The organism is Photobacterium sp. Ph5 (assembly GCF_022129445.1).
Taxonomy (GTDB): domain Bacteria; phylum Pseudomonadota; class Gammaproteobacteria; order Enterobacterales; family Vibrionaceae; genus Photobacterium.
Window position 1 is genome coordinate 46,814 of record NZ_JADQAQ010000006.1, and the last position, 96,870, is coordinate 143,683.

General features: G+C 40.7%; 82 protein-coding genes and 1 pseudogene. 47 read left to right on the forward strand and 36 right to left on the reverse strand.

What is annotated here, in order from left to right; all coding sequences use genetic code 11:
* A partial coding sequence (locus I3259_RS03870; RefSeq protein WP_238028416.1) for a permease occupies positions 1-947 on the forward strand: 947 nt, incomplete at its 5' end.
* A 102-nt stretch (positions 948-1,049) separates the two neighbouring features.
* Here the strand turns inward: I3259_RS03870 and rdgC are convergent.
* The 5 genes from rdgC to I3259_RS20275 form a co-directional block, all read right to left on the reverse strand.
* Entirely contained in the window at positions 1,050-1,961 is a 912-nt protein-coding gene (rdgC, locus tag I3259_RS03875; RefSeq protein ID WP_238028485.1) for a recombination-associated protein RdgC, read from the reverse strand.
* A gap of 157 nt (positions 1,962-2,118) precedes the next feature.
* The gene (locus I3259_RS03880; RefSeq protein WP_238028417.1) at positions 2,119-3,345 is read right to left on the reverse strand and encodes an NAD(P)/FAD-dependent oxidoreductase; all 1,227 of its coding nucleotides are present in this window, start codon (positions 3,343-3,345) and stop codon (positions 2,119-2,121) included.
* A 308-nt stretch (positions 3,346-3,653) separates the two neighbouring features.
* Positions 3,654-4,046, reverse strand: a complete 393-nt coding sequence (locus I3259_RS03885) for a hypothetical protein (protein WP_238028418.1) — start codon at positions 4,044-4,046, stop codon at positions 3,654-3,656.
* Positions 4,047-4,216: 170 nt separating this feature from the next.
* Positions 4,217-4,459, reverse strand: a complete 243-nt coding sequence (locus I3259_RS03890) for a hypothetical protein (protein ID WP_238028419.1) — start codon at positions 4,457-4,459, stop codon at positions 4,217-4,219.
* Positions 4,460-5,208: 749 nt separating this feature from the next.
* Positions 5,209-5,913: a CatB-related O-acetyltransferase gene (locus tag I3259_RS20275; protein ID WP_275949775.1), complete on the reverse strand. Its 705-nt coding sequence runs from the start codon at positions 5,911-5,913 to the stop codon at positions 5,209-5,211.
* A 243-nt stretch (positions 5,914-6,156) separates the two neighbouring features.
* On the opposite strand from I3259_RS20275, the gene I3259_RS03900 reads away from it, so the two are divergent.
* The 5 genes from I3259_RS03900 to I3259_RS03920 all read left to right on the forward strand — a co-directional run bounded on the left by I3259_RS03900 (position 6,157) and on the right by I3259_RS03920 (position 14,594).
* Complete coding sequence (locus tag I3259_RS03900; protein ID WP_238028420.1) at positions 6,157-7,389, forward strand: exonuclease SbcCD subunit D C-terminal domain-containing protein; 1,233 nt, start codon at positions 6,157-6,159, stop codon at positions 7,387-7,389.
* 14 nt (positions 7,390-7,403) lie between these two features.
* Positions 7,404-11,201 (forward strand): AAA family ATPase, encoded by a 3,798-nt coding sequence (locus I3259_RS03905; RefSeq protein ID WP_238028421.1) that lies wholly within the window; start codon positions 7,404-7,406, stop codon positions 11,199-11,201.
* Positions 11,202-11,388: 187 nt separating this feature from the next.
* On the forward strand, positions 11,389-12,078 hold the full coding sequence (gene phoB, locus I3259_RS03910) for a phosphate regulon transcriptional regulator PhoB (RefSeq protein WP_005369349.1): 690 nt from the start codon (positions 11,389-11,391) through the stop codon (positions 12,076-12,078).
* A gap of 159 nt (positions 12,079-12,237) precedes the next feature.
* Complete coding sequence (gene phoR / locus I3259_RS03915; RefSeq protein ID WP_238028422.1) at positions 12,238-13,575, forward strand: phosphate regulon sensor histidine kinase PhoR; 1,338 nt, start codon at positions 12,238-12,240, stop codon at positions 13,573-13,575.
* Between the two features lie 17 nt (positions 13,576-13,592).
* Positions 13,593-14,594, forward strand: a complete 1,002-nt coding sequence (locus tag I3259_RS03920) for a phosphate ABC transporter substrate-binding protein PstS family protein (protein WP_238028423.1) — start codon at positions 13,593-13,595, stop codon at positions 14,592-14,594.
* Between the two features lie 93 nt (positions 14,595-14,687).
* Here I3259_RS03920 and ppx read toward each other — a convergent pair whose 3' ends face one another.
* From ppx to I3259_RS03935, 3 genes are all read right to left on the reverse strand, one after another.
* On the reverse strand, positions 14,688-16,208 hold the full coding sequence (gene ppx, locus I3259_RS03925) for an exopolyphosphatase (RefSeq protein ID WP_238028424.1): 1,521 nt from the start codon (positions 16,206-16,208) through the stop codon (positions 14,688-14,690).
* Positions 16,195-18,297 (reverse strand): polyphosphate kinase 1, encoded by a 2,103-nt coding sequence (ppk1, locus tag I3259_RS03930; protein WP_238028425.1) that lies wholly within the window; start codon positions 18,295-18,297, stop codon positions 16,195-16,197. The genes ppx and ppk1 overlap by 14 nt, the downstream gene beginning before the upstream one ends.
* 121 nt (positions 18,298-18,418) lie before the next feature.
* Positions 18,419-18,919 (reverse strand): ACT domain-containing protein, encoded by a 501-nt coding sequence (locus I3259_RS03935; RefSeq protein ID WP_238028426.1) that lies wholly within the window; start codon positions 18,917-18,919, stop codon positions 18,419-18,421.
* 285 nt (positions 18,920-19,204) lie between these two features.
* Between I3259_RS03935 and I3259_RS03940 the strand changes: the two genes are divergently transcribed.
* Genes I3259_RS03940 through phoU form a run of 4 tightly spaced genes read left to right on the forward strand, consistent with a single transcriptional unit; the run spans position 19,205 to position 24,674 of the window.
* Positions 19,205-21,436: an ABC transporter permease subunit gene (locus I3259_RS03940; protein ID WP_238028427.1), complete on the forward strand. Its 2,232-nt coding sequence runs from the start codon at positions 19,205-19,207 to the stop codon at positions 21,434-21,436.
* Positions 21,437-21,451: 15 nt separating this feature from the next.
* On the forward strand, positions 21,452-23,089 hold the full coding sequence (gene pstA, locus I3259_RS03945; protein WP_238028428.1) for a phosphate ABC transporter permease PstA: 1,638 nt from the start codon (positions 21,452-21,454) through the stop codon (positions 23,087-23,089).
* Positions 23,090-23,135: 46 nt separating this feature from the next.
* Positions 23,136-23,954, forward strand: a complete 819-nt coding sequence (gene pstB / locus I3259_RS03950) for a phosphate ABC transporter ATP-binding protein PstB (protein WP_238028429.1) — start codon at positions 23,136-23,138, stop codon at positions 23,952-23,954.
* Between the two features lie 12 nt (positions 23,955-23,966).
* Entirely contained in the window at positions 23,967-24,674 is a 708-nt protein-coding gene (phoU, locus tag I3259_RS03955; RefSeq protein WP_238028430.1) for a phosphate signaling complex protein PhoU, read from the forward strand.
* A 92-nt stretch (positions 24,675-24,766) separates the two neighbouring features.
* Here the strand turns inward: phoU and I3259_RS03960 are convergent, their stop codons facing one another.
* A complete protein-coding gene (locus I3259_RS03960; protein WP_238028431.1) occupies positions 24,767-25,507 on the reverse strand; it encodes a copper homeostasis protein CutC in 741 nt (246 codons plus the stop codon).
* A gap of 219 nt (positions 25,508-25,726) precedes the next feature.
* Positions 25,727-26,338, reverse strand: a complete 612-nt coding sequence (locus tag I3259_RS03965; RefSeq protein WP_005369328.1) for a peroxiredoxin C — start codon at positions 26,336-26,338, stop codon at positions 25,727-25,729.
* Between the two features lie 131 nt (positions 26,339-26,469).
* Between I3259_RS03965 and I3259_RS03970 the strand changes: the two genes are divergently transcribed.
* The 3 genes from I3259_RS03970 to aceA all read left to right on the forward strand — a co-directional run bounded on the left by I3259_RS03970 (position 26,470) and on the right by aceA (position 31,110).
* Positions 26,470-27,366, forward strand: a complete 897-nt coding sequence (locus tag I3259_RS03970) for a hydrogen peroxide-inducible genes activator (protein ID WP_238028432.1) — start codon at positions 26,470-26,472, stop codon at positions 27,364-27,366.
* A 689-nt stretch (positions 27,367-28,055) separates the two neighbouring features.
* Entirely contained in the window at positions 28,056-29,669 is a 1,614-nt protein-coding gene (aceB, locus tag I3259_RS03975; RefSeq protein WP_238028433.1) for a malate synthase A, read from the forward strand.
* Between the two features lie 133 nt (positions 29,670-29,802).
* Positions 29,803-31,110 carry an isocitrate lyase gene (aceA, locus tag I3259_RS03980; RefSeq protein WP_238028434.1) on the forward strand — a complete coding sequence of 436 codons (1,308 nt, stop codon included), beginning with the start codon at positions 29,803-29,805 and terminating at the stop codon, positions 31,108-31,110.
* A 147-nt stretch (positions 31,111-31,257) separates the two neighbouring features.
* Here aceA and I3259_RS03985 read toward each other — a convergent pair whose 3' ends face one another.
* Positions 31,258-31,725 carry a CBS domain-containing protein gene (locus I3259_RS03985; protein WP_238028435.1) on the reverse strand — a complete coding sequence of 156 codons (468 nt, stop codon included), beginning with the start codon at positions 31,723-31,725 and terminating at the stop codon, positions 31,258-31,260.
* Positions 31,726-31,995: 270 nt separating this feature from the next.
* On the opposite strand from I3259_RS03985, the gene queA reads away from it, so the two are divergent.
* The 5 genes from queA (at position 31,996) to secF (ending at position 37,678) form a co-directional block, all read left to right on the forward strand.
* A complete protein-coding gene (queA, locus tag I3259_RS03990) occupies positions 31,996-33,048 on the forward strand; it encodes a tRNA preQ1(34) S-adenosylmethionine ribosyltransferase-isomerase QueA (protein WP_238028436.1) in 1,053 nt (350 codons plus the stop codon).
* A 303-nt stretch (positions 33,049-33,351) separates the two neighbouring features.
* The gene (tgt, locus tag I3259_RS03995) at positions 33,352-34,479 is read left to right on the forward strand and encodes a tRNA guanosine(34) transglycosylase Tgt (protein ID WP_005369317.1); all 1,128 of its coding nucleotides are present in this window, start codon (positions 33,352-33,354) and stop codon (positions 34,477-34,479) included.
* A 16-nt stretch (positions 34,480-34,495) separates the two neighbouring features.
* Positions 34,496-34,831, forward strand: a complete 336-nt coding sequence (yajC, locus tag I3259_RS04000; RefSeq protein ID WP_238028437.1) for a preprotein translocase subunit YajC — start codon at positions 34,496-34,498, stop codon at positions 34,829-34,831.
* 33 nt (positions 34,832-34,864) lie between these two features.
* A complete protein-coding gene (secD, locus tag I3259_RS04005; protein WP_238028438.1) occupies positions 34,865-36,718 on the forward strand; it encodes a protein translocase subunit SecD in 1,854 nt (617 codons plus the stop codon).
* A 12-nt stretch (positions 36,719-36,730) separates the two neighbouring features.
* Positions 36,731-37,678: a protein translocase subunit SecF gene (secF, locus tag I3259_RS04010; RefSeq protein WP_238028439.1), complete on the forward strand. Its 948-nt coding sequence runs from the start codon at positions 36,731-36,733 to the stop codon at positions 37,676-37,678.
* Positions 37,679-37,728: 50 nt separating this feature from the next.
* On the opposite strand, the gene I3259_RS04015 is transcribed toward secF, so the two are convergent.
* The gene (locus I3259_RS04015; RefSeq protein ID WP_346015685.1) at positions 37,729-38,400 is read right to left on the reverse strand and encodes a DUF535 family protein; all 672 of its coding nucleotides are present in this window, start codon (positions 38,398-38,400) and stop codon (positions 37,729-37,731) included.
* Positions 38,401-38,791: 391 nt separating this feature from the next.
* Entirely contained in the window at positions 38,792-39,592 is an 801-nt protein-coding gene (gene suhB, locus I3259_RS04020; RefSeq protein WP_238028440.1) for an inositol-1-monophosphatase, read from the reverse strand.
* Positions 39,593-39,877: 285 nt separating this feature from the next.
* Between suhB and trmJ the strand changes: the two genes are divergently transcribed.
* The 20 genes from trmJ (at position 39,878) to der (ending at position 58,925) form a co-directional block, all read left to right on the forward strand.
* Entirely contained in the window at positions 39,878-40,618 is a 741-nt protein-coding gene (gene trmJ / locus I3259_RS04025) for a tRNA (cytosine(32)/uridine(32)-2'-O)-methyltransferase TrmJ (RefSeq protein ID WP_238028441.1), read from the forward strand.
* A gap of 110 nt (positions 40,619-40,728) precedes the next feature.
* Positions 40,729-41,244 (forward strand): Fe-S cluster assembly transcriptional regulator IscR, encoded by a 516-nt coding sequence (gene iscR, locus I3259_RS04030; protein ID WP_107206458.1) that lies wholly within the window; start codon positions 40,729-40,731, stop codon positions 41,242-41,244.
* Positions 41,245-41,275: 31 nt separating this feature from the next.
* Positions 41,276-42,490, forward strand: a complete 1,215-nt coding sequence (locus I3259_RS04035; protein ID WP_238028442.1) for an IscS subfamily cysteine desulfurase — start codon at positions 41,276-41,278, stop codon at positions 42,488-42,490.
* Between the two features lie 33 nt (positions 42,491-42,523).
* Entirely contained in the window at positions 42,524-42,910 is a 387-nt protein-coding gene (gene iscU / locus I3259_RS04040) for a Fe-S cluster assembly scaffold IscU (protein WP_006646316.1), read from the forward strand.
* An 18-nt stretch (positions 42,911-42,928) separates the two neighbouring features.
* Entirely contained in the window at positions 42,929-43,252 is a 324-nt protein-coding gene (gene iscA, locus I3259_RS04045; RefSeq protein WP_005369297.1) for an iron-sulfur cluster assembly protein IscA, read from the forward strand.
* Between the two features lie 86 nt (positions 43,253-43,338).
* Positions 43,339-43,854: a co-chaperone HscB gene (gene hscB, locus I3259_RS04050; protein ID WP_238028443.1), complete on the forward strand. Its 516-nt coding sequence runs from the start codon at positions 43,339-43,341 to the stop codon at positions 43,852-43,854.
* Positions 43,855-43,887: 33 nt separating this feature from the next.
* Positions 43,888-45,741, forward strand: a complete 1,854-nt coding sequence (gene hscA, locus I3259_RS04055) for a Fe-S protein assembly chaperone HscA (RefSeq protein ID WP_238028444.1) — start codon at positions 43,888-43,890, stop codon at positions 45,739-45,741.
* Between the two features lie 2 nt (positions 45,742-45,743).
* The gene (gene fdx / locus I3259_RS04060; protein WP_005369292.1) at positions 45,744-46,085 is read left to right on the forward strand and encodes an ISC system 2Fe-2S type ferredoxin; all 342 of its coding nucleotides are present in this window, start codon (positions 45,744-45,746) and stop codon (positions 46,083-46,085) included.
* Between the two features lie 87 nt (positions 46,086-46,172).
* Positions 46,173-46,376, forward strand: a complete 204-nt coding sequence (gene iscX / locus I3259_RS04065) for a Fe-S cluster assembly protein IscX (RefSeq protein ID WP_238028445.1) — start codon at positions 46,173-46,175, stop codon at positions 46,374-46,376.
* Between the two features lie 188 nt (positions 46,377-46,564).
* On the forward strand, positions 46,565-47,848 hold the full coding sequence (gene pepB / locus I3259_RS04070) for an aminopeptidase PepB (RefSeq protein WP_238028446.1): 1,284 nt from the start codon (positions 46,565-46,567) through the stop codon (positions 47,846-47,848).
* Positions 47,849-47,926: 78 nt separating this feature from the next.
* Entirely contained in the window at positions 47,927-49,204 is a 1,278-nt protein-coding gene (gene pepB / locus I3259_RS04075; protein WP_238028447.1) for an aminopeptidase PepB, read from the forward strand.
* A gap of 64 nt (positions 49,205-49,268) precedes the next feature.
* Positions 49,269-49,697 carry a nucleoside-diphosphate kinase gene (gene ndk / locus I3259_RS04080; protein WP_238028448.1) on the forward strand — a complete coding sequence of 143 codons (429 nt, stop codon included), beginning with the start codon at positions 49,269-49,271 and terminating at the stop codon, positions 49,695-49,697.
* Positions 49,698-49,972: 275 nt separating this feature from the next.
* Positions 49,973-51,094, forward strand: a complete 1,122-nt coding sequence (locus I3259_RS04085; RefSeq protein ID WP_238028449.1) for a bifunctional tRNA (adenosine(37)-C2)-methyltransferase TrmG/ribosomal RNA large subunit methyltransferase RlmN — start codon at positions 49,973-49,975, stop codon at positions 51,092-51,094.
* A gap of 56 nt (positions 51,095-51,150) precedes the next feature.
* Positions 51,151-51,909, forward strand: a complete 759-nt coding sequence (gene pilW / locus I3259_RS04090) for a type IV pilus biogenesis/stability protein PilW (protein ID WP_238028450.1) — start codon at positions 51,151-51,153, stop codon at positions 51,907-51,909.
* Positions 51,899-52,945: a cytoskeleton protein RodZ gene (gene rodZ, locus I3259_RS04095; protein ID WP_238028451.1), complete on the forward strand. Its 1,047-nt coding sequence runs from the start codon at positions 51,899-51,901 to the stop codon at positions 52,943-52,945. Before pilW ends, rodZ begins: the two co-directional genes overlap by 11 nt.
* A 15-nt stretch (positions 52,946-52,960) precedes the next feature.
* A complete protein-coding gene (ispG, locus tag I3259_RS04100; protein ID WP_238028452.1) occupies positions 52,961-54,082 on the forward strand; it encodes a flavodoxin-dependent (E)-4-hydroxy-3-methylbut-2-enyl-diphosphate synthase in 1,122 nt (373 codons plus the stop codon).
* A 95-nt stretch (positions 54,083-54,177) separates the two neighbouring features.
* Entirely contained in the window at positions 54,178-55,446 is a 1,269-nt protein-coding gene (gene hisS, locus I3259_RS04105) for a histidine--tRNA ligase (protein ID WP_238028453.1), read from the forward strand.
* 13 nt (positions 55,447-55,459) lie between these two features.
* Entirely contained in the window at positions 55,460-56,071 is a 612-nt protein-coding gene (locus tag I3259_RS04110; RefSeq protein ID WP_238028454.1) for a YfgM family protein, read from the forward strand.
* An 11-nt stretch (positions 56,072-56,082) separates the two neighbouring features.
* Positions 56,083-57,246 (forward strand): outer membrane protein assembly factor BamB, encoded by a 1,164-nt coding sequence (bamB, locus tag I3259_RS04115; protein ID WP_238028455.1) that lies wholly within the window; start codon positions 56,083-56,085, stop codon positions 57,244-57,246.
* A gap of 176 nt (positions 57,247-57,422) precedes the next feature.
* Entirely contained in the window at positions 57,423-58,925 is a 1,503-nt protein-coding gene (gene der / locus I3259_RS04120) for a ribosome biogenesis GTPase Der (RefSeq protein WP_238028456.1), read from the forward strand.
* A gap of 92 nt (positions 58,926-59,017) precedes the next feature.
* On the opposite strand, the gene I3259_RS04125 is transcribed toward der, so the two are convergent.
* From I3259_RS04125 to tesA, 3 genes are all read right to left on the reverse strand, one after another.
* Positions 59,018-59,872, reverse strand: coding sequence for a co-chaperone YbbN (locus tag I3259_RS04125; RefSeq protein ID WP_238028457.1), 855 nt, complete (start codon positions 59,870-59,872; stop codon positions 59,018-59,020).
* Between the two features lie 469 nt (positions 59,873-60,341).
* A complete protein-coding gene (locus I3259_RS04130; RefSeq protein WP_238028458.1) occupies positions 60,342-61,169 on the reverse strand; it encodes an SDR family oxidoreductase in 828 nt (275 codons plus the stop codon).
* Positions 61,166-61,780, reverse strand: coding sequence for a multifunctional acyl-CoA thioesterase I/protease I/lysophospholipase L1 (tesA, locus tag I3259_RS04135; protein WP_238028459.1), 615 nt, complete (start codon positions 61,778-61,780; stop codon positions 61,166-61,168). Before tesA ends, I3259_RS04130 begins: the two co-directional genes overlap by 4 nt.
* Between tesA and I3259_RS04140 the strand changes: the two genes are divergently transcribed.
* Genes I3259_RS04140 through I3259_RS04150 form a run of 3 tightly spaced genes read left to right on the forward strand, consistent with a single transcriptional unit; the run spans position 61,779 to position 66,007 of the window.
* A complete protein-coding gene (locus I3259_RS04140) occupies positions 61,779-62,468 on the forward strand; it encodes an ABC transporter ATP-binding protein (RefSeq protein ID WP_238028460.1) in 690 nt (229 codons plus the stop codon). The two genes, tesA and I3259_RS04140, sit on opposite strands and share 2 nt — an antisense overlap.
* Complete coding sequence (locus tag I3259_RS04145; RefSeq protein WP_238028461.1) at positions 62,458-64,929, forward strand: FtsX-like permease family protein; 2,472 nt, start codon at positions 62,458-62,460, stop codon at positions 64,927-64,929. Before I3259_RS04140 ends, I3259_RS04145 begins: the two co-directional genes overlap by 11 nt.
* Before the next feature lie 40 nt (positions 64,930-64,969).
* The gene (locus I3259_RS04150; protein WP_238028462.1) at positions 64,970-66,007 is read left to right on the forward strand and encodes an acyltransferase; all 1,038 of its coding nucleotides are present in this window, start codon (positions 64,970-64,972) and stop codon (positions 66,005-66,007) included.
* 340 nt (positions 66,008-66,347) lie between these two features.
* Here I3259_RS04150 and I3259_RS04155 read toward each other — a convergent pair whose 3' ends face one another.
* Positions 66,348-67,250, reverse strand: coding sequence for a TIGR01777 family oxidoreductase (locus I3259_RS04155; RefSeq protein ID WP_238028463.1), 903 nt, complete (start codon positions 67,248-67,250; stop codon positions 66,348-66,350).
* 268 nt (positions 67,251-67,518) lie between these two features.
* On the opposite strand from I3259_RS04155, the gene yfcE reads away from it, so the two are divergent.
* Positions 67,519-68,064 carry a phosphodiesterase gene (gene yfcE / locus I3259_RS04160; protein WP_238028464.1) on the forward strand — a complete coding sequence of 182 codons (546 nt, stop codon included), beginning with the start codon at positions 67,519-67,521 and terminating at the stop codon, positions 68,062-68,064.
* A gap of 115 nt (positions 68,065-68,179) precedes the next feature.
* On the opposite strand, the gene I3259_RS04165 is transcribed toward yfcE, so the two are convergent.
* From I3259_RS04165 to I3259_RS04180, 4 genes are all read right to left on the reverse strand, one after another.
* Positions 68,180-68,467 (reverse strand): SelT/SelW/SelH family protein, encoded by a 288-nt coding sequence (locus I3259_RS04165; RefSeq protein WP_045084265.1) that lies wholly within the window; start codon positions 68,465-68,467, stop codon positions 68,180-68,182.
* A 24-nt stretch (positions 68,468-68,491) separates the two neighbouring features.
* Positions 68,492-69,256 carry a sulfite exporter TauE/SafE family protein gene (locus I3259_RS04170; RefSeq protein WP_238028465.1) on the reverse strand — a complete coding sequence of 255 codons (765 nt, stop codon included), beginning with the start codon at positions 69,254-69,256 and terminating at the stop codon, positions 68,492-68,494.
* Positions 69,257-69,410: 154 nt separating this feature from the next.
* Positions 69,411-71,558 (reverse strand): phosphate acetyltransferase, encoded by a 2,148-nt coding sequence (gene pta / locus I3259_RS04175; protein WP_238028466.1) that lies wholly within the window; start codon positions 71,556-71,558, stop codon positions 69,411-69,413.
* A gap of 154 nt (positions 71,559-71,712) precedes the next feature.
* Positions 71,713-72,909, reverse strand: coding sequence for an acetate kinase (locus I3259_RS04180; RefSeq protein ID WP_238028467.1), 1,197 nt, complete (start codon positions 72,907-72,909; stop codon positions 71,713-71,715).
* A gap of 335 nt (positions 72,910-73,244) precedes the next feature.
* On the opposite strand from I3259_RS04180, the gene yfbV reads away from it, so the two are divergent.
* Entirely contained in the window at positions 73,245-73,694 is a 450-nt protein-coding gene (gene yfbV, locus I3259_RS04185; RefSeq protein WP_238028468.1) for a terminus macrodomain insulation protein YfbV, read from the forward strand.
* A 78-nt stretch (positions 73,695-73,772) separates the two neighbouring features.
* Here the strand turns inward: yfbV and I3259_RS04190 are convergent, their stop codons facing one another.
* The 12 genes from I3259_RS04190 to focA all read right to left on the reverse strand — a co-directional run bounded on the left by I3259_RS04190 (position 73,773) and on the right by focA (position 90,847).
* Entirely contained in the window at positions 73,773-75,269 is a 1,497-nt protein-coding gene (locus I3259_RS04190; RefSeq protein WP_238028469.1) for an EAL domain-containing protein, read from the reverse strand.
* Between the two features lie 236 nt (positions 75,270-75,505).
* Positions 75,506-75,814: a DUF6172 family protein gene (locus I3259_RS04195; RefSeq protein WP_238028470.1), complete on the reverse strand. Its 309-nt coding sequence runs from the start codon at positions 75,812-75,814 to the stop codon at positions 75,506-75,508.
* A gap of 450 nt (positions 75,815-76,264) precedes the next feature.
* Positions 76,265-77,227 carry a ChaN family lipoprotein gene (locus I3259_RS04200; protein ID WP_238028471.1) on the reverse strand — a complete coding sequence of 321 codons (963 nt, stop codon included), beginning with the start codon at positions 77,225-77,227 and terminating at the stop codon, positions 76,265-76,267.
* A gap of 124 nt (positions 77,228-77,351) precedes the next feature.
* The gene (rlmA, locus tag I3259_RS04205) at positions 77,352-78,182 is read right to left on the reverse strand and encodes a 23S rRNA (guanine(745)-N(1))-methyltransferase (protein ID WP_238028472.1); all 831 of its coding nucleotides are present in this window, start codon (positions 78,180-78,182) and stop codon (positions 77,352-77,354) included.
* Positions 78,183-78,321: 139 nt separating this feature from the next.
* Positions 78,322-79,596, reverse strand: a complete 1,275-nt coding sequence (locus I3259_RS04210; RefSeq protein ID WP_346015684.1) for a sigma-54 dependent transcriptional regulator — start codon at positions 79,594-79,596, stop codon at positions 78,322-78,324.
* The gene (locus tag I3259_RS04215; RefSeq protein ID WP_255721075.1) at positions 79,586-81,970 is read right to left on the reverse strand and encodes an ATP-binding protein; all 2,385 of its coding nucleotides are present in this window, start codon (positions 81,968-81,970) and stop codon (positions 79,586-79,588) included. Before I3259_RS04215 ends, I3259_RS04210 begins: the two co-directional genes overlap by 11 nt.
* Positions 81,967-83,217, reverse strand: coding sequence for an ABC transporter substrate-binding protein (locus I3259_RS04220; RefSeq protein ID WP_238028475.1), 1,251 nt, complete (start codon positions 83,215-83,217; stop codon positions 81,967-81,969). Before I3259_RS04220 ends, I3259_RS04215 begins: the two co-directional genes overlap by 4 nt.
* Positions 83,218-83,464: 247 nt before the next feature.
* On the reverse strand, positions 83,465-83,971 hold the full coding sequence (locus I3259_RS04225; RefSeq protein ID WP_105059640.1) for a YfbU family protein: 507 nt from the start codon (positions 83,969-83,971) through the stop codon (positions 83,465-83,467).
* Positions 83,972-84,259: 288 nt separating this feature from the next.
* Positions 84,260-86,014, reverse strand: coding sequence for a formate--tetrahydrofolate ligase (locus I3259_RS04230; RefSeq protein WP_238028476.1), 1,755 nt, complete (start codon positions 86,012-86,014; stop codon positions 84,260-84,262).
* Between the two features lie 581 nt (positions 86,015-86,595).
* Entirely contained in the window at positions 86,596-87,336 is a 741-nt protein-coding gene (gene pflA / locus I3259_RS04235; protein ID WP_238028477.1) for a pyruvate formate lyase 1-activating protein, read from the reverse strand.
* A gap of 314 nt (positions 87,337-87,650) precedes the next feature.
* Positions 87,651-89,924, reverse strand: coding sequence for a formate C-acetyltransferase (pflB, locus tag I3259_RS04240; RefSeq protein WP_238028478.1), 2,274 nt, complete (start codon positions 89,922-89,924; stop codon positions 87,651-87,653).
* A 56-nt stretch (positions 89,925-89,980) separates the two neighbouring features.
* Positions 89,981-90,847, reverse strand: coding sequence for a formate transporter FocA (gene focA / locus I3259_RS04245; RefSeq protein WP_238028479.1), 867 nt, complete (start codon positions 90,845-90,847; stop codon positions 89,981-89,983).
* Between the two features lie 909 nt (positions 90,848-91,756).
* On the opposite strand from focA, the gene I3259_RS04250 reads away from it, so the two are divergent.
* From I3259_RS04250 to I3259_RS04265, 4 genes are all read left to right on the forward strand, one after another.
* A complete protein-coding gene (locus I3259_RS04250; RefSeq protein WP_238028480.1) occupies positions 91,757-92,527 on the forward strand; it encodes an ABC transporter ATP-binding protein in 771 nt (256 codons plus the stop codon).
* A 119-nt stretch (positions 92,528-92,646) separates the two neighbouring features.
* The gene (locus I3259_RS04255; RefSeq protein ID WP_238028481.1) at positions 92,647-93,423 is read left to right on the forward strand and encodes an ABC transporter substrate-binding protein; all 777 of its coding nucleotides are present in this window, start codon (positions 92,647-92,649) and stop codon (positions 93,421-93,423) included.
* A gap of 98 nt (positions 93,424-93,521) precedes the next feature.
* A complete protein-coding gene (locus tag I3259_RS04260; RefSeq protein WP_238028486.1) occupies positions 93,522-94,262 on the forward strand; it encodes an ABC transporter permease in 741 nt (246 codons plus the stop codon).
* Positions 94,263-94,267: 5 nt separating this feature from the next.
* On the forward strand, positions 94,268-94,957 hold the full coding sequence (locus tag I3259_RS04265; RefSeq protein WP_238028482.1) for an ABC transporter permease: 690 nt from the start codon (positions 94,268-94,270) through the stop codon (positions 94,955-94,957).
* A gap of 69 nt (positions 94,958-95,026) precedes the next feature.
* Here I3259_RS04265 and grxB read toward each other — a convergent pair whose 3' ends face one another.
* The 3 genes and pseudogenes from grxB to I3259_RS04280 all read right to left on the reverse strand — a co-directional run.
* Positions 95,027-95,677, reverse strand: a complete 651-nt coding sequence (gene grxB, locus I3259_RS04270) for a glutaredoxin 2 (protein ID WP_238028483.1) — start codon at positions 95,675-95,677, stop codon at positions 95,027-95,029.
* 66 nt (positions 95,678-95,743) lie between these two features.
* A complete protein-coding gene (xthA, locus tag I3259_RS04275) occupies positions 95,744-96,550 on the reverse strand; it encodes an exodeoxyribonuclease III (protein WP_238028484.1) in 807 nt (268 codons plus the stop codon).
* Between the two features lie 201 nt (positions 96,551-96,751).
* A pseudogene (locus I3259_RS04280) lies at positions 96,752-96,870 on the reverse strand (IS1595 family transposase); the annotation flags it as partial.

Here is a 96,870-nt window from a genome sequence, read left to right on the forward strand (position 1 = left end):
ACTGTGGCATGGATATGTCTAACATGAAACATGATAGCAGCGATTGCGGCATGGATATGTCTAACATGAAACATGACAGCAGTGACTGTGGCATGGATATGTCTAACATGAAACATGATAGCAGCGATTGCGGCATGGACATGTCTAACATGAAACATGACAGCAGCGATTGCGGCATGGATATGTCTAACATGAAACATGATAGCAGCGATTGCGGCATGGACATGTCTAACATGAAACATGACAGCAGCGATTGCGGCATGGATATGTCTAACATGAAACATGATAGCAGCGATTGCGGTATGGACATGTCTAACATGGCTATGCCATCAAAAAATGATACTGGCGTAATGGCAAAAATCACCAAATCTGCCAGCTTTTTCCAAATGGATTTGGCAATGATAGGCAAAGAGATCTTAATTGGTGTTGTTGTATCATCAATCTTAATTGCCTTAGTGCCTCAAGAAGGTTGGCGCGCCTTATTTATCAGTAACGATGCCGGATTACCTGCTTGGTTACACTCGTTCCTTGATGTCATTATCGGTGTTTTTGTTGCGATGATTGCCTATGTATGTTCAGTGGGTAACTTAATTTTAGCGGCAGCACTGTGGCATGGTGGCATTTCATTTGGTGGGGTGATTGGCTTTATTCTTTCCGACGTATTAACCATTCCAATGATGCGTGTGTACCAAAAATATTATGGTAAACGTCCAACAAAATGGATGGTGGGTTTACTGTTTATTGCGATTATATTTACAGGCATGTGCGTTGATGCCATTTTCAACGGTTTTGGTTGGGTAACAACCGATCAAACCTTACGTACTTTAAACCAATCTGGTTTTGGTATGAACATGACCACAGTGATGAACTTGATCTTCATTCCGCTTTCTATTTGGTATTACCGTTTAGGTAAAAAAGCCAATGCAGGCATGGAAATGAGCATGTAATCAATCTGCGAGTAAATAAAAAGCCGTGGTGCTCTAGGTTGTAAAAACAACAGAGCACCACGGCTTTTATTTTGCGTATTCGATGTCGATTAAATAAAGGGATTAGCCTTTATTTTCTAAACCGCCAACTACTTCAAATAGGTTTGGTAAGAATGCTGAGAACTCACCGCCCATTAGCGATAAGTCAGCATCAATACGTTGCGCCATATCTTCACGGTCGATATCTTCGTTTTGATCTTTGATTTCATCAGAAAACTTCAAACGCTTCACAGTTAAATCATCAGCAAGGACAAAGTCGACACGGTCTTGCCAGTTTAAAGCCAGTTTCGTTACCACCTTGTTTGCTTCAATATGTGCAAGAATTTCGTCACAGTTTAAATCTTGTTGCTTACAACGGATCACACCGCCATCTTCTTCAATCGCTTTAAACTCTGCCTCTTCACCGGTAGTGAAACCATGAGGCGCTTGATTGCTACGCACCCATTCTGTCATGGTTAGTGCTAATGGTTTTTCAGGAACGACAGGTACAACAGGTAGGCTACCGATAGATTTACGCAGTAGCGCCAGCATATCTTCGGCTTTTTTAAAGCTGCCTGCATCAACCACAATGTAGCCAAGTTTTGGCATGATCAGAGCGAAAGTCTGTGATTGGCGACTGAAAGCTCGTGGCAGTAAATCCATCACGATTTCATCTTTCAGCGTATCTTTCTCAGTCTTTTTCAGCTTACGACCAAGATCTTTTTCCTGCATCTCAACTTTGTTATTCAGTGATTCTTTGATCACAGAAGCAGGTAGCATTTTTTCTTCTTTACGCGCACAAATTAAAATATTGTCGCCAGAAACATGGGTGAACATATCACCATGCTTGCCTAATGCGTGTGCCCAGCCAAATTTTTGGATATCTTGGCTACCACAAGGCGTGAAGCGAAACTCTTCCAGCTGTTTTTCCAGTTGGTCTGCATTTAAATCAATTTCACGCGTAAAGCGGTAGGTTAGTAAATTCTTAAACCACATCATGGCAGTCACACTTCCTAGGGTTAAACAGTTGGGGCGCACATATTAACCTAACCACTAAAAATTACTAAGAGGCGTTTGTGATTGAAGCTTAAGATTGTGTAATAACTTGCTGAACTGTGAGTAAAATTAAATTTATGCTCTCACAATCAAACCGTTATATTTTAGGTTTGAAAACCGCTTTTAGACGTTTAGCAATCATTAACCGAGAAACTGTAAACATGTTACTGATGGTTCTTTGGTGTAAACGGAAAATCGTATCGTAGATGCGGCGAATAAGTAGCCCATGTAACACAAATTGACTTTCCATTTTAGAGCCGGGAGCAAAAGAGCCAACCGCAAAGTAATGCCCAACCGCAACCACCATGCCGCCATCTTTAAAGATAAAGTCAGTGAGCGGTTTACCATGCAAAAAACCACCTAGGCTTTTGGCTAAATGTTCTGCTGCTCGATTAGCCGCTTGTGCTTTAGGGGGGACAAAACTGCCATCAGGTTGTGGAATGGCTGCGCAATCACCGAGCGCGAAAATACAGTCATCAACGGTTGTGGTTAAATCCATATTCACTTCAATTTGATTGATACGATTATAAGCCAAGCCGCCAATACCATTTAGCCAATCAGGGGCTTTAATGCCTGCTGCCCAAAATTGAACATCGGCATCAAGGGGACGATCATCGCTTGTGATCATACTTTTCTCCGTCACTTCGCTAATGCGTGTTTGAAGTAAAACATTAATGTTATTTTTCTCGAGTTCTTGCTGAACTTTACGAGACATTTTTTCAGGGCTATTTGGTAATACGCGATCTGCCGCTTCAATTAAATTAATTGTTAACGGTGTGCCGTTATAACGTTGCAGCTTTCTACTGACTCGTTCAAGCTCTGCTGCCAGTTCAACCCCTGTTGCACCGGCACCAACAATATTAACTGTGCGGGCTTCTCCTGCTCGTAAAATGTAACTCATTCGGTGCCATGCTTGACGCGCTTGATTGGCTGAGTCTAAAAAGATGCAATGGTCTTTAGCGCCTGGGGTATTAAAGTCATTACTGACCGCACCAATGGCAATAATTAAATAATCGTAATCCAATTCGTAGTTAATGCCATCGGCAGCGCCACAGACAGAGATGGTCTTGTTCTCGCGATGGATATCCGTCATTGAGGCTTGATAGTGCTGGTAGCCATGTCGTGCACCATGTGTGAAATAACAAACCGTATCAAGATCGCTATCAAAGGTGCCTGCTGCTATTTCATGCAAGCGCGGTTTCCAGAAGTGGTGCGTTTCTGGTTCAACTAAAATGACATCATCTTCTTTTCTTATTGTTTTTTTTAATAGGGTAGAGAGTTCAATACCTGCGGCACCCCCTCCAACAATAACAATCCGTGACATAGGAACTCCTCATATAATTATTATGAGTCCGTTCATAATGAGGTCGTTATCATCAACGACCTATCGAAAAAAGAAAATAGACCGTTAGCCGATCATGAAAAGTCGGTAGCTAAAAAAGCGAAATGATAGGGTTAAAAATTACTCTAAAGTTTAGATGGGATTTTCTGATCTTGCGGACATTTGTTGCTGATAATTTCGCGTTGAGTGGAATGTGAGTAATGGAATAAATCGAGCAAGAAAAAATAGGTAGAACGTAAAAAAGCCTTGAGCAAAACTCAAGGCTTTAGAGGATTCATTTGGCAATGAAATTATTTAGCAGGCGCGAAATCTTCAGCAGCTTGGCGGTGTGCTGTGTAGATTGCTTCACCGTCACTTTCTGCATCGAAGATAACAGTAACGTCAGGTGAGAACAGAATAACGTCGCCCACTTCAGCAACGTATTTGTTGCCAGCAGTATCACGCATTACGATCTTACCTTTAGTAACCACTTTGTACTCGACTGAATCGTAGAAGTATTCAAACTCTACGCCTGGAGACATAGTGAAATGACCAATCGTCAATGGTGCGCTGTTGTTGGTTACAGCAACTTCAGCCATATCACTTTTTAAGCCTTCAACTTCTAACAGTTTGCTTAAATCATTTAGCTTAAAAGTCCCTGATTTGATCAGAGTGATGCCTGGCTTTTCGGTTAATGTTGTCATTGGATTGACCTTATTTTTTATAATAAGGCTGAAATAGCGGATTCAGCCTTTTGTAGGGTGTAACAAGAAGTACAATAATTACCTTTTTTCGAGTAATTATCGAAAAACATAAAGAACAATAGTTAAATGGTAATAATAAAATAAAGACTAACGTTCGTTATGGGTAATGCTTACTTATCTGCTGCTGAAAGTAGCTTTTCAGAAAAGTTTAATGCAGCTTTATGCTGTGAAAATACTAAGCCAGAGTGAGAGCGCTCAGCGGTACTTTGTTTTTGGTAGTGACCAACATTAACTGCATTAGTTGTTGATTTATTAAAGTTAATGTTACCAGTGAAGTTACCGTCTTTTGCTGCAGCAGTAAAAGATGTTGCGATAATAGCGGCTGCGATAGTTGCTTTAATAACTGTTTTCATGAGTAATAAAACCTTTTGTTTTGAGTTTTTGTGAACGCCTTGTGCGTTTCGATGTGACTATATTAATTCTTTCAAAAAACAAAACAATTGCGTTATTTGGTAATTAATTATTACCAAGGGGTAATAATTTATATCTCCAATATTAATTAGGATCGGGATGGGGTTGTAGGTTGTTGAATTTATAGGAAATGAAGTGAGAATCAATTTTTGAGTGATGCAAAACAGAAAAGCTATACTATCTTTTAAAGTTATATTAGCCTTTAGGTAAAGCGATAGAGTATACGTTGTACAATGACCAAAACTCACTTGTTATATTAATGATGGTCACTTATCGCCTACTAATAACAATGCTGAATTAGCTATCAACCATTTGTAGCTGGTAGAGCTATTGGTTGTTCTCAAATAATGCACCTTGTGATGCTGGTGTGTTACTTACTGTATCGTGGAAACTGTATTAGGCAGCGGTTTATCCTCTATGACTATCAGGTAAAATGTATGAAAGAAACATCAAAATCTTAGCCAGAAATAAATACGCTGTTACCTTAGAATGTCAAACATTAGTAAGTAACATCGCTCCATAGAGTTATGGAGCGAATACTATAGTATTAAAGGCGTAAATAAGTCCCAAATTGCATTATATGTGATGATGGCTTTATATGTCCGATAGCTGGATAACTGATTGTTTTTCTTTGTTTATCGGTATTACACTAATGATAGTTGTTTATATTAGTTCATTATATTACGTTAATTTATAAAGTTATTTTTTGTGGGTAGAAATACTTTATAGCCTCTTTGTTTTTTAAATATTTAAATACGGATATAAAAGATTGAATATCTAAATCCAGCTCTAGATCTTTATGATCAAACCATCGGTAATTCCACCATTCTATTTTTGTTAATTCTTGTACTACTTCTTCAGGAAAGCGGTATTTAATTATTTTAGCTGGAGACCCTCCTACAACAGCATACGGAGGAACATCTTTTGTTACTACTGAATTTGCTGCAATTACTGCTCCGTCATTAATTACAATTCCATTTTTTATCAATACATTTTCAGCTATCCAAACATCATTTTTTATTGTAGTTTGAGGGGGAGGGAGGATTTCTTTTATTTTTAATGTTTCGGATATATTAGGGAAAATTCCCTTATCATATGTAATGGATGATGTCGTGAATCTTTGTAATGGGTGATTTACTCCCATCGTTTTTACATTACTTGCTATTGAACAATATCTACCAACAGAAATGTTGATTGGTAGTTGTGAGTGAGAGTATGAAAATGCCCCCATTGACCAAATATTATGCCCTTTAAAAACACGGCAATTTTGTTCTATAACTACTTTTTCAATTGGTAGCTTAAATCGTGTTAATAAACTTCTTTTTGGTAAAAAAATACCATTTTCTTTCAGTTTTTTTCGAGATTTTAAAGATAATAAAATTTTTCTCTTTTTCATTATGAGTTCGCCTATATTTTTTTTATATTAACATAATGAAGTAGTTCTTAAATCACAAGATAGCGGTCTTTTTTATTTCAACTCACCTAAAACACACCTCATTTCACAAAACTAATTCCCTGACTTATTTATCAAAAATAAAATTGCGTGATAGCAGCGAAAGGCAGTGAAATAGCAGATGTGGTTTGGCAGATCTCACGGTACAATCAGCAGATTATTTCTGGCTAGGTTGCGCATTATATTATGAAAATTATCCATACCTCTGACTGGCACTTAGGGCATCAACTCCACGGTTATAACCGCGACTATGAACATCAAGCGTTCTTAGATTGGTTAGCCGATGAACTTGAAGCTCAGCAAGCGGATGCCTTATTAGTCGCTGGTGATATTTTCGATACTGCCAACCCGCCCGCAAGTGCATGGCGCATGTTGTATCGTTTTTTGGCGAAAGTGTCGAAAGCCCTACCGAATTTAGATGTAGTGATGATTGGCGGTAACCATGATTCACCAAGTAAGCTTGATGCGCCTCATGAACTATTAAAAGCCTTTGATTTGCATATGGTTGGCGGTATCCATCGTTTAGAAGATGGCACCTTAGATGTTAAGCGTATGCTGGTGCCTATCACTAATAAAGATAAACAAACTGCCGCGTATGTATTAGCAGTGCCGTTTTTGCGCAGTGCCGATTTACGTACCGATAACCTTGATGAAAACGACGACCGCTTAATTAAAGGGGTAGAAGTGCTATATAGCGATATGACCCAAGCCGCCCGTGAATTGCTTGCGCCAGAACAAGCGATGATCGGTATGGGACACGCGTACATGGCATCAGGGCAATTATCTGAAATGTCAGAACGCCGTGTACTTGGCGGTAATCAACATGCGCTACCAGCCTCAATTTTTGCTGATGATATGAGTTATGTTGCGCTTGGACATTTGCATTTAGCCCAAAAAGTGGCGAAGAAAGAGCATGTTCGTTATAGCGGTTCGCCGATTCCACTGTCGATGTCAGAGCGTAATTATAACCACCAAATTTTAGCGGTAGAATTTGATGGTAGTAACGTTAAAGCGATTGAAGAGATCAGTATTCCTCGTTGTGTCGACATGCTTAAAGTACCAACCAAACCCGCGCCGTTAGATGAAGTGTTAGCCGCATTAAAAGCCTTACCTGACGATGAATTGCCACGTGAGCAACAACCCTTTTTAGAAGTGCATGTGTTGCTTGATAAACCACAAGCCCTCTTGCGTGAAAAAGTGCTGCAAGCATTAGAAGGCAAATCCGTTCGTCTTGCCAAAATTACGCCCCATTATAGCCAACGCGAGCAACAAGATAGCTTGCAACACCGTCGATTATCTGAGGTGTCGCCACAACAAGTGTTCGCATTAAGTTGGAACAAGAAATTCGATGGTGAGCCAACCGAAGTAATGGCTGAAGCGTTTGAAACCCTATTAACTCAAGTTGAAGAACAAGAATAAGAGAGATAAAAACAATGAAAATCCTTGCGCTTCGTGGTGAAAATTTAGCGAGTTTACAAACCAAATTTGAGATTGATTTTGCGGGTGGCAGATTAGGCGATGCTGGCTTGTTTGCGATCACAGGTAAAACAGGGGCGGGTAAATCAACCTTGCTCGATGCGATTTGTTTGGCGTTGTTTGATCGTATTCCGCGTTTGCAATCAAACAAAAAGAACGATGCTGAAATCGGTCGTGACGATGAAGATAACCGCATCAAAGCTAATGATGTGCGTAGTATCTTATCGCGCGGTAAAGGTGAAGGTTTTGCCGAAGTCGATTTTATTGCCAATGATGGCTCACATTGGCGTTCTCACTGGCATGTTCGTCGTGCTCGTGGTCGTGCAGAAGGCAAAATTCAAGCCGCTGAACAATGGTTAGAAAACATTGAAACAGGGCAGCGTTTTGCGGGTAAGAAACAAGAACTACAGGCAGAAATTGAAAAGCTGATCGGCTTGAGCTTCGATCAGTTTCGCCGTGCTGTGATGTTGCCACAAGGCGAATTCGCGGCATTTTTAAAAGCAGGGGCTGATGAACGTGCTGCACTGTTAGAGCGTATGACGGGCGGTGAAATCTACGGTCGATTATCCATTGCAGCTCATGAACGAGCCAAAGATGAAAAGCTAAAACTGACGCAACTTCAAGGTAAGTTAGGTGATATCGCACTGTTAACAGACGAAGAGCGCGAAGCATTAAATACTCAATTGGTCAGTGCTCGTGAACAAGTTAATAGCCAACAACAAAAGTTAGAGCAACTTAAACTGCATCAAGATGTGTTGGTGAATGCTGAAAAACTGACGCAGCGTATTGGTGAAAGTGAGCAGCAGTTAGTACAAGCCAAGCAAGACCAACAATTAGCCGCGCCGCGTTATCTGCAATTGACCAAATATGAGCAAGCGCTTCCTGCTCGCGGTGATTTCACGCTATTAACCCAAGCGCAGCAACAAGTGCTCAAGTGGCAGCAATCACTACAATCAGCAACCGCTGAATTAACGGCTAAGCAGCAACAAAAAGGGCAATTACAAACCGATGTAGAGCAAAGCCAGAAGCAATTAGCGCAAAAACAACAGCTGTTAACCGATCTTGAGCCAAAACTAAAACAGGCGGCAAGTATTGAGCAAAAGCGTGATGCTTTACAGCAACAAAGCGCAGAATTACAGCAGCAATTAGCTGGCTTAAATAAAGACCTCACGATCCAGCGTGAGCAACTTGCGAGTAAGCAACAACAGCAACACGCCGCCCAGTTACAACAACAACAAGTGACTGCGGCATTGTCTCAAACGCAAGGGGTAAAAGCCTTAGCGGAGCAGCAAAATGCGATCAAAGATAACATCAGCCAGTATCAACAAGCGCAAAGCCAAATTGCACAGCTTCAAACTGACATAAAACAGCGTGAAACAACGTTAGCGAGCGTGGCGCAGCAGCAGATCCAATTTGATAAACAGCTTTCTGCATTGGATCAGCAAAAGCTACAATTAACGCAGCAAACCGCTGAGCACGATCTCACTGCATTAGAGCAATTACAAGATCAAGAACGCCAACATTATGCTGCGTATCAGCAATTCAGTAGTAAGCTAAAAGAGAGTTTATTCGGGCTAGATAAATGGCATGGTTTGCTTCAACAGCGTGATAAATCTCAGCTTCAGCAGCAAGGTTTAGTGACGAATATTGCTAGCAGTGAGCAACGTTTAGCAGCATTAAGCCCTGAGTTATTACAATTAGATGCGCAACATAAAGAAGTAGAGCTTCAGCTAAACCAAAGCCGTGCTGTCATGAGCTTAACTGACTATCGCGAGCAACTTGTTGAAGGTGAAGCTTGCCCACTGTGTGGCTCCGAAAATCATCCTTATCAGCAGCACAATCCGCAAGTTGAAAGCATTATTAGCCAACAGCAACAGCGATTACAGCAATTAGCCCAGCAATTGCAAGATGCTAATGCCGAGCAGCGCCAGCTAACTCAATCTGTCTTGCAAGATAAGCAACGTCACACTGACATTGAGCAAGAGATTGTAGGGTTTAATAATACGATTCAGACGTTAGTTAATCAGCAGCAATGCCATTGGACCGATCTCATGGCAACGGATCTAAATGCTATTACTTTAGCTGAAATTACCTTATCGACTGACAGCGATCTAGCTCAGCTTTCTCATTATCAAGCACATTGGTCACAAGCAGTCGATGATGCTAAATCGCAAATGCAACAGATTAAAGTACAGGGTGAGCAGCGCAAAGTGCTGATTGCAGAGGTTAAGCAACAGCAGCTTCAATTACAGCAATTAACTAAGCAAGAAGCCGAGCTAAAAGAGCAATGCTATTTGTTAACGCAGCAGCAAACTCAAGCGCAAGAACAATGTAATGCGTTTACGGCGCAGTCTAATAATATGCAAAACGTGATAGCTGAAAGACAGCAGGCGTTAATGACAATCTATGGTAATGACGCATGGATAAATGCATTAGCTCAGCAAGGTAAAGCGGGCTTTATTGCCGATTTAGAGCGCCAAGTTCAGCAATATCAAACCAATATTGAGCAACAACAATTGCTTGAAAAACAGCTGGCAGAGCTTGCACCAGTGCTCGCGACATTAACCAATAGCGTTCAGCATGGTGAGCAACAAGCCTATGAGTTAACGGCAAAAGTAGCCCGTCTCACAGAAGAGCAACAGGTTTGCTGGCAACAACGTATTGAGCTTATTGGCGATCAGCCACTCGATACGATTGAACGCTCAGCTAAAGCCGATGTTGATGCACAGCAGCAACAATGCCAACAGCGACAAACACAATTAAACCAATTGGCAGAAGTGATTGCCGCAGAGTTAACCAAACAGCAGAACGCGACCCAACAATTAGCAGAATCTGAAACAGCACAACAGAATTTACAACAAGTGTGGCAAGCATGGTTGGAAAAGCTCGCGTTAACGGAGGCTGAATTAACGGCGTTATTAAGTCACGATGAGGCATGGTTACAGCAAGAGCGCAGTGAGCTAAAACAGCTAGAGCAAGCGGTGTCGCAAGGCGAAACCATTGTTAAAGAAAGACAGCAAGCACAGGTGGATTATCAGCCGACGGTTGAATTAGCCAAGCAGTGGTTTAGCGAACATGACATTAGTGATGACGCCTCAACTCAGCAGCAATTGTTTAGCCAATGGCAGACGGAAAAATCGCAACTTGATGATCAAGTATTCCAATTACGCCAACGTTTAGATTTAGGCGAACAAGCTGAGAAACAAGCTGGCGATCTTCGCTCAGCATTAGCGACCCAGCAAACGCAAACCGAGCTATGGATGGAAATGAGCGATTTAATCGGCTCGGCTACAGGTAATAAATTCCGTACTTTGGCTCAAGGGTTAACGCTGCAACAGCTAGTGATTAATGCCAATCATCACTTGCAAGATCTTGCACCACGTTATGCGTTACAACCCGTTCCTGGTAGCCCGTTAGCATTGCAGGTGATCGATCATGATATGGGCGATGAAGTACGTAGCGTTGAGTCACTCTCTGGCGGTGAGAGTTTCTTAGTGTCGCTATCTTTAGCACTTGCATTAGCCTCACTGGCGGCAGACACTCGACAGCTCGGCTCTCTGTTTATTGATGAAGGATTTGGCACCCTAGATCCTGATAGTTTAGAAATGGCATTGGCTTGCCTTGACGCACTTCAAGCGGATGGTAGACAAATTGGCGTTATCTCTCACGTTGGCACTTTAGTTGAGCGTATCGGGGTGCAAGTGGCTGTTGAAGCACAAGGCGGTGGACGTAGTAATATTGCCATAAAAGGTTAATATAAATACTAATCAACCCATTGTAATTATTTAATATTTATCTTGTTCTCCTATGGATTACGGGAATGCTTAAATGATGCATATTCAACTTGGTTTATACTTTTATTACAAGAAGTCACAAAAGTGTAATATTAAGCACACATAATGGCGCAGGTCAGATGAAGCAAACGACTAGGTATATTTGATTATGGTAAGACGGATTCTTGTGGTAGAAGATGAAGCTCCAATTCGTGAAATGTTATGTTTCGTGTTGGAGCAAAAGGGCTATCAAGCGATCGAAGCTGAGGACTATGACACAGCACTAGAGAAAATGTGCGAACCGTATCCTGAGCTGATTCTCATGGACTGGATGTTACCCGGTGGCTCAGGTATTAACCTGATCAAACACCTTAAGCGCGATGAACTTACACGCCAAATCCCTGTTGTTATGTTAACAGCACGTGGTGAGGAAGAAGATAAGGTTCGTGGTCTTGAAGTAGGTGCGGATGATTACATTACTAAACCATTTTCTCCTAAAGAGTTAATGGCGCGCTTAAAAGCGGTTATGCGTCGTGTATCACCAACAGCATTAGATGATGTGATTGATGTGCAAGGGTTGAAATTAGATCCTGTATCGCACCGTGTGACATCGGATGATGAGCCATTAGAGATGGGCCCAACAGAGTTTAAAATGTTGCACTTCTTTATGACGCACCAAGAGCGTGTTTATAGTCGTGAACAGTTACTTAATAATGTTTGGGGCACTAACGTTTATGTTGAAGATCGTACCGTTGATGTTCATATTCGTCGCTTACGTAAAGCGTTAGAGTCTGGTGGACACGATAAGATGGTGCAAACAGTACGTGGGGCAGGTTATCGCTTCTCAACTCGCCCATAGTAGTGATTCACAACCCATACTAGGGTTGGCTATATAAAGAAAAATACGAGCCTTCATCCATTATCGCAGTTCGATAAGGTTGGAGGTTGTGTTGTTTGTACGAGTAAAGAAATTTAATGTAACGGATCCATACCATAACTCCGTTACAAGGAGTAAAACATGGTCGAAAGATTGTCATGGAAAAAATTGGTATGGGAGTTAATTCTGTTTTATCTACCGTGGATCATCCTTGGTATGATTTTCGGTTATTTACCATGGTTTTTACTCGTTGCAACATGGATCCAACTGATTTGGCATTTCCACAATCAGCTAAAAATGTCAGATTGGTTATGGAAAGATCGCAGCCTGACTCCTCCTTCTGGCTCAGGCAGTTGGGAGCCGCTATTTAATGGCATGTATCGTTTACAACAACGTAATCGTCGTCGCCGTAAAGAACTAACAACCCTAATTCGTCGTTTCCGTAATGGTGCTGAATCATTACCCGATGCGGTTGTTGTATTCCGCAGTGAAGGCAATATCGTTTGGTGCAATAAATTAGCGCAGCAATTATTGGGCTTACGTTGGCCTGATGATGCGGGTCAACCTATCAGTAACTTATTAAGAAGCCCTGATTTTGTCCGTTATCTGGCAAGACAATCTTTTGATACGCCATTAGAAATTACTTCACCAATGAACTACGACCGCACCTTAGAACTGCGGATCATGCGTTATACCGAAGGTGAGTATTTGATGGCGGTACGTGATGTGTCTCAACTTAAACAGCTTGAAGGCATGCGTCGTAATTTCTTTGCTAACGTTTCTCATGAATTGCGTACACCAATGACGGTGCTGCAAGGCTATTTAGAAATGTCGGCAGATCCAGATATGTTATCAGGACCGATGTGGGATCGTGCACATGGTGTGATGACAGAGCAATTAGCACGAATGAATGCGCTAGTTGAACAGTTATTAACCTTGTCAAAAATTGAAGCCGCTCCAACCATTGAGCTAGAGGAAGTGGTGGATGTGCCTGCGATGCTAGATATTTTAGAAAAAGAAGCGATCTCACTCAGTGGGGATAAAAATCAGCACTTTAATTTCGAGATTGATCAGAGCTTAAGTGTCTTAGGTGATGATGATCAGCTACGTAGTGCGATTTCTAATTTGGTTTATAACGCAGTTAAACATACTCCAAGTGATGCTGATATTACGGTTCGTTGGTATCGCTCGCCTAATGGTGCAAGATTAGAAGTTACAGACAGCGGTGAGGGGATTGAAGCTCAGCATATTCACCGCTTAACAGAGCGTTTCTATCGTGTGGATAAAGCCCGTTCTCGTGAAACTGGCGGTAGTGGTTTGGGACTGGCGATTGTTAAACATGCTTTGAGCCACCATGACTCTCATTTAGAAATAGAAAGTGAGCTTGAAAAAGGCAGTACTTTCGCCTTTACGCTACCGTCTCGATTAATTGCAGATCATACTCAAACGGCTGAATTAGCCGATGATATTTTTAAGTGATTAAAGAGATGAAATGTATGGGTAAGCGATTGAAATCTTTTGCTGGGGTATTGTTGTTATCACTGGCTGGCAGCGCTCAGGCTGACACTGAAACATCCAGTATAGAAATATCAAGCGTTAAAGCAGCAGAGAAAAGCTTATTGCCTTATCAGAAAGTAAGCGGCATTTCGGGTAACTTATCATCGGTTGGTTCGGATACATTAGCCAATTTAATGACCTATTGGGCGGAAGAATTTAAACGGCGCTATCCAAACGTCAATATTCAAATTCAAACCGCAGGTTCATCAACAGCGCCCACTGCATTAATTGAAGCGACCGCGCAACTTGGCCCGATGAGCCGAGCAATGAAAACCAAAGAGATTGAAGCATTTGAGCAAGAGTATGGCTATAAACCGACTGCGATCAAAGTCGCGGTCGATGCACTTGCGGTATTTGTGCATGAAGATAATCCATTAAAGGGGATTAACTTTGAACAATTAGATGCGATTTATTCACGAACATTACGTTGTGGTGGATTAAAGCCAATCACCCAATGGGGGCAGCTAGGTTTATCGGGAAGCTGGCAAGATCGTGGTATTCAGATCTATGGACGAAATTCAGTTTCAGGGACGTATGGCTATTTTAAAAAGCATGCGCTGTGTCGAGGGGATTTTCGTAACAATGTTAATGAGCAACCGGGATCGGCATCGGTTGTACAATCGGTATCAACCTCATTAAATGCGATTGGCTATTCAGGGATTGGCTATAAAACGACAGGTATTAAAGCGATACCTGTGGCACGAGAAGGGGATGATTACGTTGAAGCGACGATTGAAAATTCAGTTAGTGGGCGCTACCCATTATCACGCTTTTTATACGTTTATGTTAATAAGCATCCGAATAAACCGTTAGCACCGATGGAAGGTGAATTTTTACGATTTATTCTGTCGAGTGATGGGCAAAAAATAGTACAAAAAGATGGTTATATTCCGTTACCCGTAAAGGTTGTTGAACAAAACTTGGCAACGCTTGGACTATAACAGTTCATCATGTTGTACTATTTGCTAACGATTTCCTATCAACAACAACGCCAGCATCTCGCTGGCGTTGTTGTTTTTAAATATTGGATATAATTACGAGTCACTCAATTCATTAACCTCTAACACCCATCCTGCTTTATGCCAATATTCTTGTTCTGTGCGCATATCAGCTGCGAGTAATTTATTCTCTGTAGTCCAACCTTTAGGAAAGGTTAATTGCCAATGCTCTTTATTGGCATCAACTTGTATTTTCGGCAGTGGTTCATCACTACGTTGCCCATTTAACACTACGGCAATACGTAAGGTACGAATTAATGGATAAAGATGTTTACGTTTATAGATGGTCAATTCGGGCATTTCAGTCAGTTTTAATGCTTTACGTTGATAGCGTACTAAGGTTGAAAGTACCGTTTGTTGTTCGACATTAAACCCTGGCATGGTGCTATACCGGAGTAAGTAAGCACTATGTCGGTGAAATCCGGGATAGCTAATACTTAGCCCAACCTCGTGGAGTAGTGCTCCCCATGATAGCAAGGTCGATAATTCATTTTTGTTCATGCCCGGTTGAGTATCTATTTGATCGTAAATTTCAACCGCACTCGTTTGAACGCGCTTAGCTTGTGTGGTGTCGATATTGTATTGTTTTGCCATTGCATCAGCGGTTCGAATGCGAATATCACTGTGGCGGAATCGTTGCTCCATTTCATACAGAAGCCCTTCACGTAATGCGCCACTGGAAAAATGCATATCATTAATATCAAGCGCTTCAAAAACAGCACTTAAAATCGCTACACCTGCAGCAAAAACAGGTTTTCTTTCATCGGTTAAGCCCGGAAGTTCGAGATCATCTTGATGTTTGAAGGTGCTAATTTCATCTAGTAATCGATTTAAACGAGACGATGTGATCACGCCATCACTATGGCCTTGAGCGATTAATACTTCGCGAATTGCTTTAATGGTGCCAGACGAACCTAAGGTTTTATCCCATCCAATATCGGTATATTTACTGGCGATACTTTCAAGCTTTTGGCGTGCCGCAAGTTGTGCCGCCGCAATGTTCTTATGACTGAGTTTGCCATTAGAAAAAAAGAGTTTGTTGTAGCTTACACATCCCATATGTTTGCTATACAAAATATGGGTATCAAATTGCTCACCAATAACTAATTCTGTGCTGCCACCACCGATGTCTACTACCAGTTTTTTACCTTTATCGGGTTGGGTATGTGCAACACCAAGATAAATTAAACGGGCTTCTTCTGTACCAGGAATGATCTCGATGGGGAAGGGTAAAATACGCTCTGCTCGTTGGAGAAAAATATGTGCATTTTGCGCCTGACGTAATGTGTATGTTGCCGCAATACGGACATTCTCAGGCTTAAAACCTTGCAGTCTTTCGGTAAACATTGCAAGGCAGCTTAAGCCTCGATTCATAGCAGCCTGATCAAGGTTTAGATGTTTATCAAGCCCTGATGCAAGGTGGACTCTTTGTTTATGACGGCTGACAATTTGTAGGCTTTGACCCACAATGCGAGCCACAACCATATGAAAGCTATTTGAACCTATATCGATAGCCGCTATTTCGCGAGGTTGTGGCGAGGAATTAGTTTTTGTCATTGTTTTTCTCTGTTTTTTCAGCGTGTTTTCTAAGTTTCTTCTCGCTGTGTTTCAGATAATCATAAATTGCCGTTTGGGAGCGAATCTTACGTCTATTACCACGAGGCACATAATGGTTATGCATGCCTTCATCAATAATGCGTGCTTTGACGGTATCGCAAAGTTGGATATTGAGAATATCGATAATACGTTGTTTTAATATTGGTGAAGTAATAGGACACCCGACTTCAATACGATTATCAATATTACGGCTCATCCAATCAGCCGATGAAATATACACATCCGTATCACCATTATTTTCAAATACTGCGACACGAGGGTGTTCTAGAAATCTGTCGATAATACTGATCGCAGTAATGTTGTCACTGATCCCTTTAATTCCTGGGATTAACGAACACATACCTCGAACAATTAATTTAATTTTCACGCCGCTATTACTGGCTTGATATAGCATATTAATCAAGCCTCTATCGACGAGGTTATTGACCTTAAGTGTAATACCAGATGGTAGGTTTTGCTTGGCGTGAGCGATTTCTCTATCAATCAGTTCATATAATCGAGAGCGAGAGTTACGAGGGGATACAATTAAATGCTTAAATTCAACGGGACGATATGGGTTCGCTATATAAGCAAAGACTTGTTTTACTTCATCGGTAATGGCTTTATCACAGGTTAGGAGTGAAAAGTCGGTATAAATTCGGGCGGTTTTTTCATTAAAGTTACCCGTACCGATATGCGCATATCGAACCAGCTCGTCTGATTCTTTACGGGTAATTAGGCAGAGTTTGGAGTGGATCTTTAAACCGGGTACGCCAAAAATAACGTTTACCCCAGCCTCTGTGAGACACCTTGCCCATTCAATGTTGGCTTCTTCATCAAAGCGGGCTTGCAGTTCAACCACGACGGTAACGTTTTTACCGTTGTTGGCAGCATCAATCATAGATTCAATAATGCGTGAGTTTTTAGCCACGCGATAAATATTGATTTTAATACTACGAACTTTGGGATCGTAAGAGGCTTGTCGTACCAACTCAGTTATATGACTAAAGGTGTGGTATGGGTAATACAATAAAATATCTTGTGCTTTTATAGCATCAAAGGCATTCCGAGCTGAGCTAAATTGATAGCTTTTAATTGGGGGGAGTTCTTTATTTTCTAAATAGCTTCTGCCGACATTAGGGAAGCCAATAAAGTCTTTAAAGTTATGGTAGCGTCCTCCGGGGATCACACTGTCATAGCTCGATACTTGGAGTTTATCGCATAACACATTGATCATATCACCAGGCATATCGCGCTGATAAACAAAGCGTACAGGCATCGCCGTTAGACGTTGATTTAACCCTTCTGACATTTGCTCTAGCAAGCTATGCTCAACTTCTTGACTGAGATCGTATTCTGCATCACGGGTCATTTTCATTGCAAAGACAGCAAGATCGTCATATTCAAAAAAGCCGTTAAATAAATCATCGATACAAAGTCGAATGATATTATCAAGCAAGATAAGGGTCTTCTGGCGTTTACCTTTGGTTTTGGGTAATTGGACAAAACGAGGCAGTTGATCGGTTGGGATCTCTATTAACGCATAATGGGTTTCTCTGCCTTTAGTCATAGCGACAGCAAGGTAGGAGTATTCATCCTTGAGTACTTGAAGTATGTCGATATCGTCAGTGAGTAAAATCGGGGTAACATGAGGCAAAATGGTGTGTTGGAAATAGTGTTTCAACCATGCTCTCTGGTTGTCTTCTAACTGCAATTCATTGACTAAAAAGATATGGCGGCGTGCCATTTCTAACAATATTTCATTGTATAACGTATCAAAATCTTGATTTAACTTAAGTACTCGGCTTTGGATCTTACTTAATAATTGTTTGGCTTGATCACTGCCACCTTGTGCTTCACGAATTAAGATCTGGCGCTTCACATCAGCAAAGCGCACTTTGTAGAACTCATCTGTATTGCTGGAAAAAATACCGAGAAATCGTACACGCTCAATAAGAGGAACGGACTTATCTGCTGCTTCTTGTAATACTCGTTCGTTAAAAGAGAGCCAACTTAGCTCTTTTTCAATATATAGATTTTCAGTGATCATGTGCGGTATTTATCCTTGTCGCCTTGCATTACAAAATAAAGCTGTTTGTGGCAAATATAAGGGATTAGCGTTACAGTGAGATGTTAATCTGAGTGATTGTTTTATCAGTCAAATGTTTCGATTATTGATCAATATCTATGGTTAAATCATCGGCTAGTTGTTCTAATTGTTCTTGTACTATATCGATAGAGAGATCGGCTGGGAGTTCAAGTTGAAATTGTGCGGTAAAAATGGGGTATCCCCAATTAGGTGCGCTTTTCGTTTTGGTGTTGAGTTTATAGATGTTTATGCCTAGTTGATGCAGATGGGTGGTGACTTCTTTTACTATCCCTAATCGGTCATTACCTGTAACAGTTAGCTTCTGCATAAGCTGTTGTGAAGAAGCTTTGATTTGTGCTTCGACAATGTGGATCTGTAGCCCATCAATTTGAGATAATGCTTCGCTAAGCTGTTGAATATGTTGAGTTGAAACTTCAACTTGAACAATGCCTGCAAATTGTCCACTTAGTTGGGTTAATGAGCTTTTTAACCAATTTGCATGGTTGTTATACACCGTGTCTGAAAGTTGCTCGACCAGCCCCGTTTTATCTTTACCGATAACAGTAATAATGAGTTGTTTCATTACAGCTCTCCTTATTCGTAATGGTTGTGATGCAGTGACAATTAAGCAACAAACTGATTGATACTTATTAATAATTATCCTAACAACAATTTATGCTGTCTATGGTTGAAACGGACGTAAATGAGTAAATGCGTAAGTAGTCATGATTCATTGATTTCAAATGACATTTCTTTCAGTTCTGATTTATAAAGTTGTGCGATATAGCGTTTTGGATATATCACCTGTAATAAAAGTGTCACGTAATAGAAATACACTTTAGTCCGTATAAATAGGTTTGAGGTAATAATGGCACACGCCAGTTCGTTTTTAATGGGAGAAAACCATCTTCGCCGAATGAAAGATAAGTTAGCGCGGTTAGGTGTGACGGCTGGTGGTATTTTTGTACTTGTAACCTTAGTGCTGATTTTTTTCTATTTGCTCTATGTCATTGTCCCGATTTTCTCTTCTGTTTCAGTGAAACCAACTCACCAGTTTTCATTAACCTTGGCAGGTAACACTGCGCGAGTAGGAATTGATGAAAGTAATACCTTAGCTTATCGTTTTACCACCGAAGGTCAGGTGGACTTTATTCGATTAGCACCACTACCTGCAGCAGGAAAGGTGATTAAACAACAAACACTGGTCACTGATCCTACTGCCGTTGCAATCAGTTTGCCGCGGGATGGAATGGTTGCGTATGCATTGCCGGGTGGACAAGTGAAAATAGTGAAAGCTGATTTTCATTTCACGTTTGATCAAAACAAAAAACAGCTATTCCCTGTTATTGATTATCCTGTTGGTAAAGCGCCTTTATCGATCACTCCTAAACAAGATGTTATTGAGAAATTAGCTATATCTGGGCGAGAGAATACTATTATTTTGGCTGCCTATACAAAACAACATCTACTTTCTGTTGTGAGGTTATCTCATTCTGAAATGACCGCAGCAGATGATAAAATATGGCAGCAATTTCAATTTAATATTAATGATGCGCCAGCAAATGTTGAGCAACTTGTATTAACTCCAGATGGTAAAACGTTGTATGTGTTAAGTGAATCAACACTTTTTACCTATAGCCTCAATCATCAAAGTGCAGTACTAAGAGAGACGACAAAATTATCTCTTGATAAAACAGTGACGCCTGAACGAATCAATTTATTGTCAGGGGCGAACTCTTTATTAGTGACAAACTCGAATAATACGATTACCCAATGGTTTGAAGTGGTCAAAGAAGGAAAACGCCAATTAGTAAAGGTGAGAGACTTCCTTTTTTCTTCTAGCCCTATTGTGAAAATTGTCCCTGAGTATTACCGCAAAGGCTTTTTTGTTATTCAGCAAGATGGTCGAGTATCGGCTTATTATACCTCTGAGCGCGATGTGATTTATCAAGATCAGGTTTTTGATACTGTCCCCCAAGATATCGCAATATCACCTAAGGCGAATATGTTGCTCACGCTAGATAAGGGCAAGTGGCAAACCTATAAAGTGAATAACACCCATCCGGATATTGGTATTTCATCATTGTGGCAAAAAGTGTGGTATGAGGGATATTCAGAGCCTGATTACGTTTGGCAATCAACGTCTGCCAGTGATGAGTTTGAACCTAAATTGAGTTTGGTACCGATTATTTTCGGTACGTTGAAAGCTGCAGTTTTTTCAATGTTATTTGCGATTCCACTGGCATTGGCTGGGGCGATTTATACCGCGTATTTCATGTCATCTAAAGTACGTCGATTAATTAAACCAACGATTGAATTAATGGAAGCTTTGCCGACGGTCATCTTAGGCTTTTTAGCTGGAATTTGGCTGGCACCGATTGTCGATCAAAATCTGACAGGGGTTGCCTTAAGCTTTGTTGCATTACCTATAAGTATGATTGTTATTGGTTTTATCTGGTCAATGCTCCCTGGTCGATGGCGGTCACGTATTCCTCATGGTTTCCATATTGCTATTTTGATCCCGATGATAATACTTGTTGGTTATGGTTGTTTTGCAGTTAGCCCTTGGTTATCGGATAGGTTACTTGGCGGTGATCTTCAGAGTTATTTATCTCACCATTATGATATTGGTTACGATCAGCGTAATGCGTTAATTGTCGGTATCGCAATGGGTTTTGCGGTGATCCCTACTATTTTTACGATTGCTGAAGATGCGGTGTTCTCTGTACCTAGCCATTTAACGAAAGGCTCTCTTGCACTAGGTGCGACACAATGGCAAACCTTAACTAGGGTGGTATTGCTAACAGCAAGCCCTGGTATTTTTTCTGCGGTAATGATGGGGTTAGGTCGAGCTGTTGGAGAAACAATGATTGTACTGATGGCGACGGGGAATACCCCAGTCATGGATTGGGATTTGCTACAGGGCTTAAGAACATTGGCGGCAACCATTGCGATTGAAATGCCTGAATCGGAAGTGGCAAGTTCGCATTATAGGGTATTGTTTTTAGCCGCATTTGTATTATTCGTATTTACCTTTGTATTTAATACAATTGCAGAGGTTGTGAGGCAACGTTTACGTGAAAAATACAGTTCACTATAAGGGAAGGGAGCGATCATGATTAAGTGGTTTAAATCCGGCTCTCCTTGGATTTGGGTAACAGCAGGTGCTGTTAGCTTAAGTCTCGTTGCTGTTTTAGGATTACTATTGTTGATTGGCTATAAAGGCTTAAGTTACTTTTGGCCTTCACCTGTTTATCAATTCGATATCGATATTGCAGGTAAAAATCAAACTGTGATTGGTGAGCTGTATGATAGCAAAGCGATCCCTTTGGAACAGTTACGTGAAGCTGGGATTGATGTTTCTCATATGTCTGGCCCAGTGGAAATGCGTTATCTCATCAAAATGGGTAATCGTGAACGAGTTGGTACTGACTTTTTGACCATATTAAAAAGTCAAATTAAGCACCAAGAAATAGCGAAAAACATCGCCGTTGTCGATCGAGAAACGAATGGTAAATTTTACGGCTATCCAATCGCAATCATGGCAAATGGTGTGCGTAATAGCATGGAGTATTTACCTGTCGCATTAACTGAAGCTTCTGAAATTAGAACTGAATTAAAGAAACTACAAGGCATTGAAATTGCAGATATTAATTGGCACTTAGAAAAACTACGTTTGGAAAAGCGCCAACTGATTTTAAAAGATAAATTAACACCTGATGAAACTGCGCGAATTGAACGTGAGGAACTGAACTATAAAACGATTTATAAGAACATTGAAAATCGTTTGTTTTCATTACAATCTCAATTAGATAGTGCCAGTTTATTACTTCGAGATAGCCAAGGTAAAACGATCACCTTATCGATGTCTCAAGTATTAGATATTTGGTACCCCAATAATTTAACCTTTATCGAAAAGTTTCAGCATTGGGGACATCAGGTTTATAAGTTTTTAGCCAAAGCACCTCGTGAAGCCAATACCGAAGGCGGTGTATTTCCAGCAATATTTGGCACGGTATTTATGGTATTGCTAATGAGCGTAATGGTGACGCCATTAGGTGTATTAGCGGCAATTTATCTTCATGAATATGCAGGAAATAATACCTTTACTAAGATAATCCGTATCGCGGTTATTAACCTTGCGGGTGTACCGTCTATTGTCTACGGTGTGTTTGGATTAGGTTTTTTTGTATATATGGTTGGGGGGACAATTGATGATGTGTTTTTCTCTGCTCAATTGCCTACACCAACTTTTGGTACCCCTGGAATTTTATGGTCAGCATTAACATTGGCGATCATGACATTACCTGTTGTTATTGTATCAACGGAAGAAGGGTTATCGCGAATCCCGAGCTCTGTGAGAAATGGCTCTTTGGCATTAGGCGCAACTCAAGCGGAAACCTTATGGCGTATAGTACTCCCCATGGCAAGTCCTGCCATTATGACGGGGTTAATTTTAGCAGTCGCAAGGGCGGCCGGTGAAGTGGCACCTTTGATGTTAGTTGGGGTCGTAAAAATGGCACCAACATTGCCCGTTGATGTTCATTTTCCTTATGTCCACCTTGATCGTAAGTTTATGCATTTGGGGTATCATATTTATGATGTTGCGTTTCAAAGCCCGAATGTTGAGGCTGCAAGACCCTTGGTTTATGCGACGTCATTTTTATTAGTGACAGTGATTGTAAGTTTGAATTTAACCGCAATTGGGATCCGTAATCATCTGCGTGAAAAATTTCGCTCTTTAGAGCTGTGATAAAACGTAGTGCGATGAATATTTGATTATTAACAGAGAGAACATTATGTATTCTGCTTCACCATCAATCGGTTTATTTGAACCCGTCGATCTCTCTTCGTTACCTGATGAGCAAACGGCATTATCAATTGAAGGTTTGAACCTTTACTATGGTAAAACGCAAGCTTTGTATAATATCAATATGCGTATTCCTAAAGGTCAGGTTACCGCATTTATCGGTCCATCAGGTTGTGGTAAATCAACATTATTAAGTTGTATTAACCGAATGAATGACTTGATTGAAGGTTGTCATGTCGATGGTAAAATCATGCTGCACGGGCAGAATATCTACGATACTAAAGTTGATGTTGCTTCATTACGTCGTCGGGTAGGGATGGTGTTTCAACGCCCGAACCCATTTCCTAAATCCATTTATGAAAATGTGGTTTATGGTTTGCGGCTACAAGGGATCACTGAGCGACGTATTTTAGATGATGCGGTTGAAAGTTCATTGCGTTCGGCAGCACTATGGGATGAAGTAAAAGATAGGCTGCATGAAAATGCGTTTGGTTTATCTGGAGGTCAACAGCAGCGTTTAGTGATTGCGCGTGCGATTGCTATTGAACCTGAGATATTACTTCTTGATGAGCCAACATCAGCACTTGATCCAATATCAACCCTAACGATTGAAGAGTTGATTAATGATCTAAAAGCAAAATATACCGTGATTATCGTGACACATAATATGCAGCAAGCGGCACGAGTGTCAGATCAAACAGCTTTTATCTATATGGGAGAGTTGGTGGAATATTCGAGCACTAATGATATTTTCACCACCCCAAGAGAAAAACGTACTGAAGATTATATTACAGGACGTTATGGTTAAGGACACACCATCATGTTAAATAACATTAGCCTTGGTCGTCATATTTCTGGTCAGTTTAATCATGAACTAGAAAGTATTCGTACCCATGTTTTGGCTATGGGAGGCTTAGTTGAGCAGCAGTTGGCAGATGCCTTAAAAGCGCTGCATAAACAAGAGGAAGGTTTGGCGAAGCGTGTGATTCAAGATGATCACAAAGTCAATGCGATGGAAGTTGCGATTGATGAGGCGTGTACGCGTATTATTGCTAAACGCCAACCTACCGCTAGTGATTTACGGCTTGTCATTGCCATTATAAAAACCATTACCGATTTAGAGCGTATTGGTGATGTTGCTGAAAGTATTGCTAAAGTAGCACTAGGTAATTTTACTAATAAGCAATATAACTTATTGGCATCGTTAGAATCTTTAGGTCAAAACGCCGTGCGTATGTTACATGAAGTATTAGATGCTTTCGCACGTATGGATGTAAAAGCGGCCATTAATGTGTATCAAACTGATGATCGGATTGATCGGGAATATGAAGCGATTATTCGCCAACTGATGACCTACATGAAAGAAGATCCTGATTCTATCCCAAGTGTGATGAAAGTAATGTGGGCTGCGCGCTCTATTGAGCGAGTCGGTGATCGCTGCCAAAACATTTGCGAATATATTATTTATTTCGTACAAGGCAAAGACATTCGCCACACGAACCCAGAAGATATTACTAATTTCCTATAAAACACGGGATGTATGAACCAATAAACAGGGCGCTTAGCTTTATTTAGAAACTTAGCGCTCTTTTTATTGAGTGCTCCAATTGACACTGTTTATTATCTTTTTAGTCGTTGTGCGACAGCTTGGATAGTATCAATATTTGTTACTGGGATTTGAAAGTCATCAAAGATGGCGTTGCCCATATGTGCACTTGAAGTACGATTTAATATTTTACTGGGGCGTGTTGTTTTACCAGAAAGATGTACTTCTTTTATTCCCGTTTCTGCAACTAAGGCTTGAACATTCTTCGGAGTGACGCCTGCTCCCGCCATAATACTGATCCTATCACCACAATAGTTAACCATGTTTTTGATCATTGCCGTGCCTTCAGGTGCAGTCGGTTGGAGCCCTGATGTCAGTATTCGCTCGCAACCGTAGCTCATAATAGTATCTAATGCTGCGAAAGGATCGACACATTGATCGATAGCTCGATGGAAAGTCACTCCAAGACCTTTAGCTTGTTTAATTAAGCTTGCAATGGTTGTGCTATCAATAAGGCTTTGCTCTGTGAGCGCACCAATCACTATTCCTTGTAATCCTGCTTGATGGGCGGCGTAAATATCGGCAAGCATGATCTCAACATCGTCACTACTAAATAAAAAGTCACCTTGACGTGGTCTTATCATCGCATAAACCGGAATAGTTGCTTGTTTGGCGGCTAATTGCATTAAGCCAGCACTTGGCGTTAACCCTCCTAGCGCGAGAGAGGAGCATAGCTCGATACGTGTAGCACCACCTTGTTGGGCATAGTGGAGTGATTCAAGATTATCGATACAAACTTCAAGTTGAATAGACATAATTTTTAATGAAATAAAATGCGTGTCTTGCAGTGTAGAAGATTGCCAAGATAGGATCGAACAGAGGAAGAATATAATGTGCGGTTGGTTGAAAATTATAGATAAAAAAAGGGCCTGGTATATTCCAGGCCTCATTATATTTCTATCTTTGAGCTGACTTTAGCCCTATGTTTAGCTTCTTGTCAGATGTAACACCGTGAGCATGGTGTTATTAGGTAATTACTTTTTACCTAGATCTGCAGTGTGCTCAGATAGGTAGTCCGCTACACCTTTTGGTGATGCGTCCATACCTGCTTTACCTTCTTCCCACTGTGCTGGACATACTTCACCATGCTTTTGGTGGAAGTTAAGTGCGTCAACCATGCGTAGCATTTCGTCGATGTTACGGCCTAGAGGTAGGTCGTTAACAACTTGGTGACGTACAAGGCCATCTTCGTCAATTAGGAAAGAACCACGGAAAGCAACGCCTGCTTCTGGATGCTCAACGTCGTAAGCTTTACAAATTTCGTGCTTAACGTCAGCAATTAGTGGGTACTTAACTTGACCGATACCGCCGTCTTCAACAGCAGTGTTACGCCATGCATTGTGAGAGAATTGAGAATCGATAGAAACACCAATTACTTCAACACCTTTCGCTTGGAAATCTTCGAAACGCTTGTCAAAAGCGATCAGCTCAGATGGACATACGAATGTGAAGTCTAGTGGGTAGAAGAAAACTACCGCTTTTTTACCTTTTGTGAATTCTGCAAAGTTGAAGTTATCAACGATTTCGCCGTTACCTAGAACAGCTGCAGCAGTAAAATCTGGTGCTTGACGACCTACTAGTACCATTTTGGTGCTCCTGAAATATTGGGGGTTGCTAACCTTTGGTGATTAGCTCCATACTTGGACGAGACAAACTATAGCCAAACTGTTAAATTGAAAAAAGCGGAATAAACAGATTGAAGTAATCGAAAAATACGATGAATAAGTTTCCCTCATTAAAACAATTGCATTACCTAGTTACTTTATCGGAAACACGGCACTTTGGCGAAGCAGCAAAAAAGTGTTTTGTGAGCCAGTCGACACTTAGTTCTGGGATCCAGAATTTAGAAGATTTATTGAGTTGTCAGCTTATAGAGCGTGATAATAAATCCCTTGTTTTTACCAGTATGGGCGACGAAGTTGTGGTACGTTCTCGTGAATTACTGGCACGCAGCCAAGATTTAATTGAATTGTCCCACTCTGCTGGTGATGGTATGGATGGCCCTCTTCGTGTGGGATGTATCCCAACGATAGCCCCTTTTCTATTGTGTGATTTGGTGCAGGAGGTTAATCGACTTTACCCCAAGCTGAACTTACTTTTACGAGAAGATACGACCACTAATTTACTTGCTGCTTTACGTAATGGTGAAATGGATGTTTTGATCCTTGCGCTACCCGTTGAGATTAATGGTATGCACAGTAAAGTTGTTGGGCGTGATGCCTTCAAAATGGTGATCAGTAAAAACCAAGCTGAACGTGTATCTGTACCTTTACGTTATGCTGATTTGCCTGATGAATCCGTATTCTTACTAGAGAAGGAGCACTGTTTAACTGAGCATGCTGTTTCAGCTTGTAAGCTAACAACGAAAGAAAAAATTAATCCGTTCACAGCCACGAGCTTACATACATTGGTGCAGATGGTAGCAAATGGATTAGGAACCACATTTATACCTCAAATGGCTATTGAGCACGGCATCTTAGATAATCAAAACCTCGTGGTGATTGAGCCACCAGGCCAAGCGGCATTCCGGGAAATTGGATTAGTTTGGCGACCAACGTCTAGTCGTGTAAAGACCTTTGAAAAGCTAGCCTCTCTCGTTGAAACCCTATTATAAGTAAATTCTTGCATCGTTGAGATGTGTTAGAGCTGTCTGTATAGATGCCGTTATTATTTTTAGATGATAATACATGGCATTTTTCAGGCTTTTTTTACTTCACTTTGTCGTCATAATAAAAAATTATTAATTTGGTTTAAAATATCGATTTAATTTTATTTTTTAGCGTATTCATCTTTCTGATGTGATGGCTTTAAGTTGCTGTTTTGATGGATTATTTTGTTTCGCGTTACAAACAAAGAATAGTGTTATCTATCAGTATATTTCTTATTTGTTTAATTATAGTCTTGTTTATTGCCTTTAAAATATATTAAATCAAATAATTACCTTTCCTTGATAAAATTAATTCTGTTTAAAACGAATACCATCAATAAATACAACCCTCCTATTATTGTAATTTAATTACGTAACTACATACAAAAAATATCATTATTAAAACACGTTGTAGATTCCGAGTTATTTACTGACTTTTGTTTTAATTTAGTGTTTTGACTTTTTACTCTAATTTTTTCAAGGTGTTGTTTTTAAATGGATTTGTTGTTTTATTGTGATTTCTATTAGAAAGGGTGAAATTTGCTTTTTGTTATATGTTGCGGCAACGTAAAGGACAGGTTAAGAAATGAGATGTATTAAAAATCTCTAGAACCTTATTGATAAAAGTAGTGGTTAAGTTACAAGGATGGGGCGTTATGGCAGATACAGCGGTTCAATCGAATTACCAAATGAAATTATCATTACGGCAACCGTTAACAGAAACTCAGCGTGAAATCCTAACTGATGACGCTTTGCTTTTCTTAGAACGGTTAGTGGATCGTTTTGCAGAACGTGTTCCATTGTTGCTTGAAGATAGAGAACGTCGTCAATGCCTAATAGATAAAGGGCAATTACCCGATTTTAATCCTGAAACAGAATCTATTCGCCAAGCTGAATGGACAATCCAGAATATTCCAACAGATTTGCAAGACCGACGAGTTGAAATAACAGGGCCTGTGGATCGAAAAATGGTTATTAATGCACTTAACGCTAATGTAAAAGTGTTTATGGCTGATTTTGAAGATTCCTTTGCGCCAGCATGGAATGAAGTCATTGAAGGTCAACGTAATCTTCGTGATGCGGTAAATGGCACTATTAATTATACCAATTCACACACCGGTAAACATTATCAACTTGCTGATGATCCAGCGGTATTAATCTGTCGAGTGAGAGGCTTACATCTTCCAGAAAAGCATGTGTTATGGAATGGAAAACCCATTCCTGGTGCGTTATTAGACTTCGCTTTATATTTTTACCTTAATCAAAAAGCGTTGCTTGCAAAAGGCAGTGGTCCTTATTTCTACTTACCAAAACTACAGGCTTATCGTGAAGCAGCATGGTGGAGTGATGTGTTTAGTTACACCGAAGATGAGTTTGGCCTAACGCGCGGAACCATTAAGGCAACGGTACTTATTGAAACATTACCCGCTGTGTTTGAAATGGACGAAATCCTTTTTAGTCTTAAAGAGCATATTGTAGGGCTTAATTGTGGGCGTTGGGATTATATTTTTAGCTATATTAAAACTCTTCGTCAGTATCCTGATCGTATCTTGCCGGATCGCCAAGTTGTAACAATGGAAAAGCCGTTTCTTAATGCTTATTCACGTTTGCTGGTGAAAACCTGTCACCGTCGTGGCGCATTTGCGATGGGAGGCATGGCTGCCTTTATTCCATCTAAAGAGGCGGAACGTCAGGCGTGGGTTCTCAATAAAATTCAAACGGATAAAGCATTGGAAGCCAATAATGGTCACGATGGAACATGGGTTGCTCACCCTGGCCTTGCGGATACGGCTTGTGATGTCTTTGATCTGGTTCTGGGTGAGCGCAAAAATCAGCTAGATATTACGCGTGAAGATGATGCGCCTATTACTGCCGATGAGTTATTAGCACCGTGTGATGGTGAGCGTACAGAAGAGGGGATGCGTCATAATATTCGTGTTGCGGTGCAATATATCGAAGCTTGGATCTCCGGTAATGGTTGTGTGCCTATCTATGGCTTAATGGAAGATGCGGCAACGGCAGAAATATCCCGCGCTTCAATATGGCAATGGATTAAACATGGCAAAGCCTTATCGAACGGTAAAGTGGTGACGAAAGCATTATTTGAGCAGATGTTAACAGAAGAAATGCGAGTTGTAGAAGCGGAACTTGGGGATGAGCGCTTTAACCAAGGACGTTTTGATGAAGCAGCAACATTAATGGCAAAACTAACAACAAGTGAAGAGTTAGATAATTTCTTAACCCTTCATGGCTATGAATATTTGAATTAAACGCAGTCGCGTTTGAGTAACACTGAGGATCCGCGGTATTTGAAGGTAAGCAGTAATAGAACCACTTTTGAACGTAGTATCAATTGACCATCATACCAACGGATTAATGCGGACAGAGATGAGGGATACCATTATGACATTAACACGCCAACAGCAAATTGAAGCAATTGAAAAAGACTGGGCAGAAAATCCACGTTGGAAACATGTTAAACGTACATACAGTGCGGAAGAAGTCATTAACCTACGCGGTTCATTTGCACCTGCAAATACCATTGCCCAGCGTGGTGCTGATAAATTATGGCAATTAGTGAATGGTGATGCCAAAAAAGGCTATGTAAATTGCCTTGGTGCTTTAACGGGCGGTCAGGCCGTACAGCAAGCAAAAGCTGGGATTGAAGCGATTTATTTATCAGGTTGGCAGGTGGCTGCTGATAATAATACCGCCTCTACAATGTACCCTGATCAGTCTCTCTACCCTGTAGATTCTGTCCCTGCAGTTGTTAAGCGTATCAATAATTCGTTCCGTCGCGCAGATCAAATTCAGTGGGCGAATGGTGTAACGCCTGAAGATGGCGTTGATTACTTTCTACCTATTGTTGCCGATGCTGAAGCAGGGTTTGGTGGTGTACTAAATGCGTATGAATTAATGCGTAGCATGATTGAAGCGGGGGCGGCAGGCGTTCATTTTGAAGACCAATTAGCATCTGTGAAAAAATGTGGTCATATGGGCGGAAAGGTATTAGTGCCGACACAAGAAGCGGTGCAGAAGTTAGTGGCGGCACGTCTTGCGGCAGACGTGGCGGGAACGACAACCTTAGTTATTGCTCGTACTGATGCCAATGCTGCTGACTTATTAACGTCTGATTGCGATCCGTATGATAAAGATTTCATTATTGGAGAGCGTAGCGCAGAAGGTTTTTATCGCGTTCGTGCTGGGATTGATCAAGCCATTGCCCGTGGTTTAGCGTACGCACCTTACGCTGATTTAATTTGGTGCGAAACTGCAACGCCATGTTTAGAAGAAGCACGTAAGTTTGCAGAAGCTATTCATGAACAATACCCTGATCAGCTACTGGCTTATAATTGTTCTCCTTCATTTAATTGGGAGAAAAACCTTGATGCCGAGACCATTGCTAAATTCCAGCAAGAGCTTTCAGACATGGGATATAAGTACCAGTTCATTACTTTAGCAGGCATTCATAATATGTGGTTCAACATGTTTGAATTAGCGCATGCTTATGCGCAAGGTGAAGGAATGCGTCATTACGTTGAAAAAGTACAGCGTCCTGAATTTGAAGCAGCAGATAAAGGTTATACCTTTGTTGCTCACCAGCAAGAAGTAGGAACAGGGTACTTTGATACCATGACTAATACCATTCAAGGTGGGAATTCTTCAGTGACCGCATTGACGGGTTCAACAGAAGAAGAACAGTTTAAGTAAACGTAAAACAGCTTTAAGATAACGTGTTTATAGTAGTGACTATCCTAGCAGTGTTGTTATCGACAGTACCTATGTATTAGGCCGCATATAATACGTGTACTTGTCAATTACGTTATCATCGGGGAGCAATGACGCTCCCCTTTTTTATTAATCAATAATATCAAGGGGGTATAAATCAGGCTCAATAGGATCGACTTCTTCTTGCATTTCTAGCAGTGTAATTGCGATTGATACAAAATCACTATCTGTAATAATACCGACTAATTTTTTATTCTTTAGCACAGGCAAGCAACCGATTTTATGTTTTTGCATATAAAGAGCGGCTTCTTTTAACCCTGCACGATAATCCACGCTCATTATTTTGGTTTTCATGCCGTGTTCAAGTAGGACATCAAGTGGGGAAGCAAGTGGGTTTTCAATAATTGATTTTAGATTTGAATCTTGAGCAGACAAAATATCGCGTTGGCTCACTAATCCAATAAGTTCATTGTTATGGTTGGTGATTGGAATATGGCGAATAGATAAAGTATCCATCATTTCTTTGGCATCAAGCAACGTATCATTGCGTGACAAAGTACGCGGTTGGGTTGTCATCATATCGGCAACGGTAAACATATTAACCTCCATGCAATACTACAAAAAGTCGCGAACGGTGGCTCTCTTCGCTTATTTTTCAATATATCGAAATATGTTGCAAAAACGCATGATGATCATCAAATATTTCAATATAATTTTTGTGGACTTTATTCTTTGATGGAATGAAGTTCTATGAAGGCGATATGAAAGAATTTCTTATATTACGGGATCTAAATTACAGTTGGGTTTCGCATCTTAGGGGAAGTTAAGTATATAATGCCCGCTTGCTGTGATTTAGGGCGTAATACAATGCAAGTTTCAGATTTTGATTTTGACTTACCGGATGAGCTGATTGCTCGTTACCCTCAACCAGAACGTACCGCGAGTCGTTTATTACAAATGACAGGCAATACGGGTGAATTGGCACATAAGGGTTTTAAAGATGTGCTAGATCTTGTACAGGCTGGTGATTTACTTGTATTTAATAATACTCGAGTGATCCCTGCGCGTATGTTTGGACATAAGGCTTCAGGTGGTAAAATTGAAGTGTTAGTTGAGCGTATGCTCGATGAAAAATCAATTTTGGCGCATGTTCGAGCCTCGAAGCCACCAAAACCAGGTAATGAATTATTACTGGGTGAAAATGGTGAGTTTTCAGCTGAAATGGTTGCTCGTCATGATGCATTGTTTGAAATTCGTTTTAACAGCGATAAAACAGTGTTGGAGATCTTAGATGCAGTAGGTCATATGCCGTTGCCTCCTTATATTGATCGCCCAGATGAAGATGCTGATAAAGAGCGCTACCAAACAGTTTATAATGCAAAGCCTGGTGCAGTTGCTGCGCCTACGGCAGGTTTACATTTTGACGATAAGTTAATGGCAGAGTTAAAAGCAAAAGGGGTCAATTTTGCTTTTGTTACTTTGCATGTTGGTGCTGGTACGTTCCAGCCAGTACGTGTGGATGATATCAATGATCACCATATGCATTCTGAATATGTTGAAGTGCCTGAAGAGGTTGTTGCTGCAGTTAACGAAACGCGCGCTAATGGTGGACGTGTTGTCGCAGTTGGTACCACATCAGTGCGCTCATTAGAAAGTGCTGCGCAAGACGCTCTAAAAAATGGTACTGAATTTAAGCCGTTTTTTGGTGATACAGAGATCTTTATTTTCCCAGGTTATCAGTTCCAATTAGTGGATGCGTTAATTACCAATTTCCACTTACCAGAATCAACATTAATTATGTTAGTTAGTGCATTTTCTGGCTATGAAAATACCATGAATGCCTATCATGAAGCAGTAGCAAATAAGTACCGCTTCTTTAGTTATGGTGATTCAATGTTTATCACTCGTAAAGATGTATAAGGCTAAATAATCTTACATTTTACCAACGAGTAAAGATTGAGGCTGCTTTTTGTTACAATTGCAGCCTTTGTTGTGTCTGTAGCATAGTATAAATTCAATGATATTAAGCCAGACATAGCATTATGTTCTTCCGCTACGCTTTAGGTTATCTATTGTCGATATGGTGTGATGAGTTAAGGCGTAGTCGGCAATCATTATTTATATATTGTGATTGTTTTTTGTGGCTGATCAGGCGTTTGCCTGTGGGGCTAGGTCCTGTAATGGGAAATACGTCAGATTGTTTCTCTGGCTTTTGGAGGTTTTGTGAAATTTGAATTAGATAAAACGCAAGGTCGCGCGCGTCGTGGTCGTTTGCAGTTTGAACGTGGTACGGTAGAAACACCTGCGTTTATGCCGGTAGGTACTTACGGTACTGTTAAAGGTATGACACCTGAAGAAGTTAAAGATACGGGTGCTCAAATCTTATTGGGTAACACGTTCCACCTATGGTTGCGTCCTGGCCAAGAAGTGATGAAGTTACATGGTGATTTACATGACTTTATGCAATGGCAAGGTCCGATTCTGACTGATTCAGGCGGTTTCCAAGTATTTAGTCTTGGTTCACTACGTAAGATCACTGAAGAAGGTGTTCACTTCCGTAACCCTGTTAACGGTGACAAGATTTTCATGGACGCGGAAAAGTCGATGGAAATTCAAAAAGATTTAGGTTCTGACATCGTAATGATTTTCGACGAGTGTACGCCATACCCTGCGACACATGACGAAGCGAAAAAGTCGATGGAAATGTCATTACGTTGGGCTCAACGTAGTCGTAATCATTTTGATAAGCAAGAAAATCCAAATGCACTGTTTGGTATTGTTCAAGGTGGTGTATACGAAGATCTTCGTGATGTTTCTGTTGAAGGCCTAACCAAAATTGGTTTTGATGGTTATGCGGTTGGTGGTCTTGCTGTAGGCGAGCCGAAAGAAGACATGCACCGTATTCTTGAGCACACGTGTCCACAACTTCCAGAAGATAAGCCTCGCTACCTTATGGGTGTAGGTAAACCTGAAGATTTAGTGGAAGGTGTTCGTCGCGGTATTGATATGTTCGATTGCGTAATGCCAACACGTAATGCCCGTAATGGTCACCTATTTGTGACTGGCGGTGTGATCAAGATCCGTAATGCGAAACATAAAACAGACACAACGCCTTTAGATCCGCATTGTGACTGTTACACTTGTAAAAATTACTCTAAAGCGTATTTGTACCATCTAGATAAATGTAATGAAATCTTAGGTGCACGCTTAAATACAATTCATAATTTACGTTACTACCAACGCTTAATGGCAAGTATTCGTAAATCAATTGAAGAAGATCGTTTCGATGCGTTTGTAGAAGAATTCTATGCGCGTCGCGACCGTGAAGTTCCACCATTACAAAATGTTTAAAACGAGGACGTTATAAATGAGTTTCTTTATCTCACAAGCACACGCAGCAGCAGAAGGTGCCCCTCAGGGCGGAAGCATGCAGCTATTCATCATGCTTGGTTTATTTGCTGTTATTTTTTACTTCATGATTTATCGTCCACAAGCTAAGCGCGTGAAAGAGCATAAATCGCTAATGAGCTCAATGGGCAAAGGTGACGAAGTAATGACGAACGGTGGCCTACTAGGCCGTATCACTAAAGTTTCTGCTGAAAGTGATTACATCGTTCTAGCGCTTAACGACAGCACGGAAGTAACAATTAAAAAAGACTTCATTACTGCTGTTTTGCCAAAAGGCACAATGAAGTCGCTTTAATATAAAAAACATTCGCTTTGAAGGATCATAGCAGTGCTTAACCGATACCCCCTGTGGAAGAACCTGATGGTGTTGTTCGCACTTATCATTGGTTTGCTTTATGCACTTCCCAACGTATACGGTGAAGATCCAGCGATTCAAATTACCGGGGCGCGTGGCGCCTCGGTTAATATGAGCGCTTTGGATACTGTCACCGAAGACTTAAAAAAGAACAATATCCCATACAAGTCAGCCGTTTTTGAAAAAGGTTCTGTACTTGTCCGCTTTAACGATACTGATACCCAAATCAGTGCTCGCGATATCTTAAATGGTGAGTTAGGTGATGATTATGTTGTTGCACTAAACCTTGCCGCTTCCACTCCTTCTTGGCTTGAATCTATTGGTGCATCACCAATGAAGTTGGGTCTCGATTTACGTGGCGGTGTTCACTTCTTAATGGAAGTGGATATGGATGCAGCTATGGATAAACTTCTTGGTCAACAAGAAGAAACCTTCCGTACTGAGCTTCGTGAAGAAAAAATTCGTTACCGTGCAATCAGTAAAACAAAAGACAGTGTTCAAGTTCGTCTTCGTGATGAAGCGCAATTGGAACAAGCTGAACTCGCGTTAGAAAAATTGCATCCTGATATGCTGTTCACAACCAGTAAAATCAATGGTCGTTATGTATTAACGGCGAAGTTTACTGAAGAACGTTTACAGGAAATTCGCAATTATGCCGTCGATCAAAACATCACCATTTTACGTAACCGTGTAAATGAACTCGGTGTTGCTGAGCCATTAGTACAGCGCCAAGGCGCAAACCGTATAGTGGTAGAGCTTCCTGGTGTTCAAGATACGGCACGTGCAAAAGAAATTTTAGGTGCGACAGCAACGCTTGAATTCCGCGAGGTTGATAGTAAAGCTGATTTAGCAGCTGCAGCCGCTGGGCGTGTTCCTGCTGGTAGTGAAGTGAAAATGACACGTGATGGCCGTCCTGCGGTACTGAAAAAACGTGTCATTCTTGCGGGCTCTCATATTACTGATTCAAATTCGAGTGCGGATGAATATGGTCGTCCACAAGTTAACATCTCGCTAGATACCGAAGGTGGTAGCAAGATGACAGCGTTCTCGAAAAATAATATCGGTAAACTGATGGCAACAGTTTTCACTGAATATAAGGATAGTGGTAAGCGAACGCCTGAAGGTAAGGTTATCCTGACCAAACACGAAGAAGTGATCAACCAAGCAACGATTCAATCAGCACTTGGCCGAAGCTTCCGTATTACAGGTATCGACTCTCAAGCTGAAGCGCACAACTTATCGTTATTATTACGTGCAGGTGCATTGATAGCGCCAATATCGATAGTTGAAGAGCGTACTATTGGTCCATCAATGGGTCAGCAAAACATTGATATGGGTGTACAAGCATGTATCTGGGGTATGGTTGCAGTAATGCTATTTACGCTACTTTACTACCGTGGGTTTGGTTTGATTGCTAACTTAGCATTGATAATGAACTTAGTGCTTATTATAGGCATCATGTCTATGATCCCTGGTGCGACCATGACCTTACCGGGCATTGCCGGTATCGTACTGACTGTCGGTATGGCGGTGGATGCCAACGTGCTTATTTTTGAACGTATTCGAGAAGAGCTGCGTGAAGGACGTAGTCCGCAACAAGCGATTCAACAAGGTTATGGTAATGCGTTTAGCACGATTGCAGATGCAAACATCACAACCTTAATTACAGCAATTATTTTATTTGCTGTGGGTACGGGCGCAATTAAAGGCTTTGCCGTGACATTATCGATTGGTATTTTAACGTCGATGTTCACCGCAATTATTGGCACACGTGCCGTTGTTAACTTGATCTATGGCGGTAAGCGCATAGATAAGTTGTCGATTTAAGGAGTCGCAGAGATGAGAGAATTATTGAATGCGAACAAAGTCGTCGACTTTATGCGTTGGTCAAAGTTTGCCTTTATCTTTTCATTGATAATGATCATGGGGTCGATTGCCACTATCTCGACCAAAGGTCTAAATTGGGGGTTAGATTTTACTGGCGGAACGCTAATTGAAGTTAGTTTTGAAGAGCCAGCTAATTTACCTTTGATCCGTGAATCATTACAGAAAGCGGGGTTTGGTGATGCCATTGTGCAGAACTTCGGTACTGCGCGTGATGTGATGGTACGCTTGCAACCTCGTGAAGGTGTAAAAGGTGAAGTACTGGGTAACCAGATCCTTGATGCGTTAAAAGACGGTACAGCACAGTCGGTTGAAATGCGCCGTATTGAGTTTGTTGGTCCTAATGTTGGTGATGAACTCGCTGAAGCGGGCGGCATGGCAATTTTAATCGCTTTGCTGTGTATATTACTTTACGTATCACTGCGTTTTGAGTGGCGTTTAGCGGCCGGTGCAGTGTTGTCGTTAGCGCACGATATCATCATTACTGTTGGTATTTTCTCTGTGCTACAAGTCGAAGTTGATCTTACGATTGTTGCGGCATTACTTACAGTGGTTGGTTACTCACTTAACGATACCATCGTTGTATTTGACCGTATTCGTGAAAACTTCCGTAAAATGCGTAAAGGGACTCCTGCTGAAATAATGAACTGTTCAATTTCACAAACATTAAGTCGTACCTTAATTACATCGGGTACAACATTGTTTGTTGTTATTGCGCTATTCGCTCAAGGCGGATCAATGATCCATGGCTTTGCATTAGCACTTCTGATTGGTATCACAATTGGTACTTATTCTTCTATCTATGTAGCATCAGCATTAGCGCTTAAATTGGGGATTACCCGTGAGCACTTAATGCCTACGCCTGTAGAAAAAGAAGGTGAAGAATTAGACCCAATACCATAAGCAATTGGTATAAATTCAGAATGAGAAAGGACCGCTAGCGGTCCTTTTTTTTATTTGTTTAGTTTAAGAATATAAGAAAGCGTGTTTTTGGTTTGATCGAGCCATTCATAGCGACGTCGATACATTGCACGTTTAGGGCGAGAGATATCTTCAGGATTGCGGCGTACATCTTCTATCGGTAATTGATAAAAATGTGTATCGTATTCTGTTCCACCTAATGCTTCCCAATGACGGTTATAGTCTGTTTTGATCCTTGAATTACCGTATTTTTTAGATTTATAACGTTTGGCACAGTAGGTATGGGACTCGTTTTTGATCGCTAATAAATGATCTGCTTGCCAACAGTTGGCAATAAACGTCATCATTTTTATCATCAAATCTTTTGGTCGTTGACCATGTAATGTTTTAGTGAGTCTTTTTATTTTAAGGTTGTTTTCGTCGTTGCTAGTAGGCCCCTGTAATCCACCTATAATGATACTTCGCTTACCGTCTTGATTATTCACGATAAACGTTACGGTATAAAAGTTATTACCTTGTGCATCAAACAAGACTAAGCAAAGTTCGCCTTCTTTTTGGTAGCGACCATCAAAGGTTAGGCTAAGTGAGTACTCTTGATCGTCAACAATGAATGAAACTAACTTTAGCCCCTTGCAGTTGGCAAAAATATGCTCTTTTGTTGCTGATGGTAATTCATTAGAAATGAACTGATAGTGTTGAGTAATAAACGCTACACGCTGACTAGGTGCTCAGTATTCGTTATGTAAGGACGAAAAGGTTTTTCAATGAAACGGTTGTGTCTTTTACATAAGGTTGCTAATAGCGTCGGATCTATACCATTGACGAGCTTTTGTAGTGAAGATTTATAAAATAAGCCGCGAGTGAGAAACTTGAGGCGATAACTCCATAGCGGGTTATATTTATCTGATAGCTCCCTAGGGTAAACTTCAGTGGAGAGTTTACTTAAAGATAAGGTATTCATGATTCTTCATAGGAATTAAGTATGTTATAAAGTAATTATATGATAATGAGACGCCTTATTATATAGATGTACAATAAAAAAGCCCTGCTGATATTTATCAGCAGGGCTTTTATTCTTACTGGATAACTAAATGATTATTTAGTTAGTGCATCGCTACCGTACTCACGGATTTTTGCAAGCATCGGCTTAACTACACGTGCATTACCAGCAACAATGTTGCCTGATGTTAGGTAGTTAGTGTTACCAGTAAAGTCAGCACAGATAGCACCAGATTCGCGCGCGATTAGTTCGCCAGCAGCAAGTTCCCAAGGCTTTTGACCTAGTTTGAATACACCGTCAACACGACCAGCGGCTAAGTAGCAAAGATCCAATGCAGTACAACCTGATTGACGCATGTCATCACAGTCTGCAAATAATGCATTTTGGATTTTTAGGTAGCTTTCTGAATGTTGTTTAGCTGCAAAAGGAAGGCCTGTCGCTAAAACAGTTCCTGTTAGATCACGAGGTTGTGATGAACGAACACGCTGGCTGTTAAGCTGAGCGCCGGCCCCGCGAGTCGCAGTGAATAATTCGTTACGTACAGGATCGTAAACAGCAGCAACTTCAGTACGACCACGCATACGTAGTGCAACTGATACTGCAAAGTGAGGGTAACCGCGAACGAAGTTCATGGTGCCATCCACTGGGTCGATAATCCATTGACACTCTTTGTCACGTCCTTCTTTATTACCAGACTCAGCTGCAATGATGCAGTGATCAGGGTAAGCCTTAAGGATTGTTTCGATGATGATAGCTTCTGCTTCATGATCGATATTGGTAACAACATCATTACCTTTATTAGCAACCTCAATAGATTGAGGTTTTTCTAGAGATTTAATGACATGGTCACCAGCCTTTCGCACAGCGCGAATGGCAATATTAAGCATCGGATGCATAGGATCTTCCCAACGGATGTTAAAGAACTAAAAAGCGGCGGCGAGTATAACAGAGCTAAAAAAAAAAGGAAGTGGTTATTTTTTCGTCATTGTTCTGGTTGTATTGTACGTTCGCGATAGGAAATACGTATAACTTATTAATAAATAGCGTTGATTATCATCATCTGATTATTGAATAGCGGTAATAGATAATTACTGATATCAAAAACACATGTTTTCACCACTTTTATTATGGCTGTGCTAAAATCTGTCAGCTTTAGTTAATTGTTGGAATGTTGCTTCATCATGTTAGATAAAATTCGCGTTGTTCTTGTTGGTACTTCACATCCAGGTAATATCGGTTCAGCTGCACGTGCAATGAAAGTTATGGGATTGACAAATCTGGTATTAGTTGATCCAGCCTGTGAAATTGACGGCCACACTATTGCACTGGCGGCAGGTGCTGCTGATGTTGTCGAAAACGCAAAAATCGTAAAAACATTAGATGAAGCGGTTGCAGATTGTGGTTTTGTTGTTGGTTCAAGTGCACGCTCTCGCACGCTTGAATGGCCACAATTAGACCCTCGAGAGAATGGTATTAAAGTGGTTGCTGAATCCAATCAGCATCCGGTCGCTATTCTTTTTGGTCGTGAGCGAACAGGATTAACTAATGAAGAATTACAAAAGTGTCATTGTCATGTCTATATTCCAGCGAACCCTGAATATAGTTCGTTAAATTTAGCAATGGCAGTACAAACAGTAAGTTATGAAGTCCGTATGGCTTATTTGGATTCTCAAAAGCATACGGGTAAAACGGAAGTTGAAGAATATCCTCGCGCTCAAGAGCTTGAAATGTTTTATGAGCACCTCGAAAAAGTCACTCGTCAAACCCGCTTCATAAATAAAAATCATCCAGGTGTAGTGATGGCTAAATTACGCCGTCTATTCACTCGTGCTCGCCCAGAACAGCAAGAGTTGAATATTTTACGTGGTATTTTATCGTCAGTAGAAAAGACGATAGAAACGCTGGAAAAGAACAAAAAATAACCGCTTAAATCGAGTGGTTTAATAACCAACCAAAACAGTCGGGTAAATACTTGACCATTTTGGTTGGTTATGAGAAGCTTGCTTAAAATATTCAAGCAGGTAGCAGTGTTATGAAGTTGACTTCAAAGGGAAGATACGCGGTAACAGCAATGTTAGATGTTGCATTACACTCGCATAATGGACCGGTTCCATTAGCGGATATTTCAGAGCGCCAAGGAATATCGCTGTCTTACTTAGAACAATTATTTTCGCGTCTTCGCAAAGCAGGTCTAGTAACCAGTGTACGTGGTCCTGGCGGTGGTTACCGTTTAGGCGAAGAAGCATCGGATATTGCTGTCGGTATGGTTATCGCAGCGGTTGATGAATCAGTTGATGCAACCAAGTGTCATGGAAAAGGGGACTGCCAAGGTGGTGCTCGTTGTTTAACTCATACGTTATGGCATGACCTAAGTGATCGCATTAGCGGCTTTTTAAATAACATCACTCTTGGTGAGTTGATGAAAGATAATGATGTACAAAGCATTTCTGATCGTCAGGATGAAATCCTACAAGGAAATAGCAAAGCATCTTTTGGACATAAAAAATCACACGACAGCGCCACAATAGGTGTCGATGTCCGCTCCTAGAGACCAGACGTTCGTGTTTTCGGAGAAGAAAATGAAACTGCCAATATATTTTGATTACTCAGCTACTTGCCCTGTTGATCCTCGCGTTGCCGAGAAAATGATGCAGTGCCTAACTATGGAAGGTAACTTCGGTAACCCAGCGTCACGCTCTCACCGTTATGGTTGGCAAGCAGAAGAAGCAGTAGATACTGCTCGTGAACATATCGCTGATTTAGTAAATGCAGATCCTCGTGAGATCGTATTTACCTCTGGTGCAACGGAATCTGATAACTTAGCGATTAAAGGCGCTGCACACTTTTATAGCAAAAAAGGTAAGCACGTTATTACCTGCAAAACAGAACATAAAGCGGTTCTTGACCCATGTCGTCAGCTAGAGCGTGAAGGTTTTGAGGTTACATACCTTGAGCCAGAATCAAACGGTTTGATTGATTTAGCTAAGCTACGCGATGCTATGCGTGAAGACACAGTTCTAGTTTCAATTATGCATGTGAACAATGAAATTGGTGTGGTACAAGATATCACTGCAATTGGTGAACTATGTCGTGAAAATAAAACAGTTTTCCACGTAGATGCTGCACAGTCAGCAGGTAAATTACCAATTGATGTACAAGCAATGAAAGTTGATTTAATTTCTTTCTCTGCGCACAAAATTTATGGTCCTAAAGGTATTGGTGCACTATATGTTCGCCGTAAGCCACGTATTCGCCTAGAAGCGCAAATGCATGGTGGCGGTCATGAGCGCGGTTTCCGCTCTGGTACACTACCAACTCACCAAATCGTGGGTATGGGTGAAGCATTCCGTATTGCTAAAGAAGAAATGGAACAAGATTATCAGCATGCGGTTAAATTACGTGATCGTTTGTTAATGCGTTTAGAAGGCATTGAAGAAATGTCTATTAACGGTGACTTAGAGCAACGCGTACCCCAAAACTTGAACATTAGCTTTGCGTTCGTTGAAGGCGAATCTCTGTTAATGGCATTAAAAGATCTTGCTGTATCATCAGGTTCAGCTTGTACATCAGCAAGTTTAGAGCCTTCTTATGTACTTCGTGCATTAGGTCTTAATGATGAACTAGCACATAGCTCTATTCGTTTCTCATTTGGTCGTTTCACGACGGAAGAAGAAATTGATTATGCAGCCGCTCAAATTAAAGGTGCAGTAGATAAACTACGCGAAATGTCACCACTTTGGGATATGCATAAAGAAGGTATTGATTTAAACACAGTTGAGTGGGCACACCACTAATCTGCGGTTAGACTGTTTTCGAGGAAATTTATCATGGCATATAGTGAAAAAGTCATCGATCATTATGAAAATCCGCGTAACGTGGGTTCATTTGACAAAGATGATCAAAATGTAGGTAGCGGCATGGTGGGTGCACCAGCATGTGGCGATGTAATGAAACTTCAGATAAAAGTAACTGAAGAAGGCATTATCGAAGATGCAAAATTCAAAACCTACGGTTGTGGTTCTGCAATTGCTTCTAGTTCACTTATCACTGAGTGGGTTAAAGGCAAAACATTAGATGAAGCCGCATCAATCAAGAACTCTGCAATTGCTGAAGAACTTGAGTTGCCACCGGTTAAAGTTCACTGCTCAATTCTTGCAGAAGATGCAATTAAAGCGGCAGTTAGCGATTATAAAAAGAAACACGAGCAAAAATAACTTTCTGAGGTTTGTTGTATGGCCATTACTATCACTGAAGCGGCAGCAAGTCGCGTATCGACTTTTTTAGCTAATCGTGGCAAAGGCCTTGGTTTACGACTAGGTGTTCGCACTTCAGGATGTTCTGGAATGGCTTATATCCTTGAGTTTGTAGATGAACTCGATGAAGGGGATCAAGTCTTCGATGAAAAAGGCGTTAAAATTATCGTTGATGCAAAAAGTTTAGTTTACCTTGATGGAACTGAATTAGATTTTGCCAAAGAAGGCCTAAATGAAGGTTTTCAGTTTAACAACCCTAACGTATCTAGCGAATGTGGTTGTGGCGAAAGCTTCAACGTATAAACGTTTTTAGTGTTTCAGTTGAACCTGACTGCTAATCGTCTTTGGCGAGTTAGTTGTCAGGTTTAATTTTTATTAATGGTCGTAATATGAATCATTTCGAATTATTCGGGTTACCTTTCCTGTTTGAATTGGATAACAGCCTTCTTGCCAGTCAGTTTCGAGAATTACAGCGTCGCTTTCACCCTGATAATTATGCGACAGCGTCCGTACGTGATCGTTTGTTGTCAGTTCAAAAAGCTGCGCAAATTAACGATGCATTTCAAACGTTAAAAAATCCGGTATCACGTGCCGAATACATGTTGGCTGAGCGTGATGAAGATATTCGTGGTGAACAAAAAACCTTGCAAGATATGGATTTTTTAATGCAGCAAATGGAGTTGCGTGAAGCATTAGAAGCGATTCCTGATTCATCAGATCCTGAAAGTGCGTTATTTGATTTTGAGCAGCAAGCTTCTGCGATGTATAAAGAACAATTGGCGCAACTTGCTGAGTTATTGAATAATGAACAATGGCTCGAAGCGGCTGATGGCGTACGAAAATTAAAATTTATTGTAAAATTGCGTGATGAAGTTGAGCGCCTTGAAGAGTCGCTATTCGATTAATCATCCACATGCGTTATTTAGATAGGAATGACAATGGCACTGTTACAGATTGCTGAACCGGGTCAAAGTGCTGCACCGCATCAACACAAGTTGGCTGTGGGTATAGATCTAGGTACAACGAATTCACTTGTTGCTGCGGTTCGCAGTGGCGTTGCAGAAACATTAAATGATACTGAGGGTCGTGCGATTTTACCTTCTGTCGTTCATTTCGGTGACAATGAAGTCTTAACCGGTGATGCAGCCCGCGCTTTTGCTCAACAAGATCCAACTAACACGATCCTATCAGTTAAGCGTCTAATGGGACGTTCACTGGCTGATATTGAACAACGTTACCCGCAACTACCATACCAATTTGAAGCATCAGATAATGGATTACCTCAGCTTATTACGCGTAGTGGCAATATAAATCCTGTTCAGGTTTCTGCTGAAATCCTTAAATCATTAAGTCAACGTGCGGTTGATACGCTGGGTGGTGAGCTTGAAGGTGTGGTAATTACGGTCCCTGCTTATTTTGATGATGCGCAACGCGCAGGTACAAAAGATGCAGCGAAATTAGCTAACCTCAATGTGCTTCGTTTACTTAATGAACCAACAGCTGCCGCGATTGCCTATGGTTTAGATTCAGGCCAAGAAGGCGTAATTGCTGTCTACGATTTAGGTGGTGGTACGTTTGATATTTCTATTTTACGTCTTTCTAAAGGTGTATTTGAGGTATTAGCGACGGGCGGTGATTCGGCATTAGGTGGTGATGACTTTGATCACTTGTTAGCTACGTGGATCTTAGATCAAGCGGGTTACACTGATGCACTTACAGCGCAGCAACGCCGCGCGCTACAAGACACAGCCCAAGCGGCAAAAGTGGCGTTGACTGATGCTGATAGCGTTGAGCTTGATGTCTTAGGATGGCAAGGTGAGATTAACCGTGAGCAGTTCGATGCACTGATTAAACCATTAGTGAAAAAAACGCTAATGGCATGTCGTCGCGCATTAAAAGATGCGGATATCACTACTGATGAAGTGATTGAAACAGTAATGGTTGGCGGTTCAACACGTGTACCATTGGTTCGTGATATGGTGGGTGATTACTTCGGTAAAACACCGTTAACCTCTATCGATCCTGACAAAGTGGTTGCGATTGGTGCTGCGATTCAAGCTGATATTTTGGTGGGTAATAAGCCTGATTCTGATATGTTATTGCTTGATGTGATCCCACTTTCACTAGGTATTGAAACGATGGGAGGCATGATTGAGAAAATTATTCCTCGTAATACGACGATACCTGTTGCCCGTGCACAAGAGTTTACCACGTTTAAAGATGGTCAAACGGCAATGTCTGTTCACGTTGTACAAGGTGAACGTGAAATGGTGAGTGATTGTCGTTCTCTAGCACGATTTACCCTACGTGGTATTCCAGCAATGGCTGCGGGTGCTGCTCATATTCGTGTTACTTACCAAGTTGATGCTGATGGTTTATTGTCAGTTACAGCAATGGAAAAGAGCAGTGGCGTACAATCCTCTATCCAAGTTAAACCTTCTTATGGCTTATCTGAAGATGAAATTGCGACTATGCTTCGTGATTCAATGACCTATGCACAAGATGATAAAGATGCACGTGCATTGGCAGAACAGCAAGTGGAAGCAGATCGTGTTTTAGAAGGGTTAATCGCAGCGCTTGCCGCTGATGGTGATACCTTATTGAGCACACAAGAGCGTGCCGAATTAGAAACAGTAATGATGGAACTAGTTCAATTGCGTCAGGGATCAGATTCTCGCGCTATTGAAGCTGGAATTAAGAAAACAGATAAAGCGAGCCAAGAATTTGCTTCTCGTCGAATGGATAAGTCTATTCGTCAAGCATTGGCTGGCCAATCTATTGATGAGGTTTAAGCATGCCTAAGATTGTTGTACTTCCCCACGAAGAACTATGCCCTGAAGGTGCAGTGTTAGAAGCAGAATCAGGTGAAACAGTCCTTGATGTTGCACTACGTAATGGTATTGGAATTGAACATGCGTGTGAAAAATCTTGTGCATGTACTACGTGTCACGTTGTGATCCGCGAAGGTTTTGATTCATTAAATGAAAGTGATGAACTAGAAGATGACATGCTTGATAAAGCATGGGGACTAGAGCCTGAATCTCGTCTAGGTTGCCAAGCGCGAGTCGCCGATGAAGATTTAGTGGTGGAAATCCCACGCTATACGTTAAATCTTGCCTCTGAGGCAGCGCACTAATTATAAAAAAGGTTACCATTAGGTAGCCTTTTTTTTTATCTCAGCGTTATTATTAGTTTATCTATCAATATATAAGAAGGTATTTTGATGAGCTTAAAATGGATTGATTCGCTCGATATTGCTATTGAGCTATGTGAACAACATCCTGATGTTGATCCAAAAACAATTCGCTTTACTGATCTTAGTGAGTGGGTACTTGCATTAGATGATTTTGATGATGATCCAACCCGCTGTAGTGAAAGAGTTTTAGAAGCCATTCAAATGTGTTGGATTGAAGAAGCTGAAGAATAAAACCTTGTAATAGAATAAGCATCTAATTGATTGTCAAAACAATTGAATTAGGTGCTTTTTTTATTTTTATTGATAGGCAATTATATTTAATTCTAATTGCAATCAGCGTATTTTACCCTCATAACTATTTATATATAACGCGTGTATCTGTTTAACACTGCGTAGTTGCTACATTCAAGGAGTTTTTAATGTCGACTATCATGGCTGTTTCTCTCACTCAACAAGCCGCGAATGCACAATGGGGCGCAAATGCTTTAGTAAGTTTTGATGCAGAAGGTGCTGTTGTTCATTTAATGGAAAATGAACAACTTGCTAATATCCAACGTGCAGCTCGCCGTTTAGATGCACAAGGTATTAAACAGGTAGAACTTTCAGGTGAAGGTTGGGATTTAGAACGAACGTGGGCATTTATCCAAGGACATCGTACATCTAAGCCTGGTAATAGTGTGGTTTGGTCGGCGTTAAGTGATGGCGATGAAGTCGAATTACAAGCACGAATTAAAGCGACTGAATGGGTTCGTGAAATTATTAACCAGCCAGCAGATGTTGTTCGTCCGTCACAGTTAGCTGCACGTGCTGGTGAGTTTATAAAATCATTAGCGCCAGAACATGTCACTTATAAGATCATTAAAGGTAATGATTTATTGGATGAAGGTTGGAACGGCATTCATGCAGTAGGTCGAGGCTCTGAACATCGTCCTGCCATGCTTCGTCTGGATTATAATCCAACAGGTGATGTTGATGCGCCAGTGTTTGCCTGTTTAGTCGGTAAAGGGATTACATTTGATTCTGGCGGTTACAGCATTAAGCCATCAGCTGGTATGACGGCGATGAAAGCCGATATGGGTGGTGCTGCATTAGCGACAGGTGGTTTAGCATTGGCGATGGCGCGCGGCTTAAACAAGCGTATTAAACTTATTTTATGTTGTGCTGAAAATATGATCTCAGGTCGAGCATTAAAACTTGGCGATATCATTAAGTATAAAAATGGTACTACGGTTGAAATTTTAAATACTGATGCGGAAGGACGTCTAGTCTTGGCTGATGGCTTAATTTACGCAAACAGACAAAATCCAGAATTAGTGATTGATTGTGCGACGTTAACTGGCGCTGCTAAAATGGCGCTTGGCAATGATTACCATGCGTTATTAAGTTTTGATGCTCAGTTGTCTCATACTGCATTAACAGCTGCAGCAGAAGAAAATGAAGGTATGTGGCCGTTACCACTTGCCGATCTTCACCGTAATATGTTGCCATCAAATTATGCTGATCTTGCCAACATCTCAAGTGGTGATTTTATGCCGGGAGCAAGCACGGCAGCAGCATTCTTATCTTACTTCGTTGATGATTATAAAAAAGGTTGGATGCACATTGATGCTAGCGGTACCTTCCGTAAAAGTGCTAATGATCAGTGGTCTGCAGGTGCAACAGGTATGGGTGTAAGAACACTTGCAAACATCTTAACTAAATAAATTACGTATCAACATTAAAAGCCTTCTTATTGTAAGAAGGCTTTTTGCATTATCAGAATAAGAAAGGAAGATCTCATCATGCTCAATGTGTATTTAACAAATGAAGAATCCAATGGTCCTTGGGGATTAAATTCACTACTAAGTTATGCGTCAGATAGTGCGACAGTCCATTATCATTGTGATTTTCCATTACGTCGAATTCAACAGGCTGGTCGCCAAATTCAATCACAAGGTGCACTAGCTGTACGTTTAGTGGGTGATGGTTGGAATTATGAGCGTCAATGGGCTTTTTACTGTGGATTTGCTGCGACTCTTACACGAGTAGACATTCAATGGGCTTCCATTGATGAAGATGAATTAGAGCTGTTAAATGCTCGTCGTCAGTGTTCTGACTGGCTACGCAAAACTGTCAACGCGACACCTGAAGAGATGTCCCCCGAGAAATTAGCACATGAAGCAACATGTTTTCTGAAAAAAATTGGTGGAGACAACATTCACGCACAACAAATTGTGGGTGATGAATTATTAGCTGATGGTTGGGTTGGTATATATAACGTTGGACGCGGTAGTGTACGTCCACCAGTGATGCTTGAAGTGGATTACAATCCTACTGGCGAGCCAGACGCGCCAGTATCGGCTTGTTTAGTCGGTAAAGGGATCACCTTTGATTCTGGTGGTTACAGTTTAAAGCCTAGCGCAGGCATGGTCGCGATGAAGTGCGATATGGGTGGAGCCGCAACGGTTACTGCGGCGTTAGGTTATGCGATAGAGCAAGGGCTACGTCAACGTGTGAAGTTGATCCTATGCTGTGCTGAAAACCTCGTATCAGGTAACGCTTATAAGCTTGGTGATGTGCTAAGTTATAAAAATGGTGTTACGGTTGAAATAGTTAACACTGATGCTGAAGGGCGCTTAGTGTTAGCTGATGGTTTAATTGCGGCTTCTGCGACAGGCGCACCACTGATCATTGATGCCGCGACGTTAACAGGCGCAGCAATGGTTGCAGTAGGTAGTGACTATAATGCAATTTTTGGTTTAGATAAGCCATTATTACAACAAGCACAGCAGTTATCCGAGCTAGTAAACGAGCCTGCATGGCCATTACCGTTAGAAAAGTGGCATCAGGAATACTGTCCATCGCCTTATGCTGATACCGCGAATAGCCGAGTACAAAAAGGTGGTGGTATGGGAGGCGCATCCAATGCGGCAGCGTTTTTATCCCGTTTTGTTGACTCTGAAAATAGTCGTTGGATCCATTTTGATTTAGCGGCATGTTTCCGAGATGGCGGAGATTCGCGCTGGGCTGCTGGCGCTACAGGGCTAGGTCTTGCTAATATTGCTGGTTTGTTGCTGTAACTAAAAATTAGGTATTTATTTTTGGTTTGTTGGAAGCAATAAGACTCAAAAGGAAAATATAATAATGACAATCGAAAGAACTTTCTCAATTGTAAAACCAGATGCGGTTAAGCGTAATCTAATTGGTGCAATCTATCAGCGTTTTGAAAATGCAGGTTTGAATATTGTTGCGTCCAAAATGGTGCATTTAAACAGTGCGAAAGCACAAGGTTTTTATGCTGAGCATGAGGGTAAACCTTTCTTTGATGACTTAGTGGCATTTATGACATCTGGTCCTGTCATGGTTCAAGTGCTTGAAGGTGATAATGCTATTACACGTTACCGTGAACTAATGGGGAAAACCAATCCTGAAGATGCAGCATGTGGCACTATTCGTAGTGATTTTGCATTAAGTATGCGTCATAACTCAGTACATGGTTCAGATAGCCCAGAATCAGCAGCACGAGAAATAGCTTACTTTTTTGCAGAAGATGAAATCTGCCCACGTGGCTAATTCAGCGTTTAAAAGCTATTACGTCTGAATGAAAACGACCAATAGTTAAACTTTGAAAAATAGGTTAACCATATTATTAACGGGAAGGTTTGTCTTCCCGTTGTTGTATGTGGCGTTTTGAAATCGGCAACACTAAAATAACCATAGAGTCTAAGTGTGGAAACCATGCCATAAAGGCTGTACAATTTCGCGCCTTAAACCCGAGATAACAAAGCCATCGATAGAGCTGAGTTATTAAGGCGCAGCAATAGTCATTTTTAGTGAGGCACCAACCGATGACAACTGTCAAAATCAATCTGCTGGATTTCGATCGCAAAGGTCTACGTAAATACTTTGCCGAAGAACTTAATGAGAAGCCATTCCGTGCAGATCAGATCATGAAATGGATTTATCATTTCGGTTGTGATGACTTCGATCAAATGACCAATATCAATAAAAAGCTACGTGAGAAATTAAAGCGTGTTGCTGAAATTCGTGCGCCGTATGTATCAGAAGCACAGTATTCAACTGATGGTACAATTAAGTGGGCAATGCGTGTTGGCGATCAAGATGTTGAAACGGTTTATATCCCTGATGAAGATCGTGCAACATTGTGTGTTTCTTCACAAGTTGGCTGTGCACTAGAGTGTAAGTTCTGTTCAACAGCACAACAAGGTTTCAACCGTAACTTACGTGTATCTGAAATTATTGGTCAGGTATGGCGTGCTGCAAAAGAAGTAGGTATTCAAAAAGAAACAGGTCGTCGTCCAATCACAAACATCGTAATGATGGGAATGGGCGAGCCACTATTGAACATGAAAAACCTGATCCCAGCATTAGAAATCATGCTTGATGATTTAGGTTTTGGTTTATCTAAGCGTCGCGTTACAGTTTCAACATCGGGTGTCGTATCAGGCCTTGAACAAATGATTGATACGATTGATGTTGCTTTAGCCATTTCATTGCATGCACCAACAGATGAGTTGCGTTCTCAAATCATGCCAATTAATGATCGTTGGAATATTGAAACATTTTTGGATGTTGTTCGTCGTTATGTGAATTCAACGAATGCGAACCGTGGTCGAGTAACGGTAGAATACGTGTTGTTAGATCATGTTAATGATGACATGGAACATGCTCGTCAATTAGCGAAAGTGTTAAAAGATACGCCAGCAAAAATAAACTTAATTCCGTTTAACCCGTATCCTGGCTCGCCATATAAAAAGCCAAGTAATTCTCGTATTGATCGTTTCATGAAAACACTGATGGAATATGATTTCACAGTAACGGTTCGTAAAACGCGTGGTGATGATATTGATGCGGCTTGTGGTCAGTTAGTAGGGGATGTTATTGACCGTACTAAGCGTACCCAAGCAAAATTAAATACGGGTGAACAAATTGCAGTAAAAGCGGTCTAAAAACAGACTACTATAAATAACTGCGCAATTTCACATGGATGTTGAGGTGAGCGAAAATGGTACGATGGAGCGTATATCCACTGTTGTCATGCCTATTATTTACAGGCTGTGCGACAGTTGATGTGGTAGACAATGGTAAAGAGTTTGATGCTAAAGCTGCCTCAGAAGCAAGATTGAACCTCGGGCTAAACTACTTAAAAGATGGCCAGTGGGAGCGTGCACGAGAGAATTTGGAAATAGCCTTAAAATATGATCCAAATTATTATCGCGCACAAATTTCGATGGCTTATTATTATCAAAAAGTTGGCGAAAAAGACGCTGCAGAGAAAATGTACCGAAAAGCTTTAAGACATTCACCTAAAAATGGCGATGTTTTGAATAACTATGGTGTATTCTTGTGTAGTGAAGGGCGTTATGATGAAGCCATTGCCGCTTTTGTTAAAGCGATTGAACAACCTTATTATTATCTGATTTCGGCAAGTTATGAAAATGCAGGCTTATGTAGTCGTAAGCAAGGTAATTTAGAAGAAGCGACGGGTTATTTTGAAAATGCGCTTTCCCATGACCCGTACCGACCGAGATCTATGTTGCAACTGGCGCAAGTTGAAATTGAATCTAACAATTTTAAAGATGCTCGCGTACAGTTATTCAAATTTAATAAGAGATATGGGTACACAGCAGACAGTTTGTGGTTACTCATTCAGTTGGAAAGACAAGCTGGACGTTTAACGCAGTCAAACAAATACGCTATTTTGTTGAAAGAGAAATACCCAGATTCTCTGCAATATCAGAATTATTTGGCCAATGAATACTGAAAATAATGAAGAACAAAAAATAACAGAAGGAACACAGCTTCCAGGTGATGTTCTCCGTCAAGCTAGAGAGCAACTTGGCTATTCACAAAAGGATATTGCGAACCGGTTGAGGTTGCGAATTTCTGTTATTGATAACATAGAAAACAATCGATTTGATCAAGCCCAATTAGCCACGTTTACACGTGGCTATGTACGTTCATACGCAAAATATGTCGGCTTGGAAGAAGAAGCCGTATTAGGGTTGCTTGACAAGTGTGGGCACACCAAACCCAAAGCTCAAGAAATGCAAAGCTTTTCGCGTCGAACAAAACGCGAAGCGCATGATAGTCGCATTATGGGATTAACATGGATTCTAGCTGCCGTTTTTGTTGGTGTAACTGCTGTTTGGTGGTGGCAAAATATTCATTTAGAACAAGCGCCAGTAGCTGTAACAACTGCTGAACAAACCGTTGCTCATAAAAAGCAAGAGCAAGGTTCTGATGCCACAATAGTAACCACATTAAACGGTGATGATGCATCAATCAGTGCTACTCAACCAGCAACGGTTGATACCAATGTTGATCACTCAGCATCAACTAGCACTGAACAAAATACCGCCGCATCGACAACATCTGCTGATGCTGCGACAGATTCATCTCCAACAACCACATCGACGGCTGCAACGGGTACAACAGTAGAAACGTCAACAACACCTGCTGGTAATACTGAAACAGCTTCAACATCAGTATCAACAGCAACTGATGCTACTGCCAATGCAGAAACAACAGCTAATGCAACACCTGTTGTTGATGCAACTGCGCCACAGTTACAGTTGAAGTTTTCAGCTGATTGTTGGATAGATGTGCGTGATGCAACGGGTAAGCGATTAGAGTCTGGCATCAAGAAAGCTGGTCAAGTATTAGATTTAGAAGGTAAAGCCCCATTTCGTGTTCGACTTGGCGCACCTAGTGCCGTTAAAATTAACATTAAAGGTCAACCTTTTGATTTAAGTCGTTACCCTGCGTCTAAGCCAGTAACACTTAAGTTACCGCAGTAATGTAGAGAAAGAGCAATGCATAACGAATCACCAATTATACGCCGTCAGTCGAGCCGAATTTATGTCGGTAATGTTCCTATTGGCGATGGTGCACCTATCGCCGTTCAGTCGATGACCAATACTCGTACAACAGATGTTGAAGCCACTGTTGCACAGATCAAGGCATTAGAAAAAGTTGGTGCTGATATTGTACGTGTCTCTGTACCGACGATGGATGCCGCGGAAGCTTTTAAATTGATCAAGCAACAAGTGAATATTCCGCTGGTTGCTGATATTCATTTTGATTATCGCATTGCACTTAAAGTAGCAGAGTATGGTGTGGATTGTTTGCGTATTAACCCTGGTAATATTGGTCGTGAAGATCGTATACGCTCAGTGGTTGAATGTGCGCGTGATAAAAACATTCCTATCCGTATCGGCGTAAATGGTGGTTCTCTTGAAAAAGAGATCCAGCAAAAATACGGCGAACCGACACCTGAAGCACTGGTAGAGTCGGCGATGCGTCATGTAGAAATATTAGACCGTTTGAATTTTGACCAATTCAAAGTCAGTGTAAAAGCGTCCGATGTTTTCCTTGCTGTTGAATCATATCGTCAGCTAGCTAAACAAATTGTTCAACCACTTCACCTTGGTATTACCGAAGCAGGTGGTGCGCGTGCCGGTTCGGTTAAATCCGCCGTAGGTTTAGGCATGCTTCTATCAGAAGGTATTGGCGATACTTTACGTATCTCGCTTGCAGCTGATCCTGTTGAAGAAATCAAAGTTGGTTTTGATATCTTAAAGTCATTACGCATTCGTTCTCGTGGCATCAACTTTATTGCTTGTCCAACATGTTCACGTCAAGAGTTCGATGTTATCAGTACTGTAAATGAGTTAGAGCAACGTTTAGAAGATATCGTTGTTCCAATGGATGTTTCAGTGATTGGCTGTGTCGTAAATGGTCCAGGTGAAGCTGAAGCGTCTCACTTAGGCATTGCTGGCGGTAATCGTAAAAGTGCTTTTTATGAAGACGGTATCCGTCAAAAAGAGCGATTTGATAACGATAATGTGATTGATCAGCTTGAGAGTAAAATTCGAGCAAAGGCATCAATGTTAGATCAAAACAACCGCATTGATGTAAAACAACAAGATATATAATCAAAAAACCATGCTCATATCGGTGAGCATGGTTCACTATTTCAAAAAGAAATTATATATTCGATTCTAATACCCAGCGGTTAACGAGAATAAACGTGGCGAAACAAATTCAAGCAATTCGAGGCATGAACGATTGCCTTCCAACACAATCTCCACTTTGGCAAAAAGTCGAAGGTACAGTTAAACAAGTGATCAGCGCATACGGTTACAATGAAGTTCGTATGCCTATTGTTGAATCAACACATTTGTTTAAACGTGCTATCGGTGAAGTGACAGACGTTGTTGAAAAAGAAATGTACACTTTTGAAGACCGTAACGGTGATAGCTTAACGCTACGTCCTGAAGGGACTGCGGGCTGTGTACGTGCTGGTATCCAAAATGGCTTACTATACAACCAAGAACAGCGTCTTTGGTACATTGGCCCAATGTTCCGTCATGAGCGTCCTCAAAAAGGTCGTTACCGTCAGTTCCACCAAGTAGGTGTGGAAGTATTTGGTCTTAACGGTCCTGATATCGATGCTGAACTGATCATGATGACTGCACGTCTATGGCGTGAGCTTGGCATTAATGAGCACGTACGTTTAGAGTTGAACTCAATTGGTTCACTACAAGCACGTGCTGAATATCGTAAAGCACTGATCGCATTTTTAGAGCAACACTTAGATGTGCTTGATGAAGATGCAAAACGCCGTATGTACACAAATCCATTACGCGTTTTAGATACTAAGAATGCTGCAATTCAAGAAATTTTAGAAGATGCGCCTAAACTTTCAGAGTACTTAGATCCAGAGTCTAAAGAACACTTTGCGGGTTTATGTGAACTATTAGACGCTGCTGGCATCAAATACCAAGTAAATGAACGTCTTGTACGTGGTTTAGATTATTATAACCGCACTGTATTTGAGTGGATCACAGAGAGCCTTGGCTCACAAGGTACTGTTTGTGGTGGTGGTCGTTATGATGGTCTAGTTGAACAACTAGGCGGTAAAGCGACACCTTCAGTTGGTTTTGCTATGGGGCTTGAGCGCCTAGTATTACTAATGGAAGCATTAGAACAAGATGAAGTTCGTCGTTCTGTAGATGTATACATGGTTACAGCAGGTGAAGGCACATTAGCAGCAGGTATGAAGCTAGCTGAAAAACTACGCACTGAAGTACCAGGTTTACGAGTGATGACTAACTTTGGTGGTGGTAACTTCAAGAAGCAATTTAAGCGTGCTGATAACGTTGGCGCAGCGGTTGCATTAGTTCTTGGAGAAAATGAAATAGCTGAAAACTCCGTAGTAGTAAAAGATTTACACGGCGGTGAGCAGACAACCATGGCACAGGATGAGGTTGCCGCAAAGCTGGCAGCATTGATTTAAGAGAGGACAGGAAGTGAACGACTACGCCACAGAAGAACAGCAAGTTGAAGCGATTAAATCGTGGTGGCAAGAAAACGGCAAAGCCGTTGTTCTAGGTGCCGTGATTGGTTTAGGTGGTCTTTGGGGCTGGCGTTACTACCAGTCTGAAGTACATGTTGCAAAACACGTTGCATCTGACACCTATACACAAGTTGTTTCTGCGCTTGATGAAAACAGCAAAGACGCAGTCGCTGAAGCAAAAACGTTTATTGATGCTAATAAAGATAGTCAATATGCGGTACTGACAGCACTACAGCTAGCGAAAGTTCAGGTTGATAATAAAGATCTGGATGGTGCGGTTGAGCAACTTCAATGGGTGATCAATAACACCAAAGATGAGGCTATTTTGCCATTAGCAACAACGCGTCTAGCACGTATTTATGCTGAACAACAAAAATTTGATGAAGCATTGGCTGAACTTAAAAAAGTCACAGTACCAAGCTGGAAGTCGAAAGTTGCTGAATTGCGTGGTGATATCCTGCTTCAAAAAGGTGATATTACAGGTGCACGTGAAGCATATGTAGAAGCTCAGCAAGAAGGTTCATCACCTGCGTTGCAAATGAAGCTTGATGATTTAGCGCAATAAGGCAGATGATGATGCATAAGGTGTTAAAAGGTGTTTTAGCCGTTGCTGTTGCAGTAAGCGTGTTATCGGGTTGTGCAAGTGAAGTCGATTCAGTTCAAATGGCACCATTGCCAAAGGTTGATAATACTTTCACACCAAAAACAGATTGGAGCCGTAGCGTAGGCAACGGTGTTTCTGGTTATTACTCAAAACTTACGCCAGTTGTTGGATTTGATAAAGTATTCGTTGCAGATCGTGATGGTTTGATTGAAGCATTGAATCCTGAAAATGGTAAAGTTGAGTGGGAAACCGACCTAGAAAAAGACAGCAGCGCGAAGTTGACTGGTGGTCTTGTTCTCGGTGATGGCAAACTGTTTGTTGGTACAGCCAATGCAAAAGTCATTGCTCTAGATGCCGATACAGGTAAAGAAGTATGGCGTACAACTGTTGCTGGTGAAGTGTTATCTAAACCGCTTGTTGCTGATGGTTTAGTGGTTGTTAATACCAGTTTAGGTATTTTACAAGCGCTTGATGTTGAAACCGGTGCGTCTAAATGGCAAGTCAGTAATGAAGTACCAACGTTAACACTACGTGGTGATAGCTCACCGGTTGCTGTTTCTGGTGGTGTGTTCTGGGGCTTAGCGAACGGTCGTTTAGCAGGCGCATTAATGTCTGATGGACGTCTATTGTGGCAACAGTTGATTGCTGCACCAAAAGGTTCAACAGAAATTGATCGCTTAGTTGATGTTGATGCGTCACCTGTTATTGCTGGTGATCGTTTATTCGCAGTTGGCTACAACGGAACGTTAGTATCAATTGATCTTCGCTCTGGTCAAATTGCTTGGAAACGTAACTATTCTTCAGCAACTGACTTTGTAGTTGATGGTAGTGAACTATTCTTAGTTACAGCAAAAGATCACATTGTGGCAGTCGATGCGCGTAGCGGTACTGAGTTATGGCAAAATACTGATCTACAATACCGCCAACTAAGTGCACCTGCTGTGATTGATGGTTATTTAGTTGTGGGTGATGCTGAAGGTTATTTACACTGGCTTGATACCCAAAGTGGTGAGTTTGTTTCTCAAGAATCAATAGACGGTAGTGGTATTGCAGTACCGCCTGTTGCACTAGACGATAATGGCTTTATTGTTGTGACCCGAGATGGTGAAATCAACAAAATGCAAATACCGCAATAAAACGGTATAATGTCGCTAGATTAATTTGTCGGCTCCAGCTGCGATATGTAGTTGGAGCCGTTGTTGTTATATCCGTTGAAGATATTATTGTCGGATGAAGGTTTACAAAATTGTGAGCTGGAGGCAAGAATGAACGGTAAAAATGTCAATAAGACTATGAAAAGTAAGAGGTAGTTATGATTCCTGTTGTTGCCCTAGTCGGGCGCCCGAACGTGGGTAAATCGACGCTATTTAATCGTCTTACTCGCACAAGGGATGCACTTGTTGCTGACTTTCCTGGCTTAACTAGGGATCGTAAATACGGTAGAGCAGAGCTAGAAGAGCATGAATTCATTGTTATCGATACCGGCGGTATTGATGGTACTGAAGAAGGCGTTGAAACAAAAATGGCTGAGCAGTCATTAGCAGCGATTGAAGAAGCTGATGTTGTTCTGTTCCTAGTTGATGGTCGTGCTGGCTTAACAGCAGCAGACGAAGCAATTGCTAAGCACTTACGTAGCCGTGAAAAGCCAACGTTCCTTGTAGTAAACAAGGTTGATGGTATTGATGCGGATAGTGCGTGTGCTGAATTCTGGCGTTTAGGGGTTGATGCAATGTACCAAATTGCAGCAACTCAAAACCGTGGTGTTACTGCATTGATGGAGCGCGCGTTAGCACCGTTCTCTGACAAACTGAATGCAGAGCTAGCAGAAGAAGGTGAAGAGCAAGAGCTTCAACTTGAAGATTTTACATCTGTTGAAGATATTGAGAAAGCAAACCTTTCTGAAGCGGATGCGGAAGCTGCCTATAAGCGTCTTCAAGAGCAGCCAATTAAGCTTGCAATTATTGGTCGTCCAAACGTAGGTAAATCAACACTAACCAACCGTATTTTAGGTGAAGAACGTGTTGTTGTTTACGATATGCCTGGAACAACGCGTGACTCTATTTACATTCCAATGGAACGTGATGGTCAAGAGTACGTATTGATCGATACTGCGGGTATTCGTCGCCGTAAAAATATGCACCAAGCGGTTGAGAAATTCTCAGTTATTCAAACGCTAAAAGCGGTTGAAGATGCTAACGTTGTATTGCTGATTATCGATGCGCGTGAAAACATTTCAGATCAAGATCTAAGCTTATTAGGTTTTGCACTAAATGCTGGCCGTTCATTAGTGATTGCTGTGAACAAGTGGGATGGTTTAGATAACGAAGTGAAAGAGCGTGTTAAGTCTGAACTTGACCGTCGTTTAGGCTTCGTTGACTTTGCGCGTATTCACTTCATTTCAGCACTTCATGGTACGGGCGTAGGTCACTTGTATGAATCAGTGATTGAAGCATACCAATCTGCAACTAAGCGTATTAGTACATCACTACTAACGCGTATTATGCAAATGGCACAAGATGATCACCAACCACCAATGATTCGTGGTCGTCGTGTGAAGCTTAAGTATGCGCACGCAGGTGGTTATAACCCACCAATCATCGTGGTTCACGGTAACCAAGTTAATGATCTTCCAGGTTCATACAAGCGTTACCTAATGAACTATTACCGTAAGTCATTAGAAATGATGGGTACACCGATTCGTATTCAATTCCAGAATAGCGAAAACCCATTTGAGACTAAGAAGCAGAAGCTAACTGTTTCTCAAGAGCGTCAGCGTAAGCGTTTAACGTCGGCACTGCGTGATCGTAAGAAGTAATATTTTACGATAAATAAATACGAAAAAGCCCGATACGTAAACTCTTTGAGTTAAAAGCGTATCGGGCTTTTTGCTATTTATACGTTATTGAATTAGTACATTAAAGAGTAAAGCTGGCGGCGATAAGAGGCAGCTATCGGGTTACCTTGACCTAAAGCAGTCAGAATATCCATTGTTGTTTTCTTTGCATTACCATCAGAGAAATTCATGTCTTTACGTAAAATTGTAATCAATAACTCTAGCGCTTCTTCATTGCGGTTTACTTGGCTGTATTGCACGGCAAGTTCATAACGCAATTCAACATTGTCAGGATCGGCTGCTAGCTTTTGTTCTAGTTGTTGGATCTCTGGCGAGTTACCCGCTTGCTTGTGTAATTCTAATTTAGCGACTAAGCCTTTGTATTGTGCATCCTGATCTTGCATTGGGATTGTTGCAAGGATCGGCTCGGCTTCATCAAATAAAGCCGTTTCAATCAGACACTCAGCAATAGCGAGTTTTACTAAGCTATCGTTAGGAAGTTGTGCTGATAGCTGGCGAAGTAGCGGTAGAGCTTGAGCGTACTCTTTATTATCAACCAATACCAATGCCTGTTTTAATGCGAGTTCTTCTTGGCTTGGTAGGTGACGAGTAAGCATGTCACGTAACGTTTGCTCTGTTTGTGGTCCCGCTGAGCCATCAGCAGGTTGACCATCTTTAAAAAGAGCAACAGTAGGTAACCCGCGTACACCGAACTGAGAAGCAACCATTTGTTGGGTTTCACAGTTTAGCGAAGCAAGAATAAATTGCCCTTGGTATTCACGAGCAAGTTTTTCTAGCGTGGCATTCACTTCTAGCGTTTCAGGCATCGATGGCGCCCAAAAACTGATCACAACAGGCGTTTGCATCGATTGCTCGATAACCTGTTGCAGATTTTGTTCATTAATTTCTAGCGCAGTATTTTGGTACATGTAATTCGATCCATTGGCTATTTTAAAGGCTATACCAAATATATGGGGATGAATCGATGTGGATCAAGTTGAGATAATGAAACAGAAATCAGTAAGTGTTTAAAAAATGAGAAATAACAGTATTAATTACCGAATGTCAGCAAAAGCGCTAACGTGATACACGCACAAAGTAAGTTGATTTGGCGCAATGTCATATATACACCTTAAATGCAGTGAAGAAAGAGCTAAATTTGATAGTTAGCTTAAGTTATGTGACCATTTTACATTTGTTATATGACAGTAATATTACGTTCTATGATAAATATCATATTGGATAGCTTTTTTAACTGTAGTGCGTGTTTTTTTATGTTTAGTGATTATAAATCAGCATATTAACCATTGTTGATTTTATAAATGTTGTTTTTATCACCACTTTTATAGGATGAGAAAGCCGCCTAAAGGTTACGAGTTTTAAGCAGCTTATTTTTTATTAATTACTTTTTATCAGCAACTTATCAAGAATTGATGTTGGTAGAATACGACGTAAGAAACCAAAAATATAAGTCGGTTGTGTCACGTAATAGCGTGATTTTGGGCAAGAGCTATTAATGATGTCTAATAGTGGGCGTAATACAGCATCAGGTTTTAACGTGAATTTGTTGGTAACCTCTTCTTTACCAAGGCGAGATAGGGTGTCTTGGTAGTTGTCATAATGGCGAGAGTTGTTCATATCAATATGACGTTCAAACATACGTTTTGCGTTAGCTCTAAATTGGCTTTCAATTGGCCCCGGTTCGATCAAAGAAATACTAATCGGCGTATTGTCTAACTCTAAACGTAAGGTATCAGTATAGCCTTCAATAGCAAATTTACTGGCGTTATACGCGCCACGGTATTTCATCGCAACCAAACCTAGCACGGAGCTGTTTTGCACAATCTTGCCATGACCTTGGGCAAGCATCAGCGGGATCACTTGTTTAGTCAGTTCATGCCAGCCAAAGAAATTCGCTTCAAACTGCTCACGCAGGGCTGATGTTGGTAAATCTTCTAATGCGCCGGGTTGTCCGTAAGCGGCATTATTGAATAATACATCTAATTTTCCGCCTGTAATGGCTAGGGCTTGGTTTAAACCTTCAGTGATGGATGACTCAGAAGTGACATCCAATTGAACGCAACGAATACTTTCTTGATTGAGCCTTTCCACATCTTCAAGTTTGCGGCAACTGGCAACTACATTGAAGCCTTGCTCGGTCAGTGTTTTTGCGCAGTAATAGCCAATACCAGAGCTACACCCTGTAATTAAAATAGATTGTGTCACTGTGAGCTTTCCTTGTTGAGATAAGGTTGAAGATGCTTTGCCATAAATTGAGCGATCAGCGGCTGTGCTTGTGCGGTTGGATGAAGGCCATCTTTCATCATCAATTCTGGCTTTACAATAATATCGATTAGAAAAAACGGCAATAAAGGCACGTTGGTGTCTTTACTTAATGATGGATAAGTATTGCGAAACAGTTCGTTATAACGTTTGCCATAATTCGGTGGGACTTCAATTTGCATTAATAGTGGCTGTGATCCCACTTTTTGGATCTCAGTGATCATTTGGCTAAGGTTATTACGTAATATTTTAGGATGAAACCCACGTAAGCCATCATTCGCACCTAATTCAATCAAAACAAAATCAGGCTTATGTTGTTCTAATAATGCTGGTAATCGTGCCAATCCATTGCCACTGGTATCACCAGAGATACTTGCATTCACAATGGTCGTTGGTTGTTTTTGCTGTTCTAACAGTGGCGGCAGAAGTGCAGGCCAGCTTTTCTCTGCTGGCATCTGATAACCAGCACTGAGGCTATCGCCAAGAACTAACAGTGTTTGACTCAATGCGGTGGATGAAAACACCAGCATCAACAATGAAAGGATTCGTATCATGTCTGTCTCCGTAATTAAGGCACACTCTGTTTCAAAACAAGTCACGACTACCTTGTCGCCTATGACTATTTTGCAGGATGTTTCGCTTGAGGTCGAGCAAGGTGAATCTATTGCTCTTGTTGGCGTCTCTGGCGCGGGTAAATCAACTCTGATGACATTACTGGCAGGGCTAGATGTACCAACACAAGGTGAAATAGAGCTACTTGGTCATAACCTTTCTACGTTAGATGATGAACAACGCGCTCAATTACGTAGTGAATCAATTGGTTTCGTGTTTCAAAACTTCCTGTTACTACCGACCTTAAATGCACTCGAGAACGTCACGTTACCGTGTTTGATCCAAGACAATGAAGTAGACATTGAGCGAGCAAAAGAGCTGCTTGCAGTTGTTGGCTTGCAAGGGCGAGAAACCCACTTACCGAGTCAGTTATCCGGTGGTGAACAGCAACGCGTCGCATTAGCTCGCGCTTTTATGATCAAACCGAGAATTTTGTTTGCTGATGAGCCAACAGGTAACCTCGATCAGCATACCGCAGCCATGATCATTGAGTTGTTGTTTGAGCTTAATAAAAACAGTGGCACAACACTGGTGCTTGTCACCCATGACGATACATTAGCGGCTCGTTGCGATCGAATTATGCGATTAGATAACGGCAAACTCGCGAGGGATGAACGTCATGCAGAGTGATTCACTTTCGATGAAAAAACGTCCGTTCTTTTTACGTTGGGCGTCGCGTGAAATCCGACAAGGTCAGTTATGGTTAGTTACCTTGGCATTGAGCTTAATTATTGCCTGTGTGTTTGCATTATCGGCATTGGTAAGCCGAGTGGAAGGGATCATTGTTTCGCAAGGTCGCTCTGCGTTAGCGGCTGACATGGTGTTGCAATCCTCTCAAGCAGTCGATCTCAAGCACCTATCAACTAATAATGTGATCACCTCACTGCAAACCCGTTTCGGTACCATGGCATTTAGCGATAACGGTATGCAGTTAGTCAGTGTTAAAGCCGTAGATGCGAAATTTCCATTACGTGGCGATTTACGATTACAAGCGGCAGATAAGTCTGTGCAACATCATGTGAAGCCTGGTGAGTTGTGGTTATCAGAACGCTTATTTTCGCTGCTTGATGTCAAAGTAGGCGATACGCTAATGCTGGGGGATGGTGAGCTAACCATCAGTGGGCGAATCTTAGAAGATCCCGAGCTTTCGTTTAATCCATTTAGCCAAATGCCAGCCGTTCTAATTAATAACCAAGACATTGCAGCCATTGGTGGAATTCAAGAAGGCAGCAGGCTCAGTTATCGTTATTACTTCTCAGGTTCAGATTCAGCATTGGCTGATATTAGTAAACAGTTTTCGCTAACACCGAGCCAACGTTGGTTAACTGAAAACGACGCAGGGCGCAGTGGTGATTTCATTGAACGAGCAAGGCAATACCTATCACTGACTTTAGTGTTAGTGGTACTCATGGCATCAGCAACCTTAGTGCTTACATGTCAGCACTATGCGTCGACGCGGATCACGTCTGTTGCGATGATGAAGAGCCTTGGTGCAAGTCGTCGCTTTCTCTGGCGATGGTTATTACAACAAATTGCGGTTGTGTTTTCGGTCGCGATTGGCGTGGGTTTACTGTTGGGTTTTTGGCTTGAATGGTTACTGCGCTACCCTTTGCAACAATTGCTGCCAGATCAATTACCGAGCATTGGGTTTGCGCCGTTAGTGATCAGCTTACTGCTCGCTCTTTTCATTTCATTGCCAGCATTGGGTATTCCGCTTTCTCGTTTAGTGAATGCTTCTGCTATGAATACGGTACAAGCAACCCAGACCCCGACGTCTAAATTCTCAGCTACATGGTTGTTGTTGATCTTCCCTGTCTTTGCAGCGATATGGTGGATTGGTAGCAATGTATTTGTTTGGCTCACTTTATTGGGCATGGTGGCACTGTTAGTGTTGTTGGCTTTAGTTGGCATCGCAGCGATCGCATTACTTAAGAAGATTAAGTTTGGCTCTGCTTATGCTTTGGCGTTAAGTCGCGTCAATCGTAGTAAAGCGAAAACCGCTACCCAATTAGCGGCATTGACGTGCTCGTTAATGCTATTAGCCGTGATAGGTTTACTACGTAACGAGCTACTAGCGGATTGGAAAAATACCTTACCTGCTGACGCGCCAAACGTGTTTGCGATCAATATCTCGCCTGAGCAACAACAAGACTACCTCACATTTTTAGACGATAACCAATTAGCCCGTTCTGATGGTTATCCTGTGACCCGTGGAAGATTGGTAGCGGTTAATGATCAACGCTTTTATTCTGCAGAAGATGAAAACCAAAGTGACGCACCTGCGGAGATTACTTCCGACAATAGCCCAGAACGCGATCCCGCATTAAGACGAGAACTTAACTTCACATGGGCGAAAACCTTACCGAGTCATAATGAGGTGATTACAGGTAAATGGGGGAGTAGCTCTGGTGTTTCGGTGGAATCTGGCATTGCGAAACGTTTAAACATTGCATTGGGTGACAAGCTGGCTTTTACCATTGGAGGGTTAGAATTTAACGCCACAGTAAACAGTATTCGTGATGTGGAATGGCGTAATATGAAGCCGAATTTCTATTTTATTTTCACTCCAGATGTATTGCAGTCGTTTCCTGCTACATGGTTAGTGAGTTTTAGAGTGAATGATCAGCAAAGCGATTTACTTAATACCTTAGCCAGTAATTACCCAACCGTGAGTGTGCTTGATTTACGTATGATGGCAACACGCATTCAAGGTTTGTTAACTCAGGTTAGCTGGTCACTCACAGTATTAGCTGGCTTAGGTGTTCTGAGTGGATTGCTGTTAATCATGACCTTATTACGCTTGAGTATTTCAGAGCGTCAAACCGAAATTCAGCTTTATCGCACACTTGGTGCAAGCCGAAAACGCATTGCCGCTACCTTGTGGTGTGAATACGGTATTATCGCGTTATTAGCTGGCATTATTGCGGCTGTTGGCGCTGAATTTGTTGTCGGCTTGCTGGTGGTGAAAGGTTTTGAACTGCCGTTTACCTTGCACCCATTAATGTGGATAGGCTTACCTGTGCTGGCGATTAGCTTGGTGTGTTTAGTGTCACGCTCGCAGATTAAGAAACTGCTTTTGTCAGGTATATAATGGTAGAATACTCTCTTCTAACTTATAGAGAGTATTTAGAATGGTAAAAAAGGAATTAAAGGGATTAACGGCCCTTCGATGTTATTCTGCATTTTATGTGGTGATTTTTCATCTTAATAGAAGAGTTCCAATAGATTTTGGTCATTATATAAATAAGTTTATTTCAAATGGAGCTGTTGGTATGAGTTTTTTCTTTATACTATCAGGTTTTGTTATGGCTTATAATTATAATAGTGATAATTTAAAGAATTATTACATTAAACGTTTTTTGAGAATATATCCAGCATACTTTTTTATGGGGGTATTAACTTTACCTTTTTTATTTATAATGGGTTATGAAAATAAGACTATACTAACATCCCTCTTGATATTTATTGTACCTATTCAGTCTTGGTTTTATCAATCTTTTGGTATTTGGAATTTTGGTGGGAGTTGGTCGATTTCAACGGAATTATTTTTTTATATACTTTTCCCGACGATCTTAACTATGATAAAAGATAAGAATCTCATAGTTGTTTTAATATTGTCATATATACTATCCTCTCTCATAATACCATTATCTAAAGAACTTTCTGTGAATATAAACTCTGTTTTTTCTGTTTATTATGCGACGCCAATATATAGATTGCCGGAGTTTGTTATTGGGGTTTCATTAGGTAAACTATATCTTTCTGGTATGAGGGTTGGAAAAGGTTTATTTTTGTTTTCTTTGTTTATTTTTATTTATACAATGACGAAAAATAATGATTTTTATATGGGTAGTAATTATATTTTAATTCCTTCTATAATTGTAGTTATATTATATTTAGCTCATGTTGATATTGGGTTTGGTTTTTTTTCAAAAGTTGTTATATTTCTTGGTAAAATAAGTTTCTCATTTTATCTTATGCAGTTGCCATTATTAATGCTTGTTGATTATATAAATCCAGTTATCGAAAGTAATTCTGAAAAGGTTATTTTTTGGTTTGTTTTTTTATTAGTAAATACATTCTTTTCTTTCCTTTCATATAAGTATATAGAGTCCAATAAAAGAATATCTGAATATTTATTTGGTATTTATAAAAGATGCAAAAGCTAGTTTTATAACCCTAATTTTTCGATAACAATATAATGATTATACACAAATGTGACATATAATATGATTAAACTTCAGAGAATAATCGCTTTCGAAATTAGTGGCGTGATATCTTTGATCTGGCATTTCAGGTTTGAAGCTTGCAGGGTACTTTTGAGTTAGCAGGTATTGACAGTACAATGACAAAGAACCAGTAGTGGTACTTTTGCTAAGCAACACAATATGCTAGTTGTGACAATTGAAGATATTGTGGCTTATAGTCTTCAGTCGAAAAAAGTCTCAAGAACTTGAGATGGCTGTGTCAAAGAAAAGGGGCTAAGAATAGCCCCTATTTTTATTTCTCTCAATCACACAACGTTTGCTTTAGTGCTTGCTCAATACAAGGGAAGCTAAAGTTAAACCCTTCTTGCTGTAACTTATTCGGTAGCGCACGTTGGCTATCAAGCAATAGCTGTGCTGACTCTCCAAGCCCTAGTTTTAGAACCCAAGCAGGGGTAAATAAAATGTGTGGACGCTTTAGAGTTGCGGCTAAGGTTTGGCTAAACACTTTATTCGTCACCGGTGTTGGCGCTGTAAAGTTAAATGCACCATGGGCTTCTGGGTGATTAAGTAAGAACAGAATGCCTTTGATCATGTCTTGCATATGGATCCAAGGAAAGTATTGTTTACCATCACCAATTTTTCCGCCTAATCCTAGTTGATAAGGCAGTAACATGCGCGCCAATGCACCGCCTTGTTTGCCAAGTACGATACCTGTGCGAATCAAGCACACACGGGTTTGTTCTGATTTGGCTTCAAGAGCAATTTGCTCCCAGCGGTAACAGACGTTCTGGGCAAAGTCGTTATCGTTAATATCAAGCGGGGTGGATTCATCAATGGTTTTATCTTGGTTATCACCATAAATGCCCACCGCAGAACCGCTAATAAATGTATGCGGAGGGTTAGTGCTAGCATTGATTTTATCAACTAATTGCTTGGTGATGTCCCAACGACTTTGGCAGATTTTCTCTTTTTGTTTGTCACTCCAACGCTTATTGATGATCGGCTCACCTGCAAGGTTGATAACAGCATCAAATTGGTCGAAATTGTCGAAGCTATCTAGGTTATCAACGGCGTGGATATGATGACCTAGTTGATTGTAAGCACGAGTAGGGTTACGTGTAAGTATGGTGACGTGATCATGATTGAAATGGGGAATAAGAGCTCGTCCGATAAAACCTGTTGCGCCTGTCATTAAAATATTCATGTCGTTATTCCATTATCAGTCATCATCTAAGTTTTGATGTGTCGCTTATTTCTATTATATATCAGCATTCTATATCAGTTAAATTATCAGTATAACGAGTCAGTTAAAAACCATTTTATTAATATTGTGACGTGAGAGTATTATCTCTAATATTACGTCAGTATAAGCAATTGGTTGCATTTATGGTGAGATGTCAGTATCGCTAACATGGTAATTTGATAAGACTGCGAGTAGACTTCGAGCGTGTATCTATGACTGGTTTTTGATAATGAAACTCTTTTTTGCCTCTGATATTCATGGCTCTTTGGCTAGTGCTGAAAAGATGATTGCAGCGTTTGAACAAAGTGGTGCAGAGCACTTAATTCTATTGGGTGATATTTTAAATCATGGCCCGCGTAATCCATTGCCTGAAGGGTACGATCCTATCAAGGTATCTGAGCTGTTAAATCGCTATGGTGATCGTATTACGGCGGTACGCGGTAACTGCGACAGTGAAGTAGACCAAATGCTGCTGGAGTTCCCCATTATGGCAGATTACAACCTTGTGTTATTGCTAACAGGTCAGCGCTTGTTTTTAACTCATGGTCACTTGTATAACGCCAATAAACATCCTCGTTTACGTGCGGGTGATGTGATTGTATCGGGTCATACTCATATTCCTGTAGCAGAAGCAAAAGATGAGCTATTTGTGTTCAATCCAGGCTCTGTCGCGATTCCTCGTAATGGTTTACCTGCAAGTTATGGCTTATTAGATGGTAATCAGCTATCTGTGATCAGCTTTGACGGTGAAGTACTGGTTCACACCCAGATCTAATTTTTAATTGATAAAAGTAACGCCCTGAATGCAGCTCTCTGGTTTTAAGCGCAAAGCCACTTAATAGAGAAAGCACATTCAGGGCGTTATTGTATTTAGGGCTAGGTATTATCGTTTATGACTTACTATGTCGATCTACGTGGCCTAAATCGCGCTCTGGGTCGATAACATCACGAATACGTTGCTTTAGTTGTTTCGCATCTGGAAAGCCACCATCGGCTTTACGTTCCCAAATAAGCTGACCATTACAGTGAACTTCAAAACGACCACCTGTGTCTGGATGAAGGCTAATGGTTTGGATTTCTTCACTGAAAGTATGTAGTAGCTCTTGGGTCATCCATGTAGAGCGTAGCATCCAATTACATTGACGACAGTAGTAGATATCAATGATCGCTTTATCCATGAAATACTCCTTAAATAGCGTGGATTAGAAAGCTGAGTAAAGTAACTTAAAGCCAATAATGAAAGTCAGGGCTTCAAAGCAACGTTTGATGAGTTGATTACTTTTTTGATGAGCTAGGTGAGCGCCTAAATAACCACCGAGTAATGAACCGAGTAATAATATGGGGATCCAAGGCCAGTAAATCGGTGCGCCAGCTTGGTAAATAGCGACAGCGCCAATACCATTCCAAAATAGCCCAACGCTTACTAAGGTTAGCGCTACCGCTTGTTTGTAGTTAAAACCAAACCAACGGATCAAAAATAGGGTAACAAATAGCCCTGTTCCTGCGGTAAGTGAGCCGTTTAATATCCCAATAATGGCTAAGCTTAATCCACCAATGATCATCCCTTTTATGTCGCGATGAATAGCGTTTTCGTTTTGTCCGAGCTCTTTTTTCATCAGTGAATAAATACCAAGACCGAGTATTAAAAGACCGAGCGCAGCTTCAGCGATGTTTTCAGGAAAAGAGAGGATCAGGTTTGCGCCAATAATCACACCCATTGCGCCAGTAAGGATCACATAGAGTGTAAATTTCAACGACAGTGTGCCTTGACGTAAATGTTTAATAGCTGCACCAACGCCTAATGCCACACTTGCCACTTTGTGCGTTGCTAGGGCGATGCTAAAGGGTAAGCCGAGAAAGATAAGTAGAGGAAATTGAATTAAGCCTGCGCCACCACCGGAGAGTGATGCGAGGGTATTGGAGAGCAATGAGCCAATAAATAGCCCGAGAGAGTTGAGCAAATCCATGCTAACAGGTTGTCCTTAACCGTTAATGAGCTTGCCAGCATAAAGGGTTAAAACACCTTATTCCAGTAATAAAAAACGCCCCAATACACATTTCAATAAAAATTGAAGACATGTATTGGAGCGTTTTATCTGTCGGTTAAATAAGCCTTAAAACTTATTTAGCTGCAGCTTGCTCTGCCTGAATCGCAGTTAGTGCAACTGTGTAAACGATATCGTCTACTAGTGCGCCACGAGAAAGGTCGTTAACTGGCTTACGCATGCCCTGAAGCATTGGACCGATAGATACTAGATCTGCTGAACGCTGTACCGCTTTGTATGTTGTGTTACCCGTGTTTAGGTCTGGGAATACAAATACAGTTGCTTTACCAGCTACTGGAGAGTTAGGTGCTTTAGAAGCAGCTACGTTTTCCATGATTGCAGCATCGTACTGAAGAGGACCATCGATCACTAGATCTGGACGCTTCTCTTGAGCAAGTTTTGTTGCTTCACGTACTTTATCTACGTCTGCGCCTTTACCAGAAGTACCAGTAGAGTAAGAGATCATAGCTACACGTGGGTCGATACCAAATGCTTTTGCAGAATCTGCAGATTGGATAGCGATTTCAGCAAGTTGCTCAGCTGTTGGATCTGGGTTGATCGCACAGTCACCGTAAACCAATACTTGGTCTGGTAGTAGCATGAAGAATACAGAAGATACGATAGATGCATCTGGTGCAGTCTTGATGATTTGGAACGGAGGAACGATAGTGTTTGCTGTTGTGTGAACTGCACCAGACACTAGACCGTCAACTTCGTCGTTCTCAAGCATCATTGTGCCTAGGAATACTGAATCTTGTAGCTTCTCACGAGCAACAACATCAGTCATGCCTTTCGCGCCACGTAGCTCAACTAGACGAGCAACGTAGTTTTCACGAACTTCATCAGAGTTGATGATAGTTACGCCAGCACCAAGAACAACGCCTTGTTGCTCAGCAACGCGACGGATTTCATCAGGGTTACCTAGAAGCACACATTCCGCGATACCGCGCTCAGCACAGATAGCCGCAGCTTTCACTGTACGTGGCTCGTCACCTTCAGGAAGAACAATACGCTTAGCCGCTTTACGAGCTAGCTCAGTTAGCTGGTAACGGAATGCTGGTGGGCTTAGGCGACGCTCACGGTTTGAACCTTCAGTTAGAGATTCAATCCAGTTGCCATCGATGTGGCTTGCCATGTACTCGTTAACTAGCTCTACACGCTCTTTATCGTCTGCAGGTACTTCTAGTGTGAAGCTCTGTAGATTTAGAGATGTCTGCCAAGTGTTACCTTGAGCAGTCATTACTGGTAGACCAGTTGCGAATGCGCGCTCACATAGATCCATAACAGGTTTTGGTAGGTCGTAACCACCTGTTAGAAGTAGTGCACCTAGCTCAACGCCGTTCATTGCTGCAAGACATGCTGCAACAATTACGTCTGGACGGTCAGCTGACGTTACTAGTAGTGAACCTGGACGGAAGTGCTCAACCATATTAGGGATAGAACGTGCACAGAAAGTGATGCTCTTAATACGACGAGTTTCGATGTCACCGGCATTGATAATTTCAGCATTTAGGTGCTGAGCAATATCAGTTGCACGTGTAGCGATTAGCTCTGCGCTCCAAGGTGCACAACCTAGTACACGAATTGGGCTTGAGTTGAACACTTGCATGATTTCAACATTTGAAGGAACAGTACCTTCTGCATCGTCAAAGATCTCAGAAAGATCTGGACGTGTACGGCCTTCTGCATCAACTGGTGCGTTAAGTTTGTTAACGATAACGCCAGAGATTTGCTTGTTCTTGATACCACCGAAGTTAGAACATGCAACTTCGATACGCTCTTTAAGTTGAGCTGGGTTATCAGTACCTGGAGATACAACGAACACGATTTCAGCATCTAGCGTTTTTGCAATTTCAAAGTTGATTTGGTTTGCAAAAGGGTGCTTACGAGTAGCAACTAGACCTTCGATTAGCGTTACGTCAGCATCTGCTGTTGCAGCTTTAAAGCGTGCAACAATGTCTTCTAGAAGAACGTCAGTTTTGTCGTTACGGATCAATTCTTCAGCACTTGCCATTGAGAATGACTCAGCGATTTGCATATCGCTGTTAGCACTAATAATTGTTGTTGTTAGATCTGGCTGATCGCCACCTTTACGCGGTTGAGCGATAGGCTTAAAGAAAGAAACACGAACGCCTTTGCGTTCCATTGCACGAAGTACACCAAGGCTAACACTTGTTAGACCAACGCCAGCGCCAACTGGAACAAGCATAATAGTACGGGACACTATGAATTCCTCAAACTATTGAATGATAAAGCACTGTTCAATAACAATTCATTTTAGTTATTAGAATAACTATAGAACAATACCACATGAGAACATGACGGAATGTCATGAAGAAACGGCTGACTTAAAGCCAGCCGTTGAGATAATCGTTAGATTAGATTTCAGCTAGAAGCGCTGTATCTTCTGCGATTACTAACTCTTCGTTAGTAGAAACAACCATTGCAGGGATGCGGCTGTTTGCAGTAGTGATAACACCTTCGCCGCCGAAGCGTGCTTTAAGGTTTGCTTCGCTGTCTACTTCGATACCGAAGATAGATAGACGCTTAAGTACTTCTTCACGGATAGGAGCAGAGTTCTCACCGATGCCGCCTGTGAATACGATAGCGTCTAGACGACCGTCCATTGTTGCTGCGTAGCTAGCTACGTACTTAGCAAGACGGTGACAGAATACGTTCATTGCACGTGTTGCTTCTTCTTTAACGCCGTAGTTTTCTTCAACGAAACGACAGTCAGAAGTCACACCAGTTAGACCTTGAAGGCCAGACTCTTTAGTGAACATAGTGTTGATTTCAGCAACGCTCATACCTAGACGATCGTGTAGGTGGAACATAACTGCTGGGTCAAGGTCACCACAACGTGTACCCATTACTAGACCTTCAAGAGGAGTTAGACCCATAGAGATATCTACAGACTTACCGCCTTTAATTGCACATACAGATGCGCCGTTACCTAGGTGACAGTTGATGATGTTTAGTTCATCAAGAGGCTTGTCTAGAAGCTTCGCAGTTTCACGAGCGATGAAACGGTGAGAAGTACCGTGTGCGCCGTAGCGACGGATACCGTTCTCTTTGTATAGGTTGTAAGGGATAGCGTATAGGAATGCTTCTTCAGGCATAGTCTGGTGGAAAGCAGTGTCGAATACAGCTACGTTCTTAAGACCAGCGAAGTTGTGCTTAGCAGCTTCGATACCTACAACGTGTGCAGGGTTGTGTAGAGGTGCAAAGTCAGATGCATCTACGATACCTTGTAGAACAACGTCATCGATTAGAGCTGAAGCAGAGAACTGCTCGCCGCCGTGTACGATACGGTGACCGATAGCGCCTAGGTTCTCTTTAAGCTCAGGCTTAGAAGCAAGGATAGTATCAACCATGAATGCTAGCGCTTCTTCGTGAGCCGCGCCTTCACCTAGTTGTGCTTCGTGCTTGCCATCAAGCTTCCACTTGATGCGTGCTTCAGGAAGACCTAGGCATTCTGCTAGACCTGAAAGGTGTTCGTCACCTGATACAGGATCAATGATTGCGAACTTAAGAGATGAACTACCGCAGTTTAGAACTAAAACCAGCTTAGACATGAGAGTGACTACCTATAATCTGTCTGAAAGTTGATATTCATTTTTGAATAAAAAAGTACCCATAGAATAGACGATGATGTATTTATCGGTCTAGTCGGGGTGAAATTCGTGCTCATTCTTGAGTATTTGAATTGAGTTACCTGCAATTCTGGTTCATCCTTGAGGGTGCTTAACTTGCAGTTAATACCATTAACAGCAACAATTACTTTTAAGCGCGCTTAGGATAGCGATTGTTAAGCAATATAACAAAAACATTTTTAGATAAATTTAATTTTAATCAAGTTTATTGCTTAAAAATTTTAAAAATTATATTTTTTTTTGATGAATGGTGCTTTATGACTCAACAAACAAAGTGGAAGTATTTCCAAGACGGTCAGCATTACATGAGCACATGGCCAATGCGTAAAGAGTTGGCTGCCGTTTTTCCTGAACATCGCTATATCAAAGCAACAAAGTTTGCCACGAAGGTGATGCCGGCTGTCGCAGCTATTAGTATTTTGACCCAAATGGTATTTAATAATTATGCAGCGATGCCACAAGCCGTTGCTGTTGCGTTATTGGCGTTATCGATGCCATTGCAAGGTTTATGGTGGCTAGGAAAACGAAGCCAAACAGTGCTCCCTCCGTCGTTGGCAAAATGGTATAGCGAGATCCACCAGAAAATCGTTAGTGAAGGTTATGCTATGCAGCCGAAAAAATCACAACCACGCTACCAAGAGCTTGCTGATGTACTCAGTCGTGCATTTAAGCAATTAGATCGCAGTGCATTGGAACGTTGGTTTTAAAGAATAACAGCATCGGAAGGTGCTGTTTTCTTAGAAACATCGTATTGATTTATTCCTTCGGTTGAATTTTAAAACTACTTACATAAATTGAGTGGCATAACGATAAAATTCAGAAAATGGCATAGGTTTAGCGTAGAAATAACCTTGAATTAAATGTACATCCTTCTTCATAAGATATTCAACTTGCTGTTTTGTCTCTACACCTTCGGCGATCATTTCAAGTTTTGTTTCATGCCCAAAGCTGATGATCGCATTTAAAATATTTCGCTTCATGTCATTAGTGCCGATCGTATCGATGAACATTTTATCGATTTTGATCGCATCAAAAGGCAAGGTTTGTAAGTAACTAAACCCCCCAAATCCTGTGCCTGCATCATCTAACTTTAATTTTACGCCATTCTCACTGAGATAAGTCATTACGGCTTTAGCTTTAGCGATGTCACTAAAGGGGATTCTTTCTGTGACTTCTAACGCGATATTCGGTTTGTCGCGTTGTTGGCTATTTATGGCGGATAGGCATTTATCCATAAATTTATAATTTTCTAATTGTTTAGGGGTGATATTAATACTGGCACAGAAATTATCACTTAAGACGGGTAAATGGGAAAGGTCCTCAATGACTTGTTGTAGAATAGATAACGTCATAGGATAAATTAGATGACTATTTTCTACATTTTTAATAAATAAATACGGAGGGAATATTTCGCCATTACATCGTTTCCAGCGAACAAGAACTTCACAACCTGATAATTGATTTGTTTTACTATCAATTATCGGCTGATAATAAGGAATAAACTCTCCTTTATTTAACCCTTGTTTTATTAATTGCTGAATGCTTTTATTTTTGTCAAATCTCAGTGCAAAGGACAGGCATATTAATAAACAACAAAAAGAAAGTGCAATAAATACAAAAATATAATCATTTTTTATATGCTTAAGGCCTTCTTTACTAAGATTGATAACTAGTGTGTAGCCATTATCCATTTTATGAGAGAATGAATATAAAGAAGATAACAATGGTTTATTATTGCTGATTTTTAGTTTTTGGTTATTACATTCAACAAATATTGAGATGTTATTATCATTTATCATTCGACTAATATAAAAAGGGTCGATCGATTCAGAAACAAAGCTAATAGTACTATGTGAATTTATTTTATAGTTAAAAATAAGCCTGTTATTACTATAGTTATAAATAGATAGCTTATTATTATAAATAGCGTTTTGTTTTGAGTAGTAAGACGTTATGGCAGGTTTATTACCATAAATAGAGCATAATTTATGGTCTGCAATGAGTTGGATAATTCTGATATTGTTCGATGTGTTTGCATAGTCCTGCATTATCTTCACATCTTTACTATCGCATGTTAATGATAATTTACTGACGACCGTTTTTATATCTTGGCTTATTTTATCGTATCGACCGTGATTTAAACGTTCATAACCATCAATACGTTTAACGGCATTGTATTTAAAAATTTGAAATGCAATAAAATCACTTAATAGATAAATGGAAAAAAGACCGATAAAAAAGTACGTTATGCTTTTTTTCCAATGAGATTTTGCATTTATCATGAAGTGCTTCGGGTATATAAGGTGGTTTTTTTTGAATATTATTCTAAAGTGTAGTTTGGTGCAATTAAGTTATTCCCTTACGGTATAAAAAAGGCGGTTAAAATTGATTTCGATAGAAATGAGATTGTAATTTGCTCCATGCGATTTTTAAAACAGCATTTAATATTAAGGCTATAAAAAAGAGCCACCTTGGTGACTCTTTTACCGTAAAGGGTTTAACCTAAAACGCTATGTGATTATTCTTCGTCGAAATCAAAATCTGGACGCTGTGCGCGTGTTGCAGGCTTTGCCAAGATCTCTAAGTATAATGATGATAGCTCTAGCTTTTCAGCTTCATCAATACACTTGTTGATTTCTTTTACATGAATAACTTTTGCTTCTTGCTCGGTATGACCAAACTTACAATCAAAATCCCAAAAGTCAGCGCCAGCTGGAAGTGCTTTGTTGCGCTCACGACGTAAGTATTTTTTAACTTCAAATTTCACTGCTTCAACAACGCGAGGAACAGCTTTTTTAGGGTGGGTTAAAGCAAATGTTTTTTTCATGGTTTTCCTAGTTTTCTTTGGCTCAAAATTGGGAGAGCTGTATTTTTTCTATTTTACTTTAATTTGTGATGGGTAGCGATGCCAGAGATAAGATTTCATACGTTTTTCGTTTGGCAATAGAAAGCTAAATGTCGGCGTAAGAAGTTTTTTTAAAAAAAGTAACGATAAATTGCAACTAAATATCTACATGGGTGTCATATAAAATACATAGAGAATTATTAATATCTACACTGTTTTTTCACCATGGATGTTAATGAAACCTATGTTGTCATTTTTACCTATCATTGAAAATGGGCGGTATAGATATACTGTTCAGGAATCAGAAAGGTAGTTATGGCACTATAATAAAGCTACTAAGAGATATAGCTGTTATCTCCCTTAAGAACCCCAACTGCTTGGCCGCCGATGGGGTTCTGCTCTATCTGGGCTATGGTAATTTAATATTTTAAGCTATTCGTAACATTTCAAGTCTTTGTTTCTCTTCATCATATCCATCATTGCTTTCTTCTGTTTTTCTTTTTGTACGTAGCGTACTGGCAGTGGTGCCATAGTGACTTTGTAATCTAGTGCATTATTAGAGAGTACTTCTGAGGTTGTTATGGGAGTGACAAGCGCGACTTTTAAGTTGGGGTTACGTGCTTTAATGCGAGAAGCTGTACCTAGCCCTTCCATTGTATGAAAACGACCTGCTACATGGATGATTTGTTTGTTTGGATGTGCGTCTAAATACGTGACCATACTTTCTGCCATGGTATCGTCCCACGCGGTTTGGGCGGCAAACATGCGTAGGTTTTGCTCTTCATTACCGTGATGCATAGAGCTTAAAAATTTAGTTTGATAGGCATCTTTATCAAGTGTTAGTGATTGTGCTACCCATGAACGCTCTGATGATGGTAACTTTTTTAAGTACTCGGGCCCTTTTTTACTAATACAGCGAACAATACTTTTCGGTGCGTTCGCGGCAATCACATCTAATTTATTTTGCTTGGCAAATTCAACTAGCGGACGGTAATCACTGTCGTAGTTTGGCCATGCATTGCCTTCTGCTACCAATGTTCGCTCACCAATTTCACCTGCAAGGTATTGATCAACAATAGCTTGTTTATCCCGGGTGAACTGTTCCATAGATAAGGTTAATTGTGAATTTTGTTGGTATAAGGCAGCGAATAATTGACTTTGTAATAGGTGAGCTGCTGGGTGGCTATGCCATTCACCCACTAAAATAATATCGGTATTTTTTAGCTCTGTTGCTAGTTGATTTACCGTTAAGGTCTTTCCAATTGGTGATGTAATGCTGTAGTCGTATAGCGTGGTTAAGTTTGCAGAGGAGAAAGCTGTTGTTTGTGAGGTGTTAGATGCACAACCTGTTAAAAGTGTGGCAAAGCTAAAACTCAAAGCGAGCCATTTATTCATTATTGATATCCCTGAAAGTAAGCTTATAGCTAAAGATAAGCAAAATTCACAACAATAATGAATAATATAGTTAATACGAGTTATTATCAATTGCGTATGGTAATAACTCGCATTTGTTGTTTAATTACTGACGGCGATATACGCGGATTGCGAAATCGGCCTCACAATAGAAATCATTGGTGCTAGCCAATTGCTGCCATACTTGCTCTGATGTTTTCCAAGCAAACGGCGTCATTTGCATTAATGCAGTGGCTTCTGCGCCACTCAATGTCATGTCGTAATGTAGTTGCTCATCGGCAACCAGATCAAAGCCAGGAATCGTTTCAACGGGCACATCATGAAGGCGTACACCATCGTAAATTAATTCTTTTAATTGATATAGGTGGCGTGGTGCGGGAGTCACAGCCACTAAAATTCCACCGGGTTTGATCGCGCGTTCTAATTCTTCACCTTTACATGGCGCATAAATACGTACTACACCATCAAACAATTGATCGGCAAAGGGTAAACGGTGACTTGATGCAACACAGAAATCACACTCAGGGTAACGCTTAGCTGCGTATTTCACGGCGACTTTTGAAATGTCTAAACCATGGACGGCAAGTGCAGGAAATTGTTGGCGTAGTTTTACAAATTCAGAGGTGTAATAGCCTTCACCACAACCAATATCAAGTAACTCTGTCGCGCCGTTAGGCAGAAGTGAGCCAAGTTGTGCAATCACAGCATCACGCAGTGGTTGGTAATGGTCAGTATTTAGAAATAAGCGACGTGCTTGCATCATTTCTTTATTATCACCAGGATTTTTCGAGCTTTTATGATGAGCAGGCATGAGGTTCACATAGCCTTCTTTTGCCAAATCAAATTGGTGATTATTACAACAACGGTAGGTTTTAGGTTGTTCGCTATGAGTGTCAAGAAGAAGCGACTCATGGCATAAAGGACATTGATAGGACATAAGAATAAACCAAAGCGGAAAAACAGCCGCTAAGTGTAATGCTTATTGTTGACCGTCGCTAACGTATTTTTGTCTTGATAGTAAAAAGCCTTCGTTAAGGAAGGCTTCAGATGAAAGGGGCTTTTGTCAGTAGTGCGACTTAATGACTGGGTCTTACTTTGTACTCTGCTTTGTCTAGGCCATGTTTTTTCATTCGTAAATAAAGCTTTTTACGTGGGATTTGCAAATAAGATGAGACTTCATTGATGCGCCCTGCAAATAAATATAGTGCATCTTCGATGACTTGTTTTTCATAGCCATCAACTAAATCGTCAAGTGGACTACTCATTTGATCAAGTGGTTTTGAACGCTCTTGTCCTGCTAACTTCACAATGCCAATGGCATATAATTCGGCGACATTTTTAAGCTCTAAGACATTCCCCGGCCATTCATAGCGACAAAGCGTGTTGATGTAGGCTTTATCAATAGCGGGCAGTGCTTTATTGAGTTTTTTACAACTCTGCTTTAAGTAGTGTTTAAAGATAAAGGTAATATCGCTACTACGTTGACGTAATGTCGGCAGGCTAAAGCGCACTTGGCTTAAAAAATAAAATAGCTCGGGTAAGAACTGTTCACTCTCTACCGATGGTTCTGGTGATCCTTCAAATAAAGCAAGTAAACGCACTTCCTTTTTACCTTGTCGCTCTTGTTCTAACAAGAAACGGCATAACCATTGCTGGCTTTCTAGCGGCATAATGTGTGGATTACTTAAACATAAACAGCCACTGCGAGCTGCAATCATGCTACGTTGAAGATCGGGAGTACAAGCAATGCTCGAACCGTCAATCTCAATAAATGGTCCTTGATGAAGCGGACTGTTCTTATGCAGAATTTTAGCAACAGTATGGCGACCAGTACCATTTTCACCTTCAATTAAGGCGTCTTTAGTTGAGTTAACAACCTGTTTTAACTGTTCGCGTATTTTTACTATTAATGGGCTATCGCCTAGCAGTAGCTCGGTTGCTGTATTGTGCAGTGTTTTACGTTGTTCAATAATTTGTTTACGTTGTGGTAGATGCTTTTCTAACAGCTTGATAAGTTCTTTGGGCTGTAATGGTTTTTGTAAAAAATCAATCGCCCCTTTTTTAAGAGCGTCAACAGCCATTGGAATATCACCATGACCCGTTACGATAATAACAGGAATTTCGTTATCAAAATTTTGAATCTTTTCTAATAACTCCATGCCATCTAAACCAGGCATGTACATATCTGTCACAACGACACCTGACCAATTATGATTCAACATGTTGATCACTTTGGTTGAGTCTTGCGCGGTTGCGACATTGTAGCCTGACAGCTCTAATAACTCTTGGTAGGCATCTAAGACATCTTGATCATCATCGACAATCAGTACATTTATTTCATCACTCATCATCTTTCTTTAACTCCAAAACAATCATCGCTCCACCAGTGAGACCAGAAGCGAGGAAGATGTTACCTTTTAACCTTGTCATAATTGAACCGCAGATACTCAGCCCTAAACCAAGACCGACATCTTTTGTTGTAGTAAAAGGTATGAACAATTTCTCAATAATGTCATGACTAAAGCCATTACCGCTATCTAAAACTGCGATCCTTATTGTATTTTTTGTGCTCTCTAGCTGAAGTATTGTTATTTGACGTTCTTCACAGCTAGCAACAGCATCACAACTATTAACCAGTAGATTAACCAGTACTTGTTCAAGTTGTACCTGATCAGCCTGTACATAAATAGGTGTCGTAATAGTATTTGTTATGGTTGTTTTTTGTACTTTGGCGCGGCTTTCCACTATCACGATGGCTTGCTTGATTGAATCCTGAATATCTACACGCGCTAACGGATTCGTGGCAGACTGTTTTTTCGCGAAATTACGTAAGCTAGTAATAAGTTTACTCATTCGCGTCACTAAATCTTCTATCTTATTGATGTTGTCCGGTAATTTTTCATATTTTTGATTGTCGATTGCCAGTTTAGCACTAAATAGACGCGTCGAAATAGCAGAGAGAGGCTGGTTCAATTCATGAGCGAGTGATGTCATGGTTTGCCCAACTGTAACCATTTTAGCAGCTTGGATTAACTCATCTTGAGTGGCAATTAAATCACCTTCAATGCGCTTGCGATCTTCTATTTCAGCTTTTAGCTGTTGGTTTCTCAAGGTTAATGATTGCGTTTTTTCCGTGACTTTACTTTCAAGCCAACGGGTGGTTTTTTCTTGTTCGGTAATATCGGTCATGGTGATAATGACTTTATCCTGGTTCCCCTGTTTGAATACGCGAAAATCAAGTCTGAGATAGAATAAGCTATTTTTATCTGTATTAAAGGTGACCGTGAGTTTGTAGGCGCCTAATTGTCTTAAAGGACTTCTTTGATCAAATAGCTGGATAAGTTTATGAGAAATTGAGTTATCAAATAAATCCCATAAGGTTTGATGTTGGCTTATACGATCAAAGTTAAATTGTTTCAGAGCTTGTAAATTGACAGATTCAACCACACCCTGCATGTTACAAGTGATGATACTGGCTTGAGTATTATTGATCAGGTTAAGGGCATTGGTGGTTTGGATATCTTGCATTTGTTGACAAAAGTCACGTAAGTTATCACCAAGCATGCCTATTTCATCTTCACCTGTCGTCGCAATTTTGGCATTAAGATCGCCTTTTGCGACAGCGTATAAATCTTTACTCAATAAGTTTAAGCGATTCACAATCCCGTTACCCACAAGATAAACCGAGAGAAAAATAGTGAGTATTATGGTGATAAAGACGACGCCAAATAACATTGTGTTGCTCAGAAAAATAGCGTTATGTGTTTTATCGTTTAGGTTTTTAAGTGAGTCATCCGCATGTTCAACTAATGTTTGGATTATTTCTTCTTGTTGATAGAGGCGCTGTTTAATATCCAGTTTAGTACGGTCTATTTGTAGCCCTAAAACGACATCCAATTTTAGTTGCTGTTCGAGCTGGCCGCCCGGTTTTAAGATAGTGGTAAACCGCTCTAATAATTTGCGAAACGGAACGGTTGAAGGGTAGTTGCTGATATTTTTACTAATCGCATTAAGCTCGGTACTTTTATGCCCAATAAAATTAAAAGCGTTTTCAATATCTCGATTTTTACGCTGTTGAATGATCTCTTGTACTAGTTGATGAAGTTCATTTTCTTTAATTGTGATCGATTGGATCAATGAGAATTCATCCATTACATTGTTAACAATATCAAGTTGAACGGCGTCTTTTTTAATTCCGTGGCGGTTCATGTTATTGAGTTTCCACTCAACTTCTTGGCGTAGTGGCGTCAGTTCATCAATAAGATCGTGATGAATCCATTTTAAGCTGTTTTCTGTTTGTTTTAAGGCAAATAAGCCGCTATTTCTCTGCTGTAACAGTGTTGTGTAAGTATCAATTTGTTTTACCAGCGTTTGCTGGCCTGATTTTATAGCAGGGTAATAGTGTAGATTGGCAATATTATTAATTGCTAAGCTAATATTACTGAGGATCTGTGTGATTTTGTTTTTGATGGTTTCATGCTTGAGCGGATTGGTATTTTGGCCCAAATTATTCAAGGTGGCTTGTAGTTCTGCCGTATTGCGTTCTAACTGATAACTTGCCTGTAAGGTTGGCATATTGTTATCTGTGATTGTTTCAATTTGTGTGCTGAGTTTTTCCCAATTGATGACGGCAATAAGGCTGACGGTAATGGTGAGAAACGCCATCAAAATAATCGCCATAATAAGGCGACTACCTATAGTTCTCTTGTTGATATAGCGGATCATTGCAATGCCGGATTCCCGTTAATAATCTTTTGGCTTAATGCGATGGCTTGCTCAAGTTGCGCTGCCATTTTTCCCCGCCATTGCTGTCTATAACTATCAACTTGCGGGTTATCTCTAAATAGAGGTAACTCATGATATATCTTATTTTTTAAATCATCTATGCCAATAGGTGAAGTCGAAGCCAAGTGTTTAGCATGAAGAAAATCAGTATATTGCTGTTTTGTTAACTTGCTTGATGCGCTTTCAATAGAATGCAGTAATTGCCACACTTGATTAAGTTGAGGGAGTTGGCTACTGATCGTTTGTTCAAAAAGGTGTTTTACTAAACCTGAACGTTGTTGAATTACATTATAATCTAGTGATTCAACGCTGAATGTATTTTTAATAAATTCGTCTCGGTCAATACCGTTACTGTTGGCAAGTTGCTCGTCAATTGTTGCTTTGGTTTGACATTCTTGTGAAAGCAATAAATTTACAAAATCTCGCGCAAATTGTGAATGGTGAGTGTTTTTTACCATTGCCACATAATGGGGTAATAAAGGGCTTTGTGGTTGATAACTAAAATCAACAAATGAAAATTGCTTTTTATAAGTACGTGCATAGCTATCGACAACAGGACCAATACCAATTAAACCGCGTGAAATTGCCTCACTGAGTGAAAACGTGCTGGTTTCCACTGAAGCAAGGTTTCCTCCAATTTGATAGAGCAATCGCCAACCTTCAACCCAACCGTATTGTTGCAAGATATTTTCAATCATTAGATGGGTAGTATCTGAACGATAAGGACTACTAATACTAATATGACGGTAATAATCAGGTTTTATTAAATCCTTCAGGCGGCTAGGAATAGCTAAGTTATTTTTGCTCAGGTAGTTCTTATTCCACAGTAACCCAAATCCAGTGTGTCCAAAGGAAAAAATATTATGTGAAAGCTGTTTACGAGTTTTTCGAATTTTGGCATTGCTAAAAGGTAATAATTTTTGACTATTAATTAAAGGCTGAAAGAAGGTTGGTGATGATGAAATGATGATATCAATATCATGGTTATCTTGTTGCAATAACCGAAGTCCTGACTCTTCACGTCGTGCAATAACTCTAATTTCACTTTTTGGATGTTGATGTTTAAATTGTTTAACGATCGGGTTTAAGGCTGATTCTGAAAACGTTGTTAAAATGATTAAATTTTGAGTCGGTTGGGCAAGTACTGGCGTAGTGAAAAAAAGGAGGAAAGAAAAGAAACGTACCATGTTAAACCGTAATCCCTAGCGTATCTCGACTGAATTTTTATATTTTTAGATAATTAGGAATGTACCTATACCATTCAGTAACAGTTCATGCTTTATATCAATAGCAATTTACGGTGTGGCTCACAAAAAAGAGGAGTACATGGTTTGTTATGAGCATTTTATAGCGACTAATAGCGTTAGAGAGATATAAATCATTGATATAAAAAAACCGAGCATCAGCTCGGTTTTTTTAGAGAAAAGGTGGAAATTACGCCGTTATTATTTGCTGAATTTCGTTGCAAGATAAATGGTATTGGCGTGGGCAATTACGCCATACTTTTAGCATGCGTTGGTATTTTTCTAGCATTGGAACTTGGCTATTGAAGCGATGCTCTGTTTTTTCAAACTGAGGATATAAACCTTCATCATCAACGAGGAAGCGGACGTAATGCATAAGTTGTGCTTCAGTAGCAGCATCAAAGCCGAGAAATTGTAAGCGGCGTTGATCAATATCTTTTGCGCCATCACAACGACAATCTTCAAGGTTAAACGATTCTTGGAGGGCGTGGTACATCTCCATAAAGTCGATAACTTGACGACAATCATCTTCAGGTAAATTACCAAAGTCTTTATCTAGTTCACGCATTTGTAATGCATAGCCACGTTCAACAATGGTTTGAAGGCGACGATAATGTGCTGCGTTTTCAGGTGTCAGTTTTGACATCAAGTAGTACTGATTAGATAAAATTAAGCGTTGAGCGTGGGTCATTTCCATTCGAGTTAGCCTCATTAATATTTTATTTTCTGCCATTGAGAGTAGCAGGTTAGGTATAAAATAAATTGATCTGACACCATATGGGCATCTTTTTTTGTTACAGTATGTTATTAAAAATGAAAAAACCATGATTATTGTAAGGTCTTGATTTTGGTCTATTGTTGTAGGATATCGTTAAAGCAATATATGTATTTCTACATTAGGGGAAGTGTAGGTTGTGTTGTTTTAAAGGTTGTTATTGATAGTCCTTATCAACAACAACCCTTTATTGTCAGTATCTTATTGCAGTTAGCTTAAGCCGATAATATTACCGTTAGCATCAATATCAAGATTCATAAATGCAGGTTTTTCAGGTAATCCTGGCATTGTCATTACATTGCCGCATAAGGCATAAATAAATCCAGCGCCAGCACACAGTTTTAACTCTCGTACTGGGACAGTAAAGCCCTTAGGTGCCCCTTTTATACTGGGGTCAGTTGAAATTGATAATGGTGTTTTCGCCATACAAATAGCAAGCTTATCAAAGCCTAGTGTTTTAAATTTAGCTAACTGTTGTTGGGCGAGCTCTGATAACTCGACATTACTTGCACCATATCCAACTTCAGCTACTGCCATTATTTTTTCTTCTAATGGCTGGTTTAGTTTGTATAACGGGGTGAAATTTGTTTCATTTTGACAGGCTTTCGCTACGCACTCTGCGAGTTTAATCGTACCTTCACCACCTTTACCAAAGGCTTCACTGATAGCAACGTCTACATAGGTTTCAAAACTTTCTGCTTTGATCATTGCTTGTAGTTGCGCTAATTCTTCATCTGTATCTTGTGGAAAACGGTTAATAGCGACGACAACAGGTACACCATAACGAGCAGCATTATTGATATGCCACTTCAGGTTTTCAAATCCAGCAATAAGTGCATCATGATTTTTAGCAAAAATACCGTCAGGTAAAGCTTGCCCTGGACGTAAATCATAAAGACCAGAGTTGGCTTTTAAACCTCGTAATGTTGCAACAACAACGGCGCAATCAGGGCCACGTTTGGCTTGTTGGGCTTTAATATTACAGGCTTTTTCAAATCCCATATCAGAGCCAAATCCACCTTCAGTAATAGTGAAATCACTGAGTTTTAGTGCGATTTTGTCTGCGATAATTGATGAGTTACCATGAGCAATATTGGCAAAAGGGCCGGCATGAATGAGTGTGGGAACACCTTCTAACGTTTGCATTAGAGTCGGTTCAATGGCATCGCAGAGGGTGACAGTCATGGCTCCTGCCACTTGCAGATCTTCTGTAGTGATCGGGTTACCATTAAGATCATAAGCGACGACAATACGGCCAATACGTTTACGCATATCATGAAGATCATCTGCAAGCGCTAAAATAGCCATGAGTTCAGAGGCGGCAGTGATATCAAAACCGTCATGGCGTTCTAAGCCATTAATGGTTTTATCAGGTTCATTTTGACCTATGGTGATCATTCGCAGAGCACGATCATTGTGATCCATTACGCGTTTCCAAGTGATGTTATCAATATCGATACGTAGCGCGGGTAATCCCGTTTTTTCACTGAATATGTTGTAACCTAGACGTGACTCATGATACAAGCGGGCATCAATTGCAGCAGCTGCAAGATTATGTGCAGCAGTGATTGCATGAATATCTCCAGTAAGGTGTAGGTTTAGTTTATCCATTGGTGCGACTTGGCTATAACCACCGCCAGCTGCGCCACCTTTTACGCCAAAGACAGGTCCCATTGACGGCTGCCGAATACACGCCATCACTGAGCGACCAATTTTTGCTAACCCTTGTGCTAAACCAATTGTTGTAACGGTTTTTCCCTCTCCTAGTGGTGTTGGTGTAATCGCGGTAACGACCACCAGTTTTCCTTCTGCTTGATCCGCTAATCGCTTCAAAATTGCAGGTTTTACTTTTGCTTTTAATGAACCTTGTGGTGTCAGTTCTTGTGGTTGAATACCTGCTTTTTTAGCAATGTCTTCAATTGGAGAGAGTAGGGTATCACGGCAAATATCGATGTCGTCTTTCATATAGGCTATATCCTCACAGTGGAAATCATGCGTATCTGCGTGACATGGCTAGCATTAGTTTAAAATACTATATATGTAGGTATCTACAGTAACGCAATCGTTTACTTTGTGTTTATACCATCATTTTATCATGGCTAATTTTGTTTTATTGTTATTAATTGCGTTTTGTATTGTATACAAGGTTTATAGAATGAGTGTTAAAGATAGGTAATGAAAGAGTAGGTAATTGCTCTTTAGTCACAGAGGTGAGGCAAGATATTAATATAAACAGGAGCAGTAATAATGCAAACTCTGGTTGCGATATTGGCTGTGTGTTTATTCGCCATTACCCTTTAAAATTTGTTTAAATTTGATTTATATCAAAAATTATTAGAAATATTAAAGGAAGCTATCAATGAACGAGCCAGTGACTAAGTTAAAACATACCGCCCCACTTTCTATTGGCATTATGCTATTTTTTATCACCTTTTTAATGGTTATTTTGCCATTGTCTCGTTAAGATTTATGTAGATAGTTACTGCTTAACGCAGATTTAAAAGCGAGCTGCTGATGCTCGCTTTTTTTATTTGGTGTGAAGTAGATTAGTACATCACTTTATGACCGTAACTAGCAAGGATTTCCTTAATCGTTTCCATGGTTTCTTTTTTCGGTGGCTTCACACCAGCTAATGGGTATTCAAAGCCCATTGCCTCCCACTTGTGCTCACCCAGTTGATGGTAAGGAAGTAGCTCAATCTTTTCGATATTATCCATATCTTTTATGAACTCACCAAGCAAATGAGCAGAGCGCTCGTCATCGGTGTAACCTGGAACAATAACATAACGGATCCAGGTTTTTTGACCTCGTTGGTGCAGGTAACGAGCAAAATCGAGTACGCGTTTATTTGAAACGCCGACCAGATTTTGGTGAACACTATCATCCATTTGTTTTAGATCTAGCATCACAAGATCAGTTGCATCTAAGACTTCATCAACCACATCAGTATGTTTGCGAATATAGCCATTAGTATCTAAACAGGTATGGATACCTTCAGCTTTTGCAGCACGGAAAAAGTCACGAACAAATTCAGGTTGAAGCATTGCCTCACCACCAGATGCGGTAACACCACCGCCTGATGAATTCATAAAGTGGCGGTATGATTTCGCTTCATGCATAAGTTCGTCTACTGTTGCTTCACGACCGCCATGTGTATCCCATGTATCACGGTTATGACAGTACTGACAGCGCATTAAACAACCTTGTAGAAAAACAATAAAACGGATACCCGGTCCATCGACGGTTCCACAAGATTCAAATGAGTGAATACGACCTGTTGCTGACATTGATTACTTCTCCGCATGCTGCGTTTATTTGAGTGTTATTTTATTACAAACCACCGAGGTATTGTAGCGAAATATCGGGATGAAAATTAGGGGTATTCCCTTATCTTGTGTCAATTTATCGCGAACTTATAAAATTTGGGAGAGATGACGTTATTACTAATAGATATGTTGGAATGATTAAAAAATCCGCATTGAATCGGCAAACAATAGCGAGACTTGTGGGGGAGATAGATAGACATAAAAAAACCGGTCATTAAGACCGGTTTTTATCAGAAAGCATGCTTTCTACATACTAATAAACTGTACGCTCTAAATTATAGAGATGCAGTGAAAGTACGAGAGATAACGTCAGCTTGCTGCTCTGGAGTTAGAGAGTTGAAACGCACTGCGTAACCCGATACACGGATAGTAAGCTGTGGGTATTTCTCTGGGTTTTTAACTGCGTCTTCAAGAGTTTCGCGGTTAAGAACGTTAACGTTTAGGTGTTGACCACCTTCAATGCCAGACTCATGGTGGAAGTAACCATCCATTAGACCTGCTAGGTTGTTTTCTTGAGTATCAAGATCTTTACCTAGTGCATTCGGTACGATAGAGAATGTGTAAGAAATACCATCTTTAGCGTGAGCAAATGGTAGTTTGCCTACAGATGTTAGCGATGCTACAGCACCTTTCTCATCACGACCGTGCATTGGGTTAGCGCCTGGTGCGAAAGGAGCACCTGCACGACGACCGTCTGGAGTGTTACCCGTCTTCTTACCGTACACAACGTTAGATGTGATAGTTAGGATAGACTGAGTTGGGATCGCATCACGGTACATCTTGTGTGAACGGATCTTGTTCATGAAGCGTTCAACTAGGTCACAAGCAATGTCATCTACGCGAGCATCGTTGTTACCAAATTTAGGGTAATCACCCTCAACGTTGAAGTCTACTGCTACGCCGTCTTCGTCACGGATAGGAGTAACTTTAGCGTACTTGATTGCAGATAGTGAGTCAGCTGCAACAGAAAGACCAGCGATACCACAAGCCATTGTACGCTTGATGTCACGATCGTGTAGAGCCATTAGCGATGCTTCGTAGCTGTACTTGTCGTGGCTCCAGTGGATAGCGTTTAGCGCTGCAACGTAAGTTGTTGCTAACCAATCCATGAAGTGATCAAGACGAGCTAGAACGTTGTCGTAGTTGAAGTCTTCATCTTTGATTGGTGCTTCTTTAGGACCCACTTGGATCTTAAGTTTCTCATCCACACCACCGTTGATTGCGTAAAGCATAGTCTTAGCAAGGTTAGCACGCGCACCGAAGAACTGCATTTGCTTACCAACAACCATTGGAGATACACAACAAGCGATTGCGTAATCGTCAGAGTTCATGTCTGGACGCATTAGGTCATCGTTTTCGTACTGGATAGAAGATGTATCGATAGATACCTTCGCACAGAACTTCTTGAAGCCTACAGGTAGTTGCTCAGACCAAAGCACAGTGATGTTTGGCTCTGGAGAAGGACCCATAGTGTATAGGCTGTTTAGGAAGCGGAAGTTAGTACGTGTAACTAGTGTACGACCGTCAAGACCCATACCACCCATTGATTCTGTTGCCCAGATTGGGTCGCCAGAGAATAGCTCATCGTATTCAGGTGTACGTAGGAAACGAACCATACGTAGCTTCATTACGAAGTGGTCGATCATTTCTTGCGCTTGAGCTTCAGTGATCTTACCAGCGGCGATATCACGCTCGATGAAGATGTCTAGGAAAGTCGAAGTACGACCTAGAGACATTGCAGCACCGTTTTGTGATTTAACTGCAGCTAGGTAGCCGAAGTAAGTCCACTGAATAGCTTCTTGTGCAGTAGTAGCTGGAAGTGAGATATCACAACCGTATTTAGCCGCCATAGTCTTGATTTGACCAAGCGCACGGTGTTGCTCACAGATCTCTTCACGACGTTGCATTGTCATTTGAAGATCTTCGCCTTGCTCGAACATCTCTTGTAGAGAGTTGAATTGAGCTAGCTTGTCAGCCATTAGCTTGTCGATACCGTAAAGTGCGATACGACGGTAGTCACCAATGATACGACCACGGCCGTATGCATCAGGAAGACCAGTTAGAACACCAGACTTACGACACTTAAGGATAGAAGGAGTGTAGATATCGAAAACACCTTGGTTGTGTGTTTTACGAAGTTCTGAGTAAACCTTCTTAATTGTAGGATCTAGTTCACGACCGTATACTTTGCATGAGTTTTCGATCATGCGGATACCACCGTTAGGGATCAGACCACGCTTAAGAGGAGCGTCAGTTTGAAGACCTACGATAGTTTCAAGTTCTTTGTTGATGTAACCTGCATCGTGTGCAGTAATAGTAGAAACAACGTCAGTATCGAAATCAACAGGTGCGTGAGTCGCGTTTTCCTGTTTGATGCCTTCCATTACAGCTTCCCAAAGTTTAGCTGTAGCTGGAGTTGCTTCCGTTTCTAGGAAAGAGCCGTCACCTTCGAAAGGTGTGTAGTTCTTTTGGATAAAGTCACGAACGTTTACTTCGTTCTGCCAATCACCAGCTGTAAAGCCTTCCCATGCAGCAAATTGCTCTGCCATTGTATACCTACCTATACTATTCAGTAGAAAAAAATAAGTGTTACCGACGTTAGAACTTAGTGGTGGTTATTACCTTTAAGTTCAGGACGACGGTGAATAACCCAGTAAGTTAGACCAACTAAGAAACCACCACCAATAATATTACCAATGGTGACTGGAATTAAGTTGTTCATAACGAAGTTGTTAATTGTTAAATCTGCGAACTGTGAAGGGTTTACACCCGTCATTGTCCAAAATTCTGGCGATGCAAAGTTCTGAATAACGATACCCATTGGGATCATAAACATATTTGCAATGCTGTGTTCAAAGCCACATGCAACGAACATTGCAACGGGCAGTAACATAACCATGATCTTATCAGTTGCACTGCGGCAGGAGAATGTCATCCAAGTTGCCAAGCAAACCATTAGGTTACATAGCATACCGAGCACAACAGCTTGACCGAAACTATGGTGTAGTTTGTGTTGCGCAATCTTCATTGCAGTAATACCCCATTGGCCACTATCGCCAAGGTGCTGTTTTGCGATCCAAATACAGATCACAAAGAAAGATGCACCAATGAAGTTACCAACGTAGACAACAACCCAGTTTCGTAATAATTGACCTGTAGTAATACGATTACTTGCGCGAGCAACAGTGGTGAGAACAGAAGAGGTAAAAAGCTCGCCGCCGCAAATAACTACAAGAATTAAGCCTAGGCTAAATGCCAATGCGCCTACAAATTTGGCCATACCCCACGGCATTGAACCAGCACCTGTAGTAACCGTAGTGTAGAACACAAATGCAATAGAGATGAATACACCAGCGGTAATCGCTAAGAAGAAAGATTGTAGTGGGTGCTTAGTTGCTTTGTAAACACCAACTTCTTCAGCTTTATGTGCCATTGCTGGTGGCATTAATGAGTCGAAAGGATTATTTTCCATTTTCTCAGGTGCTCTTTAATTGAGTTGAAGTGAGATTAAATTCGCTGATGAGATAATACCAAAGGTGACGAATCATATATTTGACCTAGATCATTGCGGTGAAAATTTATAACAAAATTGGACATTTTATGACACAGTGAAAACTTATAACTAATTGATATCTAAGGATATAATTTTTTTGATAAAACTAAAAAAAATTTTAATGTAATTTTTTTACATTTAAAACCCTTACTTATGTGTAAAAATAATTATCATTTAAAATCATGTTGTTATGTGTTTTGTTGGTTTTTTTTAACGTATATATGACGTTAAAGTTAGCCAATAAATTCAAAAAAAATTTAATTGTTACTAAAAAATGTGAATAACCACTTTTATTGTAATGTCATCTTGTTTTTTTTGTTAAATTTCACGGGAGGCATGCTAGATAAGTAACATACTCACTCACCATAATATGCATTTTTGAGTCATTTTTATTCTTCAGACAAACATAGCAGACTAAGATCAGAATGCGAGTTTTTGCTCCCCCTTATTCTTGTTAAAAAACACTATAAAGACGTCAGCCATTTTTTCGTCAATATCAAGTCAATAAAATAGACATAAAATAAAATATCGCTCAAATCTTACCAGTTGGTCTTTTGTCCTTTATTGACATAGTCAAAAAAATACACATTTCCATCTTCATGAAGAGAGGTAACACAAAAAGCAATATGATTATTTATGCTGTTTTTTTGTATATGTAGTCGGTTGATGGTGCTGTTTGGTATATGACATTTAGGTTAATGAGATGTTGCAATCGTGAATTTCAGATGATACTTTCAAAAAAGATGATTTTTAATGAAATGTCGTGCTTTGCTACAGAATAGGTATTCGAGTAGTAGATAATTTCTACAGGGACAGGAGTTTGCGCACATGAAGGATGACGTGGCGCTAGAAGTAAAGAACCTGCATAAATCTTTTGGTGACAATGACGTATTAAAAGGTATTTCGCTCACCGCTAGAGGGGGAGATGTCGTCTCGATTATTGGCTCATCAGGCTCTGGCAAGAGTACTTTTTTACGTTGTGTTAATTTGCTTGAAACACCTACCCAGGGAGAAATTTGGGTTAATGGTGAATTAATTAAAATGCACAGTAATCGTAGAGGTGAGTATTTACCTGTTGATGATAAACAAGTTCAGCGTATTCGCGCTCGTTTAGCTATGGTGTTTCAAGGTTTCAATCTATGGTCGCATATGACGGTATTACAAAATGTGATTGAAGCGCCAGTACATGTGCTTGGTGTTCCCAAAGCTGAAGCGATAGAAAAGGCGGAAGCCTTACTCAAAAAAGTGGGATTATTTGAACGCCGTAATTATTATCCTGCCCACTTATCAGGTGGTCAACAGCAGCGTGCAGCGATTGCTCGAGCCCTTGCTGTTGATCCTGAAGTGATGTTGTTTGATGAACCTACATCTGCCTTAGATCCTGAACTGGTGGGGGAAGTGTTAGGTGTGATGCAAGATCTGGCACAAGAAGGTCGTACCATGCTTGTGGTTACCCATGAAATGGCTTTTGCTCGTGATGTCTCAAATCAAGTGATGTTCTTACATCAAGGCATTGTTGAAGAGCAAGGTCACCCCGATAAGTTATTCACCCAGCCTGAATCTGAAAGATTACAGCAATTTATTTCGTCTATTTACTAAACTTAGTGTTATCGACTAAGACACAGAGGCTGACCCTCTGTGATTAGGTAACCGTACGAATAGTACAAGGTTCGCAGCATAGCTTGGTGTGAATCATTAAACGTAGCAGGAGAAGCGATATGAAAAAATGGATTTTAGCCGCAACATTAATTTCAGCGATGAGTGCGTCCGTTGCCCAAGCAAAAGAATGGAAAGAAGTACGTTTTGGCATTGAAGGTGCTTACCCTCCTTTTAGTTGGACTGAGCCTAACGGCGAGCTGAAAGGTTTTGATGTGGATATGGCAAACGCGCTTTGTACACAAATGCAGGTGAAATGTAAAATTGTAGCCCAAGATTGGGATGGCATTATTCCATCTCTGCTTGCTCGTAAATACGATGCAATCATCGCTGCAATGTCTATTACCGAAGAGCGTAAAAAGAAAATCGACTTTACTGGTAAGTATGCTCTTATCCCGAACAAGTTTGTTGCAAAAAAAGGTACCGAACTTGATTTTACCAAAGAAGGCCTTAAAGGCGTAAAGATTGGTGTTCAACGTGCAACGACTCATGATAAATACTTAACAGATAATTTCGGTGAGTCTGTTGAAATTGTTCGTTACGGCTCATTTGACGAAGCCTACCTAGATTTAAAAGCTGGTCGTATTGTTAGCGTATTAGGTGATGCATCGGCATTAGAAGAAGGTTTGCTAAATAAAGATGGTGGTGAAGGTTTTGAATTTATCGGTCCATCATTAACGGATCCTAAATGGTTCGGTGAAGGTTTTGGCATTGCCGTACGTAAACAAGACAAAGATCTAACTAAAAAACTGGATGAAGCAATTCTTGCACTGCGTGAAAACGGTCAATATAAGCAGATCGCTGATAAGTATTTCAAATATGATGTTTATGGTCAGTAAGTCATAAATGAATAAAGAGCACCTAGCTTTTGATGTGGCGATCTCGTCAAAGGATTAGGCTAAGTGCTCTCTTATTCGAACAATGAAGGAGTATGACGTTGTTCGATTTATATGGATATGGATGGTCTTTAGCCCAAGGGGCGATGATAACAATACAAGTGGCACTGCTTTCTCTTTTGTTAGCAGCAACACTGGGCATGTTAGGCGCTTTAGCAAAACTCTCACCTTACCGTTGGGCGCGTGCTATTGCCACTCTTTACACTACAGTTATTCGCGGTATTCCTGATCTTGTTTTAATGATGCTGATTTTTTTCGGCGGTCAAATGCTGCTTAATGATAGCTTGTATAACATCAACGAGTGGCTAAATAATTATTTTACCCAGTCAGATCCTACTCATGAATGGACGAGTTATTTACCCGATTATATTGAGATCAGCCCATTCGTCGCGGGTATTTTAACTATTGGCTTTATCTTTGGCGCGTACATGGCAGAAACGTTCCGTGGTGCGATTTTAGCGGTGGATAAAGGTGAGTTAGAGGCGGGTAAAGCTTATGGCATGAGTGCGTTTTTATCTTTTCGCCGTATTTTATTGCCTCAAATGATCCGTCATGCTTTGCCTGGTTTTGGTAATAACTGGTTAGTGTTATTAAAAACCACTGCACTGGTTTCTATCATTGGTTTAGATGACATGGTGCGCAAAGGGGCATTGGCTGCTGGAACCACCCAAAAACCGTTTACGTTCTATTTTACTATTGCGGTTGTGTTTTTGATCTTTACCTCTATTTCAACCTTGGCACTGAATTGGGCCGAGCGTAAATACAGTATTCCGACGAGGTAGAGCCGATGGACTTTAGTATTTTTACAGAAAGCTGGGAAATCTATCTAGAAGGTTTTTACACCACAGTGTGGATGGTTGCAGTATCGTTATTTATAGGTTTAATTTGCGCTATCCCCATTGGAGTAATGCGAAACAGCAGTAATAAATTTATTGCATTTCCAGCTTGGGCATATATTTATTTCTTTCGTGGTACGCCACTGTTGATCCAGCTTTATCTTATTTATTACGGATTAAGCCAAGTTATCAATGTTCAGGACACAATGTGGCAAGAAGCATGGTTCTGTGCCTTAGTTGCTTTCATTTTAAATACTGCCGCATACACTGCTGAAATTATTCGAGGCTCTATTAATAGTATGCCGCAAGGTGAGATAGAAGCAGCGAAAGCTTATGGCATGAGTCCATTTCAAGCGTTTCGTCGCATTATTCTTCCAAGTGCATTACGCCGCGCGTTACCGGCATACAGTAATGAAGTGATCTTCATGGTTCATGGCTCAGCCGTTGCTGGTATTGTGACAATTGTTGATTTAACAGGTGCTGCGAGAATTGTGAATTCTCGTTATTACGCACCATTTGAATCTTTCTTGTTTGCAGGGCTTTGTTATATGGTGCTGACGTTTGTCATCATCTGGGTATTTAAAAAACTTGAAGCGCGGTATTTACGCCATTTACAACCATTAACTGAGATAACAGATTAATAGGTTGAATAGAAAAAGCTCAGCAGGCTAATAATAGATGCTGAACTTTTTGTTTATAGGCGCTCTCTTTTACACTGCCACATCATCATAAAGTGGGACAGAAGTCAGTACTGCGATTTCATCAATGTATTGACGTACGCGAGTTGGGTAGTGGATCCCCTTCACGACAGTTAAGTTACGCAGTATTGGGAATAGATGAATATCATCATAGCTAAGTTGGTTGCTACGCTCAGAAGGCAGTGTTACCCATTCTAATGTTTGCAGCGCTTTATTGGCCAGCTCAATGTAGTGCGAAGAGTCATCAAAAGCTTGTTCAAAGCTGACGGATAACATTGGTGTTTTCTTGTTGTAGAACCACGTTTTTGCTTCTTCAACCTGAAACTCTGGTAGATCTACTTTTAGCCAGCGTGGGTAGAGTAGGTAAGGTACACAATCTCGTGCCGCTTCAGCCCATTGTACTAATTTATCTTGATGTACCTCAGGCGCTAAAACAGGACTGCCATCGTTGTTGTCGATAAATTTAACGACATCTAGGCTCTCAGCCATATAGCGACCATCTGGCTTTTGTAAAATAGGTACCATGTTAGCGCCTACTTTTTCGATACGTGCGTCAATATCGTGATTTTGTAGGTAAACCAATTCAATATCGGCTTTTTTTAAGCCCGCAATCATCATTGCTTTTACGCAGAAAGGGCAATGATCAAATACAAACAACTTCATAGTTAGTCCCTTGTGGTGAAGTAGAGTGAAGATAAAAAAGGTGAGTAGAGACTCACCTTTTATTGATTATTTGAAGACAGACCAAATAGGTGCGTGATCAGAGGGTTTTTCGATACCACGTAATTTGTAGTCGATATCTGACTCAATACAGCGCTCTGCTAGTGATGGCGTAGCAAGAATAACGTCAATACGTAGACCTCGATTATCAACAAAGCCTTTCGAGCGGTAGTCAAACCATGAGTATTTATCATCTACCGTTGGGTGAAGTTGACGGAAGGTATCGATAAACCCCCAGTCTAATAAGGTTTGTAACCACTCACGTTCAACAGGTTGGAATGAACACTTACCTGTTTTTAGCCAGCGTTTAGCATTAGCAGGACCAATACCGATATCTAAATCCGTAGGACTTATATTAATATCACCCATCACGATCAATTCTTCATCGTTAGTGTGGGCAGCATTTAGGTAATTCATCAGATCTGCGTAGAACTTCTCTTTTGCAGGGAATTTAGTTTCGTGCTTAATATTATCGCCCTGTGGGAAATAACCATTCATCACAGTGATGTTCTTGCCATTGTCTTGCTTAAAGGTGGTCATGATCATTCGACGTTGAGCATCTTCATCATCGGTTGGGAAGCCTTTTTGTACGCTAATTGGCTCTTGCTTACATAGCATCGCAACACCGTAATGGGCTTTTTGACCATGGAAGTAAACTTTGTAGCCCATCGCTTCAACATCCGCTAAAGGGAAGGCTTCATCATGAACTTTGATTTCTTGTAAGCCGATTACATCCGGCTGATGCTTTTCAATTAAGGCTTGAAGTTGGTGAAGGCGAGCGCGTAGCCCGTTGATATTGAAGGAGATAACTTTCATCATTTATTCCGATTTCTGTCAGTTTTTAATTACGGATAAGCCAAGATACTAACATAGATATTTAACGCTGGTAGAGGCTATTTCTTTTAAATAAACGATGAGGTTAATCGATATTAAGTAAATAATATTAATGTAAAAAGAAGGCGACGAGAAAGATAAAGAGCCGCCTTCGGTAGGTATCGATTACTTTAAATTACCTGATTACCAGCGAGACTCAGCCAAGGTTAATAATTTCTCTGGCATCGGTGGTGATTTTGCACCACATTTAATCAGCGTATTGAATATATCTTCAACTCGAAACCGATAATTAAATCGAAAAC

Coding starts and splice junctions, on each gene's coding strand:
- I3259_RS04190 (WP_238028469.1), bottom strand. CDS start 75,269: ATGATAAATGCAAAATCTCATTGGAAAAAAAGCATAACGTACTTTTTT.
- I3259_RS04145 (WP_238028461.1), top strand. CDS start 62,458: ATGCAGAGTGATTCACTTTCGATGAAAAAACGTCCGTTCTTTTTACGT.
- pepB (WP_238028446.1), top strand. CDS start 46,565: ATGTCGACTATCATGGCTGTTTCTCTCACTCAACAAGCCGCGAATGCA.
- I3259_RS04170 (WP_238028465.1), bottom strand. CDS start 69,256: ATGGATTTGCTCAACTCTCTCGGGCTATTTATTGGCTCATTGCTCTCC.
- secF (WP_238028439.1), top strand. CDS start 36,731: ATGAGAGAATTATTGAATGCGAACAAAGTCGTCGACTTTATGCGTTGG.
- ndk (WP_238028448.1), top strand. CDS start 49,269: ATGACAATCGAAAGAACTTTCTCAATTGTAAAACCAGATGCGGTTAAG.
- fdx (WP_005369292.1), top strand. CDS start 45,744: ATGCCTAAGATTGTTGTACTTCCCCACGAAGAACTATGCCCTGAAGGT.
- hscB (WP_238028443.1), top strand. CDS start 43,339: ATGAATCATTTCGAATTATTCGGGTTACCTTTCCTGTTTGAATTGGAT.
- bamB (WP_238028455.1), top strand. CDS start 56,083: ATGCATAAGGTGTTAAAAGGTGTTTTAGCCGTTGCTGTTGCAGTAAGC.
- hscA (WP_238028444.1), top strand. CDS start 43,888: ATGGCACTGTTACAGATTGCTGAACCGGGTCAAAGTGCTGCACCGCAT.
- pflA (WP_238028477.1), bottom strand. CDS start 87,336: ATGTCAGCAACAGGTCGTATTCACTCATTTGAATCTTGTGGAACCGTC.
- pflB (WP_238028478.1), bottom strand. CDS start 89,924: ATGGCAGAGCAATTTGCTGCATGGGAAGGCTTTACAGCTGGTGATTGG.
- I3259_RS04150 (WP_238028462.1), top strand. CDS start 64,970: ATGGTAAAAAAGGAATTAAAGGGATTAACGGCCCTTCGATGTTATTCT.
- I3259_RS03965 (WP_005369328.1), bottom strand. CDS start 26,338: ATGGTACTAGTAGGTCGTCAAGCACCAGATTTTACTGCTGCAGCTGTT.
- I3259_RS04210 (WP_346015684.1), bottom strand. CDS start 79,596: ATGATGAGTGATGAAATAAATGTACTGATTGTCGATGATGATCAAGAT.
- I3259_RS03880 (WP_238028417.1), bottom strand. CDS start 3,345: ATGTCACGGATTGTTATTGTTGGAGGGGGTGCCGCAGGTATTGAACTC.
- I3259_RS03960 (WP_238028431.1), bottom strand. CDS start 25,507: ATGTCTATTCAACTTGAAGTTTGTATCGATAATCTTGAATCACTCCAC.
- I3259_RS03935 (WP_238028426.1), bottom strand. CDS start 18,919: ATGAAACAACTCATTATTACTGTTATCGGTAAAGATAAAACGGGGCTG.
- focA (WP_238028479.1), bottom strand. CDS start 90,847: ATGGAAAATAATCCTTTCGACTCATTAATGCCACCAGCAATGGCACAT.
- I3259_RS03940 (WP_238028427.1), top strand. CDS start 19,205: ATGGCACACGCCAGTTCGTTTTTAATGGGAGAAAACCATCTTCGCCGA.
- I3259_RS04255 (WP_238028481.1), top strand. CDS start 92,647: ATGAAAAAATGGATTTTAGCCGCAACATTAATTTCAGCGATGAGTGCG.
- phoU (WP_238028430.1), top strand. CDS start 23,967: ATGTTAAATAACATTAGCCTTGGTCGTCATATTTCTGGTCAGTTTAAT.
- pstB (WP_238028429.1), top strand. CDS start 23,136: ATGTATTCTGCTTCACCATCAATCGGTTTATTTGAACCCGTCGATCTC.
- yfbV (WP_238028468.1), top strand. CDS start 73,245: ATGACTCAACAAACAAAGTGGAAGTATTTCCAAGACGGTCAGCATTAC.
- I3259_RS03985 (WP_238028435.1), bottom strand. CDS start 31,725: ATGTTTACCGTTGCCGATATGATGACAACCCAACCGCGTACTTTGTCA.
- aceA (WP_238028434.1), top strand. CDS start 29,803: ATGACATTAACACGCCAACAGCAAATTGAAGCAATTGAAAAAGACTGG.
- rdgC (WP_238028485.1), bottom strand. CDS start 1,961: ATGTGGTTTAAGAATTTACTAACCTACCGCTTTACGCGTGAAATTGAT.
- I3259_RS04035 (WP_238028442.1), top strand. CDS start 41,276: ATGAAACTGCCAATATATTTTGATTACTCAGCTACTTGCCCTGTTGAT.
- I3259_RS03970 (WP_238028432.1), top strand. CDS start 26,470: ATGAATAAGTTTCCCTCATTAAAACAATTGCATTACCTAGTTACTTTA.
- I3259_RS03920 (WP_238028423.1), top strand. CDS start 13,593: ATGGGTAAGCGATTGAAATCTTTTGCTGGGGTATTGTTGTTATCACTG.
- rodZ (WP_238028451.1), top strand. CDS start 51,899: ATGAATACTGAAAATAATGAAGAACAAAAAATAACAGAAGGAACACAG.
- I3259_RS20275 (WP_275949775.1), bottom strand. CDS start 5,913: ATGAAAAAGAGAAAAATTTTATTATCTTTAAAATCTCGAAAAAAACTG.
- trmJ (WP_238028441.1), top strand. CDS start 39,878: ATGTTAGATAAAATTCGCGTTGTTCTTGTTGGTACTTCACATCCAGGT.
- I3259_RS04125 (WP_238028457.1), bottom strand. CDS start 59,872: ATGTACCAAAATACTGCGCTAGAAATTAATGAACAAAATCTGCAACAG.
- pilW (WP_238028450.1), top strand. CDS start 51,151: ATGGTACGATGGAGCGTATATCCACTGTTGTCATGCCTATTATTTACA.
- I3259_RS03900 (WP_238028420.1), top strand. CDS start 6,157: ATGAAAATTATCCATACCTCTGACTGGCACTTAGGGCATCAACTCCAC.
- iscX (WP_238028445.1), top strand. CDS start 46,173: ATGAGCTTAAAATGGATTGATTCGCTCGATATTGCTATTGAGCTATGT.
- yajC (WP_238028437.1), top strand. CDS start 34,496: ATGAGTTTCTTTATCTCACAAGCACACGCAGCAGCAGAAGGTGCCCCT.
- tesA (WP_238028459.1), bottom strand. CDS start 61,780: ATGATACGAATCCTTTCATTGTTGATGCTGGTGTTTTCATCCACCGCA.
- I3259_RS04250 (WP_238028480.1), top strand. CDS start 91,757: ATGAAGGATGACGTGGCGCTAGAAGTAAAGAACCTGCATAAATCTTTT.
- rlmA (WP_238028472.1), bottom strand. CDS start 78,182: ATGTCCTATCAATGTCCTTTATGCCATGAGTCGCTTCTTCTTGACACT.
- I3259_RS03890 (WP_238028419.1), bottom strand. CDS start 4,459: ATGAAAACAGTTATTAAAGCAACTATCGCAGCCGCTATTATCGCAACA.
- I3259_RS04230 (WP_238028476.1), bottom strand. CDS start 86,014: ATGAAAGACGACATCGATATTTGCCGTGATACCCTACTCTCTCCAATT.
- I3259_RS04155 (WP_238028463.1), bottom strand. CDS start 67,250: ATGAATATTTTAATGACAGGCGCAACAGGTTTTATCGGACGAGCTCTT.
- I3259_RS04200 (WP_238028471.1), bottom strand. CDS start 77,227: ATGAATAAATGGCTCGCTTTGAGTTTTAGCTTTGCCACACTTTTAACA.
- pstA (WP_238028428.1), top strand. CDS start 21,452: ATGATTAAGTGGTTTAAATCCGGCTCTCCTTGGATTTGGGTAACAGCA.
- ppk1 (WP_238028425.1), bottom strand. CDS start 18,297: ATGATCACTGAAAATCTATATATTGAAAAAGAGCTAAGTTGGCTCTCT.
- iscU (WP_006646316.1), top strand. CDS start 42,524: ATGGCATATAGTGAAAAAGTCATCGATCATTATGAAAATCCGCGTAAC.
- I3259_RS03885 (WP_238028418.1), bottom strand. CDS start 4,046: ATGACAACATTAACCGAAAAGCCAGGCATCACTCTGATCAAATCAGGG.
- I3259_RS04140 (WP_238028460.1), top strand. CDS start 61,779: ATGTCTGTCTCCGTAATTAAGGCACACTCTGTTTCAAAACAAGTCACG.
- I3259_RS04195 (WP_238028470.1), bottom strand. CDS start 75,814: ATGAAAAAAACATTTGCTTTAACCCACCCTAAAAAAGCTGTTCCTCGC.
- suhB (WP_238028440.1), bottom strand. CDS start 39,592: ATGCATCCGATGCTTAATATTGCCATTCGCGCTGTGCGAAAGGCTGGT.
- xthA (WP_238028484.1), bottom strand. CDS start 96,550: ATGAAAGTTATCTCCTTCAATATCAACGGGCTACGCGCTCGCCTTCAC.
- iscR (WP_107206458.1), top strand. CDS start 40,729: ATGAAGTTGACTTCAAAGGGAAGATACGCGGTAACAGCAATGTTAGAT.
- aceB (WP_238028433.1), top strand. CDS start 28,056: ATGGCAGATACAGCGGTTCAATCGAATTACCAAATGAAATTATCATTA.
- phoR (WP_238028422.1), top strand. CDS start 12,238: ATGGTCGAAAGATTGTCATGGAAAAAATTGGTATGGGAGTTAATTCTG.
- yfcE (WP_238028464.1), top strand. CDS start 67,519: ATGAAACTCTTTTTTGCCTCTGATATTCATGGCTCTTTGGCTAGTGCT.
- ispG (WP_238028452.1), top strand. CDS start 52,961: ATGCATAACGAATCACCAATTATACGCCGTCAGTCGAGCCGAATTTAT.
- I3259_RS04225 (WP_105059640.1), bottom strand. CDS start 83,971: ATGGAAATGACCCACGCTCAACGCTTAATTTTATCTAATCAGTACTAC.
- phoB (WP_005369349.1), top strand. CDS start 11,389: ATGGTAAGACGGATTCTTGTGGTAGAAGATGAAGCTCCAATTCGTGAA.
- iscA (WP_005369297.1), top strand. CDS start 42,929: ATGGCCATTACTATCACTGAAGCGGCAGCAAGTCGCGTATCGACTTTT.
- queA (WP_238028436.1), top strand. CDS start 31,996: ATGCAAGTTTCAGATTTTGATTTTGACTTACCGGATGAGCTGATTGCT.
- ppx (WP_238028424.1), bottom strand. CDS start 16,208: ATGACAAAAACTAATTCCTCGCCACAACCTCGCGAAATAGCGGCTATC.
- I3259_RS04220 (WP_238028475.1), bottom strand. CDS start 83,217: ATGGTACGTTTCTTTTCTTTCCTCCTTTTTTTCACTACGCCAGTACTT.
- I3259_RS04180 (WP_238028467.1), bottom strand. CDS start 72,909: ATGTCTAAGCTGGTTTTAGTTCTAAACTGCGGTAGTTCATCTCTTAAG.
- I3259_RS03905 (WP_238028421.1), top strand. CDS start 7,404: ATGAAAATCCTTGCGCTTCGTGGTGAAAATTTAGCGAGTTTACAAACC.
- pepB (WP_238028447.1), top strand. CDS start 47,927: ATGCTCAATGTGTATTTAACAAATGAAGAATCCAATGGTCCTTGGGGA.
- grxB (WP_238028483.1), bottom strand. CDS start 95,677: ATGAAGTTGTTTGTATTTGATCATTGCCCTTTCTGCGTAAAAGCAATG.
- I3259_RS04265 (WP_238028482.1), top strand. CDS start 94,268: ATGGACTTTAGTATTTTTACAGAAAGCTGGGAAATCTATCTAGAAGGT.
- I3259_RS04085 (WP_238028449.1), top strand. CDS start 49,973: ATGACAACTGTCAAAATCAATCTGCTGGATTTCGATCGCAAAGGTCTA.
- I3259_RS04165 (WP_045084265.1), bottom strand. CDS start 68,467: ATGGATAAAGCGATCATTGATATCTACTACTGTCGTCAATGTAATTGG.
- der (WP_238028456.1), top strand. CDS start 57,423: ATGATTCCTGTTGTTGCCCTAGTCGGGCGCCCGAACGTGGGTAAATCG.
- I3259_RS04215 (WP_255721075.1), bottom strand. CDS start 81,970: ATGATCCGCTATATCAACAAGAGAACTATAGGTAGTCGCCTTATTATG.